The sequence below is a fragment of the Pseudomonas sp. MM213 genome (assembly GCF_020423045.1).
Taxonomy (GTDB): Bacteria; Pseudomonadota; Gammaproteobacteria; order Pseudomonadales; family Pseudomonadaceae; genus Aquipseudomonas; species Aquipseudomonas migulae.
Genome location: NZ_CP081943.1, coordinates 5,384,223 through 5,499,565, shown reverse-complemented (window position 1 = coordinate 5,499,565; position 115,343 = coordinate 5,384,223). Strand labels below are relative to the sequence as shown.

Here is a 115,343-nt window from a genome sequence, read left to right as displayed (position 1 = left end):
CGCCGTTCGTGGAGCTGGAATGGGGCAGCGATGCCTACCAGTTGATGTGGCAGCTCAAACGCCTGCTCGACCCTAACGGCATTCTCAACCCGGACGTGGTCCTCAGTGACGATCCGCAGATCCACCTCAAACATCTGAAGCCGTTGCCGGCCGCCGACGAGATTGTGGATAAGTGCATCGAGTGCGGTTTTTGTGAGCCGGTCTGCCCGTCGAAAGGCCTGACCCTGAGCCCGCGCCAGCGCATCGTGATCTGGCGAGACATTCAGGCAAAAAAACGTGCCGGTGTGGACACCACGGAACTCGAAGCCGCTTACGAATACCAAGGCATCGACACCTGCGCCGCCACCGGGTTGTGCGCACAGCGTTGCCCTGTAGGAATCAACACTGGCGAGCTGGTGAAAAAGCTTCGCGGCCGTAAGGCGACGCATACGAAAACTGCCAATTGGCTGGAAGGCAATTTCGCCACCGCGCTGCAAGGCGCCCGTTTCACCCTGCATGTGGCCAATGGCGCGCGGATGCTGCTGGGGGCGCCACGTCTGGCGAAGCTTTCGGCAACGCTGACGAAGTTGTCCAAAGGCCAGGTCCCACAATGGACCAACGCCATGCCGCAGCCAGAAAAAGCCATTCGCTTCAGCCCGATCGTGTCGGACGAGCGCCCTCGCGTGGTGTACCTGGCGGCTTGCGTCTCGCGGGTCATGGGCCCGGCGGCCGGTGATAAAGAGCAAATGTCGCTGTACGACAAAACCCGTGGCCTGCTGGAAAAAGCCGGATACCAGGTAGTCTTTCCGGACAATCAGGACAGTCTCTGCTGCGGCCAGCCGTTTGCCTCCAAGGGCTACGCCGAACAGGCCGAACACAAGCGCCAGGAACTGATTGGCGCACTACTGCACGCCAGCCGTGGCGGGCTCGATCCGATCTACTGCGACACCAGCCCCTGCACCTTGCGACTGGTTCAGGACCTGGGAGATGTTCGACTGGACCTGTACGACCCAGTGCGTTTCATCCGTACGCATTTGATGGATCGACTCGACTTCACACCGCAGGAAGCGCCCATCGCCGTGCATGTCACGTGCAGCACTCAGCACCTCGGGGAAAGCCAGGCGCTGATTGATCTGGCGCGCAAGTGCAGCAAAAACGTGGTCATCCCCGAAGGCATTCACTGCTGTGGATTTGCCGGTGACAAGGGCTTCACCACGCCGGAGCTGAATGCCCATTCGCTGCGTACGCTCAAGGACGCGGTGCAACAGTGCAGCGAGGGGATTTCGACCAGCCGCACCTGTGAGATCGGTCTGACGCAACATGGCGGAATCGACTACCACGGGCTGGTCTATCTGGTGGATCGGGTCACACAGCCGAGGGGCATCTGAAGAAAAATAGAACCCTGACAAATCGTCGTAGTCCACTGGTTAAGCCCGGACATTGCCGGGCCTTACCCAACCTCGGCAGCCCGTTCTGATGGCCGGTAAACACCTGAGCCCTCAGTTCAAGGAGATACTCATGAAACGTTCTGTACTGTTAGGTCTGTTCGTTACTGTCTCGCTGATGGCGTCCCCCTCGTTTGCCGCTGAAGACCTCTGTGCGGTCAACATTAAAACCATCGAAAATGCCAGGGCACAGACGCCTCCAGAAATGTCTGATCAGGTAATGGACAGCGTCAAGCAAGCCAAAGCCGATCAGGCAAAAGGCACCAAGGAAGGGACTGACGATTGCATCGCCGAGACAGAACAAACGATCAAGCAAATCAAGGACGCGAACAAAGGCGGGAAGTAACCCGGCACAATGCCAACCTTCGGTTGGGCTTTCCTGGCGTTCAACTCGCAGGCTTGTTGCTCATCAAGATTCACAGAGCAACAGGCCAGGGAGCGCTCAGGATGGCTCCACCCAATGCGAAACAAACCAAAACCCGCCAACTGCGGGTTTTGTTGCTTCTGGGGTTTGGTCCTGCATGGACCTTTTTTCCATAGCCTTCAGGTGAAAAGCGAATTCTTGCGCAGCGTCGTAGTCTTTTAGTTAGGGCCGATCAATCGTGGCTTGTTTTTCGACCTCGGCCGAGCCCCCGCCCCTATGGCAGCACCGAGACTACCCGTACAAGGAAATACCCATGAAACGTACCGCGATCGCTGGTTTGCTCATGTCTGCTGCACTGTTGGCTTCTCCCGTATTTGCAGCGGACAACGACCTGTGTACGAGCAAGCTGCAACAGCTCAAAGCCAAAGTGAATGCACTGCCGGCGAGCGCCGACAACACCACAATGGAGATCAAAAGACTGCTGGCCAGTGCCGAAGCTTCAAAAGCTGCCGGGGACGACAAAAAATGCGTCACCGAGGCCACCCAGGGATTGTCGCTGGCAAACTGAGCAAAGATCCCACCCCATGATCACTCGCGCCAAGCATCGGGTGGCCTTCTGAGCCACGTTGGCGTACACTGCGCAGGCTTGCTGCTCACTTTGATTCACAGAGCAACAGGCACGGGGCCGTTTAGGATTCGACGCCGGTCGCGAAACTTTAGGTGCATGCCGAGTTGGTAACAGAACTCGTAAATCCACTGTTGCAACTTCTTATAGTTGCCAATGACGAAACCTACGGGGAATACGCTCTCGCTGCGTAAGCAGCCTTAGCCCTTCCCTTCTGGTACCTTCGGGTCCAGCAATCATCAGGGGATGTCTGTAAACCCAAAGTGATTGTCATATAGAACAGAATCGCCGTGCAGTACGTTGTGGACGAAGCGGCTAAAACTTACACAACTCGCCCAAAGCACCCTGCCCGTCGGGTCGCTGAGGGTTAACTTAATAGACACGGCTACGCATGTAGTACCGACAGCGGAGTACTGGCGGACGGGGGTTCAAATCCCCCCGGCTCCACCAAATACACATCTAAAGACGTCCACGGACGTCTTTTTTTGTGCCTGAAACCCAGTAAATACGGGGACTGCAGCGCTAACAAGATCCCTGAGCGTCCACGAACGTCTATGGGACTGTGTATTCCAAGTGGTATTCCAAGCTCTCAGCTGGTAATTTTTGGAATACACAAACAGCACTGGAGTACACCATGGGTGCCCAAGCCACGCGCCTTTCAGACCTCAAAGTCAAAGCCGCCAAACCTAAGGAAAAGGACTACACGCTGACTGATGGCAACGGCCTTCAAATGCGAGTGAGAATCAATGGCTCAAGGCTGTGGAATTTCAACTATATCCATCCCGTAACTAAAAAACGGATCAACATGGGACTAGGCACCTTCCCCGAGGTGAGCCTGGCTCAAGCACGCAAGCGAACCGTGGAGGCCAGGGAGCTCGTTGCTCAGGGGCTGGACCCGAAAGAGAGGCGCGACGCGGATCGACAAGCGAAAAAAGCGGCCACAGAACACACTTTCGAAAACGTGACGACAGCGTGGTTTGAACTCAAAAAGGACTCAGTCACCCCAGCCTATGCCGAAGACATTTGGCGCTCTCTCACGCTGCACATCTTCCCGGACCTGGGCACCACACCGATCTCAGACATCAGTGCCCCTAAGGTCATTAATTTGCTCAGACCCCTTGAAACCAAGGGCAGCCTCGAAACCGTTAAACGCCTGACACAGCGACTCAACGAGATCATGACCTACGGGGTCAATTCGGGACTAATTCACGCGAACCCTCTTAGCGGGATCCGCTCAGTCTTCAAGAAACCGAAAAAGAAGAATATGGCGGCACTCCCTCCCGATGAGCTGAATGAGCTCATGGTAGCAATCGCCAACGCCAGCATAAAAAGGACGACACGCTGCCTGATCGAATGGCAGCTCCACACCATGACCCGCCCTGCCGAGGCAGCAACCACCCGCTGGGCAGATATCGACTTCGACAAGCGGATCTGGACGATTCCAGCAGAACGCATGAAGAAACGCCGGACGCACATTATCCCCCTCACGGAGCAAGCCATGGCACTCTTGGAAGCAATCAAGCCCTACAGTGGGCACCGAGAGTACGTGTTCCCTGCAGACCGTAATCCTCGCACCCACTGCAACAGCCAGACAGCCAATATGGCGCTAAAGCGCATGGGCTTCGAAGGTCGTCTGGTAAGCCATGGCATGCGTTCAATGGCTAGTACCATCCTCAACGAGCACGGTTGGGATCCTGAACTGATCGAGGTGGCGCTTGCCCACGTGGACAAGGATGAGGTTCGCAGTGCTTATAACCGGGCGGACTACATCGAACGCAGACGACCGATGATGTCCTGGTGGAGCGAACACATCCAGGAAGCAGCGACCGGCAACCTCTCAATGTCAGCTATCAAGGAAAATCAGAACAGAAAAGTCGTCTCAATACGCTGAGAGTTCGTAGATACGAGAGGGAGTTCCATCCGTAAAGTACAGAAACTCAAAAGCGATTCAGAGACGATAATGGCGTCAGCAGTAACGCAACGAACCAAGCAGATCTCACCCCTGCTGACTGCGCTGATAGAGTTCAGCGACCCAGGGCGAGTGAAAATTCTTCTGATAGACAAGCACCAGTTCTTTTCGAGGGCGTGTCACACCAACATAGAACAGCCGGCGCGCCTCACGAAGCGCCCGGTCACTCTGCTTGTCACGCTTGCTGGGGAAATCGCCATTGTTGATGCCGAATAGAATGACGGCATCAAATTCGCGCCCCTTGGCGCTGTGTAACGTACTCAAGGTGATGCGACCGGAGCCTTCAATCCGGCCAGAGAAAGCAATGAGCGGCATGTCACGGCCCTGCTCCGGATTGGTCCGCTCCATCATTTCCGAGCAAACCTCCCATTCCTGATGGGCGTTTCGTGTTATGGCCTGCCATGGTGCGATCAGCTCTTGGTAAAAGCGGCGCAACCAAGCGTGTGTAGTCTCACCCGCATCAATACAGCTGCGCAGGAACGCTATCAATTGGCGTGAAAGCGCCTGTTCCTCGATCTCGCTCGCCCGCCCGCCATAGACGAGAGCAAGAGCTTGGCCGAGCAATCGGTCATAGGGTGGTTCTGCTACACGCCATCCGCCCGTTACCCAGCCGGCACAGGCTTCGATGAAGCGAGCAAGGCGGGAGCTGCGCTTAACCAGCGCATTACTGTCGGTGCGTATAAAGGCTGTATTAGAGCGTTCGAGTGTTTCGGCGACTTTGTCGCCGAGCCATGCGGCGCGATAGAGGATGGCAATCTGTTCGGATTGAAAGCCGCGGCCGAGCAGCGTTGGCAGGATGGTCTCGGCGATATGTTGCGCCTGTAGATTGTGGTCTCCGTTTACAGGCCAGAAGGTCAGTTCGCCATCGGGAGCGCCTTCAACACCGCGATAATCGCGCTCTTCGCCGAGCGCACCCAAGGAGGCGCGGATGATCTTCGCACCCGAGCGATAGTTGAAGCGCAGACGGATCGTACTGACATCACCCCGTTCGGTTAGGCTTTGAAGCAGTTCTGGGTTGGCACCCGTGAAACCGTAAATGGACTGATCGGCATCCCCTACCGCGAACAGACGAATGCCGCTTTCGAAGCAGAGCAGCAACACCAACTCGTGGAGCGCGTGGCCCAGATCCTGATATTCGTCAACGAACAGGACTGGGAAGCGAGCTCGTAGTGCGCCACGGATCCAGTGATGATCCTTGATCATGCGAAAAGCGATAAGCGGCATGTCGTCGAAGTCGATCAAGCCATTGCGTCGTAACTCGGCCTCATAGGCCTCAATGAAATCGGCAAGTTCGTAGTTTTGCCCTCTCCAGGAGGGCAGGCTGCGATCGACATCGCAGCGGCGTTTTTCCTCGGCGAAGCGCCAGCGGTCTTGTGGGTTGCCTGCATCGCCGAACACTGCCTCATAGGCTGCCTCGACCGCGGCGCTGATCTCACTCCGTGTAGCCACGCGAAAGTCGTTAGGGAGAAGCCCCGCAATGCAGCGTGCATAAGGCGCAATGACTTGAGTGAGCGCAAAACTGTGGACGGTACCAATGAAACTGCGATCGCTGGTCATGATGCCGAACTTCGCGAGACGCGTTTCAAGTTCGATCGCGCACTCGTTGTTATAGGTGATGCAGGCGACCCCGCGCGGATCGACCACGTCCTCCATTAGCGTGCGCGCCATGGCGGTGGTCAAAGTCTTGGTTTTACCGCTGCCGGGACCAGCCAGGACGATGCAGTGCCTGCGCTCGTGTGCTGCATCGTATTGCTCCGGGTTGCGTTCGAGCTCCGCAAGCGCTCGTGTGAGCGCGAGACGATTAGACACGGGATGCCACGAACTGGATGGCGGAAGCGATATAGGCAGGCGGTGTTAGCCCGGGCAGCTTCTTCGCGAGCTTTCCGCTCATGCGGCCTTTTCCGATGTCGGAAACCATGGCAAGTAACTGGTCGGGGTTGACTTCCGTGCCTGAGCGCCAAGCGGCGATTCGCGCCGTGCGTATGGAACCAAATCCTTGCTCGACGAGTATGTCGAGCAGCGCCCCAAGTAGATTGGGCGTGTTCGCTACAGCTACCTCGAAGGTTTGGTCATTCAGGAAGATGCCTTGCGGCTCCCAACCCTCACTGAAGGTTGCGAAATCTGCCGCTTCCCAATATGGGCGGTCCGCGGGGGACAACGGAGGCGCTCCAGTAACCTCGCTCCAGGCATCATATATCCCCAGCGTCCGCGCCTTGCCGAGCGGCGGTTTGGTGCCGTCGAGCGGGTCCCAATCGGTAACGACCGCAAACGGCAGACCGAGGCCGGCAGCGAGTTTCACATATGGTGTGAAATTGGTGCCAGCAACATTGCAGATGGTGATGCCGAGTCGGTCCAGGTTATTGCCCAGTGCATCTGCGAACCCAGGGAGCAGCGCTTCCTCAGCGTCGCCCTCGACAAAGATGACACCTCGTGCGAAAAGCAACTCAGATCGCGTAGCGGTCAGATATCGTTCGATATCGTCAAGTTCATCGGGTGTAACTGGCAGCGTGGCAAGCGAATAAGCGCTGGACGTGCCTCCTACTGACCGTAAGGTTACGATTGATCGCAGCGGTGCAACCGCAGCAAGAGTCGGGGAATGACTGGTGACGATCAGTGCTTGAGCTGGGTCGGCATCTTGAAAGAGCTTGTCGAAGACGGCTCGTTGGAGCTGGGGATGAAGATGAGCCTCTGGCTCCTCAATGCAAAGCAGTGAATAGTTACGCTCGTTCTTCGCGCGCCGCCAAGCAAACTCGGCTAGCTTTAATGCGATCAGCGCGACGTTCGCGGAGCCCAGGCTAGCTTCGGCGATACCGCGCTTTCCTTCGTCTATGAACATCGCTATCGAGCGAAAAAGTCGCAGCGGATCGGTCGGAGCGAAGCGTAACCGTGCACCGATGTCATGCGCACTGCCGGCCAGATTGAGAATACCCGAGCGCAGCGAGTCTTCGAGTTCTTTCACTGACGAGAAGTTTTCCATCTTCTTGGTTGCCGCTTCCAGATCAGCGGCGACGCCTTCCAAGTCGGCTCGGCTGACTGAAGCAACCGCATCTTCAAGCAACGGCCGAAGTGGAGAATAGCGCCATGACGCGAGCTGTCCTTCGGCATCGCGCAAGGCATCGAGCATGTCGAGAGCGATCCTGCGGCGTACCCGACTTGGTATGGCGCGAGATTCATCACCCCCTCCATAGACGATGAACTCGCAATCCTCGCCCGACTGCGGCGCACCGCTGACCTCGGACTTCTTACGAAAGACATAGCTCAGTCGCGCGACTTTGGGATCGCAGGCGGTGCGAAAGTCGGTTAGCAAAGCAATCAGTGCATCGTCGCCATCGAAATCGGCAAAATCGAGATGCACTTCAATCTGCGGGTTCGCCGTCATGTCGCAGCCATCCCAGAAATCTGAAAGCTTCAACTGCCGTAATGAATCAGGAAGAGTCGGATCGAACACTAACCGAATGGCGAAAAGCAGATTGCTCTTGCCAACGCGGTTCTCGCCAAGCAGCACCACGTTGCCGGCAAGCGGAATATCGATCGTCGCAAAGTTGCGGAAGTTGCGAATGCTCAAATTTGCTAGGCGCATGTAATTCCCTCTCTCATGCGGTTCTCGTCTTTACGCTTGTACGGGCGTCGCGACCGAAAGCGAAAGTCAGTCTACAAGCCCTCCACTGTAATGAATGGCAGGCATCAACGCGAGCAGCACGAAGCTACTCCGTCAGGGGTACGGCCAGAGCGAGAGGCTGTTTCGGGTCGCTTTCTGCCGTAGAAACTGAATCACTCGCCCGACATTGGGTTGATTCGATTCGAAAAAATCTCAGCCCTACATAACAGCAATGACATCACCACCAAGGAGGTTCGCCCCATGTCATTGCAATGCCCTCGCTGTCACTCCTCCAAAGTCGCTTCTTTCCATCACGCCATGAAGATCGGCGCGGCCATCGGCACTGTGTGCGGTACTGCGCGCGGCGTCAGCGCTGCGCTGGCTGGCGGCCAGGCTGGGGCGCTGATTGGCGCATTCGCCGGGCCTGTCGGCATCACCCTTGGATCCGTGTCGGGCGCCATCCTCGGCGGCCTGGCCGGTGGAGTGGGCGGCTGCGCGCTCGGCGCTCAGCTCGGTGAGTCGCTCGACCGTCACGTCCTGGCCCACAACCTCTGCCTGCTCTGCGGTCACCGCTTCAACCTGCCGGCCTGATTCCGGCACCACTCCCCTTCATTTCAATCGTCCGGTTAGTGCTGCGCCTCGCACAGCGCTTATGCCGGCATGCACCCCAAGGAATCTCAACCATGGCTCATCTCGTCGAAACAATGGCCTACGCTGGCGCTACTCCGTGGCATGGCCTGGGCAATCAGCTCACACAGAAACAACCCATCGAAGTCTGGCAACGCGAAGCCGGCATGGACTGGCAGATTCAAGAAAGCCTCGTGCACTTCAAGTCGGATGCCGTCGGCCACCTAGGCGCTATCCATTCCTTCCCGGAACAGAAGGTGCTCTTCCGTTCGGATACCAAGGCTCCGCTGTCGGTGGTTTCCCAGCGGTACCACACCGTGCAGCCCCGCGAGGTGCTGGAGTTCTACCGGGATCTCACCGAGGTCTCCGGCTATGAGCTGGAAACTGCCGGCGTGCTCAAGGGCGGTCGCAAGTTCTGGGCGCTGGCGCGTACTGGTCAGGGCGCAGCGCTCAAGGGTAATGACCAGGTCAACGGCTACTTGCTGCTGGCCACGTCCTGCGACGGGACATTGGCCACCACCGCGACGCCCACCACCGTTCGCGTGGTCTGCAACAATACCCTCAGCATTTCTCTGAATGGCGCCACTCACGCCATCAAGGTGGCACACCGCACGCGTTTTGATCCGCAAACTGTCAAGAAACAACTGGGCATTGCCGTCTCGCAATGGGACGAATTCATGTACCGGATGCGCACCCTCGCCGAACGCAAGGTTCAGTCGAAAGAGGCCCTTGGCTTTTTTATGAACGTGCTGTGCGACACCAACGCCCATGCCCCTATTCCCGAGGTGGTGCCCAACAAGCGGGCGATGGAGAAGGTACAAAGCCTGTACGAAGGAAAAGGCCGAGGCGCTGATCTGGCCTCCGCTCGCGGCACAGCCTGGGGTTTGCTGAACGCTATGACGGAGTACGTAGATCACGAACGACGTGCCAGAAGCTCGGAGTACCGAATGGATTCCGCCTGGTTTGGCCAAGGTGCAGTGATCAAACAGAAAGCGCTGGATGCAGCCCTGCAACTCGTGGCGTAAGCCAAAGGACAACCACTCATGAAACTGCACAAGCTCAAAGCCAGCGATACCGCCGGCCACTACCTCATCGATTCCCCCGTCACCGAAATCGACATTCTGCGCATGGCGCATCAGTTGGCCCGTCAGCGTCTCGCCAAAGGTCGGTTGCTGACCTCTCCCGATCAGGTATTCAGCCACCTGCAAATGCTACTGCAAAACTATGAGCACGAAGTTTTTGCAGTGCTGCTACTCGATAGCAAACACCGCGTGCTCGGCTTTCATCAGTTGTTTCGCGGCACTCTGGAAGAAGCCAGCGTCCATCCACGGGAGGTGGTGAAGCTGGTACTCGCGCACAACGCGGCGGCGGTAATCCTGGTGCATAACCATCCTTCTGGCGACCCGGAACCCAGCCAGGCAGACCGCAAGCTGACGTATGCGCTGAAAGATGCACTCAACCTGGTAGGCACCCAGACACTGGACCATATCGTTGTCGGCTCGGAAGGCTGCGTGTCATTGGCCGAACGCGGCTATCTATAAGTATCCAATCCAGCAAGACACACCATCACTCGCACTTTAAGCATCCCATTACAGGAAAGACGTCCATGACAGTGCCTCGATTTTTTCTCACTTTGTTCATTTTCATTTGCGTACTCGCCGGCAGCAGTGCCTTCGTGCTGGCTATCTGCTTGATGCTGCGCTTTCCGCCTCTGTTGATTGCCGTCGTGCTGGGATGCGGTCTTTTCGCTTGCCTCCTGAGAAAAGCAGACACCCGCATTTCAAGCAGCGCCAAACAACGGTGAGTCCGTCACTCCCCCACATGCACCCAGAAGATCCATCACCTACAAAAAAAGACTGAAGAACCAGCCCATTTACAGGGTTGGCTCTTCAATCTTTTTTTGTGACTTATGCAAGTAAGAATTTACCAAATCATCACAACAGGTCGCGAAGAAAGGCCGCGTAGGTAACAGCGCTTTCGGTCGGTCAGTTGACCACGACTGTCCCTTTCAAACTGAGGCATTTCAATGCGGATTGTATTTGGGAGAGTCTGAGTCGCTGGCATCGGCGGCGAGATTTATATACCTCAACCGAAAAGGTTTCACTGAGCACGAGGAGTTTGATCAGGTGAATCCAATAAAATCACTTGTGCTCGTTCAGCGAGCGATCAATCTGCTGGATTACAGTTCATGGAAGCAAGTTCTGACAGCTTCAGATTTTGCCTCGGATACGGTGAGCAAGCAGCAGATGCTTGAAGTGCCTGTATCTCAGCTAAAGCTTGTCCAGCGAGCGTACCTAGACTATTGGCATGAGCCGGGACACCATAGGTTGAACGGACCGGATTTTTGCCGCCACCATTTAGCAGTGGTCGGATTCGGGATGTTCAGCCCGACACCCTCCACTTACCAAATTTCTGAGCATGGAACAGGTTCGGGCGATCAGAGCAAAGGCATAAGTCCACGAAACACAGCTCACGATATGATAGCGGTGCCAAATATCGTGCTCGATCTTTACAAAGGTTCCAGCTAGAATACCTCCTGCTAAGAGGACCTATCCCAATGATTGATGCTGTTGACCTTTTCTGTGGCGCTGGTGGCCTCACCGCTGGCATGCGCAACACCGGCATTACAGTGCATGCCGGGTACGACATCGAAGGCCAATGTGCATACGCCTACCAGGAGAACAACCAGGCTGCTTTTGTCAAAAAAGACGTACAGGAAGTGACAGCCGAAGAGTTGCTGGCCTGGTATCGTCCTGACCGATACAGGCTACTTGCCGGTTGTGCGCCTTGCCAACCGTTCTCGACCTACAACCAAGGCAAAGACACCCGCAACGATCGTAAGTGGCCGCTGCTCTATCACTTCAGCCGCCTCATCGAAGAAACTGAGCCTCACCTGGTAACCATGGAAAACGTTCCTGACGTCACCAAGCACGAGGTCTACCACGACTTCGTACAAAGCCTAAGGGACCAAGGTTACGAGATCTGGGACGGGCGAGTGGCTTGCGTCGAATACGGTTTGCCACAGCAGCGACGTCGCCATGTTCTGCTCGCCTCCAAACTGGGAATACCCATAAGCATCATCCCTCCCACGCATCTGGACGCCCCAGTCAATGTCGAGGACGCCATCGGCGCACTGCCTCGCCTAGCGGCCGGAGAATGTGACCCGAACGATCCACTTCACCGGGCAGCAACACTCACCCCGATCAACATGCGACGCATCATTCACTCCAGGCCGGGCGGAACCTGGAAAGATTGGCCGCCGGAGCTAGTCGCCGAATGCCATCGCAAAGCGAGCGGCAAAACATATCCGAGCGTATACGGGCGTATGCGCGCAGATTGCCCCAGCCCGACGATGACCACCCTCTGCTACGGTTTCGGGAACGGACGTTTCGGTCACCCTGATCAGGCCCGCGCTCTATCACTGCGTGAAGCAGCGATCCTACAGTCCTTTCCTAGAAACTACGTGTTCATGGAGCCAGAGCGGATCACCTTCAAAGCCGTTGGCCGCATGATCGGCAACGCAGTTCCGGTGCGATTGGGAGAAGTGATTGGAGAAAGCCTGATGCAACACATCAGGGCCTATGAAGCGGTTCGCCAAGCGGAAGATCGAATTCAAGCCTGAGGCGGGCCTCCAGCGCCTCAAGGCTCTTAGTTTCACACTCCCACATCACCAGTACACGCCAGCCCAGTTCTCGCAACTGAGCTTCCTTCCGCGCATCACGCTCTACATTCGCTTCGAACTTGGGTAGCCAATACTCCTGTCTACTCTTAGGGGTAGTCGCGTAGCGGCAGTCAGGATGTCGGTGCCAGAAACACCCATGCACGAAGACCACCGTCCGGAATTTCGGCAGGACTATGTCCGGCGAACCGGGGAGATCTCGGCGATGCAGACGAAACCTGAGCCCTAAAGCATGTAGTGCTTGGCGAACGACAACCTCCGGTCTTGTGTGGGCCCGCTTGACGGCCCGCATGATGTCGCTTCGCGACGTACCTGAACTCACGTGTACCCCGCCTCTTATCGACTAGATGTAACTTCGCAAGTTGAATAAGTCCATCACCCACCAATAGGAACAATCACCCCTGTTATCGCCAAGGCTTCCAAATGTCGATGGAGCTGCTCAGGCAATAGATCGCCAGAAACCAAGACCCCAGCCTCCATGTTCTGATCCATTGCGTATCCGGTCAAATTAGCACTGGTGATGAAGCAATATGCCCCATCTGCCACTGCGACTTTCGCATGCACACTGCCATTAACGAACGCTGCACCTTTGTCTTTCCAGACATAGAACAGTGCATCCGGAACTATCTTCTGCAGATTACCGATAGGGTCGATGCTAACCTTGCCACCTTGCGCACTCGAGAGCTCCATCAAGAACTCGATCTTTACACCTCGCTCTGCCGCTGATTTCAGAGCCTTGGCGATCGACTCAATGTCGTAAGCAACATAACTCGTGACAAACAATCGTTGCTGAGCAGCATCAATCACCTGGATCAATGCCTGCTCGGTTCGCCGAGCAGGAACGAGCCCTGTGGTCGGACCAGTCCATACGAGCTCAATCCTCTGCCGATTCTCCGCATGGCGAAATGCATGAGCAGCGGCCAAAAGCATTGCAGCCAGGGTCTCTCCACTGGAGGGTGACTCCTTCCAAGCACTAATCATCACCTTGAGCGCATTGCTCGCCTTTGCAGACAACACTCCAGCTCCAAGATCCCCAGCTTTGGCTGCGTCAATTCCCCTGACCTTGGTCGCCAAAGCGGCGATACGGTCAAAGGAGACGATGGAAACCAACTCGGATATCGCGATAAGTAGATCGCGCACCTCAAGCACCCTCAAAGAATGCCGCTGTGGCATTCTCGAAAGTAGGTACGACCATCGCCCGGTCCAGATAACGGTTGCCACGCTCGCACGAGGTTTCCGCGACGAAGGAACATGCATGGCAAGCTGCTGCATGCAGACTCCGGTCTTTCTGCGGATCATGCTCAGCACACAGCGGATCGGAGGAGCAAATGCGCGCACGCCGCAAAGCTTGGATTAGTAGACGCTCCAGGTTTTCTGGCTTACCCAGCTCGACCAAGCCGCCCAAAGTCCCATCGGAGTCCGCGGCTGCCGTGTAGATGATGAAACCGCACTGATTACCCTCTTCACTCACTTCAGCATAGATCCGCTCTCTAATGCTGGCTGCGTTGTATCCGCACTCCAACGCCAGCTCTCGGATCAGCAGATGCGCCAAGGTATGCAGCATCACGTAGCGGGCACCTGGGTAACCGTCTTCTGGCGGACGTAGGTGTCGGGAGTTCCGCCAACCTTTATGTCCGCCTCGCAGACTCACATCAGCAGCCTGAACCTCGGCACCCTGCTCCCACTCGGCTATCGACTGCTCATCGAACTGAATGAAGATACCTTCACCGTGTACCTGATTCGCGGGCACCCAATCGGGTTTCATGCGTGACAGCGGTGCCTGGATCGGTCCAGATCCGCTACCGCCAGAGTCGCCAGGTGCCTCGACTCGCGTAAAGCCGAGCAAAGCGTTGACCTCGCGCAGGCGCTTCAGCAGCAACACCCTGGAGATCTTGCCTTGGAAACCATTGGGAACGCCTACCGCTTCGGACATGAAGTGCGGATAATCATTCACCGGTGAATTATCAATCAGCACTCGCCATTCAGGCCCTTTGATATCAGCCTCGGTGACGCCTTCGTCGTCACCGGACCGGTACGCCTCAATGGCAGCCCAGATTGCCTCTGCGGAATACTGATCGATTCCGGGCAACGAACCAGTCTTCTTCAACAGCTTGATGGTCAGGGGCACCTCTTCCGGCTCATCCAGGTCGCCGAAGAAACTCCAACCATCTTCTACCAACTGCGCCAGCCCATCCTTCGCCTGAGGTATCGCCAGCGCAGACAAGGAAATCGGAAACCAGCTGTTGGTAGCCCCCAACAGCACAGCTCGAGGTTCCGCATCGCAATCCAGTTCGAACTGATCAAGATGAGGATGTCGCCCCCGGCAACCTGGCAAATTCTCCTTACCGATCCGCCCGAACGCTTGGGCCATGTTACGCGCGGCACCGCAGGTATCGCATTTCACCCAAAGATTCTCGGTCTGAAGAGACGCGCCGCTTTCGTAGAAGCGCAATGTCCCTATGCAATCGCTGGGGCCACTGTGGACGAACCACTGCCAAGGGAAGTCATCCAGGTGCCCATTCTTGCAAGCCAAAAGGAAACGTGCCGGAACGGCATCGGCATCCTTCGCAGGTTGATCCCCCTTAGATCCTCGACAACCCTGGTGAACGAAACGTGTCGCCTCTGGGCGGTACCGACTTTCCTTGAGCTCGAACAGACCACTGTCATAGGGAGACAGCAGCCCACACTTCACACAACGCAGCCAGCGGGGGAAAGGACGAACCGGCACACCAACATTGGCTTCTGCAGAAAAAGGCTCGACTGAATCGCCCTTAGTGAAGGGCGGCATACGTAGCGATTCGACCTGAGGGCCAAGCACCTTCTGCACAGCTGCGAGCAGACGATTTTCGATCAACGGCTGACAGCGGTCCTTGTCCCAAACGTCGATTCCAGAGGTTATGACCGACACGTTAGGCAAATCGATCAGGGCACCTGGGCCATAGGTCCACAGCAGCTGACTCGGCCGTACCGAGCCAACAGGGGTCTTTTCGTTTGCCATACTCATTCGTCCTTATCGGCCGCCGCAGGGCGAGGCTTCCATTGAATATCGTCTTTGATTTTTGCCGAGTTCATGACCAAACGAACTCCAGGCTCGACCTCACGCATCGACATTGGTACCGTCCAGTTATCCCAAGTCTGCGCCCCTGGTGCCTTGATCAAGGCAACAGTTCTGTCCTTGTCTGGCCCCCGCTTCTCATATGCCAAAATGCGGTTCCCCTGCATTACCTCGTTCACCCACTGATCCGCACGCTGCTTAAGCATGTCGCCCGCGAGCTTCTTCGCAGGTGCTTCCGCAATGTTGTCGGCGCGCGCTTCGAGCACCTTCATGGCATCCAGCATTTCCGCCTGATTCGGCTGTTTAAGGCTCTGCGCTCCGTCGTTCGGCGCGAAATCATCGCTCTTGGCACGGATCAGTGACAGCATCGCGCCGGTCAGACCACGATCCATCGCGCGCGGCGAGAACGGTGTGACCGACTGCGCCTCGACGTGCTTGTAGAAGGTCGCGTGGTAATGCTCGAAGGTCTCGTAATGGGATAGATCGCGTGGACGAGCCCACGTCAGGACGGTACAGACCAGACCGGGAAATTGACGCCCCACACGGCTGGTCGCTTGGATGTATTCCGCCGTCCCTTTCGGCTGACCGTTGACCGCCATGATGCCCAGGCGGTTGACGTCGACACCGACCGACAGCATGTTGGTCGCCAACACGATGTCGATCGCACGCGCATCGCCCTCCTCCCACTTGGTCACGTACCTACCTTTCTCGGGATCCCATTCGGACTTGAACATCACTTCGAGCTGATCGAGATACTTGGGGATGTCCTGGCTCGAAACCCGAGAAGTCAGTTCGCGGATATTCATGACGCTGCGCTGTGCCAGACCGGGCCGCTGCACCATGCTCATTTGCACACGGTACGCACGAGTCTGCACGTCGTCCTCGGCCAGACGCTTCATGCCACCCAGCTCTCGCAACGAGTTGAAGTAGCCCACCATGGTCATGTAAGGGTCGGCGGCTTTGCCGAATCGATCGAACAGCGCTTGAGCCGCGGTCAGCGCTGCCGTGTAGACACGGATCAACATCGCCGGCCGTGAGCTGCCCGGAGAGCAGATACCAAGATAACGCCGCCCTGGTTTCTGCCCGATGGGCCGCTGCACTGAGAAGAAGTTGTCCTCGACGTCCAAGCCATGGGGCGGGAACACCGAGACCTGGCGCATGAATACGTTGTTGACCTGCTGCTGCGCCTTGCGCACGGTAGCAGTGGAGGCGATCACCTTCGGCCGGATCGCTTCACCATCCAACTGCCACGTGCACAGCTCATCGACCGTACTCTCGTAGAGACCCACCATGGTTCCCAAGGGACCGCTGATCAGGTGGAACTCGTCCTGGATGATCAGATCCGGAGGCCGCACCGGAGAGATAGTCTTGACCGTCGCAACCGCCCTACCCGCGACAGCCCTGTGGCCGGTATTGCAATCCGAGCCAGGCCAGAGCAATCCATGCCGGGAACACTCCTTCGATACCCGACCGAACAGGTTCCTTATCGAACCACGCCACGCCATCATGGCGAACTTGTCCACCGTGGCAATCATCATCGATGGTGGGCGGTGATACATTTCCTCATCCACGACCATCACCGGCAAACCAGGGTGTGCCTGCTTGCTCGAACGGCCGCGCGAGAAGTCGCAAGCGCTAAGCTTGTCGCCACAGTAGATCGTCGTACGCCCAGCTATCTTGTCGACCTCAATGTCTCTGCACGGATCTATCTCGGTTCCGCACCAAGGGCAGCCTGTCAGCTGTGCCGGCGAAGCCATTCCGGTAGGGTTTCTTCCCGGGGTGCGAACGGCCTCAATGAACTTGTGGCTATCCTCCGTAGTACCTGGCGTCACCTTGTTACCGACCCAAAGGCCGATGGTGAATGCGCTCTCGCCAAGGGACTTGTCGCCCGTGGCCAGAGCTTCCCGACGAATATGCTCCATCGCGCAGATCAACGCGGTAGCTCGCTGGAACTGCTGCAAAGTCAGCAAACGCAGGGTGTAACGCATGATCACTGCCAGCCCGCGAGACGAATCGTAGCCCCCCAAGTTTCCTTGTAGGCGGCGAATCGCCATGGTGAATGCAGCCACGCCCAGGTAGGCCTCGGTCTTGCCACCGCCCGTTGGGAACCAGAGCAGATCCGCATGGGCCTGCAGAGGCTGAGTGCGATCTGTATGCTTCGGATCGGTCAGCCCAGGAACGGACAGCAGCAGGAAAGCCAACTGAAAAGGACGCCAGGAGCGGTTCTTCGGTACATCGAACTCCGCCAGCTCGACAGCACGCCCGCGACGACGCTGCAAAGCGCACGCGCTATGCACCCGCTGGATCGCCATCGCTCGGTTAGCGAAACGGAAGGCCGCCAGGGCCTTGTCATCCGTCGCCAGCAGCCCCACGCCCTCGCGCAGACGAATAAGGATCGACTCACAGTGGCTCAGCGCCTCATCGGCCCGCTGCGCATAGCCGGCCGCATCGCTCTCGATGCGTGCGCGCTGATCTTCGATCCATGCTGCATAGTCCTCGGTCAGTATCCCGAGTGCAGCGACGAGTTGGCCTCTCTCCAGTTCTGCCAGTCGCTTCATATCCAGCAGACCTTCATCGACCAATCTGCGCATCGCTGGCCGATCCTGCGGATCCAAGCCCGGCGTTTCGGTGACCGGCACTTCGTAGTGCGGCATCACCGCCGTGCGCAGCTCTACCGCCTTGGCCACATCCGGGCCAACTACCGCATGCACTGCGACGCCATGGCCCACGGCGAACTCGACCCGATCGCGATAGATCATCTCCAGCGCCAAGCGCTCGCGTAAATCGTCATCATCCGCAGCGCCAGCATCCGCCTCCAAAGCAGGACGGCGACGGAATACATCTTTCACCGAACTTTCGTCATTGGCCCGCACGAGGATTTCCGGCTGGAACACCCAGGCGGTATCACGATTTTCATCCGGTTCCGTTTGGCCGTTCACCAGAAATAGCGTCACCAATCGCTCACCCTTCTCGTTCGGTGAACGCACCGTCCCCTGGATGAGCACTTCTGGGCAGGCCGAATCTGGGATGACCGGAGAAATCACTCCATCCTTCAGCGCCAACTGAAAAGTTCCCCCAGAAGGCTTGCGCCGCCAGACTTTGGCCTTGAGAACTTGCTCAGTGGTCTTGATCACTCGGCCCTCGGCGTCACGTACCGCCTTCTTGACCACCTTGGCATGGGCAGGGTCATCGGAGTCGAAGCGCTCATAGCGCCCCCAACTCACCACCACCTCAAGACTTTCCGCATCGCCATCGACGCAAAAAGTGAAGCCCATACTCGACGGTGCGAGAGATTGGTTCGAGGCCGTATCCACTTCCTCTTCGGCTTCGGAATCCCCGCCGCCAGTTTTCTGAGGAGAGTCGACTTTGTTCGACTGGGACTTCGGCTCCAGATCCGCAGGCTCGTCCTCCTCATTCTTTTCCGGGGGAGCCACATCCTCACCGCGTTCGGTGTTTTCCATCGGCGCAAGCTTGCCGACGAGGTAACGATCGCGGACGCTCATATCGACGATGAGCTCTTCCGGTCCACCGGCAGGCCCCAAAAGATCGTCCATGATGGCACACTGCAGTAGCTCGCGAACGTAAGCCTCGTTCTCGATCAGAGGAATCTCGGCAAGGGTGATGCCGAGGGCACGCGGAATAGCCTCAGCGAACTCGGTCCATGGAGCTCGCACGACGCAACCAGTGGTCGGAGGTAGCAAAGCGGTGCTACCGATCCCCACTGCAGGTTCTATCGTCTTGGCCTTGTCGAAATACAAGGAAGTGCAGTCCGTATCAACACGTACACACAGCACATGGCCAATGCGAACGATGCTACCAGCTGGGTTCAGAACTAGAACCCAGGCACCTTCGTGCAAGGCTGGGTGCCGCCCCCTCAGGCGAACCCCTTTGTCGGCCAGGCGAGCATCACGCTCCAAGCCTTGATCAACGATAACCCATGCCTCCAGGCTCCTCTCGCCTTTGCGCTCTTCCATGCTCACTCTTCGGCCCTCATTCACAATATTTTCCATTTTGACGAGATTCTCGGTACTTTAACACCGGCTCAGGACACGTTCTTGCTCCACCATTGGCGCATCGTGCCACGCACGCCATACCCCCAGCCCTCCTGGCTACAGGGCTCTCTGGAACCAGAGCCACTAGGCTCACTTGCCAAATCCCCCCCTACCCTGGAGACAGTTCGGCCTGGATGGTAACCCGGATAGCAGCTTCCCACTCCGCAACCTGAATCAGCGCCATAGCGCCCCATTCTTAGGGCATGGTAGATCCCTGCACTGTAAGACTCGATTCAGAGGGGTACTAGTCAAGTGCCGACCGCACCGCTAAAATTGCGCATTTTTTGATCAGTAGCGCCACCAGAGCGCCCACCGAGGTTAGCCCCATGTCCACCGCCACTCCGAAAGTCGGATTCGTATCGCTTGGCTGCCCGAAAGCGACCGTCGACTCCGAGCGCATCCTGACGCAACTGCGTATGGAAGGTTACGAAGTCGTGTCCACCTATCAGGACGCCGACGTCGTGGTGGTCAACACCTGCGGTTTTATCGACAGCGCCAAGGCCGAGTCCCTGGAAGTGATTGGTGAAGCCATCAAGGAAAATGGCAAGGTCATCGTCACCGGCTGTATGGGTGTCGAAGAAGGCAATATCCGCAAGATTCACCCGAGCGTGCTCTCGGTGACCGGCCCGCAGCAATACGAACAAGTGGTCAACGCCGTCCACGACGTTGTGCCGCCGCGTCAGGATCACAACCCGCTGATCGACCTGGTGCCACCGCAAGGCATCAAGCTGACCCCGCGCCACTACGCCTACCTGAAGATTTCCGAAGGCTGCAACCACAGCTGCAGCTTCTGCATCATCCCCTCGATGCGCGGCAAACTGGTCAGCCGCCCGGTCGGTGATGTGCTCGACGAAGCCCAGCGCCTGGTCAAATCCGGCGTCAAAGAGCTGCTGGTGATTTCCCAGGACACCAGCGCCTACGGCGTTGACCTCAAATACAAGATGGACTTCTGGAACGGTCAGCCGGTGAAGACCCGCATGCTAGAACTCTGTGAAGCGCTGTCATCAATGGGTGTTTGGGTGCGCCTGCATTACGTCTACCCATACCCCAATGTCGACCACGTTATCCCGCTGATGGCTCAGGGCAAACTGCTGCCCTACCTGGATATCCCCTTCCAGCACGCCAGTCCGAAAGTGCTTAAGGCCATGAAACGCCCGGCCTTCGAAGACAAGACCCTGGCGCGCATCAAGCAATGGCGCGAAATCTGCCCCGAGCTGACCATCCGCTCCACATTCATCGTCGGTTTCCCCGGTGAAACTGAAGAAGACTTCCAGTATCTGCTCGACTGGCTGACCGAAGCCCAGCTCGACCGCGTGGGCTGCTTCCAGTACTCCCCAGTAGAAGGCGCACCGGCCAATGACTTAGACGCCGAAATCGTGCCAGACGACGTCAAACAGGACCGCTGGGACCGCTTCATGGCTCACCAACAAGCGATCAGCGCCGCGCGCCTGCAGCTGAAAATCGGCAAGGAAATCGACGTACTAATCGATGAAGCCAATGAGGAAGGCGCAATCGGCCGCTCTGCTGCTGACGCCCCCGAGATCGACGGCAACGTCTATGTAGACAGCAAGAAGCCGCTTAAACCTGGCGACAAGGTGCGTGTACGTGTCATTGATGCCGACGAGTACGACCTCTGGGCAGAGGTCATTTAAAGCTAAGTAACATCGGCTGAGGACGAGAATTACACATTGTGAATGAGCATTCCTCAGCCGATTTCAACACAGCTCATAAGCAGCTCGAAAGGCAGAGCTGGCCACCATCCCACGACGTAACGACAGTCAGTTTTCCAGCACAGAGGTAGTAGCACGGTACCTCGCACCGCGCCGCTCCCCTTGTCGCTCGACTAGACCACGAACTATTAAGTCATTGATCGCAGTATTCCATTGCCCATCGAGGAGGTTGGTAGCTGCGAGTATTTCGCTCTTGGCAAGCCAAATCGAACGTCCACGCAAGCACTCGAGAATTACGCTCGCTAAACTCCCATCTCCCGACTTACTAGCAACCGTAACGATCGGATCACCGAAATCTAGGCCCTGTTGAGGTGTTGGCTCACCTTGGTCTCGACTAGCACGCGGAAGTTGCTTCGTGGCTACCCCTACATTAAACCCTTGGGCATTTTCTACTTCGTAGCGCTGTCGATTTAAACTTGAAAGCCGCCGAAGGATCTCAACTCGCGCAGATTCCGAGATAGTGAATCGAATGCAATCTTGCTCTGGAAGGTAGCCCACCTCATGAAAATCATGCTGAAGATCAATGTCGCTCCAGCCATATGAAGCAAGAACAGCCAAGTCCATGCCAGCAAAGAGTTTTCTCAACTCTTGCATTTCAATTGAATCATCCAAACCATCATGAAACTGATTAAGCAAACCAGTCAACCCAATTTTTTTAGAGCTCATTAACTGATGGCGCTTCTGATGAAAACTCCCCCCTACACACTCAAGTTCAGAAAAAGAACTTGGCCATGCGAACGTTTCGAAAACTTGCTTATTCGAGTAACGGAGATCATTTCGCATTGTGGACCCAACCCGCCATGCCCATACCTGATGAATCGATGACTGAAGGACAGCAAACTCAGAAAACTGCTCAAGAGCAAATACATTGTGTGGTCCAGCATATACGTAGCCGGTTGGCACAAAGTCAAATGAAACATACTTACCCGTGAACGAATGAAACAACACTCGACGAAATTCTTTTATTCTTGAGTAGAGCCCAGGCCTTTTATCTGCATATATCCACCATTTTTGTGGAAGCGGCTTCCTGAGAACATACTCGCCATTCTCATCTACTCTGGTCCTTTCAGGCTTAACCGTTGTTCTGATAATTTCCAGAGCGTCTGGATAGTCACTTGCAACCGGACCACTGTATCCTTCAACCCCCGAGTCTCTATCCAACGGCCAGTCAAAGAAATTTATTACCCAGAGCGACGGGAGTTGATTTGGACTAGACGTAAAATCCTCGCCCCGCAAGTATGGAAATAAAACATCTTTGTTCTTCGGATCTTTGCTAATTAACGCCTCTGCAACTTTTTTCGGTATAACAAAACCCTTCCCCAAGACAATTGAGCCTTGAAAAGACTTACTCTTGTTTTCACTCAAGAAAAACGGATCACCCTCGAAATCAAAACCAGCCCCAAGAGACGAATCTATGGAGTCAACTTCGCAGTTATTGAGTGACTTGCGTCCAAACCATGCTCCGCTGTAAATAACCAAAATCACAGCCGTTAAATTGGCTTTACCCGGCCATTCAAAGCTCGTTACTGCTGAAATTATTGTCGCCGCCTTACAGATCACATCTAAGCCAGAGGCTTTCGTGTCACCTTGACTGATAGTATTTGTAGCAAGAAGTCCAAAAACACCATCTTTTCGAACCAGTGCGTTGCTACGTAGATAAAAAAACGCACAAAGATCTGCATTACCACTGGAACCTTTGAAAAGCGCTCTGGTCAACCAATCTAGAAATGTGAGTCCAAGTGCTGAGCGAATTCTCCGCCCCCCTAAAAATGGAGGATTACCTAGAATTGCATCAAACCCTCCGTTATCACTTTCAAAAACTTCCGGAAATTCCAGTGGCCAGTGGAAGGGTTTGCGACCTGACTTCCCAGCGGGCAAATCAACCGAGAGCATAGATTTTGTCCGATTGATGATGTCTAAGAGCGAGTTCTTATCGCCATCGGCAGCCTGCCCTGCTTGGATGACAAGAGCTGAGAGCTCTGTTGCCAAGTCCCCGCCCCTGCCGCTCGCAGCGAACACCTCTCCGATGAACGCATCAGCTATTCGTTCAGGCACCTCGAGACAGTGACGCGCATCTGCATCCAGGCGCACCATAGCCTCAACATCATGAATGTCACGAATCGGCGTCTCGCGCAGGCGCTTACGCAACTCAATAGCATCGCGTACCGCCTTTTCGATGCTCTTGCCGAAGAGTCGCTGCTGCCCCCTCCCGCCAGGCGTCATGCTCAGCTCAGTCAGCTGGTCGAGCCGATGAATGCCCAGCAGACTATCGCCACACTTGAGGTTGTGATCAAGGAAGCCAAACGGTCTACCCTTGGCAAGGGTCACCAGCCAGATGGATAGTTTGGCAAGCTCTACCGCTAGCGGATTCAGATCTACTCCATAGAGACAACGCTCTGCGACCAGACGCCGTGCGATCACCAGACGATCCTCGGGATTGGCCGGAAGAACCTCCTGCCCCGCAAGATTCTCGACAGTTTCTCCTTCGCTGGTTATGTACCGATTGGCGGTCTCTTCCGCAGCCCAAGCTTGGACAATGCGTTCGGCGAGCCAGCGGCAGACCTGCACTAGGAAAGCACCCGACCCCATGGCCGGATCGCAGATCTTCAAGTCCAATAGCTCGCCCGCTGACCTCAGACGCCATTGCTCTCGCGGAAGCCCTTCAGCTGGACCGATGTAAACTACGGGTTCCAGGGTGCTCTCGACGACCTGTTCGGTAAGGGACTTCGGCGTGTAGTGCGTACCCGTCTCGCGACGATCGCTGCCCGTTGTAACGATGAAGGCACTTTTGGGATAGATAAGCGGATAACCCCAAGGGTCGGTTCGCAGCAACTGAAGGAACGGCAGAGCACGATTACGCAGCTCATCATCGCCAGCGCAGGCTGTGAGCAGGCGGTTGGCCTGAGCGGCATCAACCGAACGCTCGAGATCCTTACGGATAGCTCCTGCGCCACGCTTGATCGCATCGGCACCAGAAAGCGCATCAACTAATGCAGCGTCACTCCGCAAGTGCAGAGCTTCGAGCTCCTCCAGACCATAGAGGGTCTTCTTCGCGCCCTTGCCACCGGTCAGCTCCACCGTAACCAGCTCGGTTCGAGCGACTGTGCGCTCTAGCAGACCCTCGTAGACGTAGCCGATCTGCTCCACATCCAATGCACGGTAGGACAGGGTACGGCCTTCGTATTGCTGGATAGCCTCCAGCAGGAGCAACACTGTACGGTTATCGATCGGTAGAGGGCGGGCAGCATCGACCCTCCAGTCGGAGCCCTTGGCACGGCCTTCGAGGAAGGGAAAACGGTCAGGATCGAATAGCGAACCGCCCAAGGCGGGGAGGCGCAGCGTTTCATGCTCTATACCGCCATACACCGCGCGGAAGGTAGCCAGCAACCGGGACCATGCATCGTTGCGCCGCTCCAGCACTTCCTCGGTTTCCTGGCGCAGTTGCATACGCAGAGTGGAAACGGCGTAGTTGCTCTCGTAAACCTCTTCCCCCATCAGCAAGAGCCCACGCTCCTCGGCCGACAATAGGAACACCAGACGCATCATGATGGTCAGGCCCGCTTCGTAGAGCTCGACCGGTTCGACACCTTGCAGCAATGTCCGAGAGCGTTCGCGGTCTTCCTTGTCCAGCGCCTGGATCAGTACCTCGACCGCGCGGCGGACCTGCTCGCCTAAGGCATCGGTAACTTCTTCCTGGTGCTGGAGGGACTCGTCCAGCATTGAGGGCAAGGTTTCATCGTACGGACCGAAGAAGCGCCTGATACCCAGCAAGGTAAGGAAGGCCTGCAGCGTTAGCCGCTCCTGCCCCCAGAGGCGCGCATACCAACTGGCGAAGGTCGATACTGCGCCGACAGGAGCATCGACCAGCATCCAGCGCTCTCCATCTGTGACCAGCCCGAGGCGGCAGCCGCTGGCGCGGCAGAGCCGCTCCACGCGCTCGGCTGGGCTGGCGATCCAGCCATCGATTTTCAGGGCAGCCTGAAGATCCATTCCTGCTGGATAGATTTGGACGAGCAGCTGACCTTTTCCACCCGAGACCAGCGCATAGTCAGGCACCAAAGTGACACCATGCTCAGGCAGAGTTACGCGTAGTTCCGCAGGCATGCGTTCACCACGCAGGAGAAGTTCACCGCTATCGGACTCATCGTATTCCAAGCCGCGGGCGAGCACCTCATGAATCCAGGCTCGGTGCAATTCGGCGAACCTAGGATCGTCGTTGTCACGAGCCTCGCACCATTCGTCATAGGCCTGACGCAGATATTGGCGAATACGCGGCACGACTGCCGGCAGACCGGTGGAGAAGACGCGCTTCAGTACGGGCGTGGCGAGAAAAGGACCGGAGACCTCGATCAGCGACAACCATTCATCATGGATATCGAGGGGTTTCATGGGCGGCCTCCAAGGGCTAACGATGCGGGTACGATGAAAATGACGGCTACCGGGAAGGTGCGATCCTGTGGTTCTGCGTAGCGTGTTTCGATGGCGCTAGTTTCCTGCTCCCGCTCGGCTGGAATGCGCGCAAGACGTGCCTGCAATGCCGAGTTATCACGGCGGACTTGGGTGCGCTCATCTTCACTGAACAAAGAAAACTGCTCAGGCAGCTCGTCCTTGCCCAGCTCTTTGCGAATGGCGCTATCCAATTCTTCGAGCACAGCAAGAATGTCTTCCGTTTCTTTCTTCTTGCGGGTCCCCAAGGTGTTGCCCAAAAACTCGAGGCGGTTACGCGATCGTGTCGTGAGTGTTTGCTGGATGGCCTCTTCTGCAGCGGCGAAGCGATAGTGCAGTTTGTCGAACGCTGAGGCGTCAAGCAGACACGGCTCCGCTTCGTCCAGCCAGGATTGCACACGAGTGACGCCATCCTCGCGCTTGAAGCCTTGTTCGCGCAGATAGCCGCCAGACACAGTTAGCTCTTCATGCAGGCGATGATGGTTACCCCCAGTGATCACCAAGCGTGACACGACCACGACAGCCGGGGCCTCGAGACGATCGTCAGGCAACACTCGCACCGTCACCCGGTGCAACCGCTTGTTGTCCTCCTGAGCCCAGACCTCGGCGCGCAGCAAACGTAAGCACATCTGTACCAAGCGATGGTTGAGATGGATGAGCACCAGATCATCTCGTCCCTTGGCGACTTCATGATCGAAAGTCACCGGGCGGGTCCTACCAGTAAAGGGATGTTCCAGCCCTTCGCGGCAACGCTCCCAAGCACCTCCCAACGGTGGCAGTTCGAAGATGCTCCCCGGCGCGGCACCTTCCATAATCAATGGCTTGAGAGCTGGCTTCTCGGCCAGCGCCAAGCCAGTCTCGACTGCTTTCAGGATGTGCTCGGGGGACAGATGAAAGTCCTCCCGCGTCTCGACCAGGCGCTCATGCAACTTGGCCACCCGATTGGTAAGGTCTTTTTCGGTACGGACGAAGCGACGAGCCTGGGCGATCTTCGCGTCCGCCAGGCGGGTATCCAGATCGCGCAGAGATCCCTCGATAAGCCCGGACATCTGCGGTGCGATCACTGGGTTCACACTGCCCATGTCGGCGCGCATGGAGTCAAGCTTGCGCAGCGCACGCAGGATGTCTTCCTTGTGGCCGCCGACAGCCCCCTCGTCCTCACGAGCATCGACCGGGTGCCAGATCATCACCTCTTTTTCGCGCTGGCCGTGACGGTCGATACGACCATTACGTTGCTCCATGACGTTGGGGTTGTACGGGATCTCCAGATGAATGAGGTAGTTGCAGTGGTTCTGCAGGTCAATACCTTCGGAAGCGGCATCGGTGGCCAGCAAGATGCGCACAGGAGAAACGTCTGGAGCGGCCTGGAATGCCGCCTTCACTTGTTCTCGATCGTCGTGATCCATGCCGCCGTGAAGGATCATCAGGCGATCCCCACCCAAATCATGAGTTGCCAGAATCTGGTGCAACCAATCGAGCGTGGTGCGGTACTCGGTGAAGAGAATCACACGCTTGCCGTTCCAGACTCCATCGGTCTTCAGATGCCGATCGATCCAGACGAGCAGAGCTTTGGCCTTGGAGTCGATCTGATTCATCGCCTGCTGAGCCCAATGCCTGAGTTCGTCGAGCAGGAAGCGCTCTTCTGCGTTCAAGGGGCGCGAGTGGCGCGTGGCTTCCTCGACGGCCTCTTGCTGCGCAACCTCGACATCCGCGTCGTTGGCGTAATCCTCTTCCGCACGCTGAATGGCCTTGAGCAAGATGCGCTCGGACAAATCCGTCCGTGCCTTACCGTTTCCGCCGTTCTCCAAAGTCGCGACATGTTTTTCAAGGGTCGACGCGAAGGCAGCCGGCGATGAGAACAAGCGCTTGCGCAGCAGCTGATTGACGAAGGACGCTCCTGTCACGCCGCCCAATTCGTCATCCGCAGTTTCCCTGCTGGCACAGAACTCTTGCAGCTTGCGATGGATCTCTCTTTCTCTGGTGGTGTAGTTGACAGACAATGCTTCCAGCTTGCGCTGGGCGTAAATCAGCTGCCCATCCTTGTCGGTAATTTCACTCTTGAGGCGGCGAATCATCACCTGGGACAGCTGTTTCTCTTCCGGCATGATGTTACGTGCAAAGCGCTGGTCATCCAGCAGTTCCAGCAACGAAGTGAAGGACTCGGTGTAGCCGTTGTGCGGCGTAGCAGTCAGGAACAGGTGGTGCTGAAAATGCGGGGCAATGGTGCGGATTAAACGGGTGCGCTGACTCTCGATGGCGTATTGCGCACTCGCTGCCGGCGCGACGTTGTGCGCCTCGTCGACGACCAGCATGTCGAACTTGCGTGGATAGCTGACATGTGCCGGCAAGATATCGCGGAAGGCACGCAGACCATCCCCAGTTTTGGCCCAATCCATTGACGTGATCAGGCGCGGGAACGAGGTCCATGGATTGGCATGAATTCCTCGCTCGCGTCGCATCTCCTTAATGTAAGTACCGTCGACGATGCGGAATTCTAAGCCGAATTTTTCCATCATCTCCACACGCCACTTCTCTTGCAGTGACGCGGGACAAACGATCAACACAGTGCGGATACGATGGCGCAACAGCATTTCTTGGATGACCAAACCTGCTTCGATCGTCTTGCCTAGACCTACGTCATCGGCAATCAGCAAGTTGACGCGAGCCATGTCGATCGCGCGCACCAGCGGGTCCAACTGGAAGTCCTGAAGGCTCACTCCGCTGCGAAACGGTGCTTGGAGAAAACCGCGATCGGCATTAGTAGCTGCTCCCCAGCGCACGGCATCGAGAAAGGCCTCAAGCGTGTCGGAGTCGTCCTGCCCGGTGATAGCCGGCAAACCTGCCCTCTCAATGACGTGCGCCCCCGGCTCAATCTCCCAGATCACCTGGAGCTCTTCGCCCAAGGCATCTTCATCGATCGAAGCCAGCGTGATGGCATGCTGCTGAACGCTGCCCAGTTTGGAAGCATCCACTTCGGCCACCACCCACTGCCGGCGCCTAACTTCGACGAGCTGACCCGGTTCCGGGATATCACGGTAGCTGCTGTCTTCCGCCATTGCGGTCATTCTTAACTCCTTAGCACCGTAATCATCTAACTGATGGATACGGATGAGCAAAAGCCTATGCCCGGCGCGTTTTATGGGCGCAAAGCACTAATTCACTTGGGTACAGATGTGGAGTTCGAGGGCTGAAACGGCAGCGTTCGTGCTCGCAGATAACGCTGTAGATTGGCCAACCCTGAGGTACCACGGCCTGCCATGATGCGATGTCCGTCACCTTATCCACTGCCTGAACATGGGTAAAGCCATACTCAATGCTTTTTGCCAGCATGGTCAGTTGCGGGCGCGCACTTGTCGGACATCGGCGTTTTGGCTACATCGCCGTGCCCTTTGCAGATCAGGCTGATGCGCATGCCCTGCTAGAGCTCGGCGATTCAAAAAGGCTTCACACCGATTCATCAGTCGTCATAGAGCTCCGTATGGTCGATACGCTCCGTCACAGACCGCATAATCGGCCCGATATCGCGATGTGGAACGACACGGGCGATGCTTTCCGCATCCTCCGTCAAACCGATCGCGACGCTGAGCCGGCCTCCGATTTCGATACCGAAGTGCGGGAACTTCGCGCCGAGTGGATCCAGTTCGATGAACCGGAAGCTGCTCGGTAAGTACATCCTTCGTTTCAGATTGAGCTCTCCGGTTTCGATTGCCCGGCGATAGAGTTCACAACTGGATCCGCCGCCGGTGACGAATATCGGCAGCCCTTCACTCCAGGCAGAGCTTCGCGGATCTCCCCGTGAGTTGGTACGGGTGCCATCGGTCACCCCGGCGATGCATCTCGCGACTCGGTTCACGAACTCCGAGTCGACAGTATCGACATCATCCCGACGCTTGCCGTGTCGTTTCGCGAAGCCATCGGCAGGCTCGACAGGCGCCGCATCGTCCCATGCAAAATCAAGGTCGAGCCTGGAATGACGGTTGTGGTACAGGTAGTGGGTTCCGAGTGGACGGACGGCGGAGAAGAAGATTGGAATTCGCGGCGAGGAGTCGAGATCATTTGGCAAAACGACGTTAAACGTCGCCACATCGAGAGTAGCCGCACCAATATCGATCAGCACGTGCAATCCTTCGCTCACCTGGGGCGAACCGAGGTAACCAGCGATCTGCGCCACGAACTCCGGCACGACGCCCGGCTCCGTCTCGAGGCCGACGTCCGCTTCGCCTCTCTTCCACGCGGCAGTGATGTTAGACTCCTGAAGATGGCTTACTCCCGCCAGTTGCCAAGCGGTCCGAGCTATGCGCCGGAAAAGGTCCACGACCTCCGGTCGCTCGTGTGGCTCGGTGGGGCATCCGACGTTCAACTCCCAACGAAGCGAACGGGCCGCCAGTTTCCGCCCGACCTCGGGGTGCTGATAAAGAAACGCCCTGGCGTAGCGAATGACCAATGCGAGATAAGCCAGGGCGGACATCGGGCACTCATCGGAACCTGCCATCTCGATGAGCGGAAGTTTGAGGTTGCCCTGGATATCGGTCTCCGCGAGTCGCCGCCAGAAGTACTCGCCATCCGGTGCACGGTGGACGAAGCCGGGTATCACATATCGCCCGGTTGTCGACTCGTCACCGGTGACCGCGGACCAGTCGACTGGGACCAGGTCGACGCCCGCCCGAATCGCTACTTTCGTGAAGGCGGTTCCGAAATCCACCCCGATTCTGACCACCATGGGCGCTGTTCTCCCACCCTGGTGCTCGGGATGCTGCAACGAGCTACTGGCGTCAGCCCAGCCGGGCATGGCCAAAGAGCGTCCCCCATCGATATGTGGCCGAAAGACTGGCGTCGGCGCCGTATGGTTCTGCGTGCTTGATCGCGCGTCATCTGATATCTGGGAATTACCCGGCAAATTCTTCGCTGCATCTTCCTTTTGGTTATTCGCACCGCCTCCTCCCTTGGAACACGAACCGGCGGGAGCGGAAGCTGTCCCTGCGGCAGTGGGCCGACTCGGCTTGCAGGAATCTCGATGCCCATGGGTAACCGATGATTTGGAGCCAGAATGTAGAGTGTCGTCCCCGCTTTTGTCGGAGGCTTCTAACCAAGAAGCAGGGGGAATGAAGTCGACTATCGTCGGCTTTTCTTCCAGCGTCTCGTTCGAGTGCTCCCCCTGCAAGGTTCGTTTCACGTCCCGTAGTTGTTCCTTCCAACTCTTCATGGCCTTTCCCCCTCCCGCACTACGTCCACGAGTAAGACGCAGATCTCGCGCGTTTCCGCCGAAAAGGTCTGGCTCTTCCTGATCAGCGTTGCCCGGCGCGTCTCCATCCTCGCCAGGAAATCCTCCATTTTCTTGCGCTCTGCGTTCGCCAGACCTTTGCGTCGCTTGCCATCCGGACTGTTCCCATACAGCGAAGCGAATGTCTCGTGACCCGCGATGCGCTTCTCGAATCCGTCACGCTTCTTGCGGACGTGGTCCTCCAATAGCTGCGATAGCACGTCGGCACGATCACTGTTTTCGCGCCGCTTCTCGCCATTGAGTGCCCTGTAGCGATCTCTGAGAATTTCCTCGCATCGCTCTACGGTGGCCACCCCGGACTCCGAAGAGACATCAAGCGCAACCGTCGGCCAGTCGACGCCCGATTTCCTGACCGTATCGAGTAGAGCTTCCGCTACACGAACATCCAAGGGGGTGTCCCGATCTAGCGGTATGGCGGCGACGAGGAGATGTTCTTCCTCCTTCACGCCCGAAAAACTTGCAAATCGGGTCATCACGGCGTACCGGCCCGCCGTGAGGCCATTGGCGGTGACTCTGGACGCATAGAGCGGAAAGCGAACCTCGCAGTTTTCGGCCTTGTGTGACAGGAAACGGACGATCGGATGGAAGCGATGGACGATCTCTTCACCGGGTTTCGGCTTCTCGGTGATTCTGTCGGTAAAGCGGCAACGCCTTGTCTGCCCCGAGCCCAGCCCGGTCTTTCCGACCAGATTCTCCTTTCTGACGAACTCATCCAACTCCGCCGCCAAACTCGGGCTCAGACCTATGTCAAAGGTGTCTGGCTCGCCACGTGCAGCAACGACCCGGCAGCCAGGAACAGTCCTGAGGTAACCGTCCACGTATCGAATCAAGTCATGCCGGGTGACTGTTTTTCCCTCACCACGCGCTGCCTCAATCTGTGCCAGCAACTGCTGGCCGTGGGCGACCAGTTGGATCGCCTCACGCTCCAGCTCCTCTTGTTTGCGTTTGGAGTTCTCAATCGCGAGTGCCACTTCCTCAATCAGGCGCGTTTCTTCATCGGTCGTCAGGTGCTTGGACAGCAGCACATCCTCGAGACGTCGGACCTTGCCAAGGATCTCTTCCGTTTCACCTAGCGCGCTCTCAAAGACCCCGATTCGTTTGGCCAAACGGGTGAGGATCAGGGCGTCGATGGTCTCCTTGTGTACGAAGTTCCAGACTAGGATACGGTTCGACTGTTGCCCGATACGGTCGATACGGCCGATACGCTGCTCGATGCGCATCGGGTTCCACGGCAGGTCGTAGTTGACCACGAGCCTGCAGAACTGCAGATCGACACCCTCTGCCGCCACGTCGGTGCAGACGAGCACACGGCAGGTGCGATGTTCCCGGAACGCGTTGACCACGGCCTCCTTGTCGAACTCCTCTCCCCCCATCAGCAAACCTGCCTCGACGTTCTCGGCGGAAAGTCGATTGACGAGATAGCGGGCCGTGCCCCGGAAGGTCGTGAACACAATCGCCTTGTCCTCACGATCCTCGGCCAGGAACCTTCTCAAAGCATCCTTCAACTCCGCGAATTTCGAATCCTGCCGAGTGAGTTCGCCCGCATCGAACTCGCGGAGTACTCGACCGGCCAGATACCGCTTGAGCCCCGACGACGCGTCCCGTACCGAGTCTTCGTCCTCGTCCGCCTCGTCCGACGCGACGGCCATTGCGTCCGCGTCCACCATATCCTCGCGCCAAGTGCGTAGCAGTGCGGCAGGGCTGGAGGCGACCATCCGCTGGGGCGTACTGAGGAGGAAACCGTGTTCGATGCCGTTTATCAGCGCGTATTCCCGCGTACCTTCCGTGATCGCCTGATAAAGCTCGGCTTCAATGGGCGACATCTCCGCCTCGAACACGGTGACGTCGCGCAAGACCCTCTTCATATCCACCTCACGCTTTCGCGTTCGGGTGACGATGTGTGCGATCAGGTTGAGCCGCTCAATCTTGGCCGCGAATTCGACACGTCTTTCGTTCGTCCATTCGTCGACCGCCTCGGCCTCTTCGATCAGGCGGTCGACGCGCTCGGATCTCTCGAAGTAACGCGACGACTTGATCTTGTGAATCGCCTCCACGATGTCCAGAGCGTCGCTCGATGGGTTGCGCACGATGTCGCTGGCCGCGATTACCGGCCTGTTGGCCGAGACGACGTTCCTGAAATCGTCCGGGAATTCGAAGTGGTCTGGGTCGAGTAAACGCAGCACGTTGAACAGGTCGTCCGAGCCGAGGTTGATCGGCGTCGCCGACAGCATCACCTGATGCGTGCTGACGTCGCGCAGCAGACTACCGGTTCGCCACGCACCTGTCCCTTCGTTGCGCATGTAGTGCGCCTCGTCGAAGGTCACCATATCAAGCAGGGGCTCCCGGTCGGCATGGCGATAGAGAAGATCGGCGAGCCTGGCCCGGACTGATCGCCGGGACGCGTCGCTCTCGGCGGGATCCCAACCTCCAGGAACACGGATGCCCTGGTAGCTAATGATCCATGCTCGTTCTCGGCGCTCGCTGGACTCGAGCTCCTGCAGGAGCTCGGCCGCGTCGACGACGCGCGCTTCGAGACCGAACCGCGACGACAGCTCAAGCCGCCACTTCTCCCTCAGCATCGCGGGACAAACCACGAGCAACCGGCGCATGTCGTAACGGGCACGAAACTCGGTCCAGATCAAGCCGGCTTCGATCGTCTTGCCCAGGCCCACCTCGTCCGCAATCAACAGGCCGTTTACCGGTGAATCCAGCAGGGTCAGCAGCGGCTTGTACTGGTGCGGATAGAAGTCAGTCTGGGTTAACCCCATGGCGTAGACGACGTTCGCCAGCCGTCCCGCGAGGTGGACATGCGTGAGCAGCCTTCGCAGGTCGTCCACTCGCCCGTAGCGCCCTTCCTGGATCAGCTCGTAGACGTCGTTGTCACCCGACTCAGCCGCGACGAGCTCCTCCTCATAATGCCAGTCCAGGCGGCCACTCCAGTTTACCCGGCACTGGGAGCCGGAGGCGCGCAACCGGGTCTGATCGGTGACCGTGCCGGTTTTCGCCGGGTCGTCTATGTGGCGGACGAGTTGTCCTGGACTCCATGGCATATCAGGCTCCCGTCACTATTCGATGAACCGGTACCAGAACTTCACACAAACGTTCCTGTGCATATTCCGCATTTAGCAAGGCCAACTCGAATGTTCCTGCTCCCTGATCAGAACGTGCATATATTCTCCTAGGCACATCCAACTGTAGCAGCGATGTATCTCTTCGTAGCTGTCAGCACTACAAGCCTTAGACTGCCTGGGAGATCAGTACGAGGACTTGCTCCCATCTGGGATGCAATCACGGCCTACGCGACCGAGCCGCATAGAAACTGGCCCAGCCGCAGCAAGACACCTTCTGACCAGCAGGTTCGCGTGAGCCTTCGCAGGGGATTTTCAGCCCCGACGAGGCCAAGAGCGCCAACGGCATACTCTTTGAACTCCCCTCGCGTGATCATCCGCGTTGTACAAACTGGCCCGAAGCAGGAGTATCAGAAGGGCTTCAGCTACGCCAAAGCCCAAGTGTTACTCCTAGATCTTTGTTGACGAGATGAGTACGCGCCGGATCTGTTTGCATCCGAGCAGTCAGTGAAGTCCGAGCGGCTAGACGAGCGCAAAACGCAGTAGCAAAGCCAGGCGCTGGCGGCTGAACAATGAAGTACACCTGAAAGCGTGTTGCATGACGTGATGGCTGCTGCAAAGGCCTGTCGCCAACAGTAAACCTAACGCCAGTCGACTACAGCCGAACCCTATGATCATGGGTTCGGCTGTAGTCTGTTTGGGGTTTGTTTTTTCAGTTACGGCTACTGTCAAACACGTGATAGCCATTACCAAATGGCTTGGTTGCCGCTTTGCAGAGATAGCTTGCCCTCTCGAATAACGCCGCCTGCCCAACGGGGTCATTACGCTGTATGCGGTACGTAGCATTGTCAGGCACTTCGACCAGACCCTGCACTTCAGCCACCGACAACCTCAGCGCATTGGCCCAAGCCTCTTCCAGTCGGTGAAACATGTTGGAGTTTGCAGAGCCAAGCCTTCCGACTGTATAGAACGCATCCTGATTCAGCAGGATGAGCAGGTGGTAATGATGCACTCGACTGCCCTGCCCCTGCTCTCTCGCCCATACGTAGCGCACCTCGCTGGTATGTGCGTATGGGTTCAGTTGTGCTGCAGCATTACGGTTACTTTCAATCTGGGCCTTGAACGACTCCATAAAGGCGCCAATCGCAGCATTCGAGCAGGCCTGATCACTCACCTGAACGTGAGTAGGAAATCGAAGATCACACCGAAATGCGAATACACGTGGGTACTGAGCAAGAGCACGCTCTATGGTCAATTTAAGCTTTGCCAGATGCTCGTAGATGAAGGGTCCTTTACTGGCCATGATTGGGAGACCCTCGAAGGTCTCACCGTAATGGATACTCAGGTTTCTGTTGGAAGGATGACGCTGCATGGTTAGTACTCTGTTGTTGATTTACATATCAACAACACGCTGAGTATTTTCTTAACCTATGCGATTGGGTGCTTGTTCACTCTCTGCCTAGGGGTTAATGCCCCTAGGCCTGCTGCGTCAGCCAATGCTTGGCGATCTATCTATCAAATAGATAATAACTATCTAAAGCATACTACCCACACAGAAGAACTATTGAAGGCTCAAGCGACGCCACGCAAGGGCTAGAGCGCGCACTCTCGCTCAAAACTGTTCCGGAAAAGAAATATGCGAGTGAAAGCTGCCCAGCCATCACTGCATCCAACCACCGAAGCGAGCACCCAGCACGGCTGTCGAAATGGCACTCTGCTAAACGCCTACCAGCAAATCCCGCTCCTCAACCTTGCTGACGATCCAGCCAAGCACCTCACTTTCCAACCAACCCACACACCTGTCGCCCAGCGGTATGGGTTTCGGAAATGTGCTTTCGGCAATGTACTTGTACACAGTGGACCGACCCAGGCCCGTCATTTTCATGACTTCTTTCAGGCGAATTATCCTCATGAACTGGCTCCTCGCATTCGTTCAGAGGATCAAGGGGCTGAGTATTTATTTCCGCTGATGTGGATGAAATCGTGGCCGCCACGCTGCCAAGCTCCTGGGATCGCGAACAGAAAAATCGCCGAAGCTCAGATGGCAGCAGCCTCATCTTTGTACTTACAAATGATCTGTTTCTGTTCGCGTGTATCACTAAGCACGTAGCATCCGAGCGCTGTGTCCGGGCTATCGCTGTAAGAAACAATGACGAATTTGAGAAGCCAGCCCACATTATTCGAGCTTGGCAAAATCACGTGCCTCATAAGTTCATAGGGTGTTCCAACCACCCAGTTCATCATCCGCTGGACCCAGCACGCCAACAGAACAGATGTGTCGTGCAGAAGCAAAGCCAAGTCAGCAGAGGTCTGCCTGACACCTATGCGCCCAGCTTTTATGGCGCTGGTTTCATCACTCTCGCCCTTGAGGTGACGCTTGATTCTATCGACTAGTATCGCGTCGGCGGTATAGGTCTCACACGCCAAATCAGTCCAGTGATGAGAAAGAAGAAATGACGCGTATTCTTCTAAACGCGCCTGCAAAATCACCGACAGCTGTTGCCTGCTAACGCGCTTTTCCTTAAGTAGCTCTGACATTTTTTCAAGCCGCGCAAGATCCGGAAGCAAGCCTTGGGCATCTGACCAGGTTCGTTCATATGTCTTCTTTAGCACCCCTCGACTGTGTTTGTCCCCAATCTCCAACATCCTGTAAGCAAGAGACTTTGTAATGAAACCAGTCACGTACAGAGTCGAATCTCTTATGGGTGTGTAAATGAAAAAATTTGCGCTCTCTCCGACTAAGCAGCGGGTCGGGTTCTGCAGGTTCAGAAAAATTGAGCTTGATATTGGTCCAAATAGATCCGATGCCATTACGCCCGGAGCGATTGCACGGATACTTTTCAAGGTATGAAGCTTTTTAAGCTGCCGCTGAAGACTTGATGGAGTCAGCCCGGTTAGCCGGCACAGCTTGCCCCTGTCTAAGTCAGTCACAGAGCCAACTCGATCTGAGTACCCTAACAAAACAGCGAGCAACAACCGATTGGCGGTACTCAACCCCTCCACTTTCTCGCTATGGCGGGATTTCAGCACACGATCCACTAACGCCCCCTGTACCAACTGCTCGTCCCTTATGGCTGTCTTGAGTGCGTCCTCGTACGCCCCCCCAAAACGATAAGTCGGAGTAGGTCTGCCAGGACCCTTGATGCTGACAGTGCGAATCAAATAATCACAAGCAGTCAGATCCTTCAAAGCATTTGTTACGACGCGATCAGTAACAGCCAGCTCAGACGCAAACAATTTCACCCCAAAGCAAAAGGACGTTTTCTCCGAAAAACGCTGCAGGAGCTTCACGAAAAAAAGCTTTGAGGCAGCGCTGATGCCACTCAGCTCAGATAGCAAAAGGAGGTGATGAGGTGACATTTATGTTCTCGAGATTGGCGTGACGCTTAATATATCGCAGAAATGAATACGCTTTGAAGGACTTGTATTACGGCGTAATATTACGTAATCAACCGTAGAGGACTTGATTTTGGATTCAGCTCTGACATGGCTTTCTCGACTCCCCCCAGAACACCTCCTTTGGGCTGACGAATATTTGAGAGCGAGAAACATGTTGCTCTGTGAGAGAAGGGGTCACCGCGATGACTTGATCATCTGCATTACCTATCTCCTTGAACAACCGGAGGGCAGAGAGGTCGTTCGAAGGATGCTGAATGCAGCTACACAAAAGAGATTCAGGGAGCGAAACAGGAATAAACGGGCGTACAACATTCCGATCCAGAATGAGATAAAGGCTCAACTCAACCGTCTAGCAAAAAAAGCTGGATGTAGCATTTCAGTCACGCTAGAAGAACTGATTACTGGCGCCCATAGCCGCGAGCTTTTACATCTCAAGGAGATGAGGAAGCTGAAAGACAAAACTGAGCAGCACATCAAACAAATGGCAGAGAGTGAGCGCCAGGCCAAGAAAGCGGCAGTGAGCATTCAAGCGAGGCTTAATACAGCCCTAAAAGAGCTGAGCGACAAGATTGCTTGCTTGAAGGGGTTGGAGGGTGAGGAGCTGGCGGCGGAGTCCGAAACCATCCACAAGCAACTGCTATTGGACAATGAAGAGGTGTATTTCAAGCTCACACGCTCCGGACGCACTTAAATATCTGGCGCCGATCTAGAAAGCGCTCCTATCGAGAGCAGTTGTCGAGGCTGGCAGGCGTGGCTATTAGAGCGGAATGACCCACATCGGTATTCCAAACAGTATTCCAATAAAATTTTATAACCAGAATTTACTATTTATTTCAAGTAGATAGAAAGCCTGTTCAGATTACCCCGGCCCACCAAACAAGCTAAACAAAAAAGGCACTTGGCGATTATCGCAAGTGCCTTTTTTGTGCCTGAACGATTGACGTCGGTTCATTGATAGCTACCGCGCCGCTTGACGAAATCAGTGGCTTCGCCTCAGGATTGCGCCAACTGCCATCATATCGCTATCACTCACTGTTTAGCGCCAACCCAATCGTTCCCGATATGGACATTCAATGAAAAACCCAAAGTATTTGCTCTCCCTTTCATGCTTCCTGGCCGTGTCACTTCTGAGCGGTTGTGCTGCGTCGGTAAAAAGTGGCGGTGGTGAAACACTGGCGATTCAGGAGTCGGCGAAGCAAAACCTGGTGGTCAATTTCAAAGGGAACAGCAAGGTCCAGCAGAATGAAGACTGGCCCCTTTTGCAGCGAGACTGGAATGAGGCCCTGCAAGCAGAAGCCGCCCGTGCCGGCTACAGCCTTACAGAGGTTCAGACGTTGAGTTCGGGCACCAAGGACGGCGTCGGCATCACCATCAACGTGAGCAACTTCCGCTACCTGACGCCGGGGGCACGTGTTGCCGCTGGCATTATGGTGGGCAACGCCTGGGTCAATTCCAGCGCCGATTTTTCTGACTTGAAATCGGGGAGCCTGATCGGCACCCGAACCTACGACACGTCATCGTCGGCATGGGAAGGCGTGATGTCGGCCATGACCAAAAAACAGGTCCAGGCGATTGCGCAGCAAATCATCAGCGACATCAAGAGCGCGAAGGCCAAGTAGTCTGGCTCGTAGAGGTTCTTGCTGCGCAGACTGAAAAAAGCCGTGAAGCGTCGAGAAATCGAAGCTTCACGGCTTTTTTGTTGCCTGGATTTTTTATCCGGCGATCAATTTCCAAGAGATGTTTTTTCAACGAACCATCAAGGTTGAACACCTTTGATTTTTTCCAGTCGCAGTGGGTAACCCGAGGCTGGCTGAACCACTGTCTCGCTTTCAACGGTTTGAATCACCCGACCGTCGGCGTCCTTGGTAACGGCGATGGTCTTGCTATAGGTGCTTTGCACCACACAGCCGTTCAACACGAACACGGCACCCAAGATCAAAGAGCACTGGATAATCTTCACGCGGGAGTTCCTTCTCTTGAACATAAGAACAATCACTTTAGGGGCCATTACTGCCCACTTCAACATCAAAATGACATCAACCAACTTGAAGCAGTGCTTTGAGCATTTTTCTCTACACTCATCCCATCCAAGACAAATCGTTCGGATACCAAAACCTGACCTTTCATCACTCTTATCTACCGAGCCCCCATGACCCTCAAAGACCGCTTGAAGCAAGGCAAGGACGCTCGAAAAAACTGCCCTCGCAGTGATCAAGCGGCCACCGGAAAAACCAGTCGTGACCCGCTGCCACTGATCAAGCGCTCCAGCGAGGGACGGGTCAATTCTCTGGTCGAGTTGCGCTACGGCCGCATGCTGGTGTCGCCGTTCACCTTTTATCGCGGCAACGCGCTGTTGCAGGCTCACGACCTGGCCGGCACGGCGAACATGGGTCTGGTGTCGACGATCTGCGGTGACAGTCACTTGATGAACTTCGGCGGTTTCGCCACGCCGGAACGCAACCTGCTGTTCAGCGTCAATGACTTCGATGAGGCCCATCCCGGCCCCTGGGAGTGGGATGTCAAACGTCTGGTGGCGAGTTTCATGGTGGCCGCCCGTGACCTGCGCCATGGCGAAACCGTGGAAGAAAACGTCTGCCGCGAAGTGGTCGCCGCGTATCAGCAAACGATGCTCGAATGCGCGGAGCAAAGCGCGTTGGAGACTTGGTACGAGTCCATCAGTTATGACGATCTGCGGCAACAGGCGAGTAAAGCCACGCTGGAGCACGTGGAGCGCGCCATCGCCAAAGCCGAACGTCGTACCCATGCCGAATTGTTGCCGAAAATCAGTGAACGTGACGCCGCAGGCCGTCTGATCATTCGCGATGACCTGCCGGAAATTTTCCATCTGCACAAAAACACCACGCTGCTGGATGCCGACGATGACTGGCTGCGGCTCGCGGACTGGCGACCGCTCTACGAGACGTTCATGAATGAATATCGGATGACCCTGCAAGCCGACCGGCGCGGGCTGTTGTCGCGCTTCAATGTTCAGGACCTGGCGTTCAAAGTGGTCGGTGTCGGCAGTGTCGGCACGCGCTGCCTGGTGGCGCTGCTGACTGACGAGCAAGAGTTCCCGTTGTTCCTGCAATTCAAGGAAGCACGGCGATCGGTGCTCGCCGACTACGTGAAGGCCAAGTCTCGCGTGCGGCACAACGGTCAGCGCGTGGTCGATGGCCAACGGCTGATGCAGTCCGCCAGTGATCTGTTCCTCGGCTGGACCACCGGCCCCAACGGTCGCCATTTTTACGTGCGCCAGTTGCGCGACATGAAAATCTCCGCCGAACTGGAAACCTTCGACGCCGAAGCCTTTGCCGCCTACGGCCGAATCTGCGGCCGCGCCCTCGCCCGTGCACATGCCAAATCCTCCGGGCATGCCGCGCAGATCAGCGGTTATATCGGCAAAAGCGATGCGCTGGCCGATGCGCTGTTCAAGTATGCGAAAACCTATACCGAACAGAATGACCGCGACTTCGAACGCTTCCAGCAAGCCTGTCGCAAGGGGCGTTTGCGGGCACGGTCGGAGGCGGACTTTGCGGCCGATCATTTGCCGTAAGCCCCGACTTAGCCGCGGCGCAGATGAATTTTTCTTCACCCCATCGCGCCCCGGCAACCGGTACATTGCGCTCGCTCATTCAAGAAACTACGGTTTGCCCGCCCTCCCGCGGGCTTTTTTTTGGTTCTTCACGGATTACCGGGAAAGACGCTCTTGGTCTTCATGAAAAAGAATTCGCTGTCCCGGTAGCCGTACGCCATCCGCTTGATGACTTTGCTCACGGATTACGCGTACGACCGCAGTCTCCTGTAGGAGCGAGCCTGCTCGCGATGGCGGCTTCACTGTCGATAAAAATGTCGTCGTCATTGCAGGACATCTCCTACCAAAAACGAAGAAAACGCCCACAGATTTTTAAGGTTGTTGCTCGGAAGCGGGCTCTTTAGTCTTTGCTTGTCACTGAAAACTCAGTGATCGGGTGTGAGAACCTGGCAACTTATGGTCATACAGAGCCTGTAACCGCATAATCGCGCCAGCTTATCCGCTGTCCGCAAATGCGTTATGGCGGCTGTGTGCGGGCAGACTTTGGTCTGGCCCGGGTGTCCATAACCGGTTTTCTCACCCCGCACATAGCTGCCACCTCTTAGCCGCGTGAGAAACGGCAAGCGGCGGCTCCAACGCAAAAGGAAAATTTGTATGGACAAATTAATCCCCGATCCCCCAACTACCCCCCCATACCGCCCCAGCCCCTTTTTCACGATTCTCCCCGACATCGGCACTGAAAACCTCCTCGCCCATGCCTGCGAGTCATTGGCATCCGCCAGCGTCATGACCAGCGATTTAGCCACCTACCTCGACGGTTCACAGCGCAACACCGCGCTGGCCATTGCGCAGATCATCATGCTGGCGGAGCTGGCAGTGAACCAGGCACTGGATAACGTTGATCCGCAGGAGTAGGCAGGCATACCGCGTCATCGTTAATCGCGAGCAGGCTCGCTCCCACACTGGACCGCGTTCCCTTGCGGGAGCGAGCCTGCTCGCGATGACGGACGGCCAGCCGACAGTGATGTCATCTGATCCACCGGCACATCCAGCCGCGCTCGCCCATAAAACGCCAACGCCGTCAGCAAACACGCCAGCCACACGAAGATCCCGGCCCAGAATGTGTGGGACATGTAGTGCCAGCCTTGCAGGACCCGCGTCGTGCCGTAGACGAAACCGAGCAGCAGCGAGCCGTACATCAGCGCTTTCGAATAGCGCCAGCGGTAGCGGCGCGCGACGAAGTACAGCGCCAGCATGGTGAACCCGCCGGACGCATGCCCGCCCGGCCAGCAGCGCCCCTCACCGGCTTCCCTGAACAGTTGGAAGTTTTCGTACCACTCCATGTGGGCAATTTTCCCGCCATATAGCGTCGTTTCAATTGGGCAATACACGCTGGTGTGCGCCTTGAGGAAATGGATCACCCCGGTGCAAATGGCAAACGCGAACACCACAAACAGAAAATCCCGACGATGGTCATAGGCAAACTTCAGCACCGGAGCGGCTTTGCTCCGCTCCAGGAATCGGCCAAGACGCGGACGTTTTTGCGGGTTGATCAGCGGCCAGACAAACGACAGCATCGCGCCGATCAAGGCAATTTCAGCAGTCCAGTTCGGAATGATGCGCGCCCATTTATGGGTGAGCTTTTCAAAGAAGTGAACCTGGTCGAGCGGGAAGGTCTGGGTCAGCGGATCAAAAAAAGATTACTGAACGCGATGTCGATTTTGGTCATGTCGAACGTCAGAAAAACGACGGCTGCGCAGGCCAGTGGAATACCGAAGTTGAAGTAGTAAAAACGCATGGGATTACTCATTGGCTGGTCACCGAGCGCCAGTCGGAAGCTTCGATATAACCAAGCATTCGCGGCGCCTGTAGCGATTCGGCGGAGATAAACAAAGAGGCGCCATAGCCAAGAGTGGCCGTCGGCAGCTTGAGGCCTTTTTCGATCTGCGCCATGCATTCACTGTGGGTCACCAGAATCAGATTACGCCCTGGCACTTTATGCGCCAGCGCGTCACGTAACATAGTGCCCTTGCAATTGATCAACCACTCCTCATGGGTACTCACCTTGTTGAACATGTAGGAGGCCGTCTGTGCGGTCCGCATCATCGGGCTGTTGTAAACGTCAGCCTCGCCCAGGCCGAGCCTTTCGAATTGCGCACCGACACTCACGGCGACGCTGCGCGAACGATCCGTGATGCCGTCATTGCCCGTCAGACACGCGGCCGTCGAGTGATCGCAGCGCTCGACATGGCGCACCAGCACAATCATGTCGCCCTTGGCCCAACCGGATAACAACGCCCGGGCGCCCGAGACATTGCCATGGGCCAGGTCCGGAACGGCGGCAGGCCGCAACAGCCAGACGGTCAACGGGATCACCAACAGCGCCGAGGCGAGTACCACTGCGGTGTTTCGATAGCGGGTAAAACGGCTCAGATCAATCGAGCGTTTGACCCCGAACAGACTCAGTCTCAATTCCACATCAGGCCGCCTCACCGGCATGCATCACTTACATTCGATGCTGCGAGGGTAGAGAGGCTCGCGTCGGCAGTCGGTGAAACCCATGTGAAAAAAAGCTTAAGCCCCCTGCAAAAACTTTTGTTACAGAACCGTCTGACAAAATCCTTTCAGCTCTCGCGATTGCTGCCGATACAGACCTGCTACACACCCTTGGCTACCAAAAACAACAATCTTCCAGCCAACCGACGACCAAAAGCGCAACGTTCCTGGAGGAATTTGATGAATAGCTGGTTCGGCAACATCAGCGTGAACATGAAACTGGGCCTGGGGTTTGGCCTGGTCCTGGCACTGACCTGCGTCCTCGCCCTGACCGGCTGGACGAGCCTGGGCAGTCTGATTGACCGCAGCAACTGGATGAGCGACATCACCCAGCTCAATGCCGGCCTGACCAAACTGCGTGTGGTTCGCTTGCAATACATGCTGACCAACGGCGATGAAACCACCGCGCAGAACGTCCAGACCACCCTGGATGCGTTTGCCGCTCAGCAGCAAGCGCTGCTGGTGAAGTTCAAGAGCCCGGAAAACCTCAAGCTGCTCAAAGAGCAAGGTACGCAAATTGACGCGTACAAAACGTCCCTGAACAAAATGCGCAGCGCCTACCGTTCCGGCAACAGCGCGCGCGACGCCATGGGCGCCAACGCGGAAAACGCGAATTCGCTGATCAACGCCATCAGTACCCGCGTACAACAAATGCCGTTGAGCGATCAGCGCTTCGAACAATTCCAGGCCATCACCGCCGCCAAGGAAGCGTTCATGCTGGCCCGCTACGAAGTACGCGGCTACACCGCGACCACCAACGCCGAGACCGAGCAGAAAGCCGTCGGCCAACTGGATGCGGCCATCGCCAGCCTGAAACAACTCAATGTGCAATTCGCCGACACGATGCTGGACGAGTTGCGTCAGCTGGAAACGGCATTGAGCAATTACCGCAGCGCTTTGCAGGCTTATAAAGCCGCGAGCAACGATGCTGTGCAGGCGCGCAAGGAAATGACCGATCAGGGCGCCGCCATCGTGACCCTGAGTGAGCAGCTGTATCAGATCCAGCTCGACCGTCGTGACGCCGAAAGCGCACAAGCCCGCACCCTGCAACTGATCAGCACCTTGCTGGCGTTGCTGGTCGGGATCATTGCCGCCGTCATCATCACCCGCCAGATCACCCGCCCGCTGCGCGACACGCTGGCAGTGGTCGAGCGCATCGCCGGCGGCGACCTGTCCCAGGACGTCAAAGTGACCCGCCGCGATGAACTCGGCGTATTGCAACAAGGCATCGCGCGCATGGGCGTGACCCTGCGTGACCTGATCAGCGGTATCCGCGACGGCGTCACCCAGATCGCCAGCGCCGCCGAAGAGTTGTCCGCCGTGACCGGGCAGACCAGCGCCGGCGTTAACAGCCAGAAGATCGAGACCGATCAGGTGGCCACCGCCATGCACGAGATGACCGCCACCGTGCAGGAAGTCGCGCGCAATGCCGAAGAAGCTTCACAAGCTGCGGCCGCCGCCGACGGCGAAGCCCGCGAAGGCGACAAAGTGGTCAACGAAGCCATCGCCCAGATCGAGCGCCTGGCCAGCGAAGTGGTGCGTTCCACCGAAGCCATGAGCGTGCTGCAACACGAAAGCGACAAGATCGGCAGCGTCATGGACGTGATCAAGGCCGTGGCCGAACAGACCAACTTGCTGGCGCTCAACGCTGCCATTGAAGCGGCACGTGCCGGTGAAGCCGGTCGCGGTTTTGCCGTGGTGGCCGACGAAGTGCGTGGCCTGGCCCAGCGCACGCAGAAATCCACCGAGGAAATCGAAGGCCTGGTGGCCGGTTTGCAGAACGGCACGCAACAAGTGTCCGCCGTGATGAACAACAGCCGCGCCCTCACCGACAGCAGCGTCGCCCTGACCCGCAAGGCCGGTGTATCACTGGAAAACATCACCCGCACGGTGTCCAACATCCAGTCGATGAACCAGCAGATCGCTGCCGCCGCCGAACAGCAAAGCGCCGTGGCCGAAGAGATCAGCCGCAGCATCATCAACGTACGCGACGTGTCCGAACAGACCGCCGCTGCCAGCGACGAAACCGCTAAATCCAGTGTTGAACTGGCGCGGTTGGGGAATCAGTTGCAGATGATGGTGAGTCACTTCAGGGTTTGACGTTCACTTTGCGGTGAAGCAAAGGCCCATTCGCGGGCAAGCCTCGCTCCTACAGGGTTGATGTCGTTCGGAAAATCATCTGAACAACATCAACCCTGTAGGAGCGAGGCTTGCCCGCGAATGCAATCGAAGAGACAACGGATACCTGGGGTCAGCCCTTAGCCTCGCCTTCACCGCCTTAACGAAGGGGTAGATTTAATTCGATACCGCCACTCTCTCTGAATCGATTATTGATTCGAGTCCCCAAACCGCAGTCGAGCGCTTTCCTCAAGATGAAGAGAGCCTCCTCTTCAACTGAACGGCAATTACTCTCTGCCGCGATTCGCAATTGCTCGTAGAGCTGCGAATCAAGATTGCCAATGGTAATGCTGGCCATAAGCGCCTCCTGTGCTCGTCGAAATTGAACGGACGACACTATCACGAGGCGTATTTTTTCCTGCCGGCTTACACACTAATCGCATTGGTAAACACCAACCGATTCCCGAACGGATCGCTGATGGTCATGTCCTGGCTACCCCACGGCATGGCCTGGATCTGTGGGTGCGAAAACGTGTAGTCCTTGGCCAGCAATTGCTGCTGAAACGCCTCCAGCTCATCGGTCTCGATGCGCAGCGCCGAGCCCGGTGTGCTGTCGCCGTGATGTTCCGACAGGTGCAACACGCATTCGCCCCGGGAGACTTGCAGGTACAGCGGGAAATTCGGCTCGAAACGGTGCTGCCAGTCGATCTTGAAACCGAGGAAGTCGACGTAGAACTCCACGGCTTTGTTTTCGTCGAAAATCCGCAGGATCGGGGTGGTTTTGCCGAAGCTCATCAAGTTGCTCCCAGACTGGTAAGGCCCAGAGTGTAGCCGGGCTAGTGTCAGCGCTTCGGCTTGGCGATGGCTTTCTTTAATTGCAATGTGCCACCACGTGAAGCAGTTCAAAAGATTTGTCGACTGGCTGATCGCTTTCGCCGGCAAGCCTGGCTCCTACAGGGGTTTGTGGAGGCTCTGAAAACCGTCACGCAAATCGCCTTCCCGCGCCAGGAACCGCCCTTCCCGTTTCCCGTTCGCCTGCCCTTCGCTGTAACTCAACACACCGTTGACCCACACCCCGTCGATGCCTTCTGCCGCCCGCTGCGGATCGTTGAAGTCGGCGACATCGCGAATGGTTGCAGGATCGAACAGCACCAGGTCCGCCCAATGCCCTTCACGGATTTCGCCGCGCTCCTTCAAGCCGAATCGCGACGCGGACAACCCGGTCATTTTGTATACCGCGGTGTGCAGCGGAAACAGCCCGACATCGCGACTGAAATGTCCGAGGACGCGTGGGAAAGCGCCCCACAAACGTGGATGCGGGAATGGGTCTTCCGGCAAGCCGTCGGAACCGACCATCGACAGCGGATGCGCGAGGATGCTTCGTACATCCGACTCGTCCATTCCGTAGTACACCGCGCCAGCCGGTTGCAGCCGGCGAGCGGCTTCCAGCAGCGGAACGTTCCACTCGGCGGCGATATCCATCAGGTCGCGGCCACCGAGTTCCGGGTGCGGCGTGGACCAGGTGATGGTGATGCGATGAGCGTCGGTCACTTGCTTGAGGTCCAGGGTCGAAGAACTCGCCGCGTAGGGATAACAATCGCAGCCCACCGGGTGGGTTTTCGCGGCCTCTTCAAGTGAGGCCAACAGTTGCGGACTCCGCCCCCAGTTACCGGCGCCGGCACATTTGAGGTGGGAAATGATCACCGGTGATTGCGCATGACGGCCGATCCGGAACGCCTCGTCCATGGCCTCCAGCACGGGCTCGAATTCGCTGCGCAAATGGGTGGTGTACACCGCGCCGAACGCGGTCAGTTCTTCGGTCAGTTGCATCACTTCATCGGTGGACGCCGAGAACGCGCTGGCGTACGCCAGACCAGTGGACAGACCCAACGCGCCGGCTTCAAGACTTTCGCGCAGTTGCTCACGCATCGCGCTGATTTCATCCGGCGTGGCCGTGCGAAACAGGTCATCAAGGTGATTGCTGCGCAATGCGGTGTGGCCGACCAGAGCGGCGACGTTCAACGTGGTGTTCGCCGCTTCGACCGCCGCGCGATAGTCGCGGAACGTTGGGTAAACAAAGGCCGCCGAGGTGCCGAGCAGGTTCATCGGGTCTGGCGGATCGCCCTTCAAACTCACCGGCGAAGCGCTGATCCCGCAGTTGCCGACGATCACCGTGGTCACGCCCTGGCTGAGCTTGGGCAGCATTTGCGGCTGGCGGATCACCACTGTGTCGTCATGGGTGTGCACGTCGATAAAACCCGGCGCCAGCACTCGGCCAGCGGCGTCGATTTCTTCGCTGGCGGTGGCGTCGTGCAGGTCGCCGATGCGCTCGATGCGGCCGTGCAGAATCGCCACGTCGGCGGGGTAACCGGGGGCGTTGCTGCCATCGATGATCAGGGCGTTGCGAATCAGCGTGTCGTACATCATGTCAGTCTCCCAGCGGCAAGTGATCGTCGCCGCCGCGGTAATCGTCGAGGGCGAGTTTGATCCGCCGCAGACGTTCTTGATTGTCTTCAGGATTGGCCAGCGCCAGCTCGGTAGCGAGCACGTCGATGGCCAGCAGCATGCCGTAGCGCGCCGCCGTGGGTTTGTAGATGAACGAGGTTTCCGCACTTTGCAGTGGCAGCACGATGTCGGCCAGTTGCGCCAACGGCGAGTCGCTGCGTGTGATGGCCAGAATCCTTGCGCCGTAGTTGCGGGCCACTTCCACCGTTTCGAGCAACTCGGGGGTGATGCCGGTCAGCGAGCAGACGATGACCACGTGCTCGGCACTGAGGCTGGCGGCGGTGACCCGCATCATCACCGGGTCGTGGCACACCGAAATCGGGTAGCCGAAGCGCACCAGCCGCACTTGCAGTTCATCGCTGCACAAGGTCGAGCAACCGCCCATGCCGAAGGCATGAATCATCCGCGCCTTGCCCAACAGTTTCACCGCGTCGGCGAAGCGCGACTCGTCGAACGCCGACAGGTGCTGACGCAACGTCGACTCGATATCGCCCACAATCTGCCCATAGAACGCCGATTGATCGGGCGTGCCCGCCGGGTCGAGAAAACGGCTGCCGACGCCGCTGGCCTGTGCCAGTTGCAGGCGCAGGTCGCGCAAGTCGCGGCAACCCACCGTGCGGGCGAAACGCGACAGCGTGGCGGTGCTGACTTCCGCTCTCAGCGCCAGCTCGTCGAGGCTGGCAGCAGAGGCAAATCCTACGTCGTCGAGCATCAGCCGCGCGATGCGTCCTTCGCCAGCGCTGAAGGAATCCTGACGGGCGCGGATCTGGTAGAGGATGTCCATGGCAGGCGGCTCCGGTTAAATCAGGTAAGAAAGACCCACGGTCAACGCAAAGGCGACCAGCGAAATAATGGTCTCCAGCACGGTCCAGGTCTTGAACGTCTGGGTAACGCTCATGTTGAAGTATTCCTTGATCAACCAGAAGCCGCCGTCGTTGACGTGGGAAAAGATCACCGACCCGGCGCCGGTCGCCAGCACCAGCAACTCCGGATGCGGATAACCCAGACCGATGGCCACCGGCGCGACAATGCCGGAAGCGGTGGTCATGGCCACGGTGGCGGAGCCGGTGGCGATGCGCATCAGCGCGGCGAACAGCCAGCCCATCAGCAGCGGCGACAGGTGAAATTCGTGGGCCAGGCTGACGATCTGGTCGGTGACCCCGGCGTCCACCAGAATCCGGTTCAAGCCGCCGCCCGCGCCGACCAGCAAGGTGATGCTGGCGGTCGGTGCCAGGCATTCGTTGGTGAATTTGAGGATCGATTCGCGGTTGAAGCCCTGGGCGAGGCCGAGGGTCCAGAAGCTCAGCAGGGTCGCCAACAGCAGCGCGATCACCGAGTTGCCGATGAACAGCAAAAACTGGTTGAAGCCGCTGCCCGGTGTGGAAATCAGGTTGGCCCAGCCGCCGATCAGCATCAACAGCACCGGCAACAGGATGGTCGCCATGGTGATGCCGAAACCCGGCAGGCTGTCGCGCGGTTCACGCTCGAGGAACTGCCGTTCCAGCGGGTTTTCCGCCGGCAGTTGAATGCGCGGCACGATGAACTTGGCGTACAGCGGGCCGGCAATGATCGCCGTCGGAATGCCGATCAGAATCGCATACATCAACGTCTGCCCCACCGACGCCTGATACACCTGCACCGCCAGCATCGCCGCCGGGTGCGGCGGCACCAGCGCATGCACCACCGACAGCCCGGCGACCATCGGCAAACCGACCATCAGGATCGATACACCCACGCGGCGCGCCACGGTAAACGCAATCGGCACCAGCAACACAAAACCGACTTCGAAGAACAACGGCAGCCCGACCAGGAAGGCGATGCAGACCATGGCCCAATGCGCGTTCTTCTCACCGAAACGGTCGATCAAGGTGCGCGCCACCTGCTCGGCACCGCCAGACTCGGCCATCATCTTGCCGAGCATTGTGCCCAGCGCCACCACCAGCGCGATGTGCCCCAGGGTCTTGCCGACACCGGCCTCGTAGGCGCCGACCACGCCGGACGGCGGCATGCCGGCCAGCAGCGCCAGGCCGATGGAGACCAGGGTGATGACGATGAAGGGATTAAGCCGGTAACGGGCGATCAGAACGATCAGCGCGATGATGGCGATGGCGGCATACACCAGCAGCCAATAGCCGAAGGACAGGGTCATGCGGTACTCCTCGAAAGGGTCACGTCGAAAGTTTTGTGAAACTCTTAAAACATTTCGAAGCGTGAAACTCAAACGAGGTGAAAGTAATTTTCGTACAAGGGTAAGGGTTGTCGCGCAGAGGTATGCGGTGTCGCGAAAAATGAAAATCAGGCAGGCTGATTTTCATCTCCAACCCTGTAGGAGCGAGCCTGCTCGCGATGGACGTCAACGATAACGCGCGCTGCCTGAATGAACGCGTTGTCCGAACGTTTTTCGCGAGCAGGCTCGCTCCTACAGGGAATGGCCGCAGCCCGGAGGATTGATAGATCAGTCGTGACTGACCCGGGCACGCTTGAGCAACTTCTTGCAGCGTTCGGACAGGTGCAACACCCGCAGATGCTTGCCCGCCTTGGCGTAACGTTCGCGCAGGGTCTTCAGCGCCGCGATGGCCGAGTAGTCGACGAAGCTCAGGTGACGACAATCAATCGTCACCACGGACGGGTCATTGGCAGGATCGAACTGGTTGAGAAACGGTGTAGTCGAGGCAAAAAACAGCGTGCCATGCAGCAGGTAAAGCTTGCTGCCGTCGGTTTCGAGGTGACTGTCGGCATACAGCTCGCGGGCCTGCTGCCAGGCAAAGTTGAGCGCTGCAATGATGATCCCGCAAAGCACGGCGGTGGCCAGGTCGGTGAACACCGTGATGACCGTTACGGCGACGATCACCAGCACGTCGTTCAGCGGCACCTTGTTGACCACCCGCAGCGAAGCCCAGGCAAACGTCTGTTGCGACACCACGAACATTACCCCGACCAATGCGGCCAGCGGAATTCGCTCGATCAGCGGCGACAAGAACAAAATGAACAGCAGAATCAGCACGCCGGCCACCACACCGGAAAGCCGACCTCGGCCACCGGAGCTGAGGTTGATCACGGTCTGGCCGATCATCGCGCAGCCGCCCATGCCGCCAAACACACCGGAGACCATGTTGGCCGCGCCCAGCGCCACACACTCACGATCCGGGAAGCCACGGCTCTCGGTGATTTCGTCGGTGAGGTTCAGGGTCAGCAGGGTTTCCAGCAGGCCGACCAGCGCCATCAATATCGCGTAGGGGGCGATGATGCGCAGGGTGTCCAGCGTCCATGGAATGTCTGGCAAGGCCAGCGTCGGCAAGCCACCGGCGATGTGCGCCATGTCGCCCAGGGTGCGAGTCGGCAAACCGAGCAGATACACCGCCAACCCGACGCCCAGAATCGCCACCAGCGCGGGCGGCACGGCACGGGTCAGTCGCGGCAGCAGATAGACGATCGCCATCGTCAGCGCCACCAATCCGCTCATCACATAAAGCGGTGAGCCGCTGAGCCAGTTGTCACCACTCTTGAAGTGTTCCAGTTGCGCCAGCGCGATGATGATCGCCAGGCCGTTGACGAAGCCGAGCATCACCGGATGCGGCACCATCCGCACCAGTTTGCCGAGCTTCAGCAACCCGAACGCCAGCATGATCAACCCGCCCAGCAACACCGTCGCGAGCAAGTACTGCACACCGTGCTGCACCACCAGCGCGACGATCACCACGGCCATCGAACCGGCCGCGCCCGACACCATGCCCGGCCGACCACCGAACAGCGCGGTCAGGGTGCAAATGATGAACGCGCCGTACAGGCCCATCAGCGGGTTGAGGTGAGCCACCAGCGCGAAGGCGATGCATTCTGGCAACAAGGCGAAAGAGGTGGTGAGCCCGGCCAGGACATCGGCGCGCAGACGGTTTGCTTTCATGGGGAGGACTGGACACAACTGGGGAAGAGGGGGCGGATGGTACGGAATTGAGGGCGGCCCGGCCAGTTGTGGTGGTGCTGAAGACGCCTTCGCGGGCAAGCCTCGCTCCTACAGGGGTTATGTCGCTCACCCATTTTGTGAACGACACAACCCTTGTAGGAGCGAGGCTTGCCCGCGAAGAACGATGACGCGGTCTAAAGCGAACTCACACCATCTCGTTAAGAATCCACTCAACCACCGAAGTCCGCTTAGGCACCCAACCCAGCAACTCCCGCGCATGCTTGCCGCGCACCCGGCTGTTGGAACCCAAACCGTAGTTGGCCATTTCATAACCCCACTCGGCTTCGGCCTCTTTCAGCGGCCAGTCTTGCGGCTCAGCGAGATTCAACGCCTGGGCAATCGCCGTGGTCATGTCGACGAACGACGCTTCACCGCTTTCAACGAAGTAAAACGTGCCCGGTACGTTTTTGGTCAGCGCCAGCAAGTACAGGGACACCACGTCTTCGATGTGCACGTTGGACCAGATGTTCCGGCCGTTGCCGACATGCCGAACCACGCCACTTTTGCGTGCCTGTTTCAGCAGGCGCGGCAACTGCACGCTGTCGCGATTGACGCCCAGGCTGTGGCCGTAGATCAACGTGTTACAGATGACCGCCGAGTTCACCCCGTCGTTCGCTGCGTCGAGGATCAGGTTGTCGATGGCCACGCGGGCCGCCTTGTCGACAGTAGGCTCCGGCAGCGTGTCTTCATAATAAATGGCGTCGCCGAACTGACCGCCCGACGCATCGCCGACGATGCTCGAACCGCTGGTGTGCAGGAACACCTTGTTGGAACCGCGCAAGGCATTGACCAAGGCTTCCACCGCGCCGCGATGGTCGCTGCTGGCGGCATTGATCACCGCGTCGGCAGCGCGGGCCTGTTCGGCCAATAGTGCGCTGTCGTCAAGAGTGCCGATCACCGCAGTGATCCCCAACGCGCTCAGTTCATTGGCTTGTTCGCTGCTGCGCACCAGGCCGGTGACCTTGTGGCCAGCGCGAACCAGGCCCGTAGCGATGGAGCCGCCGATGAAACCTGCAGCGCCGGTAACGAATACGTTCATGGAGAAACTCCCTGCGTGAATAAGTGATGCAACGAGTATCAAGCAGTCATCACGACTGAAAAATCCCCGTTGACCCAATTCACTCTTGCGCAGGAATCATGAATCAACCTTCAAAATCCGCATTCGCGTACACCGCCAATTTGCCCTGGATAAAGTCCAGGAAGCACTGAATCCGCAGGGCCAGTTGCGAGTTGCGGTAATACACCGCGTTGATCGGCTGGCGATAACCGCTATTGAAATCCGCCAGCAGCACTTTCAGGCGCCCGGCTCGGATGTCTTCGATGGTCATGAAATGCGACAGGCTGGCAATGCCCTGACCTTCCAGCGCCAGGTGCCTGATCGTCTCGCCGCTGGACGCGCTGATCGACGCCTGAATCGGCCAGCGATCGCCATGCACATAACGGAGCGGCCATTGGTTGAGGCCTTCATTGTGAGTGAAGCCCAACAGCGCGTGCCCGCTCAGGTCCTCGACCACCAACGGTGTGCCGTGTTGCTCAAGGTAAGCCGGGCTGGCGACGATGTGCAGCGGGCTGCAACCCAACGAGCGGGCGTGCAGGGTCGAGTCGGCCAGCGTGCCGATGCGGATGGCAATGTCGGTGCTTTGTTCGAGCAGGTCGATGATCAGGTCGTTGCTGTTGAGTTCGAGCTGGATGTCCGGGTAGAGCCGGCGGAACTCGTCGATGTACGGCACGATGGCGTGCAGCATGAACGGCGAGGCGGCGTTGATCCGCAGACGCCCGGACGGGGTTTGCTGACGTGAGCTGAGGCGTTCTTCAAGCTCCTCCATCTGATCGAGAATCAGTTTGGCGTGCTCGAAGAAATACTTGCCCTCCTCCGTCAGGTCCATGCGCCGCGTGGTGCGGTTGATCAGCGTGGTATCGAGCTTGGCCTCCAGCCGCGACAGCGTGCGGCTGACCGCCGAAGGCGTCTGCCCGACCTGTTCGGCCGCAGCGGAAATAGATCCGCACTCAATCACGCAGACGAAAATCTGCAACTCATCGGATCTGGCTTTCACCTGTGTTCCTTATCGAGAATTCAGCGCCGATCGCTTTTTGTAGGAGCCGGCTTGCTGGCGATAGCGATCTTGAGGGCGCCATCGTCGGAACGCCGCCCGCAGCAAGCCGGCTCCTACAGGTTCGGATTCCAGATGACGATAGTAGCCGAACCTTATGCTTTCAGGCCGAACACCTTGGTCAGGTGCTGCTCATAGCGCGCCACATCACCTTCGATGTTCGGGCGTTTCATCACATCAACCGCCAGGAATGTCGGCAAACCGGTCATGCCGAGGAATTCGTTGGCCTTGTGGAACGGGAAGTACACCGCGTCCACGCCCTTGCCTTCGAAGAAGTCGGTCGGGTCGTCGAAGGCTTGCTGCGGCGCGTTCCAGGTCAGCGACAACATGTATTGCTTGCCCTGCACCAAACCACCGCTGCCGTACTTTTGCGAAGCATCGGAACGGGTGCGGCCGTCACTGGCGTAGAGGCTGCCGTAGCCTTCGGTGAAGACTTCGTCGATGTACTTTTTCACCGTCCACGGCGCGCCCATCCACCAGCCCGGCATTTGATAAATGATCACGTCGGCCCAGAGGAATTTGGCAACTTCTTCAGCGACGTCATAGCCCTCGTCGATGAAGGTGGTTTTCATGTCAACGCCGCCGCGATCCAGCACGCTCAACGCGGCTTCATGCAGGGTGGTGTTGTAGCGGCCATCAGAGTGCGCAAACTTTTTGCCGCCATTGAGCAACAGTACTTTTTTCATGAGGAATCTCGGAAGGGTCAGAAAGTGGATGGCGGCAGGTTAGCCATCGGCCTCGCGCGGAATAAGTCCTGAATTCGCAAAATTCATTTGACCTATACGCACGAATCAACGGGCGATTGTTGCCATAAAATGGCGCCGATTCTGACTTTGAGGAGACTCCTGATGAGTGAAATACAAGGCTTCATCCTGCACGCCAAAACCCGCCCGGAAAAATCCGACGCCTTCGAAGCGTTCTTCCGCGGTTATGTGGAAGCGAGTCGTGCCGAGCCGGGCTGCATCGAGTACCACATGCTGCGCGACAAACAGGACCCGACGCTGTTTATCTTCTTCGAGATCTGGCAATCCCAGGCGCACCTCGACGTGCACTCGAACCTGCCGCACATGAAGCAGTTCCTCGAACAGCGCGACGAATTCCTGGAACAGGATTTCGATATCCGTGCCATCGAGATGCTCAGCCCGTCGTCCGCTACCCGCTGATCAGCAAGTGGCCGCCGAGCACACCGAGGCCGATGAAGAACACGCGTTTGAACAGCACGGCGCTGATCCGCTGGCGCAGCCATTGCCCGAGCAACATGCCGAGCACCGCCGGGATCAGCGCCAGCAATGACGCGCTCAATTCGCCACCGCCCAGCGCCCCGCGCCACAACAGGCCGGCAGCGAGGGCGAGGGTCGATACGGTGAACGACAGGCCCAGCGCCTGCACCAGCTCATCCTTGTTCAAACCCAGTGCTTGCAGATACGGCACCGCCGGAATCACGAAGACGCCGGTGGCGGAAGTGATGACGCCGGTCAGCACGCCGCACAGTGGACCGAGCCAGCGCTCGGTCTGACGGCTGACGCGCAAAGTCGGCAGGAACAAACCGCTCAACGCATAGAGCAGCAATGCCGCGCCCAACCCCCGCACCACCCAATGACCACCCGCCATGCCAATCCAGACCGTCCCGGCACCGGTGCCGATGAAGATTGCCAGCAGCATCGGCCACAGCCGCCTGACCAGCCCGTGCAAATGCCCGCCGAATGCCAGTTGCCAGACGTTAGTCAGGGTCGCCGGAATGATCAGCAGCGCGGCAGCCTGCGACGGCGCCATAGCCAGACCGAGCAGCCCCATGGCGATGGTTGGCAGGCCGAGGCCGATCACGCCTTTGATCATGCCGGCCAGGAGGAAGGTGGCGATGACCAGCAGAGAAAGGACCAGACCAAGGTTTTGGTAGAACGTGGCGAGTGTATTCATGGGCTGATCCTGCGCCTGGATTGGCCGTGTGAAAATTCGCCATATACTGAGGGTGCCTCTTGTTTTGATAGAGGCTGACGATTTCGTTGTTGCTGCTGACGCCTTCGCGGGCAAGCCTCGCTCCTACAGGGGTTGCGCAAATCGTGTAGGAGCGAGGCTTGCCCGCGAAGGCGGCTGCCCAGTCAACACACTTCCCGAGGCTGTACCCATGCACTTCGACCTCACCGACCTGCGCCTCTACCTGAACATCCTCGACACCGGCAACATCACCGCCGGCGCCGCGCGCAGCCATTTATCCCTGGCGGCGGCAAGCGCGCGAATCCGTGCGATGGAGGCTTCGCTCGGCATCGACTTTCTGGAACGCGGTCGTCGCGGCGTCACCCCCACGTCCGCCGGAAAAGCCCTCGCGCAACACGCCCGACTACTACTGCAACACGCCGACCGCATGCAGCAGGACCTGGCCGAATACGCCAAAGGCGTCAAAGGTCAGGTGCGTTTGTTATGCAACACCACGGCAATCACCGAGTACCTGCCGGAAGTGCTGGCGGACTTCCTCTGCCGCCATCCCAACCTCGACATTGATCTGCAGGAATTGCCGAGCCTGCGCATCGTCCATGCATTGCATCAGGGTGCGGCGGACCTTGGCATCGTCTCCGACGCCGTCGACACCCACGCCCTCGAAACCCAGCCCTTTCGCGACGATCCGCTGGTGCTGATCATGCCACTCGGACATCCATTGGCTGACGGCGCAACACCGAGCTTTAGCGAGACGCTGCATCACGATTACGTCGGCCTGAGCGCCAACAGCGCACTGGCGGTGTACCTCGAAGAACAGGCGCTGCACGCGGGCATGCGCATGCAAATCCGCATCCGTGCGGAAGGCTTCGACGGGGTGATTCGCATGGTCGCTCGCGGCGCCGGGCTGGCGATTGTGCCGCTGGCGGCGATCGAGCGCCGGGCCGTCGATCAACCGTTCAAGCACGTTGCCCTGCAGGAAGCCTGGGCGCAGCGCAAACTGCTGCTGTGCGCCCCCTCGTTTGCTGGCCTGCCCGGTTACGCCAGAGCCCTGCTCGACGCGTTGTGCGCTGCAAACCGGGCCGGGAGCCTTTGAAAACCAGTGTTTGGCCCAACAGGCACCTGTATGACGAAGGCTGCGAAGAGTAATATCTGCCCTTTCAAATCAAGCCTGGCCACAACAACCAAAAGGGAACCAGATGGCGGATGAAATCTTGCAACAGGCAACGCTCAAGCGGGGGTTGAAAAATCGGCACATTCAACTGATCGCATTGGGCGGCGCCATTGGTACGGGGCTGTTCCTGGGCTCCGCCGGAGTGCTCAAGTCCGCCGGACCGTCGATGATCCTCGGCTATGCGATTGCCGGTTTCATCGCGTTCCTGATCATGCGCCAACTGGGCGAAATGATTGTCGAGGAACCCGTGGCCGGCTCGTTCAGCCACTTCGCGCACAACTACTGGGGCGGCTTTGCCGGTTTCCTGTCCGGCTGGAACTACTGGGTCCTGTATGTGCTGGTGGGCATGGCCGAGCTGACAGCCGTCGGCAAGTACGTGCAGTTCTGGTGGCCGGAGGTGCCGACCTGGGTCAGCGCGGCGGTGTTCTTTGTGCTGGTCAACCTGATCAATACGCTGAACGTCAAAGTGTTCGGCGAGATGGAGTTCTGGTTCGCGATCATCAAGGTCGTGGCCATCATCGGCATGATCCTCCTGGGCTGCTACATGCTGTTCAGCGGCACCGGCGGCCCGCAAGCATCGGTGAGCAACCTGTGGAGCCACGGCGGTTTCTTCCCCAATGGCACCAACGGTTTGCTGATGGCGATGGCGTTCATCATGTTCTCCTTCGGCGGCCTGGAACTGGTCGGCATCACCGCCGCTGAAGCCAGCGAACCGCGCAAGGTCATTCCCAAGGCCATCAACCAGGTGGTTTATCGGGTGCTGATCTTCTACGTCGGCGCACTCACCGTGTTGCTGTCGCTTTACCCGTGGGACCAACTGCTGCAGACACTGGGCGCCTCGGGCGATGCCTACAGCGGCAGTCCGTTCGTGCAGATTTTCGCCCTGATCGGCAGCGACACCGCCGCGCAGATCCTCAACTTCGTGGTGCTCACCGCCGCCCTCTCTGTCTACAACAGCGGCGTGTACTGCAACAGCCGCATGCTCTACGGCCTGGCTGAACAAGGCGACGCGCCCAAAGTGCTGATGAAGTTGAACAAGCAAGGCGTGCCCTTGCTGGCACTGGGCGTTTCGGCGTTGATCACGATGCTCGCGGTGCTGGTCAACTACGTCGCGCCGCACGAAGCGCTTGAGTTGTTGTTTGCCCTGGTGGTCGCGTCCTTGATGATCAACTGGGCGCTGATCAGCCTCACGCATTTGAAGTTCCGCAAGGCCATGGTCCAGCGCGGCATCGTGCCAGGCTTCAAGGCGTTCTGGTCGCCGTACACCAACTACCTGTGCCTGGCGTTCATGGCCGTGATCATCTGCGTTATCTGGATGATCCCGCCGGTGCGCGCCTCGGTGTACGCCATGCCGGTGTGGGTGTTGCTCATCTACGGTTGCTATCGGTTGCGCATGGCCAGGCACCGAAAGCTGTCAGTGACTCAGTAATCGCGTAAAAAAAACGCCCCGGCATTCGATGAATGCCGGAGCGTTTTTTATGGCGAGCGCAGTGAATCCAGCGTTTCTGGATACCTCGATGTCGAGCACAGACAACTGACGCCACACCAAGCCCGATAGGGTGCGACTTCAGTTCTCCATCACGCTCGGAGTCATCATGTCCGCACCGATTACCGTTCTTCGCGACACCCACCCGCTGCCAGTGCTCGACGCCTGCAAATGGGAAAAACTCGAAGGCGATCCGCACACCGTCAACCTCAACGCCTACACCAGCGAAGACGGCAGCAAGATCATGGGCACCTGGATCTGCACGCCGGGCAAGTGGTATGTGGAATACGTGAAGTGGGAATACTGCGATTTCCGCGAGGGTTACTGCATCATCACCCCGGAAGGAAAGGAGCCGATTCATCTGCGTGCCGGTGATATTTTCGTCATCGAGCCGGGGATGAAAGGCACGTGGGAAGTGGTTGAAACCGTGCGCAAGTATTTCGTGTTTGCCTGATGCAAAAAAACCGGGAGATCACCCGACGTGATTTCCCGGTAAATGTCGATGCGCACACACCTGTAGGAGCCGGCTTGCTCCCACAGGTTGAAGCAGGTCGTTATTGCGGTTTGCGATAGCTGTTGATGATCGCCGAGAAGTCTTTACCCCCTTCCCCACGCTGGCTCATCGCCTGATACAACTGCTGGGCCACCGCGCCAAGCACCACCGGTTGGTGCGCCTGACGTGCCGCTTCCGTGGCAAGTCCCAGATCCTTGAGCATCAGCTCGGCACCAAAACCACCGGTATAACCTCGCGACGCAGGTGCCGTTTCGACGATGCCCGGCCACGGGTTGTACATCTCCGAACTCCAGCAACGTCCCGTGGAACTGTTGATGATCCCGGCCAGCACGCCAGTGTCGATCCCCAGTGCATCACCCAGCGCCATGGCTTCGCTGACACCAACCATGGAGATCGCCAACAGCAGGTTGTTGCAGATTTTGGCGATTTGCCCGGTGCCGACCTCGCCGCAATGGACGATGTTGCGACCCATCTGCGCCAGCACCGGTTGCAGGGTGGCGAACAGTTCAGGCGTGGCGCCGACCATGAAGGTCAGGGTCCCGGCCGCTGCACCACCAGTGCCACCCGACACCGGCGCATCGGCCATGGCCACGCCTTGCTTGGCCGCGGCCGCCGCTACATCTCGCGCCGTTTGCGGATCGATGGTGCTGCAATCCACGGCTGGTACGCCTTTGGCGATCCCCGCCAGCACGCCGTCTTCACCCAGCCACACGCTGCGCACATGCACAGCGGCGGGCAGCATGGTGATCACCAGTTCTGCGCCTTGAGCCGCTTCACGAGCCGTCGCGCTGATGCTGCCGCCCAGTTGCTCCAGTTCGGCCAGAATGGTTTTGTTCAAATCAACCAGTCGCAGCGCGTGGCCAGCCTTGATCAGGTTGCGCGCCATCGGCGCGCCCATGTTGCCGAGACCGATAAAAGCGATTTTCATGTCCGGCTCCTTAACGCAAGTTGATGGTGGTGTTCACACCGTCGTTGACGCTGTCGTCATCGAACCAGCGACTGGTGACGGTCTTGGTCTGAGTGTAGAACTGCACCACTTGCTTGCCATACGGGCCGAGGTCGCCGAGCTTGGAACCGCGCGAACCGGTGAAGCTGAAGAACGGGACCGGCACCGGAATCGGAATGTTGATGCCGACCTGACCCACGTCGATTTCGTTCTGGAATTTGCGCGCCGCCGCACCGCTTTGGGTGAACAGGCCCGTGCCGTTGCCGAACGGGTTGGCGTTGACCAGGGCGATGGCCTCGTCGAGCGTATTCACTTCCAGCACCACCAGCACGGGGCCGAAGATTTCCTGGGTGTAGATCTGCATCTCGGGGGTCACGCCAGAGAACAGGGTCGGACCGACAAAGTTGCCCTTCTCGTAGCCGGGAACCGTGATGTCACGACCATCCAGCTCAAGCTTGGCGCCTTCCTTGATGCCGCTTTCGATCAGATCCAGAATCCGCGCTTTGGCACGCTTGGAGATCACCGGACCAACGTCCGTGCCCGGCTCGCTGCCAGCGTTGACCTTGAGTTTCTGCGCCAGCGCTTTCAGATCCGGCAGCCATTGCTTGGCCGCGCCGACCAACACCACCACCGACGTTGCCATGCAGCGTTGACCGGCCGCACCGAAACCGGCACCGACCAGCGCATTCAGCGCTTGTTCGCGGTTGGCATCCGGCAGCACCACGGCGTGGTTTTTCGCGCCCATCATCGATTGCACGCGCTTGCCGTGCTTACCGGCCAAGTCATAAACGTGAGTACCGACGGCAGTCGAACCGACGAAGGAAACCGCCTTGATGTCTTTGTGGGTGCAGAGCGCGTCCACCACGTCCTTGCCGCCATGAACCACGTTAAGCACGCCCGCCGGAACGCCCGCCTCGATGGCCAGTTCCACCAGCAGCATGGTCGACATCGGGTCCTGTTCGGACGGTTTGAGCACGAAGGTGTTGCCGCAGGCGATGGCCATCGGGAACATCCACAGCGGAATCATCGCAGGGAAGTTGAACGGGGTGATGCCGGCGCAGACGCCGATTGGCTGGCGCAGGGTGTAGGTATCGACGCCGCCCGCGACGTTCTCGGCGAACTCGCCCATTTGCAGGCTGCCGATGGAGCACGCGTGTTCGACGACTTCCAGGCCTCGGAAAATATCGCCTTCAGCGTCGGCAATGGTCTTGCCCTGCTCGTTGCTGAGCACCACGGCGATACGCTTGGAGTGTTCGCGAATCAACGCCTGGAGCTTGAGCATGATGCGCATGCGGGCGCCGATCGGCGTCAGCTTCCAGGTCTGGAAGGCGCGATGGGCGGCGCTGATCGCGGCGTCGACTTCCGAGGCGGTGGCAAACGGAACCTTGGCCAGTACTTGCTGAGTCGCCGGGTTGACGATGTCGTGCCACTCAGTGGTCTGGGACTCGACCCACTCGCCGTCGATCAACAGTTTGACGTTCTGGACAGTGGTTTCGTTGGGCGTGAGCGATGCGTTCATGCTGGTCTCCTGGACTTGTTGTTATGCAGGGAGCCAAGGCGGATAAGTCGCCTTGAGATGAGGCGTGTGTCGCGAATTGGTTGTCGGACTGTTTTTGGAGTATAGATGTGCAAACTTCTAATAAGAACGCACATAAAAGCCGGTCCATCATGCAAAAAAACATCACGTCTTTAGGTTCGCTGAACTGGGATGACCTCAAGTTTTTCCTCGAAGTGGCCCGCACCCGCAAGGCCAGCACCGCGGCCAAGCGCCTGGCGGTGGACTACACCACGGTGTCGCGGCGTATCAGCTCGCTGGAAGCGGCATTGGGTACATTGTTGTTCGAGAAGTCCCGGACCAGCGGTTTTGTCCTGACCGCTGAGGGTCAGCGTTTACTGGGTTACGCCGAGTCGATCGAGAGCACGCTGCACATGGCGTGCGAACAGGTTTCCGGTTCCGGCGTGGCGCTGTCCGGTCATGTGCGGATGGGTTGCACCGAAGGTTTCGGCAGCTTTTTCATCACCCCGCAACTGAGCCATTTCGTCGACGCCTACCCGGCGATCTCGGTGGACATCCTGCCGCTGCCGCACTTCATCAGCCTGTCCAAACGCGAAGCGGACATCGTCATCGCCCTGGAACGTCCGGAGCATGGCCCGTACGTCTGCTGCAAACTCTGCGACTACCGGTTGCAGCTGTACGCGACCCAGGACTATCTGGACAAACACCCACCGATCCGGCGCCCGGCGGACTTGGGCAAGCATTCATTTATCAGTTATGTCGACGACCTGGCCTTCAGTTCGGAGCTGCTGTACCTGGCGAACGTGCTGCCCGGCGCCAGCGCCAACTTGCGCAGCACCAGCGTGATTGCGCAGTTCGTGGCAGCGCAGCAAGGGCGTTCGCTGGCGATCCTGCCGTGCTTCCTCGCGGCTCAGGATCCGCGGTTGCTGCCGGTGTTGCCGGAGGAAATCAACATCACCCGGCAGTTCTGGATGTACTGCCGCGAGGACCTGCGCAAGCTCAAGCGGATTACCCTGTTGTGGGATTACATCCGCGAAGTGACCGAGCTAAACCGCCCGTTATTACTGGGCGAAACGCGGGAGCTACGGTTTACGGACTGAGCGGCTGAGCAGATGTTCAAAGTGGGCTAGCCAATTGGCAGCCCTTGCGGGTGACTTCCAGCCGCTTGTAAACAACCCGGTTGGCCTTGTGTGACTCGATAATCATTGGCAGGGAAGTACGGGGATCGTCCAAACGCAAGCTCAGAAGAAAATCGACACTACATTCCCACCATTTGCTCTCAAGCAACTGCGCCACAACCTCTGGCGGGTGCCGATACTTGATGACCTTCGCCGGAATCCCGGCGACTACTGCATAGGGCGGCACATCGTGGGCAACCAGTGCGCGGGTGGCGATGATGGCACCCGTGCCCACCGTGACACCTTCCATGATCATGGCGCCATGTCCGATCCAGACGTCGTCGCCGATCGTTACATCAACGATCTCTGGTTCGAAGGACAGTTTTGTACGGGTAAATTGGAAGGGGTGCGAACTGACCCAATCGGACGGGTGGGTATTTTTGTCTTGCCCGATGTAGCAGTCATTTCCAATCGAACAAAACCGTCCTATCGATGACACCGCGGACAGCACGCAACCACTTCGAATGTAAGTGTGGGCACCAATGCTCAACCGTTTGGTGCCGACAACCACATGACCGAGCGAAACATTCTCTTCCACCAGCAACGTGGTTTTGGCGTTAAGCGATGACACCCCGCCAGCGATCTTGCATTTATGCTGGCGAAGCCATTTTTTCCAGAAGTGGTTGCGGCAGTAATTTATTATTTTTTCCATGTGGCAGTCGTCGTGTTCCGTTCATCTACGGGGGTATGAATTCCCCCCAAAAAAAATAGTTAAAAAGGGAGGCAGCCGATCAATCGGCGCTCACCACAATCGACACCCGACGGTTTTCGGTTCGACCGGCCGCGTTGTCGTTGGAGGCTACCGGTTCACTGCTGCCAAAGCCCCTTAGCTGGATATTCTGCTCTTTCATGCCAACCGCGATCAGAACCTTGCCGACGCTGTTCGAGCGGCGCAGGGACAGCTGTTCGTTGTAGGTCTCTTTGCCCGACGCATCGGTGTGACCATCAACCCGCACCCGATCGATCCCGACACCCAGCAACGCCTTGCCAATGCGCTCGACGATCTCGGTGCTCTGCGGATTCAAGCTTTCGACATCACTGCCAAACAACACTTTGCCGGACAAGCCAAACGCCCAGCCCTCGTCGGTCAACTCGAAACCTTGCTGTTGCAGCACTGCAACCTGTGCCGGACTCAAACCTTTTTGTGGTGCCGTCTGGCAACCGGTCAGTGCCAGCAAAACCATGAACAAGGGGATCGCAAGAAATCGCAGATTGAATGAGAACACGGACATTAGCTCCTGGTTTGAACATCGGCGACAGGGTGCTCCGACCCTGACGTGTGCTGCGCACCTCTGGAAAAGCGTTTGGTCTGGTACATGGCCGCATCGGCAGCATTGAGCAGAGCACCCGGTGTAGCACCATGATCCGGGTACACGGCAATGCCGATGCTCAGAGAAGTCAAAACCTGAGTATGACCCGGCAACGGGATCGGCACTTCCATGCTGGCAATGATTTTATCGGCGATCCGCTCGGCGTCTTCGGTCTTGTGCAGCGGTGTCAGCAGGACAGCAAACTCGTCCCCCCCAAGACGCGCCACCAGATCCTCTTCGCGCAGTTGCGCGCGAACCCGATTGGCGACTGCGACCAACACTGCATCGCCAGCGGCGTGACCGAAGGTGTCGTTGATTTCCTTGAACCGGTCACTGTCGAGAAACAGCACCGCTACCCGCTCGTTGAGCTTGTTGGCGTTGCGCAGTGCACGAATCAATCGGCCTTCGAAAAACGCCCGGTTCGGCAACCCGGTGAGGCTGTCATGACTGGCCTGGTGGGCGAGGGTTTCATTCTCGCTTTGCAGGTGGGTTTGCCAGGATTCGAGTTCATCGAGCAGGGCATTGAAGTCATTGCCCAGGTTATCGAGTTCGGCGATGTCGGCAGGCGGTACACGCTGGTCGAAGGCACGTTCGCTGCGCGCGGCGTGCGCCACGAACGCCAGACTGCGCAGCGGCCCTGTGATCCCGCGCAGTTGTCGGCGAGCCAGATAAAGCGCTACCCAGGCACTGGCGGCGGTGCACAGAACGATGCCCACCAGACCGCTGAGCAAGAAGCGCATCAGGCTGCCGCCGTGGCCGATCAGCAGAGTGCTGCCGATTTCCTGACCTTGATGGATGATCGGCATGCTGATGGGCTCTTCCAGAAAGGCTTTGGCCATCTGCATTTCGAGATCAGAGAACAATCCGGTTTCCGGCCGCTGCCAACGCGCCAACAACTTGCCTTGCAAGTCCAGCACTTGGGCATCCGCCACTTCTTCGGTGGAGGCGATCAGCGCCAGCGCTTCAGTGGCGGCGGCTTTGTCGTTGAACACCACGGCAGCTTCCACGGTGTAGTTGATGGATCGTGCGATCAGGTGCAGGTTGTGGTCGGCATAGACCCGCAACGCCAGGACGCCGAGCAGCGTCAGCGAGATGCTGGCCATGGCCACGCCGACCAGCGCGACGATCAAATGACCGCGGCCAATGACCGAACGCAAGGTCGGACGTCTGCCCGGCTTGAATAGACTCATGGCGCCGCCGGTTTACGGCGGGACAGTTGCAGCACACTTGGGTGAATTCGCACGCCGCTGCGGGCGACGGAATCGAGGTTGACCTCAAAGGACACTTGTTCATCGCCGACACGCAAACAGAACAGACTGCCGACGGTACATTGATCGTCGCTTTCGCTGATGCTCAACACCGGATGCCCGCTCAGCGAAGCGAACAACCGGCTGCGCTCTTCGCTGGTCAGTTTGCCGATGTACACCGCGTCGCACTCACTGACAATGGATGGGTTGTCGGCCAGCAGGCGGCGCACGGTAACGGGTCGGCCGGTGGCCTGGGTGGTGCCCTTGACCAGGTCGTCGGTGTATTCGGTAGGGCCGACGATGCACAAACGAAGTTGTGCGGGCTCAACTGGCCAGCGGGCATAGCTGAGTATCCCAAGTACAACCTGCGTGACCGATTTGGCGCGCTGGTCGGCCATGCCTGGTGGTGTTTGCGCTTGAGCGAAAACGAAGCCGCTCAGCAAACAGAGAAAGCCTGCAAGTACGGCCTGCTTGCAGCCAGCAACGCACTCTGTCATCCAGACAGCCACCTTCATGCAGGGATTCTCTTCGATCGTAACGGGAGGGTGCCGCAACGATAGCACAGCGCTGAAACACCAGCGAGGCCACGTACGACGGCACTTCGGACAGTTTCCGGCGTCCGGTGCCGCCGCCATTTATTGCCTCGGCTCGACTGCCTCTTCCAACTCCAGCATCAACCCGCTCAACCGCTTGACCTTGCGTCGCACGGCCTCTTCAAACACTCCGGCACGTGGCTCGATCAATGTGAACCAGTCCTTGGCCCGGGTAATGCCGGTATAGATCAGCTCCTTGGTCAGAACCGGGTTCAGGGCGTCCGGCAAAATCAGCGCCGTATGGGCAAACTCGGAGCCCTGGGATTTGTGCACGGTCATGGCGTACACGGTTTCGACATCATTGAGCCGACTCGGCAGGACAAAACGCACGCCCCCCTGGCCATCATTGCGCGGGAAGGCCACGCGCAATACCTGACGACCCGCCTCGGGGCCATCGCGCTCTGGCAGCTTGAGGGCAATGCCGATGTCGCCGTTCATCAAACCCAAGCCATAGTCGTTACGGGTCATCAGCACCGGCCGGCCTTCGTACCACTGCTGATTGCTGTCGATCAATCGGGCCTTGAGCAACGCATCGGTCACGCGCTGATTCAAACCTTCCACACCCCACGGCCCTTTGCGAACGGCACACAACAACTGGAAGGCGTCGAAGGCTTGCAGCACCTGGCGTGCCCAATCGGTCCAGCGTGAATCCTCAAGCGAGCTGTCGGGCGGTGGCCGCAGGTGGCGCAGCAGGCTGAGGTAATGCCGGTAGCCTTGCGGCCCCTTACCATGACCTTCGAGCAACAAGCGTTCCAGCTCCCGGCCCTGTTCACCCTTGAGGGGCAGGGAAAATACATCGCCGTGGCTTCCAGTCGCCAGCAGCTGCCGAGCCTCTTCGGGTTGTTGCCGGTTGACCCAGCGTGCCAGTTGACCAATGCCGCTTCCCTCGCCGAACCGGCGCGAGTGACGCAGCATTACCACTTGCTGGGCCAGTGGATGAGTCCCCTGAGTGTCTTCTTGCAAACCACTGGCTGCGAGGTTTTCACCACTGACCGTTTCCAGCCACTGACGCGTCTGCGGGCTATACCAACCGGCCTCGGCGTCGCGGCACAGATCACCCAACACAGCGCCGGCCTCCACCGAGGCCAGTTGGTCCTTGTCACCCAGCAGAATCAGTCGGGCATGGGCCGGCATCGCGTCGAGAAGATTGGCCATCATCTCCAGGTCGATCATTGAGGCTTCATCCACCACCAGCACATCCAGCGGCAAACGGTTACCGGCGTGGTGCCGGAAATGTCGCGTACCGGGCCGACTGCCGAGCAGACGGTGCACGGTGGTCACGTCTGACGGAATTTTATCTCGCACGGCTTCAGCGACTTCCAGCGTGCGGACTTGTTGGCTGATGGACTCCGTCAACCGTGCCGCAGCTTTCCCGGTGGGGGCGGCGAGACGGATGCGCAAGGGTTTGCCAGCCTCCACCGCCGGCGCCTGAAGCAATGCCAGCAAGCGCACGACCGTGGTGGTCTTGCCCGTCCCCGGGCCGCCGGTGACGATACTGAAGGCACTGCGGGTCGCCAAGGCACACGCGAGTTTCTGCCAGTCGATCAGCTCGCCAGGCTTGGCCTGGCCGAACAAACCGACAAGACGTTGGGGCAGATCACTCGGTGTGGTTTCGTGTTCGGCCAGACGCACACGCAGGGCGTCATCGATACGCCGCTCGTAAGCCCAATAGCGGCGCAGGTAAAGGCGTTTTCCCGACAGTACCAACGGCCTTTGTTGAGCCGTTTCACGCCTGTCTGCTGCCAATGCGACCAGATTGCTGGCGGCCAGTACCTTGCACCAATGGGCGCCGTCCAGCGCCTCGAGCAATTGTGATGGCAGCAGCATCGCGCCACTTTGCAGATCGCCTTCCGGCGGCAATGACAACGCGAAGTCCGGCTCTTTCAGGGTCTCGAAAAGGTCCAGGCAGACATGGCCGTGGCCCAATTGGTGACTGGTCAATGCCGCAGCCAGCAGCACCAGAGGGTCATCGTCGGGAGCGAGTTCGTGCAAGAACGCAACGAAGGCCTTGTCCAGCGCTCGCAACCAACCCCGTTCGACCCAACGGGTGAGCAGCAGCAACAAGTCATCGGCACGACTCAACGGTGCCAGACTCGCCAGACTTTCCGCTGCCAATGGCGTCGGCAGCAAATCGGCGAAGGTGCGACTCATAGCAGTACTCCCTGTTCCCAGGCGGGTTCGGCCTTGGGTTCTGGCTTGCCCTGGAACAGCCGGTCAAGACGCTCGATCAGTTCTCTTGGCGGACGGGCGAAATACACGCCCTGACTGGATGCGCGGGTGCCACGCAGGAACAGATACAGCGCCCCACCGACGTGCCGGTCGTAATCGTAATCGGCAAGCCGCGCCTTGAGTTGGCGGTGCAGGGCCAACAGGTACAGCACGTATTGCAGGTCGTAGCGATTGTCCAGAATCGACTGCTCCATGGCTTGCTCGGTATAGGCCATGTCATCGACGCCCAGCCAGTTGGATTTGTAATCGGCGACGTAATAGCGACCATCATGCTCGAACGTCAGATCGATGAAACCTTTGAACATGCCATTGAGCAACACCGGTTCGGCTGCAACACGGGCAACGCCGTTGTGGGTGTATTGGCGGACCAGTTCGTCGAGTTTGAGCACATCGACTTTATGGCTGGCGAACCAGAATTCCATCTCGACGCGGTACTGGGTCAATTGCTCGAATATCACTGGCGCCTGTCCGGCACCGATGTGCAGCGGGGACTTGAGCAGGTGCTGTAGCCAATCGCTCAGCGTGGTGATCCAGCCTTCCCAGCCTCGACGGTTGCAGCGACGGGCAATGGCATCTTCCACGGCTTGCGGTGTGGCGGTAAAACCTTCGTTACCGGCCCATTCAAGCAAACCATGGAGAAAGGTGCCGGGATTCGGCCCCCGAGGGAAGCGATGGATATCGGCACCGCCAGCGACCACTTCTCGCGGCGCTTCCGGGTCAAGGCGCTCGTCGTCAAACAGCTTTTGCGCTTGCGGGTTTTCCGGTGCTTCGTCACTGCCCACGCTCAGGCTGTCGCCAATGCGCAGGGCGCTGTAGGAGGCAATCCACCAGTTTTCGCTGGCCTTGCGTTTGGGTATCAGCGGGGCAAGCAACGTCGCATCGTTTTGCGGCGGATGGTAATGCTCGGCGGTTTCTTCAGGCATTTCACTGTAGTTCAGCGCCGGACAGTCCTGCTGCAAGTCTTCAAGCCAACGCGTCAAACCCGCCGATTCGGTCAATGGCGCACCACCGCCCAGCAAATAACCCAGTGCAGAAAGGTGCAGCACCGAACTGTTGTTATTGCCGCGCTTGAGGTCCGTAACACCGAGCCAACAGGCATGTTGTGCACGGGTCAAGGCCACATACAACAAGCGCAGATCCTCGGCCAGGCGCTCATGATCGGCCAGCGCGATCAACTCGGGTGTCGGCTTCAACGTCACCTGGGCCTTGCCGGTCTCGTCGTGGTAATGCAGCGGCAAGCGGCTGCCGTCGACCGGCTTCGCCGAACATACGAACGGCAGGAACACCAACGGATACTCAAGCCCCTTGGACTTGTGAATCGTCACGACCTTGACCAGTTGCTCGTCGCTCTCCAGACGCAGTATCTGCTCTTCGCCAGCCTGGCCGGACAACGCCAGGTGTTCGGATAAATGCCGGATCAATGCTTGCTCGCCATCGAGTTCGGCGGCCGCCTGTTGCAGCAGTTCGGACAAGTGCAACAGGTTGGTCAGCACACGCTCGCCGTCGCTTCGCGCAATCAGTGCCTGAGGTAGCTGGAAGTCATGCAGCAAGCGACGCAGCATCGGCAGCACACCCTGTTTGCGCCAGAGTTCGCGATAACCGCGGAACTGCATGACCCGCGCTTCCCACGCCAACTCGTCCTGATTCAAGCGTTCCAGCTCAGCCAGCGACAGATTGAGCGTGATACAGGCCAACGCCGCTCGCAGCGGACGCTCGACATCCGGCTCGGCGCAGGCCTTGAGCCAGGTCAGCAGGTCATGAGCTTCCTGTGCGGCGAACACCGAGTCCTTGTCCGACAGATACACGCTGCGCACGCCCCGGGCCGTGAGTTCGGCGCGCACGGCCTGGGCCTCTTTGCCGTCACGTACCAGGATCGCAATATCCGCTGGCAGCAAACCTTTGAAGTCCTTGCCGTCCTGAATGAAACCCGCCTGGCCTTGTTGCCCGCCATTGAGCAAAGCGGTGATTTCGCTGGCGCAAGCAGCGGCTAATTGCTGTCGGTAAACGGCGCCGGACAATGGTTGTTCGGCGGGCAGATGCCAGATGTTCAGAGCGGGTACAACCTGACCCTTAACCTGCAAAACTTCTTTGCGGCCCTGGGAGTCGACCGGCAGGAACGGCACCGGATTTTCGCCATTTTTTTCACGGAACAGAAATGCGCCCCGCCCCGCTTCCCGCGACTCGGCGCGCTCGAACACATGGTTCACCGCATCGACCATGCCATGGCTGGAACGGAAGTTGGTGCCCAGGGTATGCAACCGGCCAGTGGTGGCCTGGCGGGCACGCAGGTAGGTATAGATGTCGGCGCCACGGAAGGCATAGATCGCCTGCTTCGGGTCGCCGATCAGGAACAGGCCGCATTCAGGATTGTTGTCCTCGATGCGATAGATGCTTTCGAAGATCTGGTACTGAACCGGGTCGGTATCCTGGAATTCGTCGATCAACGCTACCGGAAATTGCTCACGGATCAGGGTTGCCAAACGCTCGCCACCCTCGGCTTGCAACGCGGCATCGAGGCGCAACAGCATGTCATCGAAACCCATTTCCGCGCGGCGACGTTTTTCTTCCTCGAACCGCGCGCCTACCCACTGGGCGGCATGTTGCAGGACTGCCGCATCGGGGGTCGGCAAACTGTCGAGACTGGCCTTGAGGCCAGGCATTGCGTCCAGTCCCGGGTGATTGGGCACTTCGCCTTTTTTCCACGCCTCAGCCATGCCATCAGGCGTCAGGCGAGTGAAGCCGGTGCCAATATCCAACTGCTCAAGCAATTCATCTTCGGCCCAGGCTTTTATCTTTTCGAACCAGGGTTCGAAATAGCGTGCCTGCATCTTCCGACCGTCGACGCTTTTACTCGCGACGCCCTCATGACAGATGGCAAGCAACTCGTCCGCCCATTGACGCCAAGGCATTTTGAGTTCGAGCAATGCGGCTCGTCGCTCTTGCAGACACTCAGTGATCAGCTCGACAGGCTCTTTGCCTTCAGCGCTGTGGCGCTCACTGGCGAACAAACCACGAACTCGCGGCAACAGGGCTGCGGGCCCGCCCCAATTACCGCGCACCCAATTCAGCGCATCGCCTTGCATCGGGTAACAAAACAATCGCCAGTAATCGCGCAGAACCTCGCCGAGCAAATCACTGTGATCGGTTTCCAGGGTCTGGGTAAACAGGCTGCCACTGTCGAACGCGTGCTCGCGCAACATGCGCTGACACCAACTGTGGATGGTCGAGACAGCCGCTTCGTCCATCCACTGAGCAGCGATGTCCAGACGGTTTGCGCATCCGGGCCACTGCTCGGGAAGGTACTGTTCACGCAGCTCTGCAATCAGGGCATCCGGCGCCGGTGTTTCATCGCGGAAAAAACGTGCCGCTTCGGCAAGACGCGTTCGAATACGTTCGCGCAGCTCTTTGGTCGCGGCGTCGGTGAACGTCACAACGAGGATTTGCGGCGGTAACAATTCACGTCCAAATCCGCTCGATTCCCCGCCGTGGCCCAAGACCAGACGCAGGTACAACGCGGAAATAGTGAAGGTCTTGCCGGTCCCTGCACTGGCCTCGATCAGTTGACTGCCGCGCAGCGGGAACGCCAGGGCCAACGGTGTCTGGCTGGTCATGAGCGCGGCTCCTCGTTGGTCAGTGAGCGCCAAGGGGCTTCCAGCATCGGTTTGTACAAGGCGTTGCACCAATCGGCGAAGGTCTCGTCGGCAATCAGTGCGTCATAGTCAGCAAACTGCCGGGCGAGCGCGGGACTTTCGCGGCGCTCGCCGTCAGTGGTCAGGCCGTCGCCTTCATAGGCCTTGCGAGCAGCGGCATCAGCCTTGGCAGGATCAGTCTGGGTTAGCCAAGCAAACGCGGTTTTTACTGCGATGGGTAGAGGTTGGCGCATGCCTGCTTGCCAGGCCATCAGCAGGTCGCTCAAGGTCCGGAATGCAACATCCTTCTCCATCGGACCGAGCAGCAGGCTGTCGTCACTGGCCACCAGCGCAGTGGTCATGGCCATTCCACTGGCGCTGGCAACCAGATGATTGACCCATGACCGTGTCAGACGATGCCATTTGCGAGATTTGATCGAGCCGATGCTGTTGGGAATCGTGGTGACCGACAGCAAACCACCGTCGGCTCGCTGATGCAGACCGCTGAGCCAACCTTCGAGGCGCAGCCCTTGCAGCTCAAGACTCACAGGTAAAGCGCTGGTGAGCGGTGTCGGCCATAGGGCCAAAAGCTGTTGATAACGCTGCAGCAGATCCGGCAATGGCTCGATCAATTCCCGTTGCAGGCATTCGCCAAAGCCGGCCATGGGCAGCAGACCACTGTTTTGCAGACGTTTGGCCTGCGCCTCCAAAGCCTGATCGGATTGATCCAGATGCTCCAGCGCGGCGTCGAGCAAACTGTCGCTGAGGCTGTAGCGTTGCAGCGCGTCGAGGACAAATGGCTCCTCATCGGCAAGCGGCACTTCAGCCGCTTCAAAGAACACCTTCAGCCGCTGACTGAAGAAGTGACGCACCGGGTTGCGCAAAAAGTCCTGCAGTTGGCCGAGGCTTAGCGGTTCTTCCTGAACATAGGGGGCGAGGATGCCGTTATCGGTTGCCGACTCAACAGCATGATGAAGCACCTGCCATTCGCTGGCGTAGCTGAACAAGTCATCGCCTTCGTGGAAATAGCGGGCACTGAACGGCTGTAACGGGTGCTCCTGAGTCATTGCCTCAAGCAAGTCTTCATCGGCATTTTGCAGTCGCCATCCGCTGGCCAGATGGTCGCGCAGTTGGCCAATCAGCACAGAAGCCGGGCGCTCGCTGTTATCGCGAATGCTGCGGCCAACCCAACTGATGTAGAGCTGGTTACGCGCTGACAATAGCGCTTCCAACAACAGATAGCGGTCATCTTCGCGCCGGGAGCGATCACCCGGACGGTAATCGCTGCCCATCAGGTCGAAGTCCAGTGGCGGTTGCGCACGCGGATAATCGCCATCATTCATCCCGAGCAGGCAGACCAGCTTGAACGGGATCGCGCGCATGGGCATCAGGGTGCAGAAGTTAACTGCACCGGCGAGAAAACGCTGGGACAAGCGCCCCTGATCGAGACCGGCGAGCCAGGCTTCACGAACTACGGTCAACGGCAACTCGTCATGCAGACCGACAGACTCACAGGTCTCAAGCCAGGTTTCACGCAACTCTTCGAGCTGGGCAAGCAAGTAGTCGTCGTGCTCATTACTGGCCTGGAAAAACAACTGCACCAACGCTTGCAGGCGCATCCCCCATTGCAGGGGCGGCGCAGGTCGGGTGAGTTCCTGGTGAGCAATTTCAAGCGCATCCAGGAGCGCCACTAATGGACCTATGAGCGCGGCGTCCAGACCACCAATCTCATCGTAGGGCTCGATACCTTGGCAGGCACCGGCGCTGCCGACTGCATACCCAAGCAACATCCGCCGCAAGCCGAATCGCCAACTGTTTTGCTCCAGTTCCTGCGGCAATCCAAGCCCCGCTCGTTGCTCGGCGCTCATGCCCCAGCGGATGCCCGCGCCTTCGATCCAGCGATGCAGGGTCGGCAGGTCACGTTCCTCTACACCGAAGCGAGCGCGCAACGCTGGAACGTCCAGCAGATCAAGGATCTCACTGACGGGGAAGCGACTGTCGGGCAGTTTGAGCAGGTGTTCGACAGCAATCAGCAACGGGTCACGACCGCGCTGGCCTTGATCTGCGAGCGTGAAGGGAATGAAGCGTGGGTCATGGCGTTCAAGCTGGCCGAACACGGCACGAATATGCGGTGCATAACTGTCGATGTCCGGAACCATCACGATAATGTCGCGCGGTCTTAACTCAGGATCAGCACTGAAGCGTGCGAGCAACTGATCGTGGAGTATCTCCACTTCGCGCTGAGCACTGTGGGCAATGTGAAAACGGATCGATTGATCCGCGTCTGTATCGACTGCCGGCCAGCGTTCGCGCGTTTCATTCAGAGGGCGCAATTCGAGGATGTCGTCCTGCAGCTGGTTCAGCAGGTTCTGTGGCTGGCTGTCACTGAACAGATCAATGCGCCCATCACGAAACGCCGAGCGATAGCTGTTGGGATCGTCGTAGCTGTCGAGCAGATTAATGTAGTCCCGCCCTTGTTTACCCCACGCTGCCAACAGCGGATGTGCATGCTGATGCAGGGTTTGGGAATCCAGCACGACCGGCATGCCACTCTTACGAGCCTGACGTTTGTATTGATGCCGTAACAGGTCTTTATCGGCGACGATGTCCGCCCAATGGTGACGACATGGGTTGTGCACACAAAGCAGAACCTGGCTGAAACGAGCCAGACCGGCGAGTGCTTCCAGAGCCTGAGCGGGAAGCGAAGAAATCCCGAAAACGATCACTCGGGATGGTAATCCGTCGGGGGCGACATCGAGGTTGTTAATGCGCTCGATAAATCGTTGATGGACGCCAGCACGACTTTGCGCCATGCCTTGCTCCCCCACATCCAGCAACAACGCACGCCACAATTCCGCCTGCCAGCAGTTGGCCGGGGTCAGGGGTTTCGCTTCACCCCGACCGTTGCGTAATTGATGACGACCTTCAGCCCAGTCTTCAAGCCAGTCGGCTCGGTACACCTGATATTGGTCGAACAGGTCTGCCAGCCGCTCAGCCAGTTGATAGCGTTTGCGCAGATCGGTGTCATTGGTCAGAAAGCGTTGCAGAGGTTCGAAGTGGGGCTGACCTATCAACTGCGGAAGCAGCCGCATGAGTCGCCAGGTCAGCGGGGCCTTATCGAGCAAAGACTTGGCGGGAATTTCATCTCGACCAAGCACCATGCGATAGAGCTGCCACATGAAGCTGCCTGGCAACTGCACATCGATGGCTGCTGCGATTCCGCAGCCGCCCATATCATCCTCTTCCGGGTCTTCTGCCAGTGCCAGCTTTAGCCACTGGGCGATGCCGTTGCTCTGCACCAGAGCGATTTCATTTTCCAAGGGAGCCAGCGGGTATCGCCGCATCCAGCTGACCACCAGGCTGCGCAGCTCGTCCAGGCGGTTACCGTGAACCACCATAAAACCAGCACTGAGGGACGTCGCGTCCGGCATAAAGGCTTCCTTGGAAAAATACAAAAGCTAGGGCCGAACCTTAGCATTGTCGGGAGACTGTGACAGCCGGGAGCTGTCCGGTAATGCTGTACGAACTTTCCTGCGGGCAAAACAAAACCCCAACTGCTTTCGCAATTGGGGTTTCGGAATTTAATCTTGACGATGACCTACTCTCACATGGGGAAACCCCACACTACCATCGGCGATGCATCGTTTCACTGCTGAGTTCGGGATGGGATCAGGTGGTTCCAATGCTCTATGGTCGTCAAGAAATTCTTGAGCTGACGCGTCTTACGACGTTCCAGCGAATTGGGTATGCGATAGTTTGTGTGTTTGTTTCTCGAACTTTCGGTTCATTGCGTCTTCACACACCGCAATCTGATGCTCTTTCGAGTAGTCAAATTGCTTGGGTGTTATATGGTCAAGCCTCACGGGCAATTAGTATTGGTTAGCTCAACGCCTCACAGCGCTTACACACCCAACCTATCAACGTCGTAGTCTTCGACGGCCCTTCAGGGGACTCAAGGTCCCAGTGAGATCTCATCTTGAGGCTAGTTTCCCGCTTAGATGCTTTCAGCGGTTATCTATTCCGAACATAGCTACCCGGCAATGCCACTGGCGTGACAACCGGAACACCAGAGGTTCGTCCACTCCGGTCCTCTCGTACTAGGAGCAGCCCCTCTCAAATCTCAAACGTCCACGGCAGATAGGGACCGAACTGTCTCACGACGTTCTAAACCCAGCTCGCGTACCACTTTAAATGGCGAACAGCCATACCCTTGGGACCGGCTTCAGCCCCAGGATGTGATGAGCCGACATCGAGGTGCCAAACACCGCCGTCGATATGAACTCTTGGGCGGTATCAGCCTGTTATCCCCGGAGTACCTTTTATCCGTTGAGCGATGGCCCTTCCATACAGAACCACCGGATCACTAAGACCTACTTTCGTACCTGCTCGACGTGTCTGTCTCGCAGTCAAGCGCGCTTTTGCCTTTATACTCTACGACCGATTTCCGACCGGTCTGAGCGCACCTTCGTACTCCTCCGTTACTCTTTAGGAGGAGACCGCCCCAGTCAAACTACCCACCATACACTGTCCTCGATCCGGATAACGGACCTGAGTTAGAACCTCAAAGTTGCCAGGGTGGTATTTCAAGGATGGCTCCACGCGAACTGGCGTCCACGCTTCAAAGCCTCCCACCTATCCTACACAAGCAAATTCAAAGTCCAGTGCAAAGCTATAGTAAAGGTTCACGGGGTCTTTCCGTCTAGCCGCGGATACACTGCATCTTCACAGCGATTTCAATTTCACTGAGTCTCGGGTGGAGACAGCGCCGCCATCGTTACGCCATTCGTGCAGGTCGGAACTTACCCGACAAGGAATTTCGCTACCTTAGGACCGTTATAGTTACGGCCGCCGTTTACCGGGGCTTCGATCAAGAGCTTCGCGTTAGCTAACCCCATCAATTAACCTTCCGGCACCGGGCAGGCGTCACACCCTATACGTCCACTTTCGTGTTTGCAGAGTGCTGTGTTTTTAATAAACAGTCGCAGCGGCCTGGTATCTTCGACCGGCATGAGCTTACGGAGCAAGTCCTTCACCCTCACCGGCGCACCTTCTCCCGAAGTTACGGTGCCATTTTGCCTAGTTCCTTCACCCGAGTTCTCTCAAGCGCCTTGGTATTCTCTACCCAACCACCTGTGTCGGTTTGGGGTACGGTTCCTGGTTACCTGAAGCTTAGAAGCTTTTCTTGGAAGCATGGCATCAACCACTTCGTGTTCTAAAAGAACACTCGTCATCAGCTCTCGGCCTTAGAATCCCGGATTTACCTAAGATTCCAGCCTACCACCTTAAACTTGGACAACCAACGCCAAGCTGGCCTAGCCTTCTCCGTCCCTCCATCGCAATAACCAGAAGTACAGGAATATTAACCTGTTTTCCATCGACTACGCTTTTCAGCCTCGCCTTAGGGACCGACTAACCCTGCGTCGATTAACGTTGCGCAGGAAACCTTGGTCTTTCGGCGTGGGTGTTTTTCACACCCATTGTCGTTACTCATGTCAGCATTCGCACTTCTGATACCTCCAGCAAGCTTCTCAACTCACCTTCACAGGCTTACAGAACGCTCCTCTACCGCATCATCCGAAGATGATACCCGTAGCTTCGGTGTATGGTTTGAGCCCCGTTACATCTTCCGCGCAGGCCGACTCGACTAGTGAGCTATTACGCTTTCTTTAAAGGGTGGCTGCTTCTAAGCCAACCTCCTAGCTGTCTAAGCCTTCCCACATCGTTTCCCACTTAACCATAACTTTGGGACCTTAGCTGACGGTCTGGGTTGTTTCCCTTTTCACGACGGACGTTAGCACCCGCCGTGTGTCTCCCATGCTCGGCACTTGTAGGTATTCGGAGTTTGCATCGGTTTGGTAAGTCGGGATGACCCCCTAGCCGAAACAGTGCTCTACCCCCTACAGTGATACATGAGGCGCTACCTAAATAGCTTTCGAGGAGAACCAGCTATCTCCGAGCTTGATTAGCCTTTCACTCCGATCCACAGGTCATCCGCTAACTTTTCAACGGTAGTCGGTTCGGTCCTCCAGTTAGTGTTACCCAACCTTCAACCTGCCCATGGATAGATCGCCCGGTTTCGGGTCTATTCCCAGCGACTAGACGCCCTATTAAGACTCGCTTTCGCTACGCCTCCCCTATTCGGTTAAGCTCGCCACTGAAAATAAGTCGCTGACCCATTATACAAAAGGTACGCAGTCACCCAACAAAGTGGGCTCCCACTGCTTGTACGCATACGGTTTCAGGATCTATTTCACTCCCCTCTCCGGGGTTCTTTTCGCCTTTCCCTCACGGTACTAGTTCACTATCGGTCAGTCAGTAGTATTTAGCCTTGGAGGATGGTCCCCCCATATTCAGACAAAGTTTCTCGTGCTCCGTCCTACTCGATTTCATGACTAAGAGATTTTCGCGTACAGGGCTATCACCCACTATGGCCGCACTTTCCAGAGCGTTCCGCTAATCTCAAAGCCACTTAAGGGCTAGTCCCCGTTCGCTCGCCACTACTAAGGGAATCTCGGTTGATTTCTTTTCCTCAGGGTACTTAGATGTTTCAGTTCCCCTGGTTCGCTTCTTAAGCCTATGTATTCAGCTTAAGATACCTAACTTATGTTAGGTGGGTTCCCCCATTCAGACATCTCCGGATCAAAGTCTGTTTGCCGACTCCCCGAAGCTTTTCGCAGGCTACCACGTCTTTCATCGCCTCTGACTGCCAAGGCATCCACCGTATGCGCTTCTTCACTTGACCATATAACCCCAAGCAATCTGGTTATACTGTGAAGACGACATTCGCCGAAAATTCGCGATTAAACTCACAAATTTTACCTTAGCCTGAATAAACACCAGTGAAAGTGCTATCCAGTCTATCTTTCTATCACATACCCAAATTTTTAAAGAACGATCTAGCCAAAGACTAGAAATCAACATTCACCACCATCACGATGGAATGCTCATTTCTAAGCTTTATACAATCAGAAGCAGTAGTGGTGGAGCCAAACGGGATCGAACCGTTGACCTCCTGCGTGCAAGGCAGGCGCTCTCCCAGCTGAGCTATGGCCCCGTATTGCTACAGGATCCCACACAAAAATTGGTGGGTCTGGGCAGATTCGAACTGCCGACCTCACCCTTATCAGGGGTGCGCTCTAACCAACTGAGCTACAGACCCAATTTCGGGCTGCTTCTTATCGTCTTCTTCAATGAATCAAGCAATTCGTGTGGGAACTTATGGAGCAGCTGATGTCGTCGATTAAGGAGGTGATCCAGCCGCAGGTTCCCCTACGGCTACCTTGTTACGACTTCACCCCAGTCATGAATCACACCGTGGTAACCGTCCTCCCGAAGGTTAGACTAGCTACTTCTGGTGCAACCCACTCCCATGGTGTGACGGGCGGTGTGTACAAGGCCCGGGAACGTATTCACCGCGACATTCTGATTCGCGATTACTAGCGATTCCGACTTCACGCAGTCGAGTTGCAGACTGCGATCCGGACTACGATCGGTTTTATGGGATTAGCTCCACCTCGCGGCTTGGCAACCCTCTGTACCGACCATTGTAGCACGTGTGTAGCCCAGGCCGTAAGGGCCATGATGACTTGACGTCATCCCCACCTTCCTCCGGTTTGTCACCGGCAGTCTCCTTAGAGTGCCCACCATTACGTGCTGGTAACTAAGGACAAGGGTTGCGCTCGTTACGGGACTTAACCCAACATCTCACGACACGAGCTGACGACAGCCATGCAGCACCTGTCTCAATGTTCCCGAAGGCACCAATCCATCTCTGGAAAGTTCATTGGATGTCAAGGCCTGGTAAGGTTCTTCGCGTTGCTTCGAATTAAACCACATGCTCCACCGCTTGTGCGGGCCCCCGTCAATTCATTTGAGTTTTAACCTTGCGGCCGTACTCCCCAGGCGGTCAACTTAATGCGTTAGCTGCGCCACTAAGAGCTCAAGGCTCCCAACGGCTAGTTGACATCGTTTACGGCGTGGACTACCAGGGTATCTAATCCTGTTTGCTCCCCACGCTTTCGCACCTCAGTGTCAGTATCAGTCCAGGTGGTCGCCTTCGCCACTGGTGTTCCTTCCTATATCTACGCATTTCACCGCTACACAGGAAATTCCACCACCCTCTACCATACTCTAGCTTGTCAGTTTTGAATGCAGTTCCCAGGTTGAGCCCGGGGATTTCACATCCAACTTAACAAACCACCTACGCGCGCTTTACGCCCAGTAATTCCGATTAACGCTTGCACCCTCTGTATTACCGCGGCTGCTGGCACAGAGTTAGCCGGTGCTTATTCTGTCGGTAACGTCAAGACACCAACGTATTAGGTTAATGCCCTTCCTCCCAACTTAAAGTGCTTTACAATCCGAAGACCTTCTTCACACACGCGGCATGGCTGGATCAGGCTTTCGCCCATTGTCCAATATTCCCCACTGCTGCCTCCCGTAGGAGTCTGGACCGTGTCTCAGTTCCAGTGTGACTGATCATCCTCTCAGACCAGTTACGGATCGTCGCCTTGGTGAGCCATTACCTCACCAACTAGCTAATCCGACCTAGGCTCATCTGATAGCGCAAGGCCCGAAGGTCCCCTGCTTTCTCCCGTAGGACGTATGCGGTATTAGCGTCCGTTTCCGAGCGTTATCCCCCACTACCAGGCAGATTCCTAGGCATTACTCACCCGTCCGCCGCTCTCAAGAGAAGCAAGCTTCTCTCTACCGCTCGACTTGCATGTGTTAGGCCTGCCGCCAGCGTTCAATCTGAGCCATGATCAAACTCTTCAGTTCAAACATCTTTGGGTTTTTAAGAAACCCTAAACTTGGCTCAGCAATCGTTGGTTACATCTTTGATTTCTCGCGGAGTAACTTGTGATGCTGATAATCTTGTTGACTATCAGTCTGACTCCACAAGCACCCACACGAATTGCTTGATTCAGTTGTTAAAGAGCGGTTGGTTAAGATCTTTCGTCTCAACCGAGGCGCGCATTCTACAGCGTCCTCTGTATCTGTCAAGCGGTTATTTTCAGAAGTTTTCAAAGTTTCCTTTGCAACTTCAACCACTTGCGCCTCCGATCTCTCGTTAGCGGGAGGCGAATTCTACAGCGTTACTCGCTGCTGTCAACACCTCTTTTTCTCCGCTTTCGACCGAGAAGATCGAACCGTCAAAAGAGCCAAACAACACCGCTCTCTCAACTCCTTCTGGGCTTCGATGACCTGAAGCAACTCGCTGTCGAAAACTGCGTAACTCGTTGCTTACCAAGGAGTTTTCCGTTTCGACTGCGCCGGAAGTGGGGCGAATTATAGACTTCTAGAATCTGCCGTCAACACCTATTTTCACATTTCTGTCATACGGGTCAAAAAAGCCCGAAAACACGAAGGCCGAGCCCCAAGGGGCTCGGCCTTCTTCCCTTCTACTTACAAGCTAGGGAATGCGAATTGCGATGCTTCATGGCTCGCACGCTGTGGCCAACGCTGAGTAATGGCCTTGCGACGGGTGTAGAAGCGCACGCCATCCGGGCCATACGCATGCAGATCGCCGAACAGCGAACGCTTCCAGCCGCCAAAGCTGTGATAAGCCACCGGCACCGGCAACGGCACGTTGACGCCAACCATGCCGACTTCGATCTCATCGCAGAACAACCGCGCCGCTTCCCCATCACGGGTAAAGATGCAGGTGCCGTTGCCATACTCGTGATCGTTGATCAGTTGCATCGCCTCTTCCAGGCTGTTCACCCGGACGACGCACAGCACTGGCCCAAAGATCTCTTCTTTATAGATACGCATCTCTGGCGTGACGTTATCGAACAAGCAACCGCCCAGGAAGAAACCTTCTTCATGACCGGCGACGCTCAGACCACGACCATCCACGACCAGGGTTGCACCGGAGGCAACGCCGTCTTCTACATAGCCACTGACTTTGTCACGAGCCTGACCGGTAACCAACGGCCCCATGTCCAGACCACAAGTGGTACCTGCGCCAATCTTCAATGCCTTGATCTGCGGAGTCAGCTTGGCCACCAACGCATCGGCCACCTGGTCGCCAACGCACACGGCTACCGAAATCGCCATGCAACGCTCGCCGCAGGAACCGTACGCCGCCCCCATCAGAGCGCTGACGGCGTTATCCAGATCTGCATCCGGCATCAGCACCGCGTGGTTCTTCGCGCCGCCCAGTGCCTGAACGCGTTTACCGCGCTTGGTGCCTTCGGCATAGATGTATTCGGCAATCGGCGTCGAGCCAACGAAACTCAATGCTTTGACTTCCGGCGCTTCGATCAGCGCGTCCACTGCAGCCTTGTCACCATGCACCACGCTCAACACGCCTTTCGGCAGACCGGCTTCGAGCAACAACTGAGCGATCAACAGCGTCGAGCTCGGATCACGCTCGGAAGGTTTGAGGATGAAGCAGTTGCCGCAGACGATCGCCAGCGGGTACATCCACAGCGGCACCATCGCCGGGAAGTTGAACGGAGTAATACCGGCGACCACGCCCAACGGCTGGAAGTCCGACCAGGCATCAATGTTCGGGCCGACGTTACGGCTGTACTCGCCCTTGAGGATTTCCGGTGCCGCGCAAGCGAACTCGACGTTCTCGATACCGCGCTTCAATTCACCGGCAGCATCTTCCAGCGTCTTGCCATGTTCTTCGCTGATCAGTTGGGCGATACGTGCTTCGTTCTGTTCCAGCAGTTGCTTGAAGCGAAACATTACCTGCGCACGTTTGGCCGGCGGAGTATTGCGCCAGGCCGGGAACGCAGCCTTGGCTGAGTCGATGGCTTTCTGGATGGTTTCGCGGCTGGCCAATGGCAGTTTGTGAATCGCCTGGCCAGTAGACGGGTTGAACACGTCGGCCGTGCGACCGTCTTCGGTCACCAGTTCGCCGTTGATCAAATGCGGGATAAGGCTCATGCGGGGCTCCAGAAAAGTTGTCCACAGGCGCCCGTCAACGGGCGCCTCTATATAGAAGGGGAAATCAGTCGATTTTGTTCAGCACTTCGCCGACCGCGTCGAACAGACGATCAAGGTCTTGCGGCTTGCTGTTGAAGGTTGGGCCGAACTGCAGGGTGTCGCCGCCGAAGCGCACGTAGAACCCGGCTTTCCACAGCGCCATGCCCGCTTCGAACGGACGCACGATGGCATCGCCGTCACGCGGCGCGATCTGGATAGCACCGGCCAGGCCGTAGTTACGAATGTCGATGATGTTTTTCGAGCCCTTAAGGCCGTGCAGTGCATTTTCGAAATGCGGTGCAACGTCGGCCACGCTCTGCACCAGGTTTTCCTTCTGCAGCAGGTCGAGTGCGGCAAGACCAGCGGCGCAAGCCACCGGGTGCGCGGAATAGGTGTAACCGTGCGGGAATTCCACCGCGTACTCAGGCGTCGCCTGGTTCATGAAGGTCTGGTAGATCTCGGAGCTGGCAATCACTGCGCCCATCGGGATCGCACCGTTGGTGACTTGCTTGGCTATGCACATCAGGTCCGGGGTCACGCCGAAGCTGTCAGCGCCGAACATCGAACCGGTACGGCCGAAGCCGGTGATCACTTCGTCGAACACCAGCAGGATGTTGTGCTGATCGCAGATCTCGCGCAGACGCTTGAGGTAGCCCTCAGGCGGAACCAGCACGCCAGCGGAACCAGCCATTGGCTCGACGAATACAGCGGCGATGTTCGAAGCGTCATGCAGCTCGATCAGTTTGAGCAACTCATCGGCCAGAGCGATACCGCCCTCTTTTGGCATGCCGCGCGAGTAAGCATTGCTCGCCAGCAAGGTGTGCGGCAGGTGATCGACGTCCATCATCGCCTGCCCGAAGATTTTGCGGTTGCCGTTGACGCCGCCGAGGCTGGTGCCGGCGATGTTCACACCATGGTAACCACGGGCGCGGCCGATCATTTTGGTTTTGGTCGCCTGGCCTTTCAGACGCCAGTAAGCGCGGACCATCTTCACCGCAGTGTCAGCGCACTCGGAACCCGAGTCGGTGAAGAACACGTGATTCAGATTGCCCGGCGTCAGGTCGGTGATTTTCTCCGCCAGTTGGAACGACAGCGGATGACCGTACTGGAAGCCCGGCGAGTAATCGAGCGTGCCCAGTTGCTTGGCAACCGCTTCCTGGATTTCCTTGCGGGTGTGCCCGGCGCCGCAGGTCCACAGACCGGACAGCGAATCGTAGACCTTGCGACCCTTGTCGTCCGTCAGCCAACTGCCTTCAGCCGCCACGATCAGTCGCGGATCGCGCTGGAAATTTCGGTTGGCGGTGTAGGGCATCCAGTGAGCATCGAGCTTGAGCTGGCTGGCCAGGGAGTTCGGGGCGTTTTCAGGCAAGTTCATGGGCAAAACCTCGCAAGGCAATAAGCGGCGTGGAGATGAAAAGCGTTCTTGCAGCTAAATTGCCACGGGGATAAAGTCGGTGAAATCCAACTTTTCTAACGTTCAGTCAGGCCAGGGCTAAACTATGAGCACTCGACGCCCCGATCCGCTGGCACAAGTCAGCGACTTTGATATCCGCTTGCTGCGGATTTTTCGCAGCGTGGTGGAATGCGGTGGTTTCTCGGCGGCGGAGTCGGTGCTCGGGATCGGCCGCTCGGCGATCAGCCAGCAGATGAGCGACCTGGAACAGCGCCTCGGCCTGCGCCTGTGCCAACGAGGCCGCGCCGGGTTTTCCCTGACCGAAGAAGGCCGCGAGGTGTATCAATCGGCATTGCAGCTATTGAGTGCGCTGGAAAGTTTCCGCACCGAGGTCAACGGTCTGCACCAACACCTGCGCGGCGAATTGACCATCGGCCTGACCGACAACCTGGTCACCCTGCCCCACATGCGTATCACTCATGCGTTGGCGCAATTGAAGGAGCGCGGGCCGGACGTGCAGATTCAGATCCGCATGATCGCGCCCAATGAAGTCGAGCAAGGCGTGCTCGACGGCCGCTTGCATGTCGGCGTGGTGCCGCAGGCAAGCGCCCTGTCGGGGCTGGAATATCAGCCGCTCTACAGTGAACGTTCGCTGCTGTATTGCGCGGTTGGTCATCCGTTGTTTTATGTCGACGACAAACAACTGGACGATGAGCGCCTCAACAGTCAGGACGCCATCGCCCCGACCTTCCGCTTGCCGGCCGAGATTCAGGCGCATTACCAGGCACTCAATTGCACCGCCAGTGCGTCAGACCGCGAAGGCATGGCGTTTCTGATTCTCACCGGGCGCTACATCGGTTACCTGCCGGACCACTACGCCAGCCTCTGGGTGCAACAAGGGCGCTTGCGTGCGCTGAAACCGACAGCACGGTTTTATGACTTGAGCCTTGCATCGGTGACACGCAAGGGACGTCGCCCGCATTTGGTGCTGGAAAGCTTTTTGGAAAGCCTGGCCGCAACACGCTGAATAAGGTGGAAACCTGTAGGAGCGAAGCTTGGTCCGGGCGGCGCTCCGACGAAGGCGTCGGCTCAATCAACATCAATGTTGAATGTTAAGACGCCTTCGCGAGCAAGCTTCGCTCCTACAGGGGTTTGTGGTGGTCAGGTTTTATCGTGTCGGGACTTGTCTGGAGCCTGTGGTTGCGCTATCAACGCATTGGTTGCACCCACCCACCTGTTCGGAAGTGCCTATGACCTTTGAAGTCCCCGCTCACGGCGGCAAACCTGCCAGCCGCATTCGTCAGAAGAACGAAGAGACCATCATCAAAGCCGCCGAAGACGAGTTCGCCCGTCACGGGTTCAAAGGCACGAGCATGAACACCATCGCCCTGAATGCCGGGTTGCCCAAGGCGAACCTGCATTACTACTTCACCAATAAGCTGGGGTTGTACGTGGCGGTGTTGAGCAACATCCTGCAGTTGTGGGACAGCACTTTCAACACCCTCACCGCCGAGGATGATCCGGCCGAAGCGCTGACGCGGTACATTCGCGCCAAGATGGAATTCTCCCGCCGCCAGCCGCAAGCCTCGCGAGTCTTCGCCATGGAAGTGATCAGCGGCGGTGAGTGCCTGACCGAATATTTCAACCAGGATTACCGCGCCTGGTTCCAGGGCCGGGCGGCGGTGTTTCAAGCGTGGATCGACGCTGGCAAAATGGACCAGGTCGACCCGGTCAACCTGATCTTTCTGTTGTGGGGCAGCACCCAGCATTACGCCGACTTTGCCACGCAGATTTGCCGGGTCAGCGGCCGCACCAAGCTGACCAAGCAAGACATGGAAGACGCCGGCGACAACCTGATCCGCATCATTCTCAAAGGCTGCGGCCTGACTCCAGCCATTTAAGACTCTTATGCCTTTTACCCTCAGCGACTTTTGCGAATACCGCGAAGAGATTCGCAAAAGCCGCTTCATCACCTTCGCCGCACCGATCAGCAGCCCTGCTGAAGCCCAGGCGTTCATCGAGCAACACAGCGATCTGAACGCCACGCACAATTGCTGGGCGTGGAAACTCGGCGCCCAATACCGCAGCACCGATGACGGAGAGCCTGGCGGCACCGCCGGGCGTCCGATTCTGGCGGCCATCGATGCACAGGATTGCGACCAGGTCGCGGTGCTGGTGATCCGCTGGTATGGCGGCATTCAACTCGGCACCGGCGGCCTCGCCCGAGCGTATGGCGGCGGCGCGAACAAGTGCCTGCAAGCGGCACCGAAAGTTGAGCTGATCAGCCGCGTACCGCTGAGTTGCGCCTGCGGGTTTGGCGAACTGACGCTGGTGAAACTGCGGGTGGCAGAACTTGGCGGGCTGGTCGTGGAGGAAACGTTCACGGCCAACGGTGTGGAGCTGAAATTGGCGATGGGCGAAGCGCAGATCGACCCCCTGCAAACGCAACTGGCCGATTTGAGTCGCGGGCGCATTCTGTTGCAGCGCTGAGCGCACCAACAACGCTCAACGCCCTTCCATCGATCCCGTGTATTTGCCCACATCTACTGTGCACCCGGCTGTGGATAACCTGAGCACATACCGCTGTAACCCTTCTGTCATGCGGCTTTGCGGGCATTGCTCACTTTTTGTTCAATACGCCTTCAAAAAGACTAAATCCACGTAAAAACAATCAGTTAGCGTGGTTTATCGCCTTTAGAAGAAAGCCGCTCAGTGCTTATGCCCGAGCTTTGCGCTTGCGCACAAATACTGTGGAGCAATCTGTGGATAACCCGTTCATGGCTGGCGCGACCCCATATCCGGCATGGCTTGCAAAGGGTTGCTCGTTTTTTGACCAAATCGGCCTGCGCAAAACCGGAGCCTGATCTACTGCTTCGCCCTTATGTGGTGCTGCGTCGGGATCGAAATGTGGCGAAGCGGCGCCCCCGATGCCTTGGCCGGCAAGCATTTTCAATTTTCCTGACTCAATGGCCAGGAAATTGCTTTATCCACAGGCACAACTCCATCGACCCGAGCCTGTCATGCCCAACCCCGTGCCGATCCCCGACCAAACGCCTCGCCTGCAACTGCGCAGAATCAGCAAACGCTACCCGGGTTGCCTGGCCAACGATGCCATCGACCTGAGTATTGCGCCCGGCGAAATCCATGCGCTGCTCGGCGAAAACGGCGCGGGCAAAAGTACGTTGATGAAGATTATCTACGGCGTCACCCACGCTGATTCTGGCGAGGTGATCTGGCAAGGCCAGCGCGTGACCATGCGCAACCCGGCTCAGGCTCGCGGTTTGGGAATCGGCATGGTGTTCCAGCACTTCTCGTTGTTCGAAACCCTCAGCGTTGCGCAGAACATTGCACTGGCGATGGGCGCGGCGGCCGGTACACCAAAACAACTTGAGCCCAAAATTCGCGAAGTGTCCCGGCGCTACGGCATGGCATTGGAACCGGAGCGACTGGTCCACAGCCTGTCGATTGGCGAACGGCAGCGGGTGGAAATCATTCGGTGCCTGATGCAGGACATCCGTCTGCTGATTCTCGATGAACCGACCTCGGTGCTGACCCCGCAAGAGGCCGACGAATTGTTCGTCACCCTGCGCCGACTCGCGGCCGAGGGCTGCAGCATCCTGTTTATCAGCCACAAGCTCGGTGAAGTGCGCGCGTTGTGCCACAGCGCCACGGTGCTGCGCGGCGGTCGCGTGGCCGGGCATTGCGTGCCGGCGCAGTGCTCGGATCAGCAACTGGCGAAGTTGATGGTCGGGGAAGCGGCCGATCTGATCACCGATTACCCGAAGGTCGTGGGCGGTGAGGCATTTTTGAACGTGAGCGCATTGTCGTGGCACAACCCCGATCCGTTTGGCTGCTCGCTGCAGGACATCGACCTGCACGTACGCCGTGGCGAAATCGTCGGCATCGCCGGAGTGGCAGGCAATGGCCAGGATGAGCTGCTGGCGCTGCTCAGTGGCGAACAACGCCTGCACCGCAATGACGGTGCAACCCTGCGTTTTGGCGGGCAAGCGGTGGCTCATTTGCCGCCGGATGCCCGCCGAAAACTCGGCTTGGCCTTCGTCCCTGCCGAACGGTTGGGGCACGGTGCGGTGCCGGAATTGAGCCTGGCCGACAACGCCCTGCTCAGCGCCTTTCAACAAGGCCTGGTGCGCAACGGGCTGGTTCGGCGGACCAAGGTCAAAGCACTGGCCGAAGAAATCATCCGCCGCTTCGGCGTCAAGACACCCGATGCGCAAACGCCGGCACGCAGTCTGTCCGGTGGCAACTTGCAGAAATTCATCCTCGGCCGGGAGATTCTTCAGCAACCGAAACTGCTGGTGGCCGCGCACCCGACCTGGGGCGTGGACGTCGGCGCCGCCGCAACCATTCACCGCGCGCTGATCGCCTTGCGCGATGCCGGCGCAGCGATCCTGGTGATCTCCGAAGACCTCGATGAACTGTTCCAGATCAGCGACCGCCTCGGCGCCTTGTGCAGCGGACGCTTGTCGCCGCTCAGGGCGACCGTCGACACCCGCCTGATCGACGTCGGCGGCTGGATGGCCGGCCAGTTCGACGCCCCTCACTCACTTGCGCCCGCAACGGTTTAACGGAGTTTCACATGCTGCTTTCCCTCGAACCCCGTGGCCAGCAATCGCGCCTGATGCTGTGGTGCTCGCCGTTATTGGCGGCGGCCCTGACATTGGCCTGCGGCTCGCTGCTGTTTATCGCGTTGGGCCATGACCCGTTGCTGACCTTGCACACCTTGCTGATCGCCCCGGTCAGCGACTTGTATGGCGTCTCCGAATTGTTGGTCAAGGCGCTGCCGATTCTGCTCTGCGCCTTGGGTCTGGCCGTGGCGTATCAGGCACGGATCTGGAACATTGGCGCCGAAGGCCAGTTGCTGCTCGGCGCGCTGGCCGGCAGTGCGTTGGCGGTGAACATTATCGGTCTGCAAAGTCGCTGGGCATTGGTGATGATCCTGCTCGTCGGCACGCTGGCCGGCGCGGCGTGGGCCGGGCTGACGGCGTGGCTGCGCACGCGCTTCAATGCCAACGAAATCCTCACCAGCATCATGCTCAATTACATCGCCCTGAACCTGTTGTTGTTCTGCGTACACGGGCCACTGAAGGATCCGGCCGGGTTCAACTTTCCGGAGTCGGCGATGTTTGGCGATGCCAGCCGTTTGCCGTTGTTGATGGAGGACGGTCGAGTGCATGCCGGCGTTTATTTTGCCCTGCTCGCGTTGGTGGCGGTGTGGGTGTTGTTGCAGAAAAGCTTTGTCGGGTTCCAGATCAAAGTGCTCGGGCTGGACAAGCGTGCGGCGGGTTTTGTCGGGTTTCGCGAGAAACGGCTGATCTGGCTGGCGCTGTTGGTCAGCGGCGGATTGGCAGGGCTGGCCGGCGTGTGTGAAGTCACCGGGCCGATTGGTCAGTTGGTGCCGCAAGTCTCGCCCGGCTATGGCTACGCCGCGATCACCGTGGCATTTCTCGGGCGGCTCAATCCGGTCGGCATTCTGTTTTCCAGCCTGTTGATGGCATTGCTGTACATCGGTGGCGAGAACGCGCAGATGAGCATGAATCTGCCGCAAGCGATCACGCAATTGTTCCAGGGCATGATGCTGTTTTTCCTGCTGGCCAGTGACGTGCTGATTCTCTACCGACCGCGTTTGCATTTGCGCTGGACGCGTCGCGCATCAGCCACCGTCGTACAAGCAGGAGCGCTGTGATGGATATCGATCTGTTGAGCAATATTTTCTACGCCATGGTGCGCTGCGGCACGCCGTTGCTGTTGGTGGCGCTGGGTGAGTTGATTTGTGAGAAAAGCGGCGTCCTCAACCTCGGCCAGGAAGGCATGATGCTGTTTGGCGCGGTGATCGGTTTTATCGTCGCGCTGAACAGCGGCAACCTGTGGCTTGGCGTGTTGCTGGCGATGCTCGCCGGAATGTTGCTGTCGTCGCTGTTTGCGTTGGTGGCGCTGGTGTTCAACGCCAATCAGGTGGCCACCGGGTTGGCGCTGACGATCTTTGGTGTGGGCCTGTCGACCTTTGTCGGTGCGGCGTGGGTCGGTAAACCGCTGGCGGGTTTTGAGCCGGTGGCGATCCCTTTACTCAGCGAAATCCCGCTGATCGGGCGGATGCTGTTTGCACAGGATCTGCTGGTGTATCTGTCGTTCGCGTTGTTTGCGCTGGTGGCGTGGGTGATTGTGAAAAGTCGTGTCGGGCTGATCATTCAGGCCGTCGGCGAAAACCCGGATGCGGCCAGTGCGATGGGCTTGCCGGTGTTGGGCGTACGGACGCTGGCGGTGCTGTTCGGCGGCGCGATGGCGGGGTTGGCCGGGGCGTATCTGTCGCTGGCCTACACGCCGATGTGGGCGGAGAACATGAGCGCCGGTCGCGGCTGGATTGCCCTGGCGCTGGTGGTGTTTGCCAGTTGGCGGGTGTGGCGATTGCTGCTGGGGGCGTATCTGTTCGGGCTCGCCAGCATCCTGCACCTGGTGGCGCAGGGGTTGGGGCTGGCGATTCCATCGAGTCTGCTGGCGATGCTGCCGTATGTCGCGACAATTGTGGTGTTGGTGCTGCTGTCGCGGGATGCCGTGCGCACACGGTTGTATGCGCCGGTGTCGTTGGGGCAGCCTTGGCAGGGTGGGCATTAGGGGTTGTCTGCTCCGGCCCCTTCGCGGGCAAGCCTCGCTCCTACGGGTGTTATGCAAATCCTGTAGGAGCGTGGCTTGCCCGCGAAGGCGTCCGCACTGGCAACACCTGAGCCACGCCCCACGCCAATTCAAAAACCAGAAAAATCACCAACAGCGAACTGGCGCCATGGAGCAAGGCATAGAGCTGCCAAGTGGAGAACAGGAATCTGCCAACGGCGTCATACCGGCCATAAACCTGCTGCGGATCACGAATCCGCAGCACCGACCACACGCACACGATCGAGCCCAACAGGTTCGCCATCAACATGTGCATCGGCTCGAACGCCGGCAGTTCGCCGGGCAAATTCAAAGCCTGACTCAAACCCGCCAACAACCCATGCAACGCAGTAAAACTCCACGGCGTGACGAACGCCGCCGTCACGATCAAGTCATACCAGGCGCTGCCCCGCACCACGCGGCGATATTGCGTTGAAGTCCACATCGGCACTGCTCCATAAATTCAGGGAGCAACAAGCCTAAAGCCTGGAGTATGCTCCAGGGTCAAGCCCTCTCGAGACATCAACATGCGCATCGGTGAATTAGCCCAAGCCAGCGCCGTCAGCCGCGACACGCTGCGCTTCTACGAGCAGCGCGGATTGATCGCGGCGCAACGTAGCGCCAACGGTTATCGCGAATATCCGGATGACATGGTGCAACTGGTGCTCTACATCAAGACCGCTCAACGGCTGGGCTTTACCCTCGGCGAGATCGGCAACAGCGTCGCCGCGTTGTGGCGGTCGCCCGATCCGGACAGCGCCGTCACGCAATTGCTGCAAGACAAACTCAAACTGATCGAAACCCGAATGGACGAACTCGGCGCGTTGCGCAACGAGCTGCAACAACGGCTCGGGCAACGTTGTCCATTAAATCCGTGATCCTCATTCATCAAGGAAGCCACTCATGTCCAAGGCAAAAACCGCACTCATCATCGGCGCCTCCCGGGGCCTGGGCCTCGGTCTGGTGAAAACCCTGCTGGCCGACGGCTGGCAAGTCACCGCCACCGTGCGCAACCCGCAGAACGCCGACGCCTTGCAGGCGCTGGGCAAGGTGCGGATCGAAAAACTCGACATGGATGATCAGCAGGCCGTCATCGCCCTGAGTCAGCAGCTCAAGGGTGAAGTGTTTGATCTGTTGTTCGTGAATGCCGGCGTAAAAGGCCCTGACGTGCAGACGCCGGGCGGTGCGACGCTGGCTGAAGTCGGTCAGTTGTTCTTCACCAATGCGGTGGCGCCGATCAACCTGGCACAACGTTTTGTCGGGCAGATTCGCCCGGACAGCGGCGTGCTGGCGTTCATGAGTTCGGTGCTCGGCAGCGTGACCATGCCGGACGCGCCGGAACTGGCGTTGTACAAGGCGAGCAAGGCGGCATTGAACTCGATGACCAACAGCTTTGTGACGCAATTGGGCGATCAGAAACTGACGGTGCTGTCGCTGCATCCGGGCTGGGTGAAAACCGACATGGGCGGTGAAGGCGCTGACATCGACGTGGAAACCAGTGTGCGTGGGTTGGTGGATCAGGTGAATGCTTACACCGGCAAGGGCGGGCACCACTTCGTGAACTACAGGGGTGAAAACATTCCCTGGTAAACGCCGTCAATCCACTGTGGGAGCGAGCCTGCTCGCGATGGAGTGTCAGTCGACGCCGATGCAGCTGACCCACCATCGCGAGCAGGCTCGCTCCCACAGGTACGCGTTCCACACGAGGTTCAGTCGTCCGGCCGGACTTGCCTGCAACTGGGTTTTGTTTGACACTGCGCACCTCGTCCTCGCGGCGACCCTGGATCAGCAGACAGGGTAATCACTGAGCTGGCTAACCTGAACCCAACTTTCAGAGGAGCCGGCCAACATGCCTGCGACCCGTACCTGGTTAAAAAATCCCCTCGCGATCTTCACTGCCAATGGCCTCGATGCCCGTGGCGGCCTGGTTGTGCAAGACGGCTTGATCGTCGAAGTGCTCGCCGCCGGCCAGCAACCGTCCGCCCCCTGTGGACAAGTATTCGATGCTCGCGAGCATGTGATCCTGCCGGGGCTGATCAACACCCATCACCACTTCTATCAAACCCTGACCCGCGCCTGGGCGCCGGTGGTCAATCAACCGTTGTTCCCTTGGCTGAAAACCCTGTACCCGGTCTGGGCACGCCTCACCCCTGAAAAACTCGCCCTTGCCACGAAAGTCGCGCTGGCCGAGTTGCTGCTGTCCGGCTGCACCACCGCAGCCGATCACCATTACCTGTTCCCGAAAGGCCTGGAAAACGCCATAGACGTGCAAGTCGAAAGCGTCCGCGACCTTGGCATGCGCGCCATGCTGACGCGCGGTTCCATGAGTCTGGGCGAGAAGGACGGCGGCCTGCCGCCGCAGCAGACCGTGCAGGAAGGCGAAGTGATCCTCGACGACAGTCAGCGCCTGATCGCCGAGTACCACGAGCGTGGTGATGGCGCGCAAATCCAGATCGCCCTGGCGCCGTGCTCACCGTTTTCGGTGACACCGGAGATCATGTCTGCCAGCGCCGAACTGGCAAACAAACTCGACGTGCGCCTGCACACGCACCTGGCGGAAACCCTCGACGAAGAAGACTTCTGCCTGCAACGCTTCGGCCTGCGCACCGTGGATTATCTGGACAGCGTCGGCTGGCTCGGCCCGCGCACGTGGCTGGCGCATGGCATCCACTTCAACCCGGATGAAATCGCCCGCCTCGGCGCGGCCGGCACTGGCATTTGCCATTGCCCGAGCTCGAACATGCGCCTCGCGTCCGGCATCTGCCCGACGCTGGAGCTGACCGCCGCCGGCGCGTTGCTGGGCCTCGGCGTGGATGGCTCGGCGTCCAACGATGCGTCGAACATGATGCTCGAAACCCGTCAGGCGCTGTACATCCAGCGGCTGCGTTATGGCGCCGAGAAGATCACGCCGGAATTGGTATTGGGGTGGGCGACCAAGGGTTCGGCGAGTTTGCTCGGGCGCACCGATATCGGTGAACTGGCGGTGGGCAAGCAGGCGGACCTGGCGTTGTTCAAGCTGGATGAGCTGCGGTTTTCCGGTAGCCATGACCCGGTTTCGGCATTGCTGTTGTGTGGGGCTGATCGGGCGGACCGGGTGATGGTGGGAGGCAAGTGGCGAGTGATCGACGGGCAGGTTGAGGGGCTGGATCTCAAAGGCTTGATCGCCGATCACAGCCAGGCGGCCCGGCAGTTGATCGCTGGCGTCTGATCGGACGTCTTAGCGCACCAGTGGATGGCAACCTTGCATGGCCATGCACTTTATTGGCCTTGTGGGCCTCTTCGCGGGCAAGCCTCGCTCCTACAAAAGCAACGCCGACCTGTAGGAGCGAGGCTCGCCCGCGAAGGCCATCGCACGGCTTCGGATATTTGTTGTCCTGTTGGTCAGTAATTTGCATTACCCCCTCCAACCTCAAAACAAAATGGAGTGGGAATTCATGCATAAACGTCCGTTGAAGAAGCTGCTGTGCGCCGTCGCTGCAACCCTCGGTCTGAGCGCCAGCCTGACCGTCAGCGCCGCTGACCCGCTGAAAGTCGGCTTCGTCTACATCGGCCCGATCGGTGATCATGGCTGGACGTATCAGCATGAACAGGGACGCAAGGCGCTGGCCGAAAAATTCGGCTCGCAGATCACCACCCAGTACGTGGAAAACGTCGCCGAAGGCGCCGACGCCGAGCGGGTGATCCGCAACATGGCCAAGGACAACTACGACCTGATCTTCACCACCTCCTTCGGCTACATGAACCCGACCCTGAAAGTCGCGAAACAGTTTCCCAAGGTGACCTTCGAACACGCCACCGGCTACAAGCAGGACAAGAACCTCGGCACCTACCTGGCGCGCACCTATGAAGGTCGCTACGTCGGCGGCTTCCTCGCGGCGAAAATGACCAAGACCAAAAAGATCGGCTACGTCGCCTCGTTCCCGATTCCGGAAGTGATCCGCGACATCAACGCCATTCAACTGGCCCTGAACAAATACAACCCCGGTACCGAGATCAAAGTGGTGTGGGTCAATTCCTGGTTCGACCCGGGCAAGGAAGCCGACGCCGCCAACGCGTTGATCGATCAAGGCGTGGATGTGGTGTTCCAGCACACCGACAGCCCGGCGCCGATCCAGGCCGCCGAGCGTCGCGGGGTGTATGCCGTGGGCTACGCTTCGGACATGGCGCACTTCGGGCCGAAAGCGGTGTTGACCTCGATCGTCAACGACTGGGCTCCGCACTACATTCAGGCGACCCAAAGCGTGATCGACCATGTGTGGAAGTCGCAGGATTACTGGGGCGGTTTGAAGGAAGGCACGGTTGAACTGCCGATCAGCGACCTGGTGCCGGCGCCGGTGAAAGCCGAGGCCGAACAGATCATCGCGGACATCAAGAGCGGTGCGTTGCATCCGTTTACCGGGCCGATCAAGGATCAGGCGGGCGTGGAGAAAATTGCGGCGGGCGCGACGGCGAGCAACGCGGAACTGGCCTCGATGAATTACTACGTTGAAGGCATGAAGGTCGAGATACCGAAGTAACCCTCAAGCCCGCCCCCCCCCCTGTAGGAGCCGGCTTGCCGGCGATGAGGCCATAAAATTCAACATCAATGTTGAACAGGACGCCGCCATCGCTGGCAAGCCAGCTCCTACAAAAGCTCATTCCATCTCAGGAACGCAGTATGAACAGCCTCCCCATCATCGACATCGCCCCGCTCTACAGCGATGACCAGACCGCCTGGCAATCCGTCGCCACACGCATCGACCGCGCCTGCCGCGAGTGGGGCTTTTTCTACATCAAGGGTCACCCGATCAGTGCCGCACGCATCGACGCCGTGCTTGATCACGCCCGACGCTTCTTCGCCCTGCCCGCCGCCGAAAAGCTCAGCATCGACATCACCCAGACCCGACACCATCGCGGCTATGGCGCCATCGCCACCGAACAGCTCGACCCGAGCAAGCCCAGTGACCTGAAAGAAACCTTCGACATGGGCCTGCACCTGCCGGCCGATCACCCGCAAGTGCTGGCAGAAAAACCGCTGCGCGGCCCCAACCGTCATCCCTCGATGCCCGGTTGGGAAGCGCTGATGGAGCAACACTACGTCGACATGCAGGCGCTGGCTCAAACCCTGTTGCGCGCGATGACGATGGCGCTGAACATCGACCGCGACTTCTTTGACACGCGCTTCCATGAACCGGTCAGCGTGCTGCGGATGATCCACTACCCGCCGCGCCACACCGCCAGCTCCGCAGATCAGCAAGGCGCCGGCGCCCACACCGATTACGGCTGCATCACCCTGCTGTATCAGGACGCGGCCGGTGGCCTGCAAGTGCGTAACGTGCAAGGCGACTGGATCGACGCGCCGCCCATCGAAGGCACTTTCGTGGTCAACCTCGGCGACATGATGGCGCGCTGGAGCAACGACCGTTATCTGTCGACGCCGCACCGGGTGATCAGCCCGCTGGGTGTGGACCGTTACTCGATGCCGTTCTTCGCCGAGCCGCACCCCGACACGCGCATTGAATGCCTGCCCGGTTGTCAGGATGCCCTTCACCCGGCGAAATACCCGGCCACCACCTGCGCCGAATTCCTGCTCTCACGCTTCGCCGACACCTATGCTTATCGGCGAGAGCAAGAGGCGGGGTAATGAACCTCTTGGTCAGGTTTTACCAATTGTTGCAGTCAGCACCTGTAGAATGCCGGCATTGCACCTGATGAGATTTCTACAATGTACGATTGGCTGAACGCCCTGCCCAAGGCAGAACTGCACTTGCACCTGGAGGGTTCGCTGGAGCCCGAGTTGCTGTTCGCCCTGGCCGAACGCAACAAGATCGCCCTGCCGTGGAGCGATGTCGAAACCCTGCGCAAGGCGTACGCCTTCAACAACCTGCAAGAGTTTCTCGACCTGTATTACCAGGGCGCCGACGTGCTGCGCACTTCGCAGGATTTCTACGACCTGACCTGGGCGTACCTGTTGCGTTGCAAGGCGCAGAACGTGATTCACACCGAACCGTTCTTCGACCCGCAGACCCACACCGACCGTGGCATCCCGTTCGAAGTGGTGCTCAACGGCATCGCCGCCGCACTGAAGGATGGCGAGCAGCAACTGGGCATCACCAGCGGTTTGATCCTGAGCTTCCTGCGTCACTTGAGCGAAGAACAAGCGCAGAAAACCCTCGATCAGGCGCTGCCGTTCCGCGATGCGTTTGTGGCCGTCGGCCTGGACAGTTCGGAAATGGGTCACCCGCCGAGCAAGTTCCAGCGCGTGTTTGATCGCGCCCGCCACGAAGGCTTCCTGACCGTCGCCCACGCCGGTGAAGAAGGCCCGCCCGAGTACATCTGGGAAGCCCTCGACCTGTTGAAAATCCAGCGCATCGACCATGGCGTGCGCGCCATCGAAGACGAGCGCCTGATGCAGCGGATCATCGACGAGCAGATCCCGTTGACCGTGTGTCCGTTGTCGAACACCAAGCTCTGCGTGTTCGATCACATGTCCCAGCACAACATTCTCGACATGCTTGAGCGCGGCGTGAAAGTCACGGTGAATTCGGACGACCCGGCGTACTTCGGCGGGTATGTGACCGAGAACTTCCATGCGCTGTACACCGATCTGGGCATGACCCAGGATCAGGCCAAACGCCTGGCGCAAAACAGCCTGGATGCGCGGTTGGTCAAACCCTAAGCCACACCGAAAAACCCTGTAGGAGCTGGCTTGCCAGCGATGACGGACTCACATTCAGCATTGATGTTGAATGTGAAGGCCTCATCGCTGGCAAGCCAGCTCCTACAGGGTCCACGTTTCGTCGACTACAACGCCATTTCCAGCTCGGTTTCCTTGGCGAAGCGATGGATTTCACGCTGCCCCGTCGCGGTGACGTGCAAGGCTCGCGAATCGTTCGGCAAACTCAGCCAGCCGGACTGCATGAACAATTGCAGCAACGCCGCGCCGAGTGAACCGCCCATGTGCGGACGTCTTTCGCTCCAGTCGGGGCAAGCGCAAGCGGCTCGACGGGTGCTGTGCGCCAGCGCCTGGACGTACACACCGCGCTTGGCCAATTGCGTGGCGCCCTTGTGGGTGATCGACACCCGCTGCTCGAACTGTTCGATCCAGCCCGTATCCAGCAAACGCTGGTAAAGATCGGCGGCCAAAGTGCCCCCCAAATGATCGTCGCAGAGTCGTGCGCGCAACAGCGACGAAGGTGCCGCCTGAGGTTTGGAGAGAGGTGCGGCGCGTTTGAAAACGTCCGGCATGCCCCGGGGCGTACTGGCAATCGTCGCACTGGCCAGTGCTTCTATCGCAGCGCCGACTTCGGGCGCGGCCAGGCGGAAAAACCGCTTGCGGCCACGGGTTTCGACTTTCAACAGACCTCCGGCGGACAAACGCCCCAGGTGTGCACTGGCCGAAGACGGTGACAGGCCGGCCAGCAAGGCCAACTCTTCGGTTTGTCGCGCAGAGCCGTCCATCAAGGCCCACATCATTGCGCTGCGCTTTGGGTCAGCCAGCAACGTGGCGATCTGGCTGATGCAAGGTGCATGTTCCATGTATTCACTCCCTGTTGAATCGTTTCGTCTACTGCTCAGAGACATCTTGACCAGTAATGTGTCGTCGGCCAAGACGCGGAAACCGCGACAACCCGGGCAAAGCCACCCACTCACACAAGCCATTGCCTTGAGGGTTTTGCAAAGGCTCGTCGATCGACTGCGGGCCTGGCCGACTCGAACGCGGACTCGCCAAGGCGAGATCGACCGTGCGTACCTGAGGCGAGCGCTAGTATATGCGTGTTAACCGTCGGTTCCTGCCCTCTGAAAACCCTTGGTGGTGATAGTTCCTGAGTGAAATTTCGCTTTTTACCTGCGACTAATGATCGGTGACCGCCAATACCGGAAATTGACTACTTAAACCGGCGCATCGGCTGGCGAGCATTTCCCGCAAAAGGTTCACCGGCTTACTCAATTGTGCGCGATGGGCGCACAGCAAATTCAGCGGTGCGCGCTCACAGATCAGCTCCGGCATCAGCACTTTCAAGCGACCGGCCAACACATCGGCGGCAACATCCAGCCAGGATTTGTAGGCGATCCCGGCGCCCGCCACGGCCCACAGGCGCACCACATCGGCATCATCACTGAAACGGTCACCGCTGACGGTCAGGCTGACTTCGCGTTTGCCATCGTGAAAACTCCAGTGATCGTGAACCCGGCTGCCAAGCATGAACAGCAGGCAATTGTGCTGCGCCAGTTGCTCCAGTTGCCGCGGCTCGCCGTGTCGGGCCAGATAGCTCGGCGCGGCACACAGCACGCGGCGGTTGTTCGGTGCGATGGGCAGCGCCACCAGGCTTGAGTCTTCCGGCTCGCCGTAGCGCAGAGCGATGTCCACCGGCTGGCGGAACAGGTCGGCGATGCGGTCGCCCAGCAGCAGGCGCACCGTGAGCTTCGGATGCTCGCGCTGGAACTCGTCCAGCCACGGCAGCAACAGGTTGCGACCGAAATCCGACGGTGCCGACAGCTGCAACACTCCGCTGACCTGGTCCTGACCGCTGGCCAGCAAGCGGCGACCCTCATCGAGGTTGCTCAGGGCCGCCCGGGCGTATTCGAGAAACCCCTCGCCCTCGGCGGTCAGGCGCAGGCTGCGGGTGGAGCGGGCGAGCAACCGCGCACCGAGTTGCTGTTCGATGCGCTTCAACGCCGCACTGGCCACCGCCGCCGACATGTCCATCCCTCGCGCCGCCGCCGACAGACTGCCCAGGTCCGCCGCCCGGACAAACAACTGCAAGTCATCGAAACGCAACATTTCCAGCCTCGATTATCAAAAAAATATTGAAAGAGACTGCTCTTTTAGCGGGTTTTATCTTGCAGAGAAATAGCCAATCATCTGCCCCATCGAAATCACCCCGTTATCGGAGTCGAACATGTCCCAGCCGTTTACCGCCATCGCCACCCTGATCGCCAAAGCCGGTCAGCAAGACGCACTCGAACAGCACCTGCGTGCACTGCTGGAACCGACCCGTGCCGAAGCCGGTTGCAGTCAATACGACCTGCATCAGGACCTGGCCAATCCGCAGGCCTTCTACATGATCGAGCAGTGGAGCAGCGACGAAGCGCTGCAAGCCCATGACGCCAGTGCACACATCCAGCATTTTCGTGCCACGGCCGGCGACCTGATCGAGCACTTCGATCTCAAACGCCTGCGCGTCGTGGCCTGATTCTCTTAAATACTTTTGCGGAGCCCCTCATGAAAGCCATTGCCTACTACGCCTCGTTGCCGATCAGCGACGCCAACTCCCTGCAAGACATCGAACTGCCAGCGCCGGTTGCCGGCCCGCGCGACCTGTTGGTGGAAGTCAAAGCCATCTCGGTCAACCCGGTGGACACCAAAGTCCGCCAGAACGTGCAGCCTGAAGGTGGCGCGGCCAAAGTGCTGGGCTGGGACGTGGCCGGTGTGGTCAAGTCGGTCGGCAGTGAAGTGACGTTGTTCAAGGCCGGCGACAAGGTGTTCTACGCTGGCTCCATCGCCCGCGCCGGCGGGAATAGCGAGCTGCACGTGGTGGACGAGCGGATCGTCGGCCACATGCCGAAAACCCTCGGTTTCGCCGAAGCCGCCGCGCTGCCGTTGACCGCGATCACCGCGTGGGAGTTGTTGTTCGAACGCCTGCAAGTGCGCGAAGGCAACACCGATGAAGGCCAGAGTTTGCTGATCGTCGGTGCGGCCGGCGGTGTCGGTTCAATCCTTACGCAACTGGCCAGCCAGCTCACCGGGCTGAAGGTCATCGGCACCGCGTCCCGTGCGCAAACCCAAAGTTGGGTGCGTGAGCTGGGCGCCGATCTGGTGATCGATCACAGCCAACCGCTGAGCGAAGAGCTCAAACGTGCAGGCGTAAACTCGGTGACCCACGTCGCCAGCCTGACCCAGACCGATCAGCATCTGGATCAATTGGTCGAGGCGTTGGCGCCGCAGGGCAAACTGGCGCTGATCGATGACCCGAAGGCGCTGGACGTGACCAAGCTCAAGCGCAAGAGCCTGTCGCTGCATTGGGAGTTCATGTACACCCGCTCGCTGTTCGAAACCGCGGACATGATCGAGCAACACAAACTGCTCAACCGCGTGGCAGCGCTGATCGATGCCGGGACGTTGAAAACCACGGTGGGCGAGCACTTCGGAACGATCAACGCGGCGAATTTGCGACGTGCGCATGAGCTGCTGGAGAGCGGCAAATCCAAGGGCAAGATTGTCCTCGAAGGCTTCTGAAACAGATTGATACAAGTGTCGTCCGAATGGACGACACCGTCAGTCCGAAGGTTGACCGCTGTCATCATTGTGGTCGTATTCGGGTCTACAATCGTGTCCTCTGCGATGCAATCTTTTAACCGAGGAGGTCAGCAATGAAGATCCTGATAAAAGAATTGGCAAAATCCCAGTGGCAGGTCCGCCTGGACCAACACGCGGTGACGTTCCGTAGCGAAGCCGAAGCGCGCGAGTTCACCCGAACCCTCGAAGCACGATTGCACGCCCCTCATCAGATTCCCGTCCAGCAGCAACGCGCTGCCGGCTGAGACCTTCCTCACACCTGGGCTTTCACCAATGCCCGGGCATTTTGCAGACGCCGGGTGAGCATCGCTATGCTCACCACCAGAACTCCGCACAGGCTGATGACCATGGCCATCGGCATGGCGCTGCCGTCGTACAAAATACCCACGAGCGACGCGGCTCCGGCGGCGACGCTGAATTGCAGGCAACCGAGCATTGCCGACGCACTGCCGGCGCGCGCGCCCTGCCCGTTCATGGCGCAAGCCGAGGCGTTGGGCAGGATGCAACCGAGGCTGGCGATGCAGATAAACAGCGGAATCAGCAGCGGCCACAATTGCTCGGTGTGCAGCGAACTGACCGCGAGCAGCGTCAGGCCCGCCGCGAGGTAGATCCATACGGTGCGCGCCAGCAGGAACGCCGGGCCACGCTTGGCCAGCAACCGCGCGTTGACCTGTGCCACCAGAATGAACCCCGCCGCATTGGTGCCGAACAACCAGCCGAAGTGCTCGGCCGGTACGCCGTAGAGTTTGATAAAGACGAACGGCGAACCGGCGATGTAGGCAAACATCCCGGCGATGGCGATGCCACCGGTCAGGGCGTGACCGAGGTACACCGGGTCCGACAACAGCCGACCGTACTGACGTAGCGCTCCCGACAAGGGCTGACGTGGCATATTCGCCGGCATGCTTTCCGGCAAGCCGAGCGCCACGGCCAGCCCGGCCAATGCACTGAAACCGGTCAGCACCAGGAAGATCGACTGCCAGCCCGTGGTGTTGACCAGCAACCCGCCAAGCATCGGCGCGAGAATCGGTGCCAGGCCCATGACCAGCATCAGTTGTGAAAAGACTTTCGCCGAGCCCACCGCATCGCATTTGTCACTGACGATCGCCCTTGAAATCACCATCCCCGCACAACCGCCCAGCGCCTGGACGAACCGCGCACCGAGCAGCCATTCCAGGTTCGGCGCATAGGCGCACGCCAGGGACGCGACGGTGAACAGACCGACACCCGTCAGCAACGGAATGCGCCGACCAAAACGATCCGCCACCGGGCCGTACATCAGCTGACCGATGGACAATCCGAGGAAATACGCCGCCAGCGTCAGTTGAACGTGCTGTTCATCGGTGCCGAACGCCAGCGCCATGGCCGGAAATGCCGGCAGATAGAAATCGATTGCCAGCGGGCCAAAAGCGCTAAGTGCGCCAAGAATCAAAATGGTACGGAAGTTCATCGGGTATCCAGTGGGACGGAGGTCGGCGGGCACACAGTCTAGCCGCGCATCGACGCCTTGAACATTCCGATAGCTCGCTAACTATTAAAAACCCCGGAAAAACGCCGGCCCCTGTAGGAGCAGAGCTTGCTCCGGGCGGCGTTCCGACGAATGCGGTGGGTCAGCCACGTCAATGCCGTCTGACAAACCGCATTCGCGAGCAAGCTTCGCTCCTACAGTGGTTTTGCGTTTGGCCTTAAGCGACTTTCACTTCGTAGCCTTCCTCGCTGATCGCGGCGATTACTTGATCCGCGGTCAACGCACTTTCGACGCCGACTTCCTTTGCCGCCAGATCGACCCGCACGCTGGCCGCAGGATCCTTGGCTTGCAGCGCTTGAGTGATGGCTTTGACGCAGTGACCGCAGGACATGCCTTGAACGTTGAACACTTGCATGGAATGACTCCTTTAGTGAGATTGCGAACAGTCTCGAGCTTGCCACCATGGCAAGGTCAAGTTCTGAAGTGAGCTGCCGGGCTGGCAATCGGCGTCGCGCTCGGCCAAGCTGCGTGCATCTATGACTCGATCTCAGGAGATTCAGCCATGCGCTGGTCAGCTCTCAGCCTGTTTGGCTTCCTCAGCCTTTTCGCCGCCGTGCCCTCGGTCAATGCTGCCGGGGAGGATTACGGCGTGTTGATCATTTCCCGCGAGCGCCTGGAAGTGTCGACCAACTGCGAAATCGGCGTGTACATCCAGGATCAACTGTCGGCGCGGCTGTTTCAGGAACAAAGCACCTCCTTCAACCTGCCGCCAGGCAACGTTTCGCTGCGCCTGAAATTGCTGCCGGGCCAGGCGCCGGGCTGCAACCCAGGCATGCTGGCGCCGGGCTCGCAGAACATCAGCCTCAAGGCCGGGGATGTGCTGAAGTTTCGGATTGCGATGACGCAGGAAGGGATGTACCTCAAGGCGACAGCCCTCGACTACTGATCCACCACGATCCTGTAGGAGCGAGGCTTGCCCGCGAAGGCGGTATTTCAGACACATCCTTGTCGACTGATACGACGCCTTCGCGGGCAAGCCTCGCTCCTACAAATATCACCACGCCAATCTTTGCGCTTGACCTTGCCCGCATGGCAAGGTTGATCCTGTAGGCATCTACTACAGGGAGTGCGACCGATGTCCGAATCCACCACGTTTGATCTGCCGATTGCCGGCATGACCTGTGCCAGTTGCGCCGGGCGTGTCGAGCGTGCCTTGAGCAAAGTCATCGGCGCCACGGCGGTCAGCGTTAACCTGGCCACCGAGCAGGCGCGGGTTCAAGCGCCCAGCGACAGCCTGCCGGCGTTGATGGACGCAGTGCAGCAGGCTGGTTACAGCGTGCCGCAGCAGAGTCTGGAATTGAGCATCGACGGCATGACCTGCGCGTCCTGCGTCGGTCGGGTCGAACGGGCGCTGGCCAAAGTGCCCGGCGTCAAAAGCGTCAGCGTCAACCTGGCCAACGAACGCGCCCACCTCGAACTGCTCGGGCAGATCGATCCGCAAACCCTGATCGCTACCGTGACCAAGGCGGGTTACAACGCCAGCGTCTGGGAAGTCGAACACCCGTCAACCGACACGCAACAAAAGCGCCTGCACCGCGAACGCTGGGTGTTGATCATGGCCATTGCCCTCGCCTTGCCGCTGGTATTGCCGATGCTGCTGCAACCGTTCGGCGTGCACTGGATGCTCCCGGCGTGGGTGCAGTTCGCCCTGGCCACACCGGTGCAATTCATCTTCGGCGCACGCTTTTATGTGGCGGCATGGAAAGCCGTACGCGCCGGTGCCGGCAACATGGACCTGCTGGTCGCCCTCGGCACCAGCGCCGGTTATGGCTTGAGCCTCTACGAATGGGCCACCGCCGCCGGACGCATGCCGCACCTGTATTTCGAAGCCTCTGCCGTCGTGATTGCGCTGGTGCTGCTGGGCAAATACCTCGAAAGCCGCGCCAAACGCCAGACCGCCAGTGCCATTCGCGCCCTCGAAGCCTTGCGCCCGGAGCGGGCGATTCAAGTCATCGACGGTCGCGAGCAGGACGTGGCGATCAGCGCCTTGCGCCTGAATGATCTGGTGCTGGTCAAACCCGGCGAACGTTTCCCGGTGGACGGCGAAGTGGTCGAAGGCCAGAGCCATGCCGACGAAGCTCTGATCAGCGGCGAAAGCCTGCCGGTGCCAAAACAACCCGGCGACAAAGTCACCGGCGGCGCCATCAACGGTGAAGGTCGCCTGTTGGTTCGCACCCAGGCGCTGGGTGCGGAAACCGTACTGGCGCGGATCATCCGCCTGGTCGAAGACGCGCAAGCGGCGAAAGCACCGATCCAGAAACTGGTGGATAAAGTCAGCCAGGTGTTTGTGCCGACGGTGCTGCTGATCGCACTGGCGACCTTGATCGGTTGGTGGCTATACGGCGCACCGATGGAAACCGCGCTGATCAACGCCGTCGCGGTATTGGTGATCGCCTGCCCTTGCGCCCTCGGGTTGGCCACGCCAACGGCGATCATGGCCGGCACCGGTGTGGCGGCGCGTCACGGGATTCTGATCAAGGACGCCGAAGCACTGGAACGTGCCCATGAAGTCAGCGCGGTGGTGTTCGACAAGACCGGCACGCTGACCTCGGGCGCACCGCGTATCGCCCATTTGAGCGCCATCGACGGTGACGAAGCCGCCCTGCTGCAAATGGCCGGCGCGCTGCAACGCGGCAGTGAGCATCCATTGGCCAAGGCGGTTCTGGATGCGTGCGCCGAACGCGGTTTGACCGTGGCCGATGTCAGCGACAGCCAGTCCCTGACCGGGCGCGGCATTGCCGGCAACCTCGAAGGTCGGCGCCTGGCGCTGGGCAATCGTCGCCTGCTGGAAGAAAACGGGTTGAGCGCGGGCCCATTGGCCGACGCTGCTACCGCATGGGAAACCGAAGGCCGGACCCTGTCCTGGTTGATCGAGCAAAAACCCACGCCGACCGTGCTGGGGCTGTTCGCCTTCGGTGACACCCTCAAATCAGGCGCGCTGCAAGCGGTGCAACAACTCAGCGCCCGCCACATCAGCAGCCACTTGCTGACCGGCGACAATCGCGGCAGCGCCAAAGTGGTCGCCGAGGCATTGGGCATCACCGACGTGCACGCCGAAGTACTGCCGGCCGACAAAGCCGCCACTGTCGCGGAACTGAAAAAGACCGGCGTGGTAGCGATGGTCGGTGACGGCATCAACGACGCCCCGGCCCTGGCCGCCGCCGACATCGGCATTGCCATGGGTGGCGGCACCGACGTCGCCATGCACGCGGCGGGCATCACCCTGATGCGCGGCGATCCTCGACTGGTGCCGGCAGCGCTGGAGATCAGCCGCAAGACCTACGCGAAGATTCGTCAGAACCTGTTCTGGGCCTTCGTTTATAACCTGATCGGCATTCCGCTGGCCGCATTCGGTTTTCTCAACCCGGTGCTGGCCGGCGCGGCGATGGCGTTGTCGAGCGTCAGCGTGGTGAGCAATGCGTTACTGTTGAAAACCTGGAAACCCAAGGATCTGGAGGACAACCGATGAACATCGGCCAAGCAGCCCGCCAAAGTGGCCTGAGCGCGAAGATGATCCGTTATTACGAGTCCATCGGCTTGCTCAAGGCGGCTCATCGCACCGACAGCGGTTACCGGGTTTACGGCGCCGACGACTTGCACACGCTGGCCTTTATCAAGCGTTCGCGTGATTTGGGGTTTTCCCTGGAAGAGGTCGGCAAACTGCTGACCCTCTGGCAGGACCGCCAACGCGCCAGCGCCGATGTGAAAGCGCTGGCTCGTCAGCACATTGACGAGCTGAACCAGAAAATCCTCGAACTCGGTCAGTTGCGCGACACGTTGCAGGACCTGGTCGAGCACTGCCAGGGCGATCACCGCCCGGACTGCCCGATCCTCAAAAATCTTGAGTCGGGTTGCTGCGCCGTACCCGCTCACCCCTGATCGCGAGCACCTTCACCATCAACAAGGTGGTGAGGGGAATGCCGTGGAACAACAGCACCACCGCGCCGGGCGTCCACCATGAATAGAACGGCGCGGCGACCAGCATGCCAATGCCGAACCCGGTCATTTGCAGCAACGTCAGAAAGCTGAAAATCGGCAGGCGCAGGTTGTCCGGTTCACGTTGCAGACGCGACATCAGGCCGACTTCCGAGAAGCCGTCACCCAGCCCCGCCGGCAGTGAGAACAGCAACAAACCGTAGAGCGTTTGCTGCTGGAACATCAGGATGAAGCCGCAGGACATCAGCAACACGCCGAAGAAAAACCGTCGCTCCAGGTTCACGTTGTCCGAGCCTTTCAGGCGACTGGCAATCCGTGCGCCGATCAATTTTCCACTGGCCCAGACCGCCAGCATCAGGCCCAACGTGGTGCTGGCCGATTCGGGTGTCAGCAGTTTTGAAATGATCGGCAAACCCACGTTGTGTGCAGCGCTGCCCAGAGTGTCGGCCATGGTGACCGCGAGCATCGCGGCCACCACCGGTGTGGTGCGCAGCCCTTGGCGCAGCGCTGACCATTCGCTTCGTTCATGATCGGGCCCGGCACTGGGAGACGGTCCGGCAAACCGCAGCGGCAGGATGAACAACGCAGCCAGCAGGTAAGTGACCACGTTCAGCTCAAAGACCGCTTCAAAGCCGAACGCCGCCACCAACAACCCCGCAACCAGACTTCCGCCGACCATCGCCGCTGACGATGCGCTGGTGATCCAGGCGTTGGTCTTGAGCAACTGCTCACCATCGATCAAGTGCGGCAACTGGCTGTTGAGGCCGATGGCGAACATTGAATTGCCCAAGCCCAGGCCAAAAGCGATCACCGGCAGCAAAAGCGCTTGCTGGCTGACTGGCAACACCAGCAGCAGGCCCAGCAATCCAGCGCGCAGCAGGTCGAACGCGATCAACGGCAGGCGCCCGGCCCAGCGGCGGTAAAAACTCGTGCCGATCAGGCTGGCGAAAATCCCTCCGCCCACGCGACTGGCGAGGAAGATACCGACGCTCATGGCGCTGTTGCTGAGCAGGTAGACGTAGGTGGCCAGGGCGACCATGTTGAGGAACGCACCGAAGTCCGAGACCAGACGGGCGGCAATGATCAGTCGGGCGTTGCGGATGGAGGTGTTCACATTCAGTCCTTGAGTGTGGTGGGTATGACACATTTGGGTTGCCTGGGTTGACGTCTTCGCGGGCAAGCCTCGCTCCTACAAGGACAGCGTTGAACCTGTAGGAGCGAGGCTTGCCCGCGAACCAAACGACGCGGTCCCGAGTCTTCATCCCGAACAAAAAACCCGGCCGAAGCCGGGTTTTTCGTCAACCGATCACTGCATCCACGGTGGAGGCGGTTCTTCGGTTTTGCTCGGTGGCGCATCGTCTGCTGCGCGTATCGCTTGTTTGCGTTCTTCATCCAGGCGTGCCGCCTCGATTTCGCGCATGATCCCGCCGACGTCAGGCAACTCTTCCGGTTCGTCGAACTCGCCGGTCAAGACACTGGCCGGGTGCAAGGTGCCGGCTTCGTACAGGGCCCACATTTCCTTGGCGTATTTGGTCTTTTTCAACTCCGGGGCAAACCGCCCGAAGTAGGACGCCATGTTGCCCACGTCGCGCTCCAGCATGCTGAACGCGTGGTTGTTGCCCGCCGCGTCGACCGCTTGCGGCAAGTCGATGATGACCGGGCCGGTCGGCGTCAACAGTACGTTGAACTCGGACAGGTCACCGTGCACCAGGCCGGTACACAACATCAGCACGATCTGCGAGATCAGGAACGCGTGATATTCGCGCGCCTGGTCCGGCTCCAGCACCACGTCGTTCAGACGCGGGGCGGCATCGCCGTACTCGTCGGCCACCAGTTCCATCAGCAGCACACCTTCAAGGAAGTCGTAAGGCTGAGGAACCCGCACACCCGCACCGGCCAGACGAAACAGCGCCGCCACTTCGGCGTTCTGCCAGGCGTCTTCGGTTTCTTTCTTGCCGAACTTGGAGCCCTTGGCCATCGCCCGAGCCTGACGGCTGTTGCGTACCTTGCGACCTTCCTGGTACTCGGACGCCTGGCGGAAACTGCGTTTATTCGCCTCCTTGTAGACCTTCGCGCAACGCAACTCGTTGCCGCAGCGCACCACATAAACAGCTGCTTCTTTACCACTCATGAGTGGGCGCAGCACCTCGTCGACCAGACCGTCCTCGATCAGGGGTTCAATGCGTTTTGGAGTCTTCATCAGCTTTTATTGTGGGTCCTTTATTACCAAACACGCGAAAGTCATTCGTTATACGGCAATCCACTCATTCGGGGGAGGGGTTACCGACCTATGAACGTTGCGGATGCACACAATGTGCCGAAAAAACCCGGCAAACCCGCCGATGCTCATCGGCCGCCAAGGATCATAGCCGAGCCGGCAGCACTTGTTGGAGAAGGGATGCGAGGGGATTTGCGACAGAATCCGACATACCGGTCCCTACCGTTCGCAAGATTTTTTTCAACAGCCCTCAATTTCCTCCTTTAGCAGCCGAAGTCATCTGTAACAAAGTGAATTGTCCGACGATCGTTCCGACAGAAAACGATGGCGTGCCCAAGGGATCGGGTTCAACAAAACGTTTACGGCTGCCAATAAATCCGCGAGTCATCTGCACTGCGTGGGCCTACAAGAAAATCTGGAGCGCGGATGAACATCAAACAGAAGTTGACGTGGGCGTTTGCAATCATCGCCTGCCTGCCCGTGGTGCTGGTCGCCACCCTCGTTGTGTTGAACTTGCGCAGTGATGCCAAGGACGAGTTCGTCGACAACAGCGGTCGTGAAATCCGTCAGGTCAGCAATGCCATGCAACTGTTTTTCGACGGCATCAGCCAGAACGTCGAATACCTGGCCAAGCAACCGCTGATCACAAACTCCGACGACAGCCTCAAGACCTACATGAAGGCCGACGCCGCCAGCGTTCCCCAAGGCGAGGCGGACAAAAAAGTCTTCGGCTTCCTGCAGGACCTGGGCAACGCCCATCCGTCCTACGCCTACGCGATCCTCGGCACTGCGGCCGGTGGTTATGTGTCGTGGCCGGACGATGCCAAGCTGGCCAACTACGACCCGCGCCAGCGTCCGTGGTACAAGGCGGCCCAGGCCAAACCGGGCAAGCCGTTCCGTACCGAGGCCTATTACTGGGCCGAAAATGATACGTCCTACGTCAGCACCGTACGCACCATCGACAACAAGCTGGGCACCAACGGTGGCGTGGTCAGCATCGACGTGTCGCTCAAACAGCTCACCGAACTGGTCAAACAGATCAAGCTCGGCGAAACCGGCTACCTGATGCTGCTGGAAAACTCCGGCACCGTACTGGTCGATCCGAAACAACCGGAACACAACTTCAAGGCACTGGGCAGCCTCGGCGAGGGTTATGCGCAACTGGCCAAGGCCGGCAAAGGCCTGGTCGAAGTCGAGCTCAATGGCGAGCGCTACATGGCCAACGTCTGGCCTTCCGAGCAACTGGGCTGGACCTTCATCGGCCTGATCAAGCAGAGCGATGTGATGAGCACCGCGACCCAACTGACCTGGTTGATCGCAATCATCGCCGCCGTGCTGGCCGTGGTCTTCGCCGTCGTCGGCGCCAGTTTCGCCAGCGTCATCGTGCGTCCGATCCGCAGTGTGGCCGATGGCCTGGAAGGCATTGCCCAAGGTGAAGGCGACCTGACCAAGAACCTGCAAATCCGTGGCAGCGACGAAACCGCGCAACTGGCCAACTGGTTCAACCAGTTCCTGGCGGCGATTCGCAACCTGATTCAAAGCATCGGCGGCGCCGCGACCAAAATCCTCGCCACCTCCAAGAGCTCGACCCAGGTCTCCAGCGACATGGCCGAAGCCGCCGGACGCCAACGTGAAGCCGTGGACATGGTGTCGACCGCGTTCCACGAAATGGTCGCCACCGCCAACGAAGTCGCGCGCTCGTGCAGCCAGGCGGCCGAGTCGGCCGACAGTGGCCAGCGCCAGGCACGCGAAGGTCAGCAACAGATTGATGCCGCCGTGACCAGCGTTGATCGCCTGAGCCAGGAAATCGAACAGTCGGCGCAGTCGATGCAACAACTTGAGCGCGACAGCAACGACATTCAGTCGATTCTCGGGACTATCCGTTCAATCGCCGAACAGACCAACCTGCTGGCGTTGAACGCTGCCATCGAGGCCGCACGGGCCGGTGAACAAGGTCGCGGTTTTGCGGTGGTGGCGGACGAAGTGCGGGCCCTGGCCAAGCGCACCGCTGACTCCACGGCGGAAATCGACGGCCTGCTTGGCAACCTCGCCAAGCGCACCAGCCAGGTGACTCAGCAAATGCATGCGAGCCTGGAAGTGTCGCAGCAGTCGGTGACTCGCATCGGTGAGGCGCGCAGCAGCTTCGGGCAGATCCGTGAATCGGTGGACGTGATCCGCGACATGAACACCCAGATCGCCACGGCGGCTGAACAGCAGCATCAGGTGGCCGAAGACATCAATCGGCACATCAGCCAGATTCATGGCGATGCGCAGTTGGTGGCAGAACTGGCGAACTCGGCGCGGTTGGATTCGCAGAGCCTGGCCGGGTTGTCGAATGAGCTGGATGGGTTGGTTCGCCGTTTCCGTACCTGATCCAGAACCTCGGTGGCCGCTTCGCGGCCATTCGCGGGCAAGCCTCGCTCCTACAGGGTTTTGCGCTGTTTTTGTAGGAGCGAGGCTTGCCCGCGAAGAGGCCGTCACTGTCTGAACAACTCTCCAGGCGTAAACCCGAACAACCCTCTAAACGCCGCAATAAACGCCGACGTCGAGTCATACCCACACGCCAACGCCGCATTCGTCACGCTGTCCCCCGCCTCCAGCAAATTCAACGACGACAGCAGCCGCATCCGTTGCCGCCAGCCACGAAAACTCAACCCCGTTTCACGCTGGAACAAGCGCATCAGAGTCTTCTCCGACGAACCCAATCGTTGTGCCCATTCCTGCAGGGTCACGTTGTGTTCCGGGTTTTCGATCAATTCGTTGCACAAGCCCAGCAAGCGTTCATGGCGCGGCAGGGGCAGCGAGAAACCGACCTCCGGCAAATTCGCCAGTTGATCCAGCAGCACATTCACCAGCCGCGCCTCCGGGCTGTCGCCCTGTGGATATTCCACCGGCAGCGCACAAAAACTCTTGATCAGCTCCCGGGCCAGCGGCGTCACTTCCAGCACCCGGCAACGCCCGTCCGCCCATTGGCAATCCTCGCGACGCACGTAAAGGCTGCGCATTTCGGCGCGCATCGAGGTCACGACCTGATGTTCGAGATCCGCCGGAATCCAGATCCCCCACTGCGGCGGCGCAAAAAAACTGCCCTCGGCGGTGTGCACACCGAGGACCCCGCTGATGGCGTAGGAGAATTGCACCCAGTCGTGGCGGTGAGACGGCGTCCATGAACCGGCATTGAGGCTTTCGGCACGTGCGTACAACGGACGCGGCAACACGGTCAGGGCCGGGATGGTCCGTTCGAGGGATTGTTGTCCGTTAGTCGGCATTGACTGGCCTTGTGTCGCGAGGTTGCTGATTTAGGCGACGTTAGGCCATGTCACTCATCTATTCAATATCGGTGATCCCCTGTGGGAGCGAGCCTGCTCGCGATAGGGCCAGCACATTCAACATCTCTACTGCCTGATACACCGCTATCGCGGGCAAGCCCGCTCCCACAGGTTCCCGGTTTTATTCGGTTAAATCATCAACGTTCGATGATTGCGGTGACGCCCTGCCCGCCCGCCGCACAAATCGAGATCAGCCCCCGGCCCTTTCCGGCAGCGTCGAGCAGCTTGGCCAGATTGGCGACAATGCGCCCGCCCGTCGCTGCAAACGGATGCCCCGCCGCCAGTGAACTGCCTTTGACGTTGAGCCGGCTGCGGTCGATGGAGCCCAGTGGCGCGTCGAGGCCAAGGCGGGTTTTGCAGTACTCGGGGTCTTCCCAGGCCTTCAAGGTGCAGAGCACTTGTGCCGCGAAGGCTTCGTGGATTTCGTAGTAATCAAAGTCCTGCAAGGTCAGGCCATTGCGCGCCAGCAAACGCGGGACCGCGTACACCGGCGCCATCAACAGCCCTTCGGCACCGTTGACGAAATCCACCGCCGCCGCCTCGCCATCGCGCAAATACGCAAGGATCGGCAAGCCGCGTTCCTTCGCCCATTCTTCACTGCCCAGCAGCACCAGCGACGCGCCGTCAGTGAGCGGCGTCGAGTTACCGGCGGTCAGCGTGCCTTTGGCGCTTTTCTCGAACGCCGGTTTCAGCGACGCGAGTTTTTCCAGGGTCAGATCCGGGCGCAGGTTGTTGTCGCGGGTCAAGCCAAGGAACGGCGTCATCAGGTCGTTGTGCCAGCCTTCGGTGTAGGAGGCCGCCATTTTCTGATGACTTTCCAGCGCCAGTTGATCCTGCTCGGCGCGCGCAATGTTCCAGGTCTGCGCCATCAGTTCGCAGTGTTCGCCCATCGACAGGCCGGTACGGGGTTCGCCGTTGCGCGGAAATTCAGGGACGAGATGCCCCGGTCGAAGCTGCAAAAAGGTTTTCAGTTTGTCGGCAGTGGTCTTGGCGCGGTTGGCTTGCAGGAGAATTTTGCGCAAACCTTCGTTGATGCCGATGGGCGCGTCGGACGTGGTGTCGACGCCGCCGGCAATGCCGCACTCGATCTGGCCCAGGGCGATTTTATTCGCCACCAGCAACGCCGCTTCCAGCCCGGTGCCGCACGCTTGCTGGATGTCATAGGCCGGCGTGGTCGGCGACAGCCGTGAGCCGAGTACGCATTCGCGGGTCAGGTTGAAGTCCCGGGAATGCTTGAGCACCGCGCCCGCCGCCACTTCGCCCATGCGCAGGCCGTGCAGGTTGAAACGTTCGATCAGGCCTTCGAGTGCGGCGGTGAGCATCGCCTGGTTACTCGCGGTGGCGTACGGCCCGTTGGAGCGTGCGAAGGGAATCCGGTTACCGCCGATGATCGCGACGCGGCGCAGCTGAGTCATGAAAAAGCTCCTGATGAAAATCCAAATGCGCGCCACCCCTGTAGGAGCGAAGCTTGCTCGCGAAGGCGTTGGGTCAGTCGGCACCCATGTAGCTGATATACCGCCTTCGCGAGCAAGCTTCGCTCCTACAAGGATCGCACTATAAAAATCCCGGGATAAAACCAATCTGCAATGTCCAAGCGTAGGCCTTATCTCGTGGATCGAACGACTGATTGCCATTCATGGTCCACACTTTGAACCCCAGCTGCTGGAGCGCGTTCCATGTCTGACCGCTATATCGACTTCGCCAATTCATCCATCGGCCATCGTCTGGTCGGGGCCTTGGGGCTGCCGTCGCCGGTTCGGCTGGAACGCTGGCAGGCGGGCCGGCTACGGCCTGTCGAGGGGGCGCTGCTGATCGGCGGCGGGCCGCTGGCGGAAAAAGTCAGCGCCTTCGCCAACCGCCTGACCGATGCGATTTACAGCTACGGCAGCGAACCTTCGATCGCCACCGCGTGGATTCCCGGCCACGGCCCGAAACTCAAGGCGGTGGTGTTCGACGCCAGTCATCTGGTGCAAACCGATCAACTCAAGCAACTGCGCGAGTTCTTTCAGCCGCTGATGAAAAACCTCGATCACTGTGCGCACCTGGTCATTCTCGGGCGCACGCCGCAGACGTTGAGCGATCCGTTTGCCGCCAGCGCCCAGCGCGCCCTGGAAGGCTTCAGTCGTTCGCTGGCCAAGGAACTGCGCAGTGGCGGCACCTTGCAACTGATCCACGTCGGCGAAGGCGCCGAGGATCAACTGGAAGGCCCGCTGCGGTTTTTCCTTTCGCCCAAAAGTGCGTTCGTCTCCGGGCAAGTGATTCGCCTGAACCCCTGCGCCACGCCCGTGACGGACTGGACGCGCCCGTTGTCGGGGCGCAAGGCGCTGGTCACCGGCGCGGCGCGGGGCATCGGTGCATCGATTGCCGAAACCCTGGCCCGTGACGGCGCCGACGTGATCCTGCTCGACGTGCCACCGGCGAAAACCGATCTCGACGCCCTCGCCGCACGCCTCGGCGGACGCAGCATCACCCTGGACATCTGCGCCGAAGACGCCGCCACGCAGTTGATCGAGCAGTTGCCTGACGGCGTCGATATCGTGGTGCACAACGCCGGCATCACCCGCGATAAAACCCTGGCCAACATGACCCCGGAATTCTGGGACGCGGTGCTCGCGGTCAATCTCAATGCACCACAAGTGCTGACCAAGGCTCTGCTCGACAGCGGCACCTTGCACGATAACGGCCGGGTGATTCTGCTGGCGTCCATCAGCGGCATCGCCGGCAATCGCGGGCAAACCAATTACGCGGCGAGCAAGGCGGGTTTGATCGGTCTGGCCCAAGCCTGGGCGCCGTTGCTCAATGAGCGGGGCATCAGCATCAACGCGGTGGCACCGGGATTCATCGAAACACAGATGACCGCGCACATTCCCTTTGGCTTGCGTGAGGCCGGCCGGCGCATGAGTTCGCTGGGCCAGGGCGGCCTGCCGCAGGACGTCGCCGAAGCGGTGGCCTGGCTGGCGCAACCTGGCACCGGCGCGTTCACCGGGCAAGCGCTGCGGGTCTGTGGACAAAGTGTCTTGGGGGCTTAGCGATGATCACCGATTGGCACACACTCAACCGCGAACCGAGCCTGCCAGGGTTGTATGTGCAGGCCGCTACGCGTCGCAAGATCACCGGCACCACGCTGCCCGATGCGGGTTTGCGTTGCTGGGTCGATGTTGACCCGAAACGCCTGGCGGCCTATCGCAACGTCTGCGGGTTT

General features: G+C 58.6%; 87 protein-coding genes, 2 tRNA genes, 3 rRNA genes, 1 other RNA gene and 3 pseudogenes (2 of these 96 cut by a window edge). 45 read left to right on the top strand and 51 right to left on the bottom strand.

Annotation, left to right across the window (positions count from 1 at the left end; all coding sequences use genetic code 11):
• The 5 genes from K5R88_RS24955 to K5R88_RS24935 form a co-directional block, all read left to right on the top strand.
• Window positions 1–1,367: the end of an FAD-binding and (Fe-S)-binding domain-containing protein gene (locus tag K5R88_RS24955; RefSeq protein WP_226298567.1), read on the top strand. 1,444 nt of this gene lie to the left of the window's left edge; 1,367 of the gene's 2,811 nt are visible here — the last part of the coding sequence; its start codon lies beyond the left edge, outside the window; it ends in the stop codon at window positions 1,365–1,367.
• A 130-nt stretch (window positions 1,368–1,497) separates the two neighbouring features.
• Window positions 1,498–1,770 carry a hypothetical protein gene (locus tag K5R88_RS24950; RefSeq protein WP_008036547.1) on the top strand — a complete coding sequence of 91 codons (273 nt, stop codon included), beginning with the start codon at window positions 1,498–1,500 and terminating at the stop codon, window positions 1,768–1,770.
• A gap of 331 nt (window positions 1,771–2,101) precedes the next feature.
• On the top strand, window positions 2,102–2,356 hold the full coding sequence (locus tag K5R88_RS24945; RefSeq protein ID WP_008029815.1) for a hypothetical protein: 255 nt from the start codon (window positions 2,102–2,104) through the stop codon (window positions 2,354–2,356).
• 113 nt (window positions 2,357–2,469) lie between these two features.
• Window positions 2,470–2,863, top strand: a transfer-messenger RNA (tmRNA) gene (ssrA, locus tag K5R88_RS24940).
• A 184-nt stretch (window positions 2,864–3,047) separates the two neighbouring features.
• Window positions 3,048–4,304, top strand: a complete 1,257-nt coding sequence (locus K5R88_RS24935; RefSeq protein ID WP_226298566.1) for an integrase domain-containing protein — start codon at window positions 3,048–3,050, stop codon at window positions 4,302–4,304.
• Window positions 4,305–4,409: 105 nt separating this feature from the next.
• On the opposite strand, the gene K5R88_RS24930 is transcribed toward K5R88_RS24935, so the two are convergent.
• Window positions 4,410–6,191: an ATP-dependent helicase gene (locus tag K5R88_RS24930; RefSeq protein ID WP_226298565.1), complete on the bottom strand. Its 1,782-nt coding sequence runs from the start codon at window positions 6,189–6,191 to the stop codon at window positions 4,410–4,412.
• Entirely contained in the window at window positions 6,184–7,962 is a 1,779-nt protein-coding gene (locus tag K5R88_RS24925; RefSeq protein WP_226298564.1) for an ATP-dependent nuclease, read from the bottom strand. Before K5R88_RS24925 ends, K5R88_RS24930 begins: the two co-directional genes overlap by 8 nt.
• A 279-nt stretch (window positions 7,963–8,241) precedes the next feature.
• On the opposite strand from K5R88_RS24925, the gene K5R88_RS24920 reads away from it, so the two are divergent.
• The 6 genes from K5R88_RS24920 to K5R88_RS24895 all read left to right on the top strand — a co-directional run bounded on the left by K5R88_RS24920 (window position 8,242) and on the right by K5R88_RS24895 (window position 12,229).
• A complete protein-coding gene (locus K5R88_RS24920; protein WP_226298563.1) occupies window positions 8,242–8,571 on the top strand; it encodes a hypothetical protein in 330 nt (109 codons plus the stop codon).
• A 92-nt stretch (window positions 8,572–8,663) separates the two neighbouring features.
• Window positions 8,664–9,632 (top strand): DUF932 domain-containing protein, encoded by a 969-nt coding sequence (locus K5R88_RS24915; RefSeq protein WP_226298562.1) that lies wholly within the window; start codon window positions 8,664–8,666, stop codon window positions 9,630–9,632.
• An 18-nt stretch (window positions 9,633–9,650) separates the two neighbouring features.
• Window positions 9,651–10,148, top strand: coding sequence for a RadC family protein (gene radC, locus K5R88_RS24910; RefSeq protein ID WP_226298561.1), 498 nt, complete (start codon window positions 9,651–9,653; stop codon window positions 10,146–10,148).
• A 65-nt stretch (window positions 10,149–10,213) separates the two neighbouring features.
• Window positions 10,214–10,411 carry a hypothetical protein gene (locus K5R88_RS24905; protein ID WP_226298560.1) on the top strand — a complete coding sequence of 66 codons (198 nt, stop codon included), beginning with the start codon at window positions 10,214–10,216 and terminating at the stop codon, window positions 10,409–10,411.
• Between the two features lie 322 nt (window positions 10,412–10,733).
• Window positions 10,734–11,135 carry a hypothetical protein gene (locus K5R88_RS24900; protein WP_226298559.1) on the top strand — a complete coding sequence of 134 codons (402 nt, stop codon included), beginning with the start codon at window positions 10,734–10,736 and terminating at the stop codon, window positions 11,133–11,135.
• Window positions 11,136–11,164: 29 nt separating this feature from the next.
• The gene (locus K5R88_RS24895) at window positions 11,165–12,229 is read left to right on the top strand and encodes a DNA cytosine methyltransferase (protein WP_442963901.1); all 1,065 of its coding nucleotides are present in this window, start codon (window positions 11,165–11,167) and stop codon (window positions 12,227–12,229) included.
• Here the strand turns inward: K5R88_RS24895 and K5R88_RS24890 are convergent.
• From K5R88_RS24890 to drmA, 4 genes are all read right to left on the bottom strand, one after another.
• On the bottom strand, window positions 12,180–12,578 hold the full coding sequence (locus K5R88_RS24890) for a very short patch repair endonuclease (protein ID WP_230427572.1): 399 nt from the start codon (window positions 12,576–12,578) through the stop codon (window positions 12,180–12,182). The two genes, K5R88_RS24895 and K5R88_RS24890, sit on opposite strands and share 50 nt — an antisense overlap.
• Window positions 12,579–12,661: 83 nt before the next feature.
• On the bottom strand, window positions 12,662–13,426 hold the full coding sequence (gene drmC / locus K5R88_RS24885; RefSeq protein WP_226298557.1) for a DISARM system phospholipase D-like protein DrmC: 765 nt from the start codon (window positions 13,424–13,426) through the stop codon (window positions 12,662–12,664).
• A 1-nt stretch (window position 13,427) separates the two neighbouring features.
• Entirely contained in the window at window positions 13,428–15,284 is a 1,857-nt protein-coding gene (drmB, locus tag K5R88_RS24880) for a DUF1998 domain-containing protein (RefSeq protein ID WP_226298556.1), read from the bottom strand.
• 2 nt (window positions 15,285–15,286) lie between these two features.
• On the bottom strand, window positions 15,287–19,315 hold the full coding sequence (gene drmA / locus K5R88_RS24875; RefSeq protein ID WP_226298555.1) for a DISARM system helicase DrmA: 4,029 nt from the start codon (window positions 19,313–19,315) through the stop codon (window positions 15,287–15,289).
• Window positions 19,316–19,719: 404 nt separating this feature from the next.
• On the opposite strand from drmA, the gene rimO reads away from it, so the two are divergent.
• Window positions 19,720–21,045: a 30S ribosomal protein S12 methylthiotransferase RimO gene (gene rimO, locus K5R88_RS24870; RefSeq protein ID WP_226298554.1), complete on the top strand. Its 1,326-nt coding sequence runs from the start codon at window positions 19,720–19,722 to the stop codon at window positions 21,043–21,045.
• A gap of 126 nt (window positions 21,046–21,171) precedes the next feature.
• On the opposite strand, the gene K5R88_RS24865 is transcribed toward rimO, so the two are convergent.
• The 7 genes from K5R88_RS24865 to K5R88_RS24835 all read right to left on the bottom strand — a co-directional run bounded on the left by K5R88_RS24865 (window position 21,172) and on the right by K5R88_RS24835 (window position 37,278).
• Window positions 21,172–25,512: an Eco57I restriction-modification methylase domain-containing protein gene (locus K5R88_RS24865; RefSeq protein WP_226298553.1), complete on the bottom strand. Its 4,341-nt coding sequence runs from the start codon at window positions 25,510–25,512 to the stop codon at window positions 21,172–21,174.
• On the bottom strand, window positions 25,509–28,634 hold the full coding sequence (gene drmD / locus K5R88_RS24860; protein WP_226298552.1) for a DISARM system SNF2-like helicase DrmD: 3,126 nt from the start codon (window positions 28,632–28,634) through the stop codon (window positions 25,509–25,511). Before drmD (K5R88_RS24860) ends, K5R88_RS24865 begins: the two co-directional genes overlap by 4 nt.
• Before the next feature lie 392 nt (window positions 28,635–29,026).
• Window positions 29,027–30,289, bottom strand: coding sequence for a hypothetical protein (locus tag K5R88_RS24855; RefSeq protein ID WP_226298551.1), 1,263 nt, complete (start codon window positions 30,287–30,289; stop codon window positions 29,027–29,029).
• A 479-nt stretch (window positions 30,290–30,768) separates the two neighbouring features.
• Window positions 30,769–33,900 (bottom strand): DISARM system SNF2-like helicase DrmD, encoded by a 3,132-nt coding sequence (drmD, locus tag K5R88_RS24850; protein ID WP_226298550.1) that lies wholly within the window; start codon window positions 33,898–33,900, stop codon window positions 30,769–30,771.
• A 730-nt stretch (window positions 33,901–34,630) separates the two neighbouring features.
• Window positions 34,631–35,290 (bottom strand): inovirus Gp2 family protein, encoded by a 660-nt coding sequence (locus tag K5R88_RS24845; protein WP_226298549.1) that lies wholly within the window; start codon window positions 35,288–35,290, stop codon window positions 34,631–34,633.
• Window positions 35,291–35,635: 345 nt separating this feature from the next.
• The gene (locus tag K5R88_RS24840) at window positions 35,636–35,830 is read right to left on the bottom strand and encodes a helix-turn-helix transcriptional regulator (protein ID WP_226298548.1); all 195 of its coding nucleotides are present in this window, start codon (window positions 35,828–35,830) and stop codon (window positions 35,636–35,638) included.
• A 125-nt stretch (window positions 35,831–35,955) separates the two neighbouring features.
• Window positions 35,956–37,278, bottom strand: a complete 1,323-nt coding sequence (locus K5R88_RS24835; protein WP_226298547.1) for a hypothetical protein — start codon at window positions 37,276–37,278, stop codon at window positions 35,956–35,958.
• Between the two features lie 286 nt (window positions 37,279–37,564).
• Between K5R88_RS24835 and K5R88_RS24830 the strand changes: the two genes are divergently transcribed.
• Together K5R88_RS24830 and K5R88_RS24825 are read left to right on the top strand one after the other, a co-directional pair.
• A complete protein-coding gene (locus K5R88_RS24830; RefSeq protein WP_226298546.1) occupies window positions 37,565–38,008 on the top strand; it encodes a hypothetical protein in 444 nt (147 codons plus the stop codon).
• 382 nt (window positions 38,009–38,390) lie between these two features.
• Window positions 38,391–38,936, top strand: coding sequence for a hypothetical protein (locus K5R88_RS24825; protein WP_226298545.1), 546 nt, complete (start codon window positions 38,391–38,393; stop codon window positions 38,934–38,936).
• 137 nt (window positions 38,937–39,073) lie between these two features.
• Here the strand turns inward: K5R88_RS24825 and K5R88_RS24820 are convergent, their stop codons facing one another.
• Window positions 39,074–39,277 (bottom strand): hypothetical protein, encoded by a 204-nt coding sequence (locus K5R88_RS24820; protein WP_223450889.1) that lies wholly within the window; start codon window positions 39,275–39,277, stop codon window positions 39,074–39,076.
• 189 nt (window positions 39,278–39,466) lie between these two features.
• On the opposite strand from K5R88_RS24820, the gene K5R88_RS24815 reads away from it, so the two are divergent.
• A complete protein-coding gene (locus tag K5R88_RS24815; RefSeq protein ID WP_226298544.1) occupies window positions 39,467–40,870 on the top strand; it encodes a DUF2252 domain-containing protein in 1,404 nt (467 codons plus the stop codon).
• Window positions 40,871–41,503: 633 nt separating this feature from the next.
• Window positions 41,504–41,764 (top strand): DUF6124 family protein, encoded by a 261-nt coding sequence (locus tag K5R88_RS24805; protein ID WP_226298543.1) that lies wholly within the window; start codon window positions 41,504–41,506, stop codon window positions 41,762–41,764.
• Between the two features lie 20 nt (window positions 41,765–41,784).
• On the opposite strand, the pseudogene K5R88_RS24800 reads toward K5R88_RS24805, so the two are convergent.
• Together K5R88_RS24800 and K5R88_RS24795 are read right to left on the bottom strand one after the other, a co-directional pair.
• A pseudogene (locus tag K5R88_RS24800) lies at window positions 41,785–42,647 on the bottom strand (phosphatase PAP2 family protein).
• A gap of 8 nt (window positions 42,648–42,655) precedes the next feature.
• Window positions 42,656–43,327 (bottom strand): histidine phosphatase family protein, encoded by a 672-nt coding sequence (locus tag K5R88_RS24795; protein WP_226298542.1) that lies wholly within the window; start codon window positions 43,325–43,327, stop codon window positions 42,656–42,658.
• A 258-nt stretch (window positions 43,328–43,585) separates the two neighbouring features.
• On the opposite strand from K5R88_RS24795, the pseudogene K5R88_RS31090 reads away from it, so the two are divergent.
• Together K5R88_RS31090 and K5R88_RS31085 are read left to right on the top strand one after the other, a co-directional pair.
• A pseudogene (locus tag K5R88_RS31090) lies at window positions 43,586–44,599 on the top strand (methyl-accepting chemotaxis protein); the annotation flags it as partial.
• 42 nt (window positions 44,600–44,641) lie between these two features.
• Window positions 44,642–45,505 (top strand): methyl-accepting chemotaxis protein, encoded by an 864-nt coding sequence (locus K5R88_RS31085; RefSeq protein ID WP_411736724.1) that lies wholly within the window; start codon window positions 44,642–44,644, stop codon window positions 45,503–45,505.
• A 178-nt stretch (window positions 45,506–45,683) separates the two neighbouring features.
• Here K5R88_RS31085 and K5R88_RS24785 read toward each other — a convergent pair whose 3' ends face one another.
• From K5R88_RS24785 to K5R88_RS24745, 9 genes are all read right to left on the bottom strand, one after another.
• Window positions 45,684–45,881, bottom strand: a complete 198-nt coding sequence (locus tag K5R88_RS24785) for a FitA-like ribbon-helix-helix domain-containing protein (protein WP_008036564.1) — start codon at window positions 45,879–45,881, stop codon at window positions 45,684–45,686.
• 68 nt (window positions 45,882–45,949) lie between these two features.
• Window positions 45,950–46,318, bottom strand: coding sequence for a glyoxalase superfamily protein (locus K5R88_RS24780; RefSeq protein ID WP_192227667.1), 369 nt, complete (start codon window positions 46,316–46,318; stop codon window positions 45,950–45,952).
• A gap of 156 nt (window positions 46,319–46,474) precedes the next feature.
• A complete protein-coding gene (locus K5R88_RS24775; protein WP_226298541.1) occupies window positions 46,475–47,950 on the bottom strand; it encodes an N-acyl-D-amino-acid deacylase family protein in 1,476 nt (491 codons plus the stop codon).
• Window position 47,951: 1 nt separating this feature from the next.
• A complete protein-coding gene (locus tag K5R88_RS24770) occupies window positions 47,952–48,812 on the bottom strand; it encodes a MurR/RpiR family transcriptional regulator (RefSeq protein WP_223435496.1) in 861 nt (286 codons plus the stop codon).
• Between the two features lie 15 nt (window positions 48,813–48,827).
• Window positions 48,828–50,177 carry a GntT/GntP/DsdX family permease gene (locus K5R88_RS24765; protein ID WP_192227665.1) on the bottom strand — a complete coding sequence of 450 codons (1,350 nt, stop codon included), beginning with the start codon at window positions 50,175–50,177 and terminating at the stop codon, window positions 48,828–48,830.
• 306 nt (window positions 50,178–50,483) lie between these two features.
• Window positions 50,484–51,929 carry a SulP family inorganic anion transporter gene (locus tag K5R88_RS24760; protein WP_008040823.1) on the bottom strand — a complete coding sequence of 482 codons (1,446 nt, stop codon included), beginning with the start codon at window positions 51,927–51,929 and terminating at the stop codon, window positions 50,484–50,486.
• A gap of 205 nt (window positions 51,930–52,134) precedes the next feature.
• Complete coding sequence (locus K5R88_RS24755) at window positions 52,135–53,028, bottom strand: NAD-dependent epimerase/dehydratase family protein (protein ID WP_226298540.1); 894 nt, start codon at window positions 53,026–53,028, stop codon at window positions 52,135–52,137.
• Window positions 53,029–53,131: 103 nt separating this feature from the next.
• Window positions 53,132–54,043 (bottom strand): LysR family transcriptional regulator, encoded by a 912-nt coding sequence (locus K5R88_RS24750; RefSeq protein WP_008024659.1) that lies wholly within the window; start codon window positions 54,041–54,043, stop codon window positions 53,132–53,134.
• Window positions 54,044–54,195: 152 nt separating this feature from the next.
• Window positions 54,196–54,786, bottom strand: a complete 591-nt coding sequence (locus K5R88_RS24745; RefSeq protein ID WP_223450579.1) for an NAD(P)H-dependent oxidoreductase — start codon at window positions 54,784–54,786, stop codon at window positions 54,196–54,198.
• Window positions 54,787–54,948: 162 nt separating this feature from the next.
• Here K5R88_RS24745 and K5R88_RS24740 point away from each other — a divergent pair, with 162 nt between their 5' ends.
• Window positions 54,949–55,263 (top strand): putative quinol monooxygenase, encoded by a 315-nt coding sequence (locus K5R88_RS24740; protein ID WP_008024657.1) that lies wholly within the window; start codon window positions 54,949–54,951, stop codon window positions 55,261–55,263.
• On the opposite strand, the gene K5R88_RS24735 is transcribed toward K5R88_RS24740, so the two are convergent.
• Window positions 55,253–56,017, bottom strand: coding sequence for a sulfite exporter TauE/SafE family protein (locus K5R88_RS24735; RefSeq protein ID WP_226298539.1), 765 nt, complete (start codon window positions 56,015–56,017; stop codon window positions 55,253–55,255). The two genes, K5R88_RS24740 and K5R88_RS24735, sit on opposite strands and share 11 nt — an antisense overlap.
• A gap of 208 nt (window positions 56,018–56,225) precedes the next feature.
• Between K5R88_RS24735 and K5R88_RS24730 the strand changes: the two genes are divergently transcribed.
• The 3 genes from K5R88_RS24730 (at window position 56,226) to K5R88_RS24720 (ending at window position 59,146) form a co-directional block, all read left to right on the top strand.
• Window positions 56,226–57,128, top strand: coding sequence for a LysR substrate-binding domain-containing protein (locus K5R88_RS24730; protein ID WP_226298538.1), 903 nt, complete (start codon window positions 56,226–56,228; stop codon window positions 57,126–57,128).
• Window positions 57,129–57,231: 103 nt separating this feature from the next.
• Window positions 57,232–58,635, top strand: a complete 1,404-nt coding sequence (locus K5R88_RS24725) for an amino acid permease (protein WP_008024654.1) — start codon at window positions 57,232–57,234, stop codon at window positions 58,633–58,635.
• A gap of 166 nt (window positions 58,636–58,801) precedes the next feature.
• Window positions 58,802–59,146, top strand: a complete 345-nt coding sequence (locus K5R88_RS24720) for a cupin domain-containing protein (RefSeq protein WP_008024653.1) — start codon at window positions 58,802–58,804, stop codon at window positions 59,144–59,146.
• 100 nt (window positions 59,147–59,246) lie between these two features.
• Here the strand turns inward: K5R88_RS24720 and mmsB are convergent, their stop codons facing one another.
• Together mmsB and K5R88_RS24710 are read right to left on the bottom strand one after the other, a co-directional pair.
• On the bottom strand, window positions 59,247–60,134 hold the full coding sequence (gene mmsB / locus K5R88_RS24715; RefSeq protein ID WP_226298537.1) for a 3-hydroxyisobutyrate dehydrogenase: 888 nt from the start codon (window positions 60,132–60,134) through the stop codon (window positions 59,247–59,249).
• Window positions 60,135–60,144: 10 nt separating this feature from the next.
• On the bottom strand, window positions 60,145–61,671 hold the full coding sequence (locus K5R88_RS24710; RefSeq protein ID WP_008024085.1) for a CoA-acylating methylmalonate-semialdehyde dehydrogenase: 1,527 nt from the start codon (window positions 61,669–61,671) through the stop codon (window positions 60,145–60,147).
• 149 nt (window positions 61,672–61,820) lie between these two features.
• Between K5R88_RS24710 and K5R88_RS24705 the strand changes: the two genes are divergently transcribed.
• On the top strand, window positions 61,821–62,768 hold the full coding sequence (locus K5R88_RS24705; protein ID WP_008024087.1) for a LysR family transcriptional regulator: 948 nt from the start codon (window positions 61,821–61,823) through the stop codon (window positions 62,766–62,768).
• A gap of 16 nt (window positions 62,769–62,784) precedes the next feature.
• Here the strand turns inward: K5R88_RS24705 and K5R88_RS24700 are convergent, their stop codons facing one another.
• From K5R88_RS24700 to K5R88_RS24635, 14 genes are all read right to left on the bottom strand, one after another.
• Entirely contained in the window at window positions 62,785–63,498 is a 714-nt protein-coding gene (locus K5R88_RS24700; protein WP_207285315.1) for a CatB-related O-acetyltransferase, read from the bottom strand.
• A gap of 79 nt (window positions 63,499–63,577) precedes the next feature.
• Window positions 63,578–64,078, bottom strand: a complete 501-nt coding sequence (locus K5R88_RS24695; protein WP_223450575.1) for an OmpA family protein — start codon at window positions 64,076–64,078, stop codon at window positions 63,578–63,580.
• Complete coding sequence (locus K5R88_RS24690; RefSeq protein ID WP_226298536.1) at window positions 64,078–65,346, bottom strand: diguanylate cyclase domain-containing protein; 1,269 nt, start codon at window positions 65,344–65,346, stop codon at window positions 64,078–64,080. The genes K5R88_RS24695 and K5R88_RS24690 overlap by 1 nt, the downstream gene beginning before the upstream one ends.
• Window positions 65,343–65,918: a YfiR family protein gene (locus K5R88_RS24685; protein ID WP_008040808.1), complete on the bottom strand. Its 576-nt coding sequence runs from the start codon at window positions 65,916–65,918 to the stop codon at window positions 65,343–65,345. Before K5R88_RS24685 ends, K5R88_RS24690 begins: the two co-directional genes overlap by 4 nt.
• A gap of 120 nt (window positions 65,919–66,038) precedes the next feature.
• The gene (gene recD / locus K5R88_RS24680) at window positions 66,039–68,147 is read right to left on the bottom strand and encodes an exodeoxyribonuclease V subunit alpha (protein ID WP_226298535.1); all 2,109 of its coding nucleotides are present in this window, start codon (window positions 68,145–68,147) and stop codon (window positions 66,039–66,041) included.
• On the bottom strand, window positions 68,144–71,836 hold the full coding sequence (gene recB, locus K5R88_RS24675; protein ID WP_226298534.1) for an exodeoxyribonuclease V subunit beta: 3,693 nt from the start codon (window positions 71,834–71,836) through the stop codon (window positions 68,144–68,146). The genes recD and recB overlap by 4 nt, the downstream gene beginning before the upstream one ends.
• Complete coding sequence (gene recC, locus K5R88_RS24670; RefSeq protein WP_226298533.1) at window positions 71,833–75,285, bottom strand: exodeoxyribonuclease V subunit gamma; 3,453 nt, start codon at window positions 75,283–75,285, stop codon at window positions 71,833–71,835. Before recC ends, recB begins: the two co-directional genes overlap by 4 nt.
• Before the next feature lie 154 nt (window positions 75,286–75,439).
• Window positions 75,440–75,555: ribosomal RNA gene (gene rrf / locus K5R88_RS24665) — 5S ribosomal RNA — on the bottom strand.
• A 147-nt stretch (window positions 75,556–75,702) separates the two neighbouring features.
• Window positions 75,703–78,596 (bottom strand): 23S ribosomal RNA (locus tag K5R88_RS24660).
• Window positions 78,597–78,832: 236 nt separating this feature from the next.
• A tRNA-Ala gene (locus K5R88_RS24655) sits at window positions 78,833–78,908 on the bottom strand.
• A 28-nt stretch (window positions 78,909–78,936) separates the two neighbouring features.
• Window positions 78,937–79,013, bottom strand: a tRNA-Ile gene (locus tag K5R88_RS24650).
• Between the two features lie 82 nt (window positions 79,014–79,095).
• A 16S ribosomal RNA gene (locus K5R88_RS24645) occupies window positions 79,096–80,632 on the bottom strand.
• The 16S, 23S and 5S rRNA genes sit together here with 2 tRNA genes alongside, the layout of an rRNA operon.
• Window positions 80,633–81,259: 627 nt before the next feature.
• Window positions 81,260–82,753 (bottom strand): CoA-acylating methylmalonate-semialdehyde dehydrogenase, encoded by a 1,494-nt coding sequence (locus K5R88_RS24640; RefSeq protein ID WP_008031364.1) that lies wholly within the window; start codon window positions 82,751–82,753, stop codon window positions 81,260–81,262.
• Window positions 82,754–82,817: 64 nt separating this feature from the next.
• Window positions 82,818–84,167, bottom strand: coding sequence for an aspartate aminotransferase family protein (locus tag K5R88_RS24635; protein ID WP_192227006.1), 1,350 nt, complete (start codon window positions 84,165–84,167; stop codon window positions 82,818–82,820).
• A 124-nt stretch (window positions 84,168–84,291) separates the two neighbouring features.
• Between K5R88_RS24635 and K5R88_RS24630 the strand changes: the two genes are divergently transcribed.
• The 6 genes from K5R88_RS24630 to K5R88_RS24605 all read left to right on the top strand — a co-directional run bounded on the left by K5R88_RS24630 (window position 84,292) and on the right by K5R88_RS24605 (window position 90,815).
• On the top strand, window positions 84,292–85,212 hold the full coding sequence (locus tag K5R88_RS24630; protein ID WP_008031360.1) for a LysR family transcriptional regulator: 921 nt from the start codon (window positions 84,292–84,294) through the stop codon (window positions 85,210–85,212).
• A gap of 223 nt (window positions 85,213–85,435) precedes the next feature.
• A complete protein-coding gene (locus K5R88_RS24625) occupies window positions 85,436–86,086 on the top strand; it encodes a TetR/AcrR family transcriptional regulator (protein ID WP_226298532.1) in 651 nt (216 codons plus the stop codon).
• A 7-nt stretch (window positions 86,087–86,093) separates the two neighbouring features.
• Window positions 86,094–86,675: an IMPACT family protein gene (locus tag K5R88_RS24620; RefSeq protein WP_226298531.1), complete on the top strand. Its 582-nt coding sequence runs from the start codon at window positions 86,094–86,096 to the stop codon at window positions 86,673–86,675.
• A gap of 530 nt (window positions 86,676–87,205) precedes the next feature.
• Window positions 87,206–88,771 carry an ABC transporter ATP-binding protein gene (locus tag K5R88_RS24615; protein ID WP_226298530.1) on the top strand — a complete coding sequence of 522 codons (1,566 nt, stop codon included), beginning with the start codon at window positions 87,206–87,208 and terminating at the stop codon, window positions 88,769–88,771.
• A gap of 11 nt (window positions 88,772–88,782) precedes the next feature.
• Window positions 88,783–89,889, top strand: a complete 1,107-nt coding sequence (locus K5R88_RS24610) for an ABC transporter permease (RefSeq protein WP_226298529.1) — start codon at window positions 88,783–88,785, stop codon at window positions 89,887–89,889.
• Window positions 89,889–90,815 (top strand): ABC transporter permease, encoded by a 927-nt coding sequence (locus tag K5R88_RS24605; protein WP_008031350.1) that lies wholly within the window; start codon window positions 89,889–89,891, stop codon window positions 90,813–90,815. Before K5R88_RS24610 ends, K5R88_RS24605 begins: the two co-directional genes overlap by 1 nt.
• A 49-nt stretch (window positions 90,816–90,864) precedes the next feature.
• Here the strand turns inward: K5R88_RS24605 and K5R88_RS24600 are convergent, their stop codons facing one another.
• Window positions 90,865–91,296, bottom strand: a complete 432-nt coding sequence (locus K5R88_RS24600; protein ID WP_008038770.1) for a hypothetical protein — start codon at window positions 91,294–91,296, stop codon at window positions 90,865–90,867.
• A gap of 82 nt (window positions 91,297–91,378) precedes the next feature.
• On the opposite strand from K5R88_RS24600, the gene K5R88_RS24595 reads away from it, so the two are divergent.
• The 6 genes from K5R88_RS24595 to K5R88_RS24570 all read left to right on the top strand — a co-directional run bounded on the left by K5R88_RS24595 (window position 91,379) and on the right by K5R88_RS24570 (window position 97,509).
• Window positions 91,379–91,729, top strand: a complete 351-nt coding sequence (locus tag K5R88_RS24595; protein ID WP_008038769.1) for a MerR family transcriptional regulator — start codon at window positions 91,379–91,381, stop codon at window positions 91,727–91,729.
• A 25-nt stretch (window positions 91,730–91,754) separates the two neighbouring features.
• Complete coding sequence (locus K5R88_RS24590) at window positions 91,755–92,441, top strand: SDR family oxidoreductase (protein WP_192226999.1); 687 nt, start codon at window positions 91,755–91,757, stop codon at window positions 92,439–92,441.
• A 259-nt stretch (window positions 92,442–92,700) separates the two neighbouring features.
• The gene (locus tag K5R88_RS24585; RefSeq protein ID WP_223481881.1) at window positions 92,701–94,059 is read left to right on the top strand and encodes an 8-oxoguanine deaminase; all 1,359 of its coding nucleotides are present in this window, start codon (window positions 92,701–92,703) and stop codon (window positions 94,057–94,059) included.
• 226 nt (window positions 94,060–94,285) lie between these two features.
• Window positions 94,286–95,368, top strand: coding sequence for a BMP family ABC transporter substrate-binding protein (locus K5R88_RS24580; protein WP_226298528.1), 1,083 nt, complete (start codon window positions 94,286–94,288; stop codon window positions 95,366–95,368).
• Window positions 95,369–95,508: 140 nt separating this feature from the next.
• Window positions 95,509–96,474 (top strand): isopenicillin N synthase family dioxygenase, encoded by a 966-nt coding sequence (locus K5R88_RS24575; protein WP_226298527.1) that lies wholly within the window; start codon window positions 95,509–95,511, stop codon window positions 96,472–96,474.
• Between the two features lie 81 nt (window positions 96,475–96,555).
• Complete coding sequence (locus tag K5R88_RS24570) at window positions 96,556–97,509, top strand: adenosine deaminase (protein ID WP_008031333.1); 954 nt, start codon at window positions 96,556–96,558, stop codon at window positions 97,507–97,509.
• Between the two features lie 125 nt (window positions 97,510–97,634).
• Here K5R88_RS24570 and K5R88_RS24565 read toward each other — a convergent pair whose 3' ends face one another.
• Both K5R88_RS24565 and K5R88_RS24560 read right to left on the bottom strand, forming a co-directional pair.
• Window positions 97,635–98,369 carry an ArsR/SmtB family transcription factor gene (locus tag K5R88_RS24565; RefSeq protein WP_008038764.1) on the bottom strand — a complete coding sequence of 245 codons (735 nt, stop codon included), beginning with the start codon at window positions 98,367–98,369 and terminating at the stop codon, window positions 97,635–97,637.
• A gap of 316 nt (window positions 98,370–98,685) precedes the next feature.
• Window positions 98,686–99,615, bottom strand: a complete 930-nt coding sequence (locus K5R88_RS24560; RefSeq protein WP_008038763.1) for a LysR family transcriptional regulator — start codon at window positions 99,613–99,615, stop codon at window positions 98,686–98,688.
• A 118-nt stretch (window positions 99,616–99,733) separates the two neighbouring features.
• Here K5R88_RS24560 and K5R88_RS24555 point away from each other — a divergent pair, with 118 nt between their 5' ends.
• The 3 genes from K5R88_RS24555 to K5R88_RS24545 all read left to right on the top strand — a co-directional run bounded on the left by K5R88_RS24555 (window position 99,734) and on the right by K5R88_RS24545 (window position 101,375).
• On the top strand, window positions 99,734–100,027 hold the full coding sequence (locus K5R88_RS24555; RefSeq protein ID WP_008031327.1) for a putative quinol monooxygenase: 294 nt from the start codon (window positions 99,734–99,736) through the stop codon (window positions 100,025–100,027).
• A 29-nt stretch (window positions 100,028–100,056) separates the two neighbouring features.
• A complete protein-coding gene (locus K5R88_RS24550; RefSeq protein WP_226298526.1) occupies window positions 100,057–101,070 on the top strand; it encodes a zinc-binding alcohol dehydrogenase family protein in 1,014 nt (337 codons plus the stop codon).
• A 134-nt stretch (window positions 101,071–101,204) separates the two neighbouring features.
• Window positions 101,205–101,375 carry a hypothetical protein gene (locus tag K5R88_RS24545; protein WP_008038760.1) on the top strand — a complete coding sequence of 57 codons (171 nt, stop codon included), beginning with the start codon at window positions 101,205–101,207 and terminating at the stop codon, window positions 101,373–101,375.
• Window positions 101,376–101,383: 8 nt separating this feature from the next.
• Here the strand turns inward: K5R88_RS24545 and K5R88_RS24540 are convergent, their stop codons facing one another.
• Together K5R88_RS24540 and K5R88_RS24535 are read right to left on the bottom strand one after the other, a co-directional pair.
• Window positions 101,384–102,580, bottom strand: a complete 1,197-nt coding sequence (locus tag K5R88_RS24540) for a multidrug effflux MFS transporter (RefSeq protein WP_008031320.1) — start codon at window positions 102,578–102,580, stop codon at window positions 101,384–101,386.
• A gap of 235 nt (window positions 102,581–102,815) precedes the next feature.
• Window positions 102,816–103,013 carry a cation transporter gene (locus tag K5R88_RS24535; protein WP_008031318.1) on the bottom strand — a complete coding sequence of 66 codons (198 nt, stop codon included), beginning with the start codon at window positions 103,011–103,013 and terminating at the stop codon, window positions 102,816–102,818.
• Between the two features lie 147 nt (window positions 103,014–103,160).
• On the opposite strand from K5R88_RS24535, the gene K5R88_RS24530 reads away from it, so the two are divergent.
• The 3 genes from K5R88_RS24530 to cueR all read left to right on the top strand — a co-directional run bounded on the left by K5R88_RS24530 (window position 103,161) and on the right by cueR (window position 106,537).
• Entirely contained in the window at window positions 103,161–103,544 is a 384-nt protein-coding gene (locus tag K5R88_RS24530; RefSeq protein WP_192226994.1) for a hypothetical protein, read from the top strand.
• Between the two features lie 189 nt (window positions 103,545–103,733).
• Window positions 103,734–106,127 carry a heavy metal translocating P-type ATPase gene (locus tag K5R88_RS24525; protein ID WP_226298525.1) on the top strand — a complete coding sequence of 798 codons (2,394 nt, stop codon included), beginning with the start codon at window positions 103,734–103,736 and terminating at the stop codon, window positions 106,125–106,127.
• Complete coding sequence (gene cueR / locus K5R88_RS24520) at window positions 106,124–106,537, top strand: Cu(I)-responsive transcriptional regulator (RefSeq protein WP_008031313.1); 414 nt, start codon at window positions 106,124–106,126, stop codon at window positions 106,535–106,537. Before K5R88_RS24525 ends, cueR begins: the two co-directional genes overlap by 4 nt.
• Here cueR and K5R88_RS24515 read toward each other — a convergent pair.
• Both K5R88_RS24515 and K5R88_RS24510 read right to left on the bottom strand, forming a co-directional pair.
• Complete coding sequence (locus K5R88_RS24515) at window positions 106,491–107,741, bottom strand: MFS transporter (RefSeq protein ID WP_226298524.1); 1,251 nt, start codon at window positions 107,739–107,741, stop codon at window positions 106,491–106,493. The genes cueR and K5R88_RS24515 overlap by 47 nt on opposite strands.
• A 159-nt stretch (window positions 107,742–107,900) precedes the next feature.
• On the bottom strand, window positions 107,901–108,794 hold the full coding sequence (locus K5R88_RS24510; protein WP_226298523.1) for a PA4780 family RIO1-like protein kinase: 894 nt from the start codon (window positions 108,792–108,794) through the stop codon (window positions 107,901–107,903).
• Window positions 108,795–109,238: 444 nt separating this feature from the next.
• Here K5R88_RS24510 and K5R88_RS31080 point away from each other — a divergent pair.
• Both K5R88_RS31080 and K5R88_RS31075 read left to right on the top strand, forming a co-directional pair.
• Window positions 109,239–110,279 (top strand): annotated as a pseudogene (locus K5R88_RS31080) (cache domain-containing protein); the annotation flags it as partial.
• Between the two features lie 138 nt (window positions 110,280–110,417).
• On the top strand, window positions 110,418–111,185 hold the full coding sequence (locus K5R88_RS31075; RefSeq protein ID WP_390959830.1) for a methyl-accepting chemotaxis protein: 768 nt from the start codon (window positions 110,418–110,420) through the stop codon (window positions 111,183–111,185).
• Window positions 111,186–111,289: 104 nt separating this feature from the next.
• On the opposite strand, the gene K5R88_RS24500 is transcribed toward K5R88_RS31075, so the two are convergent.
• Window positions 111,290–112,081, bottom strand: coding sequence for an AraC family transcriptional regulator (locus tag K5R88_RS24500; protein WP_226298522.1), 792 nt, complete (start codon window positions 112,079–112,081; stop codon window positions 111,290–111,292).
• Window positions 112,082–112,278: 197 nt separating this feature from the next.
• Complete coding sequence (locus K5R88_RS24495; RefSeq protein ID WP_223435133.1) at window positions 112,279–113,556, bottom strand: acetyl-CoA C-acetyltransferase; 1,278 nt, start codon at window positions 113,554–113,556, stop codon at window positions 112,279–112,281.
• 261 nt (window positions 113,557–113,817) lie between these two features.
• On the opposite strand from K5R88_RS24495, the gene K5R88_RS24490 reads away from it, so the two are divergent.
• Together K5R88_RS24490 and K5R88_RS24485 are read left to right on the top strand one after the other, a co-directional pair.
• Window positions 113,818–115,170: a 3-oxoacyl-ACP reductase gene (locus K5R88_RS24490; RefSeq protein ID WP_226298521.1), complete on the top strand. Its 1,353-nt coding sequence runs from the start codon at window positions 113,818–113,820 to the stop codon at window positions 115,168–115,170.
• Window positions 115,171–115,172: 2 nt separating this feature from the next.
• Window positions 115,173–115,343 carry the 5' portion of a MaoC family dehydratase gene (locus K5R88_RS24485; protein WP_226298520.1) on the top strand. It continues 684 nt past the right edge of the window, so 171 of the gene's 855 nt are visible here — the first part of the coding sequence; its start codon is at window positions 115,173–115,175; the stop codon falls past the right edge of the window.

What these genes read in the sequence shown, in the direction of transcription:
- K5R88_RS24685 (WP_008040808.1), bottom strand. Translation starts at nt 65,918, where the DNA reads ATGAAGGTGGCTGTCTGGATGACAGAGTGCGTTGCTGGCTGCAAGCAG.
- K5R88_RS24525 (WP_226298525.1), top strand. Translation starts at nt 103,734, where the DNA reads ATGTCCGAATCCACCACGTTTGATCTGCCGATTGCCGGCATGACCTGT.
- K5R88_RS24580 (WP_226298528.1), top strand. Translation starts at nt 94,286, where the DNA reads ATGCATAAACGTCCGTTGAAGAAGCTGCTGTGCGCCGTCGCTGCAACC.
- K5R88_RS24895 (WP_442963901.1), top strand. Translation starts at nt 11,165, where the DNA reads ATGATTGATGCTGTTGACCTTTTCTGTGGCGCTGGTGGCCTCACCGCT.
- rimO (WP_226298554.1), top strand. Translation starts at nt 19,720, where the DNA reads ATGTCCACCGCCACTCCGAAAGTCGGATTCGTATCGCTTGGCTGCCCG.
- K5R88_RS24595 (WP_008038769.1), top strand. Translation starts at nt 91,379, where the DNA reads ATGCGCATCGGTGAATTAGCCCAAGCCAGCGCCGTCAGCCGCGACACG.
- K5R88_RS24780 (WP_192227667.1), bottom strand. Translation starts at nt 46,318, where the DNA reads ATGAGCTTCGGCAAAACCACCCCGATCCTGCGGATTTTCGACGAAAAC.
- drmD (WP_226298552.1), bottom strand. Translation starts at nt 28,634, where the DNA reads ATGACCGCAATGGCGGAAGACAGCAGCTACCGTGATATCCCGGAACCG.
- K5R88_RS31075 (WP_390959830.1), top strand. Translation starts at nt 110,418, where the DNA reads ATGGCCGAAGCCGCCGGACGCCAACGTGAAGCCGTGGACATGGTGTCG.
- K5R88_RS24735 (WP_226298539.1), bottom strand. Translation starts at nt 56,017, where the DNA reads ATGAATACACTCGCCACGTTCTACCAAAACCTTGGTCTGGTCCTTTCT.
- K5R88_RS24590 (WP_192226999.1), top strand. Translation starts at nt 91,755, where the DNA reads ATGTCCAAGGCAAAAACCGCACTCATCATCGGCGCCTCCCGGGGCCTG.
- K5R88_RS24760 (WP_008040823.1), bottom strand. Translation starts at nt 51,929, where the DNA reads ATGAAAGCAAACCGTCTGCGCGCCGATGTCCTGGCCGGGCTCACCACC.
- K5R88_RS24515 (WP_226298524.1), bottom strand. Translation starts at nt 107,741, where the DNA reads ATGTGTCATACCCACCACACTCAAGGACTGAATGTGAACACCTCCATC.
- mmsB (WP_226298537.1), bottom strand. Translation starts at nt 60,134, where the DNA reads ATGAAAATCGCTTTTATCGGTCTCGGCAACATGGGCGCGCCGATGGCG.
- recD (WP_226298535.1), bottom strand. Translation starts at nt 68,147, where the DNA reads ATGAGTCGCACCTTCGCCGATTTGCTGCCGACGCCATTGGCAGCGGAA.
- K5R88_RS24935 (WP_226298566.1), top strand. Translation starts at nt 3,048, where the DNA reads ATGGGTGCCCAAGCCACGCGCCTTTCAGACCTCAAAGTCAAAGCCGCC.
- K5R88_RS24585 (WP_223481881.1), top strand. Translation starts at nt 92,701, where the DNA reads ATGCCTGCGACCCGTACCTGGTTAAAAAATCCCCTCGCGATCTTCACT.
- K5R88_RS24635 (WP_192227006.1), bottom strand. Translation starts at nt 84,167, where the DNA reads ATGAACTTGCCTGAAAACGCCCCGAACTCCCTGGCCAGCCAGCTCAAG.
- K5R88_RS24710 (WP_008024085.1), bottom strand. Translation starts at nt 61,671, where the DNA reads ATGAACGCATCGCTCACGCCCAACGAAACCACTGTCCAGAACGTCAAA.
- K5R88_RS24905 (WP_226298560.1), top strand. Translation starts at nt 10,214, where the DNA reads ATGACAGTGCCTCGATTTTTTCTCACTTTGTTCATTTTCATTTGCGTA.
- K5R88_RS24600 (WP_008038770.1), bottom strand. Translation starts at nt 91,296, where the DNA reads ATGTGGACTTCAACGCAATATCGCCGCGTGGTGCGGGGCAGCGCCTGG.
- K5R88_RS24530 (WP_192226994.1), top strand. Translation starts at nt 103,161, where the DNA reads ATGCGCTGGTCAGCTCTCAGCCTGTTTGGCTTCCTCAGCCTTTTCGCC.
- K5R88_RS24765 (WP_192227665.1), bottom strand. Translation starts at nt 50,177, where the DNA reads ATGACCCTGTCCTTCGGCTATTGGCTGCTGGTGTATGCCGCCATCGCC.
- K5R88_RS24535 (WP_008031318.1), bottom strand. Translation starts at nt 103,013, where the DNA reads ATGCAAGTGTTCAACGTTCAAGGCATGTCCTGCGGTCACTGCGTCAAA.
- K5R88_RS24775 (WP_226298541.1), bottom strand. Translation starts at nt 47,950, where the DNA reads ATGATGTACGACACGCTGATTCGCAACGCCCTGATCATCGATGGCAGC.
- K5R88_RS24920 (WP_226298563.1), top strand. Translation starts at nt 8,242, where the DNA reads ATGTCATTGCAATGCCCTCGCTGTCACTCCTCCAAAGTCGCTTCTTTC.
- drmD (WP_226298550.1), bottom strand. Translation starts at nt 33,900, where the DNA reads ATGCCATGGAGTCCAGGACAACTCGTCCGCCACATAGACGACCCGGCG.
- K5R88_RS24755 (WP_226298540.1), bottom strand. Translation starts at nt 53,028, where the DNA reads ATGAACGTATTCGTTACCGGCGCTGCAGGTTTCATCGGCGGCTCCATC.
- K5R88_RS24540 (WP_008031320.1), bottom strand. Translation starts at nt 102,580, where the DNA reads ATGAACTTCCGTACCATTTTGATTCTTGGCGCACTTAGCGCTTTTGGC.
- K5R88_RS24950 (WP_008036547.1), top strand. Translation starts at nt 1,498, where the DNA reads ATGAAACGTTCTGTACTGTTAGGTCTGTTCGTTACTGTCTCGCTGATG.
- K5R88_RS24740 (WP_008024657.1), top strand. Translation starts at nt 54,949, where the DNA reads ATGAGTGAAATACAAGGCTTCATCCTGCACGCCAAAACCCGCCCGGAA.
- K5R88_RS24570 (WP_008031333.1), top strand. Translation starts at nt 96,556, where the DNA reads ATGTACGATTGGCTGAACGCCCTGCCCAAGGCAGAACTGCACTTGCAC.
- K5R88_RS24805 (WP_226298543.1), top strand. Translation starts at nt 41,504, where the DNA reads ATGGACAAATTAATCCCCGATCCCCCAACTACCCCCCCATACCGCCCC.
- K5R88_RS24690 (WP_226298536.1), bottom strand. Translation starts at nt 65,346, where the DNA reads ATGAGTCTATTCAAGCCGGGCAGACGTCCGACCTTGCGTTCGGTCATT.
- K5R88_RS24825 (WP_226298545.1), top strand. Translation starts at nt 38,391, where the DNA reads ATGAAAAACCCAAAGTATTTGCTCTCCCTTTCATGCTTCCTGGCCGTG.
- K5R88_RS24620 (WP_226298531.1), top strand. Translation starts at nt 86,094, where the DNA reads ATGCCTTTTACCCTCAGCGACTTTTGCGAATACCGCGAAGAGATTCGC.
- recC (WP_226298533.1), bottom strand. Translation starts at nt 75,285, where the DNA reads ATGCCGGACGCGACGTCCCTCAGTGCTGGTTTTATGGTGGTTCACGGT.
- K5R88_RS24730 (WP_226298538.1), top strand. Translation starts at nt 56,226, where the DNA reads ATGCACTTCGACCTCACCGACCTGCGCCTCTACCTGAACATCCTCGAC.
- K5R88_RS24770 (WP_223435496.1), bottom strand. Translation starts at nt 48,812, where the DNA reads ATGGACATCCTCTACCAGATCCGCGCCCGTCAGGATTCCTTCAGCGCT.
- K5R88_RS24890 (WP_230427572.1), bottom strand. Translation starts at nt 12,578, where the DNA reads ATGCGGGCCGTCAAGCGGGCCCACACAAGACCGGAGGTTGTCGTTCGC.
- K5R88_RS24840 (WP_226298548.1), bottom strand. Translation starts at nt 35,830, where the DNA reads ATGAGGATAATTCGCCTGAAAGAAGTCATGAAAATGACGGGCCTGGGT.
- K5R88_RS24630 (WP_008031360.1), top strand. Translation starts at nt 84,292, where the DNA reads ATGAGCACTCGACGCCCCGATCCGCTGGCACAAGTCAGCGACTTTGAT.
- K5R88_RS24615 (WP_226298530.1), top strand. Translation starts at nt 87,206, where the DNA reads ATGCCCAACCCCGTGCCGATCCCCGACCAAACGCCTCGCCTGCAACTG.
- K5R88_RS24700 (WP_207285315.1), bottom strand. Translation starts at nt 63,498, where the DNA reads ATGGAAAAAATAATAAATTACTGCCGCAACCACTTCTGGAAAAAATGG.
- K5R88_RS24610 (WP_226298529.1), top strand. Translation starts at nt 88,783, where the DNA reads ATGCTGCTTTCCCTCGAACCCCGTGGCCAGCAATCGCGCCTGATGCTG.
- radC (WP_226298561.1), top strand. Translation starts at nt 9,651, where the DNA reads ATGAAACTGCACAAGCTCAAAGCCAGCGATACCGCCGGCCACTACCTC.
- K5R88_RS24510 (WP_226298523.1), bottom strand. Translation starts at nt 108,794, where the DNA reads ATGAAGACTCCAAAACGCATTGAACCCCTGATCGAGGACGGTCTGGTC.
- K5R88_RS24815 (WP_226298544.1), top strand. Translation starts at nt 39,467, where the DNA reads ATGACCCTCAAAGACCGCTTGAAGCAAGGCAAGGACGCTCGAAAAAAC.
- K5R88_RS24830 (WP_226298546.1), top strand. Translation starts at nt 37,565, where the DNA reads ATGCTGAATGCAGCTACACAAAAGAGATTCAGGGAGCGAAACAGGAAT.
- K5R88_RS24495 (WP_223435133.1), bottom strand. Translation starts at nt 113,556, where the DNA reads ATGACTCAGCTGCGCCGCGTCGCGATCATCGGCGGTAACCGGATTCCC.
- K5R88_RS31085 (WP_411736724.1), top strand. Translation starts at nt 44,642, where the DNA reads ATGGGCGTGACCCTGCGTGACCTGATCAGCGGTATCCGCGACGGCGTC.
- K5R88_RS24490 (WP_226298521.1), top strand. Translation starts at nt 113,818, where the DNA reads ATGTCTGACCGCTATATCGACTTCGCCAATTCATCCATCGGCCATCGT.
- K5R88_RS24745 (WP_223450579.1), bottom strand. Translation starts at nt 54,786, where the DNA reads ATGAAAAAAGTACTGTTGCTCAATGGCGGCAAAAAGTTTGCGCACTCT.
- K5R88_RS24945 (WP_008029815.1), top strand. Translation starts at nt 2,102, where the DNA reads ATGAAACGTACCGCGATCGCTGGTTTGCTCATGTCTGCTGCACTGTTG.
- K5R88_RS24500 (WP_226298522.1), bottom strand. Translation starts at nt 112,081, where the DNA reads ATGCCGACTAACGGACAACAATCCCTCGAACGGACCATCCCGGCCCTG.
- K5R88_RS24545 (WP_008038760.1), top strand. Translation starts at nt 101,205, where the DNA reads ATGAAGATCCTGATAAAAGAATTGGCAAAATCCCAGTGGCAGGTCCGC.
- K5R88_RS24560 (WP_008038763.1), bottom strand. Translation starts at nt 99,615, where the DNA reads ATGTTGCGTTTCGATGACTTGCAGTTGTTTGTCCGGGCGGCGGACCTG.
- K5R88_RS24605 (WP_008031350.1), top strand. Translation starts at nt 89,889, where the DNA reads ATGGATATCGATCTGTTGAGCAATATTTTCTACGCCATGGTGCGCTGC.
- drmA (WP_226298555.1), bottom strand. Translation starts at nt 19,315, where the DNA reads ATGGAAGAGCGCAAAGGCGAGAGGAGCCTGGAGGCATGGGTTATCGTT.
- K5R88_RS24720 (WP_008024653.1), top strand. Translation starts at nt 58,802, where the DNA reads ATGTCCGCACCGATTACCGTTCTTCGCGACACCCACCCGCTGCCAGTG.
- K5R88_RS24785 (WP_008036564.1), bottom strand. Translation starts at nt 45,881, where the DNA reads ATGGCCAGCATTACCATTGGCAATCTTGATTCGCAGCTCTACGAGCAA.
- K5R88_RS24575 (WP_226298527.1), top strand. Translation starts at nt 95,509, where the DNA reads ATGAACAGCCTCCCCATCATCGACATCGCCCCGCTCTACAGCGATGAC.
- K5R88_RS24725 (WP_008024654.1), top strand. Translation starts at nt 57,232, where the DNA reads ATGGCGGATGAAATCTTGCAACAGGCAACGCTCAAGCGGGGGTTGAAA.
- K5R88_RS24915 (WP_226298562.1), top strand. Translation starts at nt 8,664, where the DNA reads ATGGCTCATCTCGTCGAAACAATGGCCTACGCTGGCGCTACTCCGTGG.
- drmB (WP_226298556.1), bottom strand. Translation starts at nt 15,284, where the DNA reads ATGGCAAACGAAAAGACCCCTGTTGGCTCGGTACGGCCGAGTCAGCTG.
- K5R88_RS24555 (WP_008031327.1), top strand. Translation starts at nt 99,734, where the DNA reads ATGTCCCAGCCGTTTACCGCCATCGCCACCCTGATCGCCAAAGCCGGT.
- K5R88_RS24835 (WP_226298547.1), bottom strand. Translation starts at nt 37,278, where the DNA reads ATGTCACCTCATCACCTCCTTTTGCTATCTGAGCTGAGTGGCATCAGC.
- recB (WP_226298534.1), bottom strand. Translation starts at nt 71,836, where the DNA reads ATGACCAGCCAGACACCGTTGGCCCTGGCGTTCCCGCTGCGCGGCAGT.
- K5R88_RS24845 (WP_226298549.1), bottom strand. Translation starts at nt 35,290, where the DNA reads ATGCAGCGTCATCCTTCCAACAGAAACCTGAGTATCCATTACGGTGAG.
- K5R88_RS24855 (WP_226298551.1), bottom strand. Translation starts at nt 30,289, where the DNA reads ATGGTGGTCAGAATCGGGGTGGATTTCGGAACCGCCTTCACGAAAGTA.
- K5R88_RS24565 (WP_008038764.1), bottom strand. Translation starts at nt 98,369, where the DNA reads ATGGAACATGCACCTTGCATCAGCCAGATCGCCACGTTGCTGGCTGAC.
- K5R88_RS24925 (WP_226298564.1), bottom strand. Translation starts at nt 7,962, where the DNA reads ATGCGCCTAGCAAATTTGAGCATTCGCAACTTCCGCAACTTTGCGACG.
- K5R88_RS24695 (WP_223450575.1), bottom strand. Translation starts at nt 64,078, where the DNA reads ATGTCCGTGTTCTCATTCAATCTGCGATTTCTTGCGATCCCCTTGTTC.
- K5R88_RS24705 (WP_008024087.1), top strand. Translation starts at nt 61,821, where the DNA reads ATGCAAAAAAACATCACGTCTTTAGGTTCGCTGAACTGGGATGACCTC.
- K5R88_RS24865 (WP_226298553.1), bottom strand. Translation starts at nt 25,512, where the DNA reads ATGAAACCCCTCGATATCCATGATGAATGGTTGTCGCTGATCGAGGTC.
- K5R88_RS24625 (WP_226298532.1), top strand. Translation starts at nt 85,436, where the DNA reads ATGACCTTTGAAGTCCCCGCTCACGGCGGCAAACCTGCCAGCCGCATT.
- cueR (WP_008031313.1), top strand. Translation starts at nt 106,124, where the DNA reads ATGAACATCGGCCAAGCAGCCCGCCAAAGTGGCCTGAGCGCGAAGATG.
- K5R88_RS24550 (WP_226298526.1), top strand. Translation starts at nt 100,057, where the DNA reads ATGAAAGCCATTGCCTACTACGCCTCGTTGCCGATCAGCGACGCCAAC.
- K5R88_RS24640 (WP_008031364.1), bottom strand. Translation starts at nt 82,753, where the DNA reads ATGAGCCTTATCCCGCATTTGATCAACGGCGAACTGGTGACCGAAGAC.